The organism is Nocardioides carbamazepini, assembly GCF_024614185.1.
In the GTDB taxonomy this organism is placed as follows: Bacteria; Actinomycetota; Actinomycetes; order Propionibacteriales; family Nocardioidaceae; genus Nocardioides; species Nocardioides carbamazepini.
Genome location: NZ_JAHTLF010000024.1, coordinates 99290 through 214632 on the forward strand (window position 1 = coordinate 99290; position 115343 = coordinate 214632).

Annotated in this window: 100 protein-coding genes, 1 tRNA gene, 2 pseudogenes and 3 riboswitches (2 of these 106 running past the window's edge); of the genes and pseudogenes, 49 read left to right on the top strand and 54 right to left on the bottom strand. The window is 70.5% G+C overall.

Features of this window, described 5'->3' with window-relative positions; genetic code table 11:
- Both KVF89_RS25485 and KVF89_RS25490 read left to right on the top strand, forming a co-directional pair.
- Positions 1-1046, top strand: the 3' portion of a protein-coding gene (locus tag KVF89_RS25485) for a serine hydrolase domain-containing protein (protein WP_257429838.1). Its footprint begins 133 nt before the window's first position; only the last 1046 of its 1179 coding nucleotides appear in the window; its start codon lies beyond the left edge, outside the window; the stop codon is at positions 1044-1046.
- Positions 1047-1106: 60 nt separating this feature from the next.
- Positions 1107-1324, top strand: a pseudogene (locus KVF89_RS25490) (hypothetical protein); the annotation flags it as partial.
- Positions 1325-1390: 66 nt separating this feature from the next.
- Here KVF89_RS25490 and KVF89_RS25495 read toward each other — a convergent pair.
- From KVF89_RS25495 to KVF89_RS25565, 15 genes are all read right to left on the bottom strand, one after another.
- Positions 1391-2008 carry a hypothetical protein gene (locus KVF89_RS25495; protein ID WP_257429840.1) on the bottom strand — a complete coding sequence of 206 codons (618 nt, stop codon included), beginning with the start codon at positions 2006-2008 and terminating at the stop codon, positions 1391-1393.
- Positions 1986-2696, bottom strand: coding sequence for a hypothetical protein (locus tag KVF89_RS25500; RefSeq protein WP_257429843.1), 711 nt, complete (start codon positions 2694-2696; stop codon positions 1986-1988). The genes KVF89_RS25495 and KVF89_RS25500 overlap by 23 nt, the downstream gene beginning before the upstream one ends.
- The gene (locus tag KVF89_RS25505) at positions 2683-3651 is read right to left on the bottom strand and encodes a vWA domain-containing protein (RefSeq protein WP_257429845.1); all 969 of its coding nucleotides are present in this window, start codon (positions 3649-3651) and stop codon (positions 2683-2685) included. The genes KVF89_RS25500 and KVF89_RS25505 overlap by 14 nt, the downstream gene beginning before the upstream one ends.
- The gene (locus KVF89_RS25510; RefSeq protein ID WP_257429849.1) at positions 3648-4622 is read right to left on the bottom strand and encodes a VWA domain-containing protein; all 975 of its coding nucleotides are present in this window, start codon (positions 4620-4622) and stop codon (positions 3648-3650) included. The genes KVF89_RS25505 and KVF89_RS25510 overlap by 4 nt, the downstream gene beginning before the upstream one ends.
- A complete protein-coding gene (locus tag KVF89_RS25515; RefSeq protein WP_257429852.1) occupies positions 4613-5116 on the bottom strand; it encodes a hypothetical protein in 504 nt (167 codons plus the stop codon). The genes KVF89_RS25510 and KVF89_RS25515 overlap by 10 nt, the downstream gene beginning before the upstream one ends.
- Positions 5106-6032: a DUF58 domain-containing protein gene (locus tag KVF89_RS25520; RefSeq protein ID WP_257429855.1), complete on the bottom strand. Its 927-nt coding sequence runs from the start codon at positions 6030-6032 to the stop codon at positions 5106-5108. The genes KVF89_RS25515 and KVF89_RS25520 overlap by 11 nt, the downstream gene beginning before the upstream one ends.
- A gap of 12 nt (positions 6033-6044) precedes the next feature.
- Complete coding sequence (locus KVF89_RS25525; RefSeq protein ID WP_257429858.1) at positions 6045-7064, bottom strand: AAA family ATPase; 1020 nt, start codon at positions 7062-7064, stop codon at positions 6045-6047.
- Positions 7061-7951, bottom strand: coding sequence for a hypothetical protein (locus tag KVF89_RS25530; RefSeq protein WP_257429861.1), 891 nt, complete (start codon positions 7949-7951; stop codon positions 7061-7063). Before KVF89_RS25530 ends, KVF89_RS25525 begins: the two co-directional genes overlap by 4 nt.
- Positions 7948-9381, bottom strand: coding sequence for an ABC transporter ATP-binding protein (locus KVF89_RS25535; protein WP_257429863.1), 1434 nt, complete (start codon positions 9379-9381; stop codon positions 7948-7950). Before KVF89_RS25535 ends, KVF89_RS25530 begins: the two co-directional genes overlap by 4 nt.
- Positions 9378-10406 (bottom strand): hypothetical protein, encoded by a 1029-nt coding sequence (locus tag KVF89_RS25540; protein WP_257429866.1) that lies wholly within the window; start codon positions 10404-10406, stop codon positions 9378-9380. Before KVF89_RS25540 ends, KVF89_RS25535 begins: the two co-directional genes overlap by 4 nt.
- Positions 10399-11418, bottom strand: coding sequence for a hypothetical protein (locus tag KVF89_RS25545; RefSeq protein ID WP_257429869.1), 1020 nt, complete (start codon positions 11416-11418; stop codon positions 10399-10401). The genes KVF89_RS25540 and KVF89_RS25545 overlap by 8 nt, the downstream gene beginning before the upstream one ends.
- Entirely contained in the window at positions 11415-12842 is a 1428-nt protein-coding gene (locus KVF89_RS25550) for a hypothetical protein (RefSeq protein WP_257429871.1), read from the bottom strand. Before KVF89_RS25550 ends, KVF89_RS25545 begins: the two co-directional genes overlap by 4 nt.
- Positions 12843-12857: 15 nt before the next feature.
- Positions 12858-13661, bottom strand: coding sequence for a hypothetical protein (locus KVF89_RS25555; RefSeq protein WP_257429874.1), 804 nt, complete (start codon positions 13659-13661; stop codon positions 12858-12860).
- An 85-nt stretch (positions 13662-13746) separates the two neighbouring features.
- Positions 13747-13836: riboswitch (cobalamin riboswitch) on the bottom strand.
- A gap of 201 nt (positions 13837-14037) precedes the next feature.
- Positions 14038-18081: an Ig-like domain repeat protein gene (locus KVF89_RS25560; RefSeq protein ID WP_257429877.1), complete on the bottom strand. Its 4044-nt coding sequence runs from the start codon at positions 18079-18081 to the stop codon at positions 14038-14040.
- A gap of 98 nt (positions 18082-18179) precedes the next feature.
- Positions 18180-18299: riboswitch (cobalamin riboswitch) on the bottom strand.
- A 94-nt stretch (positions 18300-18393) separates the two neighbouring features.
- Positions 18394-19764 (bottom strand): prenyltransferase/squalene oxidase repeat-containing protein, encoded by a 1371-nt coding sequence (locus KVF89_RS25565; RefSeq protein WP_257429880.1) that lies wholly within the window; start codon positions 19762-19764, stop codon positions 18394-18396.
- A gap of 102 nt (positions 19765-19866) precedes the next feature.
- Positions 19867-19938, bottom strand: a riboswitch (cobalamin riboswitch).
- Between the two features lie 298 nt (positions 19939-20236).
- Between KVF89_RS25565 and KVF89_RS25570 the strand changes: the two genes are divergently transcribed.
- The 10 genes from KVF89_RS25570 (at position 20237) to KVF89_RS25615 (ending at position 30768) form a co-directional block, all read left to right on the top strand.
- On the top strand, positions 20237-21184 hold the full coding sequence (locus KVF89_RS25570) for a bifunctional DNA primase/polymerase (protein ID WP_257429883.1): 948 nt from the start codon (positions 20237-20239) through the stop codon (positions 21182-21184).
- A gap of 364 nt (positions 21185-21548) precedes the next feature.
- Positions 21549-22538, top strand: coding sequence for a serine/arginine repetitive matrix protein 2 (locus KVF89_RS25575; RefSeq protein WP_257429886.1), 990 nt, complete (start codon positions 21549-21551; stop codon positions 22536-22538).
- A complete protein-coding gene (locus tag KVF89_RS25580; protein ID WP_257429889.1) occupies positions 22531-23568 on the top strand; it encodes a ParB N-terminal domain-containing protein in 1038 nt (345 codons plus the stop codon). Before KVF89_RS25575 ends, KVF89_RS25580 begins: the two co-directional genes overlap by 8 nt.
- Positions 23569-23684: 116 nt before the next feature.
- Complete coding sequence (locus KVF89_RS25585; RefSeq protein WP_257429892.1) at positions 23685-24368, top strand: cell wall protein; 684 nt, start codon at positions 23685-23687, stop codon at positions 24366-24368.
- Between the two features lie 189 nt (positions 24369-24557).
- The gene (locus KVF89_RS25590; protein ID WP_257429895.1) at positions 24558-26546 is read left to right on the top strand and encodes an endonuclease/exonuclease/phosphatase family protein; all 1989 of its coding nucleotides are present in this window, start codon (positions 24558-24560) and stop codon (positions 26544-26546) included.
- A gap of 73 nt (positions 26547-26619) precedes the next feature.
- The gene (locus KVF89_RS25595; RefSeq protein WP_257429898.1) at positions 26620-26913 is read left to right on the top strand and encodes a DUF6112 family protein; all 294 of its coding nucleotides are present in this window, start codon (positions 26620-26622) and stop codon (positions 26911-26913) included.
- A 112-nt stretch (positions 26914-27025) separates the two neighbouring features.
- Positions 27026-27319, top strand: a complete 294-nt coding sequence (locus KVF89_RS25600; RefSeq protein ID WP_443690005.1) for a DUF6112 family protein — start codon at positions 27026-27028, stop codon at positions 27317-27319.
- Positions 27320-27431: 112 nt separating this feature from the next.
- Positions 27432-28748 carry a TrbL/VirB6 family protein gene (locus tag KVF89_RS25605; protein ID WP_257429903.1) on the top strand — a complete coding sequence of 439 codons (1317 nt, stop codon included), beginning with the start codon at positions 27432-27434 and terminating at the stop codon, positions 28746-28748.
- A 65-nt stretch (positions 28749-28813) separates the two neighbouring features.
- Positions 28814-30226 carry an SCO6880 family protein gene (locus KVF89_RS25610; RefSeq protein ID WP_257429906.1) on the top strand — a complete coding sequence of 471 codons (1413 nt, stop codon included), beginning with the start codon at positions 28814-28816 and terminating at the stop codon, positions 30224-30226.
- Between the two features lie 227 nt (positions 30227-30453).
- Positions 30454-30768 (top strand): hypothetical protein, encoded by a 315-nt coding sequence (locus tag KVF89_RS25615; RefSeq protein ID WP_257429909.1) that lies wholly within the window; start codon positions 30454-30456, stop codon positions 30766-30768.
- Positions 30769-31569: 801 nt separating this feature from the next.
- On the opposite strand, the gene KVF89_RS25620 is transcribed toward KVF89_RS25615, so the two are convergent.
- From KVF89_RS25620 to KVF89_RS25635, 4 genes are all read right to left on the bottom strand, one after another.
- On the bottom strand, positions 31570-33531 hold the full coding sequence (locus KVF89_RS25620; RefSeq protein ID WP_257429910.1) for a DUF3732 domain-containing protein: 1962 nt from the start codon (positions 33529-33531) through the stop codon (positions 31570-31572).
- Positions 33528-34037: a three component ABC system middle component gene (locus KVF89_RS25625; protein WP_257429913.1), complete on the bottom strand. Its 510-nt coding sequence runs from the start codon at positions 34035-34037 to the stop codon at positions 33528-33530. Before KVF89_RS25625 ends, KVF89_RS25620 begins: the two co-directional genes overlap by 4 nt.
- Positions 34037-35176, bottom strand: a complete 1140-nt coding sequence (locus KVF89_RS25630) for an ABC-three component system protein (protein WP_257429916.1) — start codon at positions 35174-35176, stop codon at positions 34037-34039. The genes KVF89_RS25625 and KVF89_RS25630 overlap by 1 nt, the downstream gene beginning before the upstream one ends.
- A gap of 271 nt (positions 35177-35447) precedes the next feature.
- The gene (locus tag KVF89_RS25635) at positions 35448-36197 is read right to left on the bottom strand and encodes a helix-turn-helix domain-containing protein (protein WP_257429918.1); all 750 of its coding nucleotides are present in this window, start codon (positions 36195-36197) and stop codon (positions 35448-35450) included.
- A gap of 476 nt (positions 36198-36673) precedes the next feature.
- Between KVF89_RS25635 and KVF89_RS25640 the strand changes: the two genes are divergently transcribed.
- The 7 genes from KVF89_RS25640 to KVF89_RS25670 all read left to right on the top strand — a co-directional run bounded on the left by KVF89_RS25640 (position 36674) and on the right by KVF89_RS25670 (position 44364).
- The gene (locus KVF89_RS25640) at positions 36674-37465 is read left to right on the top strand and encodes a hypothetical protein (protein WP_257429920.1); all 792 of its coding nucleotides are present in this window, start codon (positions 36674-36676) and stop codon (positions 37463-37465) included.
- A 439-nt stretch (positions 37466-37904) separates the two neighbouring features.
- Positions 37905-38375: a hypothetical protein gene (locus tag KVF89_RS25645; protein ID WP_257429922.1), complete on the top strand. Its 471-nt coding sequence runs from the start codon at positions 37905-37907 to the stop codon at positions 38373-38375.
- Positions 38376-38548: 173 nt separating this feature from the next.
- A complete protein-coding gene (locus KVF89_RS25650) occupies positions 38549-39886 on the top strand; it encodes a VirB4 family type IV secretion system protein (protein ID WP_443690006.1) in 1338 nt (445 codons plus the stop codon).
- Complete coding sequence (locus tag KVF89_RS25655; RefSeq protein ID WP_257429926.1) at positions 39883-40635, top strand: ArdC family protein; 753 nt, start codon at positions 39883-39885, stop codon at positions 40633-40635. The genes KVF89_RS25650 and KVF89_RS25655 overlap by 4 nt, the downstream gene beginning before the upstream one ends.
- A gap of 113 nt (positions 40636-40748) precedes the next feature.
- Positions 40749-41543, top strand: coding sequence for a tyrosine-type recombinase/integrase (locus KVF89_RS25660; protein ID WP_257429928.1), 795 nt, complete (start codon positions 40749-40751; stop codon positions 41541-41543).
- On the top strand, positions 41510-41899 hold the full coding sequence (locus KVF89_RS25665) for a tyrosine-type recombinase/integrase (protein ID WP_257429930.1): 390 nt from the start codon (positions 41510-41512) through the stop codon (positions 41897-41899). The genes KVF89_RS25660 and KVF89_RS25665 overlap by 34 nt, the downstream gene beginning before the upstream one ends.
- A 152-nt stretch (positions 41900-42051) precedes the next feature.
- Positions 42052-44364 (top strand): tyrosine-type recombinase/integrase, encoded by a 2313-nt coding sequence (locus KVF89_RS25670; protein WP_257429932.1) that lies wholly within the window; start codon positions 42052-42054, stop codon positions 44362-44364.
- Positions 44365-44439: 75 nt separating this feature from the next.
- Here the strand turns inward: KVF89_RS25670 and KVF89_RS25675 are convergent, their stop codons facing one another.
- From KVF89_RS25675 to KVF89_RS25690, 4 genes are all read right to left on the bottom strand, one after another.
- Positions 44440-45084, bottom strand: coding sequence for a response regulator (locus KVF89_RS25675; protein ID WP_257429934.1), 645 nt, complete (start codon positions 45082-45084; stop codon positions 44440-44442).
- Positions 45081-46229 carry a sensor histidine kinase gene (locus tag KVF89_RS25680; protein ID WP_257429936.1) on the bottom strand — a complete coding sequence of 383 codons (1149 nt, stop codon included), beginning with the start codon at positions 46227-46229 and terminating at the stop codon, positions 45081-45083. Before KVF89_RS25680 ends, KVF89_RS25675 begins: the two co-directional genes overlap by 4 nt.
- Before the next feature lie 24 nt (positions 46230-46253).
- Positions 46254-48302 (bottom strand): MMPL family transporter, encoded by a 2049-nt coding sequence (locus tag KVF89_RS25685; RefSeq protein ID WP_257429937.1) that lies wholly within the window; start codon positions 48300-48302, stop codon positions 46254-46256.
- 267 nt (positions 48303-48569) lie between these two features.
- The gene (locus tag KVF89_RS25690) at positions 48570-49163 is read right to left on the bottom strand and encodes a helix-turn-helix domain-containing protein (RefSeq protein ID WP_257429939.1); all 594 of its coding nucleotides are present in this window, start codon (positions 49161-49163) and stop codon (positions 48570-48572) included.
- Between the two features lie 106 nt (positions 49164-49269).
- Between KVF89_RS25690 and KVF89_RS25695 the strand changes: the two genes are divergently transcribed.
- The 5 genes from KVF89_RS25695 to KVF89_RS25715 all read left to right on the top strand — a co-directional run bounded on the left by KVF89_RS25695 (position 49270) and on the right by KVF89_RS25715 (position 54297).
- Positions 49270-49977 carry an SAM-dependent methyltransferase gene (locus KVF89_RS25695; protein WP_257429941.1) on the top strand — a complete coding sequence of 236 codons (708 nt, stop codon included), beginning with the start codon at positions 49270-49272 and terminating at the stop codon, positions 49975-49977.
- A 96-nt stretch (positions 49978-50073) separates the two neighbouring features.
- Positions 50074-51651, top strand: a complete 1578-nt coding sequence (locus KVF89_RS25700; RefSeq protein WP_257429943.1) for an MFS transporter — start codon at positions 50074-50076, stop codon at positions 51649-51651.
- 5 nt (positions 51652-51656) lie between these two features.
- Complete coding sequence (locus tag KVF89_RS25705) at positions 51657-52124, top strand: hypothetical protein (protein WP_257429944.1); 468 nt, start codon at positions 51657-51659, stop codon at positions 52122-52124.
- Positions 52121-52582, top strand: coding sequence for a hypothetical protein (locus tag KVF89_RS25710; RefSeq protein ID WP_257429946.1), 462 nt, complete (start codon positions 52121-52123; stop codon positions 52580-52582). Before KVF89_RS25705 ends, KVF89_RS25710 begins: the two co-directional genes overlap by 4 nt.
- Positions 52579-54297 carry a type IV secretory system conjugative DNA transfer family protein gene (locus KVF89_RS25715; protein WP_257429948.1) on the top strand — a complete coding sequence of 573 codons (1719 nt, stop codon included), beginning with the start codon at positions 52579-52581 and terminating at the stop codon, positions 54295-54297. The genes KVF89_RS25710 and KVF89_RS25715 overlap by 4 nt, the downstream gene beginning before the upstream one ends.
- A 90-nt stretch (positions 54298-54387) precedes the next feature.
- On the opposite strand, the gene KVF89_RS25720 is transcribed toward KVF89_RS25715, so the two are convergent.
- Positions 54388-54936: a hypothetical protein gene (locus tag KVF89_RS25720; RefSeq protein ID WP_257429950.1), complete on the bottom strand. Its 549-nt coding sequence runs from the start codon at positions 54934-54936 to the stop codon at positions 54388-54390.
- Positions 54937-54987: 51 nt separating this feature from the next.
- On the opposite strand from KVF89_RS25720, the gene KVF89_RS25725 reads away from it, so the two are divergent.
- The 5 genes from KVF89_RS25725 to KVF89_RS25745 all read left to right on the top strand — a co-directional run bounded on the left by KVF89_RS25725 (position 54988) and on the right by KVF89_RS25745 (position 59015).
- Positions 54988-55323, top strand: a complete 336-nt coding sequence (locus KVF89_RS25725) for a hypothetical protein (protein WP_257429951.1) — start codon at positions 54988-54990, stop codon at positions 55321-55323.
- A gap of 970 nt (positions 55324-56293) precedes the next feature.
- Positions 56294-56704, top strand: coding sequence for a single-stranded DNA-binding protein (locus tag KVF89_RS25730; protein ID WP_257429952.1), 411 nt, complete (start codon positions 56294-56296; stop codon positions 56702-56704).
- Positions 56705-56714: 10 nt separating this feature from the next.
- Positions 56715-57245: a hypothetical protein gene (locus tag KVF89_RS25735; RefSeq protein WP_257429953.1), complete on the top strand. Its 531-nt coding sequence runs from the start codon at positions 56715-56717 to the stop codon at positions 57243-57245.
- Between the two features lie 136 nt (positions 57246-57381).
- A complete protein-coding gene (locus KVF89_RS25740) occupies positions 57382-57693 on the top strand; it encodes a hypothetical protein (RefSeq protein WP_257429955.1) in 312 nt (103 codons plus the stop codon).
- A 71-nt stretch (positions 57694-57764) separates the two neighbouring features.
- On the top strand, positions 57765-59015 hold the full coding sequence (locus KVF89_RS25745; protein ID WP_257429957.1) for a hypothetical protein: 1251 nt from the start codon (positions 57765-57767) through the stop codon (positions 59013-59015).
- Positions 59016-59245: 230 nt separating this feature from the next.
- Here KVF89_RS25745 and KVF89_RS25750 read toward each other — a convergent pair whose 3' ends face one another.
- The 9 genes from KVF89_RS25750 to KVF89_RS25790 form a co-directional block, all read right to left on the bottom strand.
- Entirely contained in the window at positions 59246-60439 is a 1194-nt protein-coding gene (locus KVF89_RS25750; RefSeq protein ID WP_257429958.1) for a tyrosine-type recombinase/integrase, read from the bottom strand.
- Positions 60440-60445: 6 nt separating this feature from the next.
- A complete protein-coding gene (locus tag KVF89_RS25755) occupies positions 60446-60766 on the bottom strand; it encodes a helix-turn-helix domain-containing protein (protein ID WP_257429959.1) in 321 nt (106 codons plus the stop codon).
- Positions 60767-60858: 92 nt separating this feature from the next.
- Positions 60859-60932, bottom strand: a tRNA-Met gene (locus tag KVF89_RS25760).
- Between the two features lie 74 nt (positions 60933-61006).
- Positions 61007-61627: a trimeric intracellular cation channel family protein gene (locus KVF89_RS25765; protein WP_257429960.1), complete on the bottom strand. Its 621-nt coding sequence runs from the start codon at positions 61625-61627 to the stop codon at positions 61007-61009.
- Positions 61628-61672: 45 nt separating this feature from the next.
- Positions 61673-64627: a UPF0182 family membrane protein gene (locus tag KVF89_RS25770; protein WP_257429962.1), complete on the bottom strand. Its 2955-nt coding sequence runs from the start codon at positions 64625-64627 to the stop codon at positions 61673-61675.
- Positions 64620-65171 carry a PPA1309 family protein gene (locus KVF89_RS25775; protein ID WP_257429964.1) on the bottom strand — a complete coding sequence of 184 codons (552 nt, stop codon included), beginning with the start codon at positions 65169-65171 and terminating at the stop codon, positions 64620-64622. The genes KVF89_RS25770 and KVF89_RS25775 overlap by 8 nt, the downstream gene beginning before the upstream one ends.
- Before the next feature lie 16 nt (positions 65172-65187).
- Complete coding sequence (locus KVF89_RS25780; RefSeq protein ID WP_257429966.1) at positions 65188-66225, bottom strand: YlbL family protein; 1038 nt, start codon at positions 66223-66225, stop codon at positions 65188-65190.
- 27 nt (positions 66226-66252) lie between these two features.
- A complete protein-coding gene (locus tag KVF89_RS25785) occupies positions 66253-66561 on the bottom strand; it encodes a hypothetical protein (RefSeq protein ID WP_257429968.1) in 309 nt (102 codons plus the stop codon).
- A gap of 72 nt (positions 66562-66633) precedes the next feature.
- Positions 66634-67062, bottom strand: a complete 429-nt coding sequence (locus KVF89_RS25790; RefSeq protein ID WP_257429970.1) for a molybdenum cofactor biosynthesis protein MoaE — start codon at positions 67060-67062, stop codon at positions 66634-66636.
- Between the two features lie 85 nt (positions 67063-67147).
- Here KVF89_RS25790 and KVF89_RS25795 point away from each other — a divergent pair, with 85 nt between their 5' ends.
- Together KVF89_RS25795 and KVF89_RS25800 are read left to right on the top strand one after the other, a co-directional pair.
- Positions 67148-68515, top strand: a complete 1368-nt coding sequence (locus tag KVF89_RS25795; protein ID WP_257429972.1) for a zinc-dependent metalloprotease — start codon at positions 67148-67150, stop codon at positions 68513-68515.
- Positions 68512-69057, top strand: coding sequence for an NUDIX hydrolase (locus KVF89_RS25800; protein ID WP_257429973.1), 546 nt, complete (start codon positions 68512-68514; stop codon positions 69055-69057). The genes KVF89_RS25795 and KVF89_RS25800 overlap by 4 nt, the downstream gene beginning before the upstream one ends.
- 74 nt (positions 69058-69131) lie before the next feature.
- Here the strand turns inward: KVF89_RS25800 and KVF89_RS25805 are convergent, their stop codons facing one another.
- The 3 genes from KVF89_RS25805 to KVF89_RS25815 form a co-directional block, all read right to left on the bottom strand.
- Complete coding sequence (locus KVF89_RS25805) at positions 69132-69689, bottom strand: M48 metallopeptidase family protein (protein ID WP_257429974.1); 558 nt, start codon at positions 69687-69689, stop codon at positions 69132-69134.
- A 41-nt stretch (positions 69690-69730) separates the two neighbouring features.
- Positions 69731-70774 (bottom strand): PHP domain-containing protein, encoded by a 1044-nt coding sequence (locus KVF89_RS25810; RefSeq protein ID WP_257429975.1) that lies wholly within the window; start codon positions 70772-70774, stop codon positions 69731-69733.
- A gap of 354 nt (positions 70775-71128) precedes the next feature.
- Positions 71129-71950, bottom strand: a complete 822-nt coding sequence (locus KVF89_RS25815) for an enoyl-CoA hydratase/isomerase family protein (protein ID WP_257429978.1) — start codon at positions 71948-71950, stop codon at positions 71129-71131.
- Positions 71951-72087: 137 nt separating this feature from the next.
- On the opposite strand from KVF89_RS25815, the gene KVF89_RS25820 reads away from it, so the two are divergent.
- Both KVF89_RS25820 and KVF89_RS25825 read left to right on the top strand, forming a co-directional pair.
- Positions 72088-72246 (top strand): DUF5679 domain-containing protein, encoded by a 159-nt coding sequence (locus KVF89_RS25820; RefSeq protein ID WP_238408271.1) that lies wholly within the window; start codon positions 72088-72090, stop codon positions 72244-72246.
- A gap of 138 nt (positions 72247-72384) precedes the next feature.
- Positions 72385-73272 (top strand): hypothetical protein, encoded by an 888-nt coding sequence (locus KVF89_RS25825; RefSeq protein WP_257429981.1) that lies wholly within the window; start codon positions 72385-72387, stop codon positions 73270-73272.
- Between the two features lie 31 nt (positions 73273-73303).
- Here KVF89_RS25825 and KVF89_RS25830 read toward each other — a convergent pair whose 3' ends face one another.
- The 5 genes and pseudogenes from KVF89_RS25830 to KVF89_RS25850 form a co-directional block, all read right to left on the bottom strand.
- Complete coding sequence (locus KVF89_RS25830; protein ID WP_257429983.1) at positions 73304-73468, bottom strand: hypothetical protein; 165 nt, start codon at positions 73466-73468, stop codon at positions 73304-73306.
- Positions 73469-73636: 168 nt separating this feature from the next.
- A pseudogene (locus KVF89_RS25835) lies at positions 73637-73840 on the bottom strand (putative WhiB-interacting protein); the annotation flags it as partial.
- A 22-nt stretch (positions 73841-73862) separates the two neighbouring features.
- Positions 73863-74129, bottom strand: a complete 267-nt coding sequence (locus KVF89_RS25840) for a WhiB family transcriptional regulator (RefSeq protein ID WP_141003398.1) — start codon at positions 74127-74129, stop codon at positions 73863-73865.
- Positions 74130-74280: 151 nt separating this feature from the next.
- Complete coding sequence (locus tag KVF89_RS25845; RefSeq protein WP_257429989.1) at positions 74281-74571, bottom strand: hypothetical protein; 291 nt, start codon at positions 74569-74571, stop codon at positions 74281-74283.
- 157 nt (positions 74572-74728) lie between these two features.
- Positions 74729-76804: an ATP-dependent helicase gene (locus KVF89_RS25850; RefSeq protein WP_257429991.1), complete on the bottom strand. Its 2076-nt coding sequence runs from the start codon at positions 76802-76804 to the stop codon at positions 74729-74731.
- Between the two features lie 73 nt (positions 76805-76877).
- Here KVF89_RS25850 and KVF89_RS25855 point away from each other — a divergent pair, with 73 nt between their 5' ends.
- Positions 76878-77135, top strand: a complete 258-nt coding sequence (locus KVF89_RS25855) for a mycoredoxin (RefSeq protein WP_257429993.1) — start codon at positions 76878-76880, stop codon at positions 77133-77135.
- Between the two features lie 2 nt (positions 77136-77137).
- Here the strand turns inward: KVF89_RS25855 and nudC are convergent, their stop codons facing one another.
- Positions 77138-78094 (bottom strand): NAD(+) diphosphatase, encoded by a 957-nt coding sequence (gene nudC / locus KVF89_RS25860; protein WP_257429995.1) that lies wholly within the window; start codon positions 78092-78094, stop codon positions 77138-77140.
- A 29-nt stretch (positions 78095-78123) separates the two neighbouring features.
- Here nudC and KVF89_RS25865 point away from each other — a divergent pair, with 29 nt between their 5' ends.
- A complete protein-coding gene (locus tag KVF89_RS25865) occupies positions 78124-78627 on the top strand; it encodes an OsmC family protein (protein WP_257429997.1) in 504 nt (167 codons plus the stop codon).
- A 179-nt stretch (positions 78628-78806) separates the two neighbouring features.
- Here KVF89_RS25865 and KVF89_RS25870 read toward each other — a convergent pair whose 3' ends face one another.
- Together KVF89_RS25870 and KVF89_RS30510 are read right to left on the bottom strand one after the other, a co-directional pair.
- Complete coding sequence (locus KVF89_RS25870; RefSeq protein ID WP_257429998.1) at positions 78807-82073, bottom strand: ATP-dependent helicase; 3267 nt, start codon at positions 82071-82073, stop codon at positions 78807-78809.
- On the bottom strand, positions 82070-85333 hold the full coding sequence (locus KVF89_RS30510; RefSeq protein WP_308212739.1) for an ATP-dependent helicase: 3264 nt from the start codon (positions 85331-85333) through the stop codon (positions 82070-82072). Before KVF89_RS30510 ends, KVF89_RS25870 begins: the two co-directional genes overlap by 4 nt.
- A 510-nt stretch (positions 85334-85843) precedes the next feature.
- On the opposite strand from KVF89_RS30510, the gene KVF89_RS25885 reads away from it, so the two are divergent.
- Complete coding sequence (locus tag KVF89_RS25885; protein ID WP_257430000.1) at positions 85844-88381, top strand: SCO7613 C-terminal domain-containing membrane protein; 2538 nt, start codon at positions 85844-85846, stop codon at positions 88379-88381.
- Between the two features lie 35 nt (positions 88382-88416).
- Positions 88417-88908, top strand: a complete 492-nt coding sequence (gene tpx, locus KVF89_RS25890) for a thiol peroxidase (RefSeq protein WP_257430001.1) — start codon at positions 88417-88419, stop codon at positions 88906-88908.
- A 15-nt stretch (positions 88909-88923) separates the two neighbouring features.
- Here the strand turns inward: tpx and KVF89_RS25895 are convergent, their stop codons facing one another.
- A complete protein-coding gene (locus KVF89_RS25895; RefSeq protein WP_257430002.1) occupies positions 88924-89226 on the bottom strand; it encodes an MGMT family protein in 303 nt (100 codons plus the stop codon).
- Positions 89227-89420: 194 nt separating this feature from the next.
- Positions 89421-90629 (bottom strand): adenylyltransferase/sulfurtransferase MoeZ, encoded by a 1209-nt coding sequence (moeZ, locus tag KVF89_RS25900; protein WP_257430004.1) that lies wholly within the window; start codon positions 90627-90629, stop codon positions 89421-89423.
- Between the two features lie 165 nt (positions 90630-90794).
- On the opposite strand from moeZ, the gene KVF89_RS25905 reads away from it, so the two are divergent.
- The 4 genes from KVF89_RS25905 to KVF89_RS25920 are packed head-to-tail and all read left to right on the top strand — an operon-like array spanning position 90795 to position 93007.
- On the top strand, positions 90795-91454 hold the full coding sequence (locus KVF89_RS25905) for a TetR/AcrR family transcriptional regulator (protein WP_257430006.1): 660 nt from the start codon (positions 90795-90797) through the stop codon (positions 91452-91454).
- Between the two features lie 49 nt (positions 91455-91503).
- The gene (locus KVF89_RS25910; protein ID WP_257430008.1) at positions 91504-91734 is read left to right on the top strand and encodes a DUF3107 domain-containing protein; all 231 of its coding nucleotides are present in this window, start codon (positions 91504-91506) and stop codon (positions 91732-91734) included.
- A 56-nt stretch (positions 91735-91790) separates the two neighbouring features.
- The gene (locus KVF89_RS25915; protein WP_257430010.1) at positions 91791-92609 is read left to right on the top strand and encodes a PP2C family protein-serine/threonine phosphatase; all 819 of its coding nucleotides are present in this window, start codon (positions 91791-91793) and stop codon (positions 92607-92609) included.
- Between the two features lie 26 nt (positions 92610-92635).
- The gene (locus KVF89_RS25920; protein ID WP_257430012.1) at positions 92636-93007 is read left to right on the top strand and encodes a hypothetical protein; all 372 of its coding nucleotides are present in this window, start codon (positions 92636-92638) and stop codon (positions 93005-93007) included.
- A 250-nt stretch (positions 93008-93257) separates the two neighbouring features.
- On the opposite strand, the gene ligD (KVF89_RS25925) is transcribed toward KVF89_RS25920, so the two are convergent.
- Together ligD (KVF89_RS25925) and ligD (KVF89_RS25930) are read right to left on the bottom strand one after the other, a co-directional pair.
- Positions 93258-94178, bottom strand: coding sequence for a non-homologous end-joining DNA ligase (ligD, locus tag KVF89_RS25925; protein ID WP_257430014.1), 921 nt, complete (start codon positions 94176-94178; stop codon positions 93258-93260).
- Positions 94178-95116, bottom strand: coding sequence for a non-homologous end-joining DNA ligase (gene ligD / locus KVF89_RS25930; protein WP_257430016.1), 939 nt, complete (start codon positions 95114-95116; stop codon positions 94178-94180). The genes ligD (KVF89_RS25925) and ligD (KVF89_RS25930) overlap by 1 nt, the downstream gene beginning before the upstream one ends.
- 49 nt (positions 95117-95165) lie before the next feature.
- Here ligD (KVF89_RS25930) and ku point away from each other — a divergent pair, with 49 nt between their 5' ends.
- The gene (gene ku / locus KVF89_RS25935) at positions 95166-96077 is read left to right on the top strand and encodes a non-homologous end joining protein Ku (RefSeq protein ID WP_257430017.1); all 912 of its coding nucleotides are present in this window, start codon (positions 95166-95168) and stop codon (positions 96075-96077) included.
- 139 nt (positions 96078-96216) lie between these two features.
- A complete protein-coding gene (locus KVF89_RS25940) occupies positions 96217-97521 on the top strand; it encodes an HNH endonuclease signature motif containing protein (protein WP_257430018.1) in 1305 nt (434 codons plus the stop codon).
- A gap of 71 nt (positions 97522-97592) precedes the next feature.
- Here the strand turns inward: KVF89_RS25940 and KVF89_RS25945 are convergent, their stop codons facing one another.
- Together KVF89_RS25945 and KVF89_RS25950 are read right to left on the bottom strand one after the other, a co-directional pair.
- Positions 97593-97949 (bottom strand): FHA domain-containing protein, encoded by a 357-nt coding sequence (locus tag KVF89_RS25945; protein ID WP_257430021.1) that lies wholly within the window; start codon positions 97947-97949, stop codon positions 97593-97595.
- The gene (locus KVF89_RS25950) at positions 97946-99265 is read right to left on the bottom strand and encodes a protein kinase domain-containing protein (RefSeq protein ID WP_257430023.1); all 1320 of its coding nucleotides are present in this window, start codon (positions 99263-99265) and stop codon (positions 97946-97948) included. The genes KVF89_RS25945 and KVF89_RS25950 overlap by 4 nt, the downstream gene beginning before the upstream one ends.
- Before the next feature lie 113 nt (positions 99266-99378).
- On the opposite strand from KVF89_RS25950, the gene KVF89_RS25955 reads away from it, so the two are divergent.
- Together KVF89_RS25955 and KVF89_RS25960 are read left to right on the top strand one after the other, a co-directional pair.
- Positions 99379-100080, top strand: a complete 702-nt coding sequence (locus KVF89_RS25955) for a vWA domain-containing protein (RefSeq protein ID WP_257430025.1) — start codon at positions 99379-99381, stop codon at positions 100078-100080.
- On the top strand, positions 100077-100967 hold the full coding sequence (locus tag KVF89_RS25960; protein WP_257430026.1) for a protein phosphatase 2C domain-containing protein: 891 nt from the start codon (positions 100077-100079) through the stop codon (positions 100965-100967). The genes KVF89_RS25955 and KVF89_RS25960 overlap by 4 nt, the downstream gene beginning before the upstream one ends.
- Positions 100968-100974: 7 nt before the next feature.
- Here the strand turns inward: KVF89_RS25960 and KVF89_RS25965 are convergent, their stop codons facing one another.
- Genes KVF89_RS25965 through KVF89_RS25980 form a run of 4 tightly spaced genes read right to left on the bottom strand, consistent with a single transcriptional unit; the run spans position 100975 to position 109442 of the window.
- Positions 100975-102519 (bottom strand): hypothetical protein, encoded by a 1545-nt coding sequence (locus tag KVF89_RS25965; protein ID WP_257430027.1) that lies wholly within the window; start codon positions 102517-102519, stop codon positions 100975-100977.
- Complete coding sequence (locus KVF89_RS25970) at positions 102516-103601, bottom strand: ABC transporter permease (RefSeq protein WP_257430028.1); 1086 nt, start codon at positions 103599-103601, stop codon at positions 102516-102518. Before KVF89_RS25970 ends, KVF89_RS25965 begins: the two co-directional genes overlap by 4 nt.
- Positions 103598-104500: an ABC transporter ATP-binding protein gene (locus tag KVF89_RS25975; RefSeq protein ID WP_257430029.1), complete on the bottom strand. Its 903-nt coding sequence runs from the start codon at positions 104498-104500 to the stop codon at positions 103598-103600. Before KVF89_RS25975 ends, KVF89_RS25970 begins: the two co-directional genes overlap by 4 nt.
- A gap of 22 nt (positions 104501-104522) precedes the next feature.
- Positions 104523-109442 carry an NAD-glutamate dehydrogenase gene (locus KVF89_RS25980; protein WP_257430030.1) on the bottom strand — a complete coding sequence of 1640 codons (4920 nt, stop codon included), beginning with the start codon at positions 109440-109442 and terminating at the stop codon, positions 104523-104525.
- 134 nt (positions 109443-109576) lie between these two features.
- Here KVF89_RS25980 and KVF89_RS25985 point away from each other — a divergent pair, with 134 nt between their 5' ends.
- The 4 genes from KVF89_RS25985 to KVF89_RS26000 form a co-directional block, all read left to right on the top strand.
- Positions 109577-111016 (top strand): PucR family transcriptional regulator, encoded by a 1440-nt coding sequence (locus KVF89_RS25985; RefSeq protein ID WP_257430031.1) that lies wholly within the window; start codon positions 109577-109579, stop codon positions 111014-111016.
- A 121-nt stretch (positions 111017-111137) separates the two neighbouring features.
- Complete coding sequence (locus KVF89_RS25990; RefSeq protein ID WP_257430032.1) at positions 111138-112574, top strand: aldehyde dehydrogenase family protein; 1437 nt, start codon at positions 111138-111140, stop codon at positions 112572-112574.
- A gap of 16 nt (positions 112575-112590) precedes the next feature.
- On the top strand, positions 112591-114063 hold the full coding sequence (locus KVF89_RS25995) for a purine-cytosine permease family protein (protein ID WP_257430033.1): 1473 nt from the start codon (positions 112591-112593) through the stop codon (positions 114061-114063).
- Between the two features lie 14 nt (positions 114064-114077).
- Positions 114078-115343 carry the 5' portion of a flavin monoamine oxidase family protein gene (locus KVF89_RS26000; protein WP_257430034.1) on the top strand. It continues 45 nt past the right edge of the window, so the window shows 1266 of its 1311 coding nt (coding positions 1-1266); it begins with the start codon at positions 114078-114080; the stop codon falls past the right edge of the window.

The following is a 115343-nucleotide window of genomic DNA, read 5'->3' on the forward strand; positions in this document are numbered from 1 at the left end:
CTCGGGTAAACCTCGGATCGCTTGCGAAGCTGGCGACAGGGGCGATGATATGTCGACTCTGGCCCGAAAGGCTAGAGCGCAGCTCGATCGCTCTTCATTCCGTGATTCCTTCGCTTCGAGGTAGTTGGCTGGGCGAATGCACGATTGAGATGCTCCTAGAGCATCGCGCAGGATTGTTCGACTACCGGACGCTCCTCGAACTGCGGGACTACATCGGGCCGCTCTACGTGACAAGGCGTGAGATTGCGATGCTCGCCGTGGCCCAGGGGGGACCCGCTGTGGATCTGGACCAATACAGCAACACCGGATACGTCCTGCTGCGCATGGCGCTTGAGGCAGCCACAGGGATGAGTATCGAGCAATGCTGGCGTGAAGCCACCGGAGGACGTGAGGATATCGGCTTTTGGGTCACCAATCCTGAGCTGCCGATCGCCTCCAGGGCTTGGGGGTACCGCCAATCAGTCAGTGGATTCGCTCGACTGTGGAGCTTGGCAGCCGATGATGCTGGAGCCTCGAACTACTGGGGAACGGTAGCGGAGGCCATGCGGCTCGCTGAGTTCATCGATGCGGCCTACCGGTGCTGCGGCGTCCTACGCGACAACCTCAGTGGTCCCTATGGCGCCGCTGCAGTTCGATCTGATGGCTGGCTTGCCACAGGAGCCGATGGAGGGTTCAGCGCTGCTGTGTTCGTCGACAACGGGCGCTCGAGATGCGCGGCTGTCACGAACCGGTGCGATACCTCTGCGATCGACCTCGTCGCCAGCTACATAGACGGCGACGAATTCCAGATCCCGGCCTACGGAGATGGCATTCAGCCTTCGAGCGCGTTAGGACGTCTGGGCCACGCGGCGCCGGCAGACGGGATCTACCACCATGATGGATTGCGCCTGTCGGTGGAGATGGTGACAGTCGACGGGCACCGGCGACTGCGCGCGGGCCGTCGAGTGTACGACGAGTCCGAGGTATGGGCGGTGGCGGAGGGTTCGAACTCGATGAGGCTCAGTTTTGGGCATCTCAGAGGCGTACGACTTGTCCGCGTCGCCTGACCCGCGGCCTGGTCCAGTTGGCCGACCTACCCGGACCAGGCGGCCGGCCGCACGCGGGCCCTCAGCGTGCTGCCCGAAACCATTAGGCTCGCCCGCCGCACCTACGAACGATCCGTGGAAACCTGGCCTGGGCCTTCAGCTACGTCATCGCCGCCATCCCCATCGCTTCAGCAGGACTACTTGACCCTTTCATCACCGCAGCAGCCATGGCAGCCTCACTCCTCGTCACCTACAACAGCTCGCGTCTCAACTCGCACAGGTCTCTCATCACTCGATCGACCGTCGACCATGCGGAAGGTCGGCGCCGACCTTCCGAACACCCGTTGCTGGCGGGATAGCGGGGCTCATTCTGGAGCAGTCGATGTGCGTCGCCGACGCAGTTGCACCACCACGAACACCAGCATCACGGCGACGATCCCGGCCGCCCACAGGCCGATCCCGCCGCGCACCGGCTCGAGATCGACCCGCTCGGCCGGGCCGTCGGTCTCGGCGAGCACCGGGAGCCGGCATCTCTTCTCGCCCGAGGCGTTGTAGCACCAGCCTTCGATGCTGCCGGGAGCCGGCCGGTGCTCACCGGCGCCCTTCGGGGAGTACGCCCAGGGGGCGGCGTCCGAGGCGGCGTGCCAGTACTGCCAGTACTGGCCGGTGAACCGGCCGGGACATCGATCCGGGTACCCGGCGAGGGTGCACAGATACCCGCCCTTGGCCTCGGTGGTGGCGACGTCCGCCGCCGCCAGCGCCTCCAGGCCGGTCGTGGGCGTGCCGACGCACTCGCTGCGGAGCACCTCGCCGGCGTCTGTCCTGACGTGCAGCCAGATCTCGCCGTGTCCCAGGCACTCCCCGATCGTGGCGGGACTCGGGGTCGGGACGTCGACGGTCCCTGACGCCGGCACGGGCGACAGAAGCAGAACGCCGAGCAGGACGCCGAGCAGGACGCGCCTACCAGGTCCGATCGGGTCCATCGACCGGCTCCTCGCTCTGTTGCTGCTGGTCCTCGGCGCGCCGCTTGTCCTGGGCGGCGCCGCGGTTGCGCTCGTCGAGCCGCTCGGCCTGCTGTTGTTCCCTACTCGACTCCGTCCGCTGCTCGGTCCCCGGCTCGTCGCTGCCGTCCGCGGCTCCATTGCTGAGCTTGTCGTCGAGGCGGCCCTCGGTCTCCTGTGCGGACGAGGACGACCGGGGCGGCTCGGCCGCGCCGCCGCCCTCGCATTCGTCGACCTGCCCGAGCACCGACTTGGCCGCGGACCAGCGCCCGGCGGCGGCCGGGTCGCCGCTCGAGGCGAGCTCGTCGCCCGCGGCCTCCAGCGACCAGGCCCAGCTCAGGGCGACCCGGCAGCGTGCCGACTCGGGGGCCAGCGCCATCGCCTGCTCGAACCAGTCGGCGGCGTCGGCCCACTCACGGCGCTCGTGCGCCGCCACCCCGCGGTTGAACGGCGAGATCCAGCGCTGGACGACATTGAGCCGGCCGGTGAGCGAGAAGAGCCGTTCCGCGGCGGCCGGGTCCCCGGAGCGCCAGGCCCGCTCCCCCAGCGTCTGGGCGATCTGCATCGAGGTGATCTTGGCCGCCACGGCACCCAGCAAGAACACGGCCAGGACGGCCGTCGTCACGATCCGGCGGCGCCGGCCGCGGGCCAGGGGGTCAGCGGGTCGCATCGCTCAGCTCCTCCCGCGCCGCGCGCATCCCCGCGACCGAGGCCGCCAGCAGGTACAGCAGGCCACCCGACGCGGCGATCGCCACGATCCAGTAGTACTCGTCGCCGGGCACCTGCGCGGTCGCGGTCGCGGACGAGCCCGACGGCACCAGCTCGGGCAGGTCGCTCGGAGCCGTCCGGTGCTGGTAGGCGCCTCCGGTCTGCTCGGCGAGCGCGGCGAGCGTCGGCTCGTCGATCCGGGACAGCTGGACCTGGCCGTCAACGCGGATCAACTCGTCGCTGTCGTCGCTGGTCGCCATCGGCCCGCCGGCCTCCGTACCGTAGCCGAGGACGAGGGCGCCCGCGAGCAGGCCGCGCAGCGGCGCGAACGAGGTGGGGGGCGTGGCGGCCGTCTGCTCGCCGTCGCCGACGTAGACCAGGTAGCGGTCGTGGCCGGGGCGCTCCTCGGCCGCGCGGCGCAGCAGCTGCTCGGCAAGGTCCGCGGCGACCGCGACGTCCGAGCCGGACGCCTTGGCCGAGGGTCGCCAGCCGACTGTCTGCCAGAACCCGGCCAGGGTGGTGGCGTCGGTCGTGAACGGCACGGCGAGACGCGCGTCGTCGTCGAAGACGATGACGGCGACGCGGGCGCCGGCGACCTGTTCGACGAGGCGGGTCAGGTCGGCAGCGGCGCCCGTCATCCGCGGCCGGCCGTCCGCGTAGTCCCGGGCGCCCATCGAGGTGGTGCGGTCCACGACGATCACGACGTCCGTCGTCGTCTCCCGGGGCACGCTGACGCGCACCGTGCCCACCGGGTGGAGGCCGATCACGACGGCCGCGGCGGTGAGCAGCAGCCGGACCCCCGCGGCGATCCGTGCGGGGCGGGACTGCCCGGGCCAGCGCCGCCATGTCCAGAGCGCCGTGACGCCCAGCAGCAGGAGCGCCCCCGCCAGCACTGGCCAGATCGGTTGCACCATCATGGCCGCCTCCCTCGGGCGACGAGGGATCCGGCCAGGCCGAGGAGGAACAGCACGGCCCCGGGGGTCACCAGGTCGAAGCTGCGGTCCTGGGCCGATGCCAGGACCGCCGTCTTCTGCTGCGCCTTGATCGCGGAGCTGATCCGGGCCACGTTCGTGCGTTCCCCAGGCTCGATCGAGAGCACCTCGCCGGACGTCGGCGCGACCGCCGCGCGCAGCTCGTCGACCAGCTCCGGCTCGGCACGCTCGGGCATGATGCCGAAGACCATGACGCCGCTCTCCTCGGCGAGCCTCGCCGCCTGCGGAAGGGTGTAGACCGCATCGCCCGCGAGCTCGTTGTCGGTGGCCAGCACGATGGTGCGCGACCGGAGCGCGTCGGGCCGGTCGAAGTGCCGCACGCAGGTGGCCAGGCCGTCGCCGATCAGCGACGAGCCCACCTGGTACGCCGTCACTCCGGGCAGTGCCGTCGTCCCCTTGTCCGCGACCGCCTTCCTGGCCGCGTTCAGCTGCTCGATGACGTACTCCCGATCGGTGGTGAGTGGGAAGACCGTCACGGCGTTCGCGTCGAAGACGACGAAGCCGATCCGCTCCTCGCGCAACCGGCCCGCAAGCTCGAGGTAGGTGTCGATGACATCCGCGTCGAGCTCCCTCATCGAGCCCGAGACGTCCAGGCAGAGCACCACCTCGCGGGTGCGCATCTCCTCCGCGTCGTCACTGACCCCGACCAGCCGGGCGGCCATCAGCGCGGCGCCGGCGAGGGCGAGCACGAGACAGGCCGTCTCCAGGAGTCGCCGACGCCACTCCTGCCGGGCCAGCGCCCGGAACGCCGGCAGCGCACGGACCCGGTCCAGGGAGGAGGCGAGCACCGCGGCGCCGCCGGTACGCCGGGGCCGCGCCAACCGCCAGGAGACGAGGCCCGCCACCGCGGCGGCCGCGACGATAGCGCCGCCGACCCACCACTGGATCACGCCCACTGCCGGACCACCTCCCGCGCCTGCTCGAAAGCCCCAGCGAGCCCGGCGTCGCCCGAAGGTCCCGACGGCGCGAAGGCGGTCGACTCGACCCCTGCCACGACGGCGACGACGGGCTCCAGCCGTGCGTCCACGAGAGCCGCGCGGCGCAGCTCGGGCAGGACGAGGTAGTCGGCGTTCCCGTTGGTGACAGTGCCGGCGAACCGGCGTACCTCGGCGCTGAGGCGCGCCGCGGCCCGGGCGGTGGTCAGATCGCCGGAGGCGAGTGCCGCCGCGATGCCGTCGATCCGGGCGAGGGTCTCGCCGCGGACCTTCTCGAGCAGGGCGCCGCCGCCGTCCCCGTCGTCCAGGGTGCGCAGCGCGCGCCGCGCCCACCACAGGACGGCGAGCATGCCGAGCAGGCAGAGCGCGACCACCAGCCACCACCACGGCGAGTAGGACTCCGGTGGGTAGACGGATCTCTCCATCCTCGCCATCGACAGGTCCTCAGCGGACACGACGCATCCTCTCGACGAGCGCGAGCAGGTCACCGATCACCCGGTCCGGGTCGTCGAGGTGGAGGTGGGCGACACCGAGACGTGTCAACGTCGTACGCCGCCGCTCGGCCCGGTCCGCGGTGGCCGCCTCGATCTCGGCTGCCAGCGTCGCGCTCTCCGCGGCGAAGCGGGGGAAGCGGCGTCCGGTGCCGACGTCGCGCACCGCGCGACCGGACCGCCCCGGTCCGGTGGGGTCGAGGTCGCCGACCGTGATCAGCACGACCTCGTGCTGGACCAGCAGGCGGCGCAGGACGGCCTCGATCCCTCCGTCGACCTCGATGTCGCCCAGGAGCAGGAACATGATGGTACGGCGCCGGATCGACATGACGGCGTGCTCCATCACGGCCACGGGATCCTGGTTGCCGGACGTCGCGCGGCTCGAGGCCTCGATCAGGCCGAGCATCCGCTCCAGCTCGAGCTCACTGGTCGACGGCCGCAGGATCGTCGGCCCGTCGTCGCCCCCGTGGACCAGGCCGACGTAGTCGCCATGGCTGATGGCGATCCAGCCGAGCACCCCGGCCGCGGTGATCACCAGGTCGCGCCGCGCCGCGCCCGGACCGTCCGCACCGGGGCCGTCCGCCCCGGGTCCGTCCGGGCGCCAGCCGGCCAGCGCGGCGAGCTCCCGGCCGGTGTCGACGACGAGGAACACGGTGTGCTTGCGATCGGCGACATAGCGCTTGACGAGCAGACCACCGTGCCGGGCCGACGCCTTCCAGTCGATGTCCGCGACGTCGTCGCCGGGCTGGTACTCACGCAGGTCGGAGAAGTCGAGGCTGCGACCGGCCAGCGTCGAGGCGTACCGGCCCTCGAGCAGGCCGGACACCGGCCGTCGCGCGTGCAGCGCGAGCCGGGTCTTGATCTTGGTCAGCAGGGCCATCGGCGCAGTCGTCTAGGGGGTGGGCACGGCGTCGAAGATCGCGTCGATCAGGTCCTCGGGCCGCACCCGCGACGCCAGCGCCTCGAACGTGAGCAGGAGGCGGTGGCGCAGCACGGAGTAGCGCATCGCCACGACGTCCTCGGGCAGGACGTGCCCGCGCCCCGCGAGCAGTGCGTGCGCACGCGCCACCTGCAGGAACGCGATCGAGCCGCGGGGGCTCGCGCCGTGCTCGACGTAGCGGGCGGTCTCGGTCGGCAGGAACCGGTCGGGATGACGGGTCACGTTGACGATCTCGATGATGTAGCGGTTGATCGAGTCGGCGATGTGCACCTGGGAGACCAGCGACTGCAGGAAGAGCACGTCCTCGAGCGTCGCGACGGGTGCGACCTGCTGGGTCTCCAGCTGGCCGGCTGCGATCCGCCCGAGCACCTCGGCCTCCTCGGTGGGCGAGGGATAGTCGAGCACCTCCTTGAGCAGGAACCGGTCCAGCTGCGCCTGCGGGAGGACGTAGGTGCCTTCCTCGTCGATCGGGTTCTGCGTCGCCAGCACCATGAACGGCACGGGCAGCCGGTGCGTCTCGCCGCCGATCGTCGTCTGCCGCTCCTGCATCGCCTCGAGCATCGCCGACTGCGTCTTGGCCGAGGAGCGGTTGATCTCGTCGAGCAGCACGAAGTTGGCGTGCACCGGGCCGAGCTGCGTGCGGAAGGCGGCCGTCGCGGGGTTGAACACCTGGGTGCCGATGATGTCGGAGGGCAGCAGGTCCGGCGTGCACTGGATGCGGGAGAACTCGGCCCGGACCGCCGAGGCGAGGACGGACGACGACAGCGTCTTCGCCAGGCCGGGCACCGACTCCAGCAGGACGTGGCCGCGGGTCATCAGCGCCACGAGCAGCCCGCGCAGCAGGTCGTGCTGGCCGACGACCTTGCTCGTGAAGGCGGTGCCGATGGCCTCGGTGATCCGCGCCGCCCGGGCGAGGTCGGCATCCGACACCGCGCCGCGGCTCGGGGCGGTGGTGGTCGGCGTCTCGGTCATGGTCGGTCTCCTTCGTTCCACAGACGATCAAGTCGGCTCCGGTCCTCCCGGCGGTCGATCGAGTAGGGCTCGATCGCTTCCCGGGGCACGACGGGCACCGGGACGGCATCGGACCCGGCGCCGCGTCGCAGGGCGACCAGCAGCGGGTGCCCGACGACAGCGAGGACCAACGCGGTCGTGACCCCGCGGGTCAGGTCGTAGACCAGCGAGGTCTCCAGCGTGTAGCTCCACAGACGTGCCGCGGCCTCGGACGGGGGCAGCCCCCGGAAGAAGCTCGTCAGCGTCGTCCCCGGCTCCTGACCCCAGCCCATCAGGTTGAGCAGCACTCCGCTGCCGAGGCCGGCGAGCAGGGCGAGCGGCAAGGAGGCCAGCCAGGCCGCCCGCGGACGCATCCGCCACAGCAGCCCGCCCAGCATCCCGCTGAGCCCCCACACGAGTGCCTGCGTCGGCAGGGTTGCGGCCGGCTCGCCGACGGCGATCGTCGAGAGGAGCGCGGAGCCCGCGCCGACCAGGAAGCCGGCGGGCGCACCGGCGGCCATGCCCGCGAGCAGCGGGAGCGCGTGGACGAGCTCGACGCCGTTCGCCGACGGGCTGAGCACCGACCGGACGACAGTGTTGGCGACGATCAGGCTCGCCAGCACGGCCAGGGCGTCGAGACGACGCCCGGCATCGAGCCACAGCGCAACCGCGAGGGCGAACAGTCCGCACACCAGGGCCGCCATCAGCCACGGCGCCTCGGCCTGGGCCTGGGCCCGGTCGGGTGCGGTCAGGGAGTCCCACAGCGGCCAGCCGATCCAGGCCAGCCCGGCACCCACCAGGACGACGAGCAGGACGACCGAGCGCCAGCCGTGCGGCACCCCCACGCGCCGCCAGCGCGGGGGCGTCACCGGGCCGTCTCCCGCCGGGCAGGCCCGGGCGCGAGGTCGGCGACGCGGAGGGCTCGCACGCCGAGCCGGACCAGCTGCGGTGGGCGCGGGAGATGTCCGAGCACCGCGAGAGGAGCTCCGTCGGCGACCACGGCGCCGTCGGCGACCACGAGGAGGCGGTGGCAGGCACGGGAGAGCATCTCGACGTCGCTGGAGACCACGCAGGTCATCGAGGTCGTGTCGTCGTCGCGCAGGGTGCGGGCCATCTGGCGGCGTCCGGCCGGGTCCAGGCCGCGGGTCGGCTCGATCAGCAGCCGCGGGCCGGGCCGGCTGAGCGCGAGGCCCCAGGCCAGCGCCGCCCGCTCCCCCGGCGAGTGCTGCCCGACGGACCTCTCCGGCGTGAGGCGCGCCAGCGGCTCGACGTACGAGCCGACGGTGCCGTGGGCCAGGTCGTGCCGCCGTTCCCAGCCCGCGACGAGCCTCCCGACCTGCGGCGCCCGGGGCAGGTGCAGAGGTGACGAGAGTGTGCGGGCGCCGCGGGCGACGGCGACGAGGCGGCGGGCGACGTCGGTCTCCGCCGCTCGATCGCCGTCACGGGAGACGATGCCGAGACACTCGCCGTGTCGGAGCTCGATCGGCCGGTTCAGACGGGTCAGCTCAGGGGGCGCGGTGACGAGGCGATCGCCCGGCGGCCGGCGGTGCGCACTGGTGCGCGGCGCGAGCCCGGCATGGCCGTCCGGCTCCTCGTCGGGAGACAGGCCGAGCGCCCTGCTCAGGGCCATGGCCGGTGGCGCCGGGAGCGTCCGGGGACGCCAGGTGGCGGCCGGGGCCGAGGCCACCCGGGCCGGGCCCTCGATCTCCAGCACGTGGTCGGCCGCGGACACGGCGTCCTCCAGGAGGTGCTCGGCCCACAGCACGGTGGCACCGGCGGCGGCGCGGGCGCGGATGGCGGCGCACGCCGCGGCCCGGTGGGTCGGTTGGAGGTCGAACAGCGGCTGGTCGAGCAGGACCAGCCGCGCGTCGCGGCCGGAGAGCGCGCGGACCAGCCGGAGCGCGGCGCGGCGCTCGGGGGCCCGTGCGCCGGCGGCGGACGCGAGGCCGAGGGACGCGAGGAGGGCGGGGTCGGCAGCGCGGAGGACCTCGGCGGCCGCGTCGTCGGGGAGCTCGCCGAGATGGGACGCGTCGACGACCCCCGTCAGCTCGTCGCCGGTCAGGCCGAGGAGCGGGCGCCCGCCGGCCTCGATCGTGCCGGCGACCCGAGCGCCCGCCGGGAGTGTTCCGGCCGCGGCGCGCAGCAGCGTGCTCGCCCCGCTGCCGCTGCGGCACACCAGGAGGGTGACCCCGGACGCCTCGGCAAAGACCGAGGACAGCACCGTGCCGCGCGCGGGCAGCCAGAGGGAGAACCCGTCGATCCGCAACGCTGTCGGAGTCGTCGGCGTGGTCGGGGTCACCGGCGTCCTCCGCCCGCGAGAGCGAGCACCGGCAACGCCGCCAGGGACAGCAGCAGGATCACGGGGAGCGGCGGCGCCCGCCCGAAGTCGACCAGCACCGCCCCCGCGTCACCAGTGAGGTCCCGGGCGAACCACGCCGCCGCGACCACGACGGCACTCACCACGGGGACCACGTCTCCCGCCTCCGGTCCGGGTACGGCGCCGCGGTGCAACGCAATGCCGAAAGCGGCCAGGACCGCGGCCGCGAGGAGCGTCCGCTCCATCCCGGAGACCGTGGGCCACCCTCCGGGATCGATCGCCGTCACCGCCCACCACACGGACAGCGCGAGGACGGCCATCAGTCCGACCGGCCCGGCTAGAACAGCTAGGCCGCGCGTGCCGGACCGGACCGGGCGGTGGTGGGCGAACCAATCCTCGGCCAGCGTCCGCGCCCGATCCGTCACGTCGACCACCGTGGCGCCCGGGCCACCTGCGTCGAGGCCGGAGCGGCGGGCGCGCGTCCGAGCGTCGTGCTCGGCGGCATAGGCCTCACCGAGACAGAGCAACGGTCCCCAGAGGCGGGCGGCGCGACCCCAGGTCGCCGCGGCCAGCCGCAGCCAGCCCCCGGCGGAGACGACCTGGGCGAGGACGCCGAGGACCGCGACCACGGCCACGGCCTGTGCGGCGCGCGCGGCCGCGAAGTGGAGCTGCCCCAGGGTCACGGCACCACCGAACTCGCCGCCGGTCTCGCTGGACCACGCGGGGAGGAACCAGACGACCTCGCCGCCGAGACCGGCCCGGTGGATCAGCACCCCCAGGACCGCCCACACAGCGACGAGAGTCAGGGAGAGTCCGCCGACGACACGGGACACCACTGCGCGGGGCCCGCCGACGCCGTACATGGTCAGCCAGCAGCCGAGCGCGACCGCGACCAGCACCACGACGTTGGTGGTCGAGGTGACGACGAGCGCCATGACCCCGGCCCAGAGCGCCCAGGGCAGCGCGGTGAACTGCTCCTCCCACGCCTCCCTGCGCACGCTAGCCATGACGCCGCCTCATCCCGGTCGCCGCGCCGAGCAGGCAGGCCAGCACGGCGAGGGCAACGAGGGTCAGGGAGGCCCGGTGCACGGTCGCGACGGAGTGCCCCCGCGAGTGCGCGCCGCCGACGGCGTCGGGGAGGTCAGGGGTCTTCCAGCGGGGCCGGGGCACCGGGTTGGAGGCCACGCCGTCCGCCTCGGTCACCGAGCCCGGTACGGCGGCTCCGACCGCGTGGGTGGCAGGCAGTGGCGCCCGGGCTTCCGGGTCGCCCTCCTCCGAGGGCAGCACCGTCCAGGAGGCGACGGGCGTACCGCTGGCGCGGTCGACCAGCCGCACATCGTGCTCGACCGGGTCCAGGCCGCGAGGGATCTCATAGCCGACCGAGCAGGTCGCGACGGCGTCCAGGCAGGTGGTGCCGTTGCTGCTGACCGGCTGCCACTGCCCGTCGCGCTCGATCTCGACCTCGAACCGCGCGCCCGGCAGCGCCGCGGTCAGGTCGAGGCGGAGCGGGGTCCCCACCGGCTTGGCGGTGCCGAAGCCGTCGCCGAGGACCACCGGACGGCGGGACGCGAGCACGGTCCAGGTGCCGAGCACGGTGGCGAGGTCGGCGCCGGTGCTGTCCTCGAGGGCGAGCAGCAGGGGTCCGCCGGTCTCGTCCTCGGTGACGGCGGGGAGCTGGAGGTCGGCGCGTCCGAACCCGTTGTCGTCGGTGGAGACTCGCACCGCGGGACCGGCCGGGACGAGCTTCGCCTTCCGTCCGTCGGCGGCCGTGACCCGGAACGCCCGCACGCCGACCTCGACGTCGGAGCGGCCGGTCACGGCGACCTCCGCGGTCCTTCCCTCCATCCAGGTCGGCGCGACCTGGACGGAGCAGGACACGGTCGCCTCCACGCACAGGGCGTCGGTCTGTGGAGAGGGGGTGGCAGGCTCGATCGCCTGCCCGGGTGCCGGTGTGGCCGCCATGAGGAGGACGGCCACGCACAGCCCCCGCACGACCGCGCGCCGGGGAGCGAGGATCACGCCAGCGGCTCCTCGGCGTCGCGGGCGGCCCACCGGCGGCTGAGGCGCCACCAGGCGCCCGGCGCGAGGAGGAGCAGGACGCCGAGCAGCCCGAGCACGCGGCCCAGACCCGGCGACGCCTGCAGCACAGGTCCCGCCGTACTGCTCGTCGTGGCCTCACGGCCCCATACCGAGCCCGCGGGCCCCGTCTGCCCCGTCTGCCCCGTCTGCCCGGTGTCGGCGGCGAGCGGAGGGGCCGCGGCGGTCACGGAGGGCGGGGCCTGCTCGCCTCCGCCGGCCGGGGCGGGCGCGGTCCCGGTCGGCGCCGTTGCGGTCGGCGCCGTTGCGGCCGCGCCTCCGGCATCGGCAGGAGGCGACGGGTCGGGTGCCTTCTCCGACGGCTTGGGCTTCGGCGACCCGCTCGGCTCGGGCTGGCCGGTCGGCTGAGGTTGTGTGGTCGGCGTCGGTGACGGCTGCGATGGAGGGTCCCAGCCCACGTCGGGATCGTTCAGCGCCTCGGCGAACGGCTCGAGGTCGGCCTGTCCCGGGGCCAGCGTCTTGTCGAATTCCTTGCCCTGCTCCTTTGTGGGCAGGTTCTGGGCCGCGGTGTCGGAGGGACGCACCCGCCACCAGATGGCCGCAGGCTCGGCGACCGGCGTCTTGAGGTCCCGATCGTAGTTCAGGCTGGAGTTGACCCGGAACCGGTATTCCTTGTCCCTGGTGAGCGTGTCCGGCACGACATAGGTCAGCTGGCGGCGCTGGTCCGGCGGCCCGTCGAGTTTCGGCGCGTCCCCGAAGCCCGGGCCCGCCGGCAGCCACGTGCCGGCCTCGGTCTCGTACTCGACCCAGTACCGCTCGCCCGGCACCTGGCCGATGACGTCGAGCTTCAACTCGGTGCCGACCGGCTTCTGCTCCGCGTAGGTGTCGCCGAGGGAGCGCAGCGTGGCGCCGCCGTACGGGAGGAGCGTGCCGGTCTGGATCTGCGTCGCCAGGTCGCTGGTGTCGTCGGCCAGGCCGACGAGCAGCCAACCACCGGAGGGCGACGAGGCGGGCGGCCTGGCTGTCAGCATCATCGGTTGCGGCGACCATCCCTCGCTCGGGTTCCCGCTCTTGGGAATGGTGCGACTGGCCTGGGGGTCACTCACTGGAACCAGGCCAGTGATGGCACCCGAGGCATTGAAATCGACGAGGTACAGCATGACCGCGACGGCGACGCCGGCGTTTCCCCAGACCGTCGCCATGACCTGACCGCCGCCGTTGATCTCCGTCCCGCTGGCCTCCACCCGGCAGCCGCCGGCGCCCGCATAGCCGTCGCACAGCGCCGATCGCATCGACGCGGCAGCGTGCGCGGCCCCGGGGAGGCACGCGAGCAGGCCCGCGGCCACGAGGACGGCGAGTCCTCGTCGCCGGCGACCTACCCACGGCCTTCGGAGTGCCCTACTCATGCTCAGCTCCGGCGATCAGCGCACTCGGAGCCGGTAGGTCGCCGCCGCTGCCGGGTGGGTGGCGTCGCCGAGGTAGCGGACCGTGACCTTCCAGACGCCCTTCGCCAGTCTCGGCAGCCTGACTTTCGCGCCGCCGCCGGTGAGCGTGGCCTTGGCCCTGCGCTTGGCCGCCCCCTTCTTCAGCACGACCTTGACCCGGCCGGTTGCCGCGGCCTGGCCGGCGGCCGAGGCGACGTCGACCCGCACCGTGCCTGCCCGCGTGGTGGTGGGCTTCCTCGTGACCTTGAGGGTGGGCTGCACCGGGGCTGCCGGCGGTTGCGGGTCGGTGGCCGGCGACGGGAGGGCGGGCGCACCGGCGCCGAACTGCGGGGGGATCCGCGGGCTGCACGGCGCGTCGCTGAGGCAGACACCGTAGAACCAGTCGGTGAGGCTCTGCGTGCCGTCCAGGGACCAGTCGTTCGTCCAGCCGGTCGTGCCCTCGGAGCTGGAGTACGTCCACCACGGTGGCGAGCCACAACTCGCGCTCCCCAGACCATCGATACGGAGCACCAGCCCACAGTCCACGCCGACGCCGTACCCGACGGCCTCGAGCGCCGAGATCCGGCTGTCGCTCAGCGGGGCGCCTCCGATCCGGCAGCGCGCCTCCCAACCGCGCTCGGAGGTCGCGCCGAAGTCGACGACGACGGTCAGTCCCTCGTTCTGCGCGCACCGACCCGCGCGCCAGCCACTGGTGGCCGGCTCCGCGGACGCGGAGACGACGCCCAGCAGGGAGAAGGCGAGGATCAGGGCGAGGACCAGCCCGTACGAGCGCTGTCTCATGAAACGTTCTCCCACTCCGCTCGGGAGGAGAGTCACGGGCTTCGAGGCGCCATGCCCACCCACCCGCTGTCCACGACGGTTGATGTGTCCTTGCTGCCTCCGGGGCCAGTCCGACTCGTCAGCGGGGTTCCGCTCGACTCACGGTTGCGGGTCAGCGCCGGATTCGCACCGGCTTTGGACACCACGGAGGGCTGTTCAGTTGTTCTCAGGCACACGAGGCCCGAGCCGAGTATGCGCCCGGGTGGCGACCACGGCAAATCGGAGATCGCCGCGCCAGAGGGACGCTGAACCAGTCCGGCGTCGCGCAGCGTGGCGGGGAGTGGGACGGGGCCCTGCCGCCGCCGCGGCAGGACCCCGTCCTGGTCTCACCCGGAACTCACCGGGTCACGCGGGTCTTGGCCTTGACCTTCGCGGGATCGACGTGGGCGTCGCCCCCGTAGGTCGCCTTCACCTTCTTCGCCCCCGGCTTGGTCGTCCTCTTGACCTTGACCTTGACCACGGCGACGCCCTGACCGTCGACCGTCACGGTCTTCGACCTCCCGGCGATCCGCACCGTGACCTTGCCGGTCGGCGTGACGCCGGGCGCGGTGATAGCGATGCGGTAGATCGCGACCTTGCCGCGCGCGACCTTCTTCGCCCTCTTCTCGATCGTGAGCGTCGGCGTCGCCCGGGCCACCTTCACCGTGACCTGGGTCGACGACGCGTTGAACCGGCCGTCGGCGCCCTCGTAGGCGATGGTGAGACCGGTCGTACCGGGTTCGAGCGACCTGGCGGGAATCTCCAGCGTCGCGCGACCGTCGCTCAGCGCGCCGGTGACGGTCCGGCCCGCGATCTTCGCCGAGACCGTCCCGGTCGGGGACTCCTGGCCCGACGCCGCGGAGACGGTCACCCGGACCCGGCCGGCCTGGCCGTAGGCCACGTCCGGCGCGGTGGCCGACACCGAGGTGGCGATCAGAGCGGCCGCCACGGTGACCTCGGCCGAGGCGGCCGAGGCGGCCGAGTCACCCTTCGCGTTGGTCGCGGTGACCGTGGCGGTGTAGGTGCCGGCCGGCAGGTCGTCGACGACGGCACTGGTCGCGCCCGCGCCCGCGGTACGGGTCACCGCAGCTCCCCCGGCAGGGGTCAGCGCGACGGTGTAGCCGGTGATCGGCGAGCCGCTGTCCTGCGGGGCGACCCAGGTGACGGTCACGGCGTCGCCGTCCACCGAGACCTCGGGCTTCGCCGGCGCCTCCGGCGCGGTGACCGGCACCAGCTGGTCGATCGCGTCGTCGAGGACCGTCGCGGCCTGGTCGACCTCGCCCTGCGTGGCGTCCTCGTCGGCGGCCACCGCCGTCGCTGCGCCCACGGCCGCCTGCAGGGTCGTCCAGCTGACCGCGGTGTAGTCGGCCTCGTCGAGCTCCCCCGCCGCGGAGAGCGCAGTCTGCAACGCCTCCGTGTCCACGGGGATCACGTCCGGAGCGGTGGTCAGCCGGCCGTCGTAGAGGTAGACCGGCGGCGTGGCGCCCAGGTCGTAGGGACCGATGGCCACGGCGTTGAGGTTCGCCGGCTTGCCCTCCAGCGGGATGATCCGGTGGTAGGGCCACTCCGAGCCGAGACCGCCGATGGACAGGTGCCCGTTGAGGGTCGCCTCGGTGGCGGCGGGCACGGTGTAGTCGAGCGCATAGGTCGTGGTGGCGCTCGTGTATTGGCCGCCCTCGTTGCTCTGGATGCTGGACATCCCGTCGGAGTAGGTCAGCTTCGGCCTCGTCCCCGCCACGAAGGCCGGGTTATAGATGCCGCCCAGCTTCTCAATGCCGCCCTCGACCCCGACCATGCTGATTCGCGCGACGTCACCGGTCTCGAACTCCTGGCCCGGATCGGTCGTGTTCTCTATCGAGACGTCGATGGCCTTGGCACGCACGACGTAGTACGTCGTCTCGCCGCCGTTCGTCAGCTCGATGATGTTGCGCCCGCCCCGGAGCCTGACGGTGAACTCTCCGTCCTCCGCGGGCTCGTAGCCCCGCCATCCGGTGCCCCAGGACTTGCGGTTGAGCGGCTGGTGCACCCGCACCGTCGTCCCCGCGTCAGGCGTGAAGGCGAACGGCCGATAGCCGACCTCCTCGTCGAAGTAGTAGGTGTCGAGCTCGTTGCGAACGTCGATCCCGGTGTCGAACGACGGGTCGTCCCCGCCGACGTTCACGACGACCAGACCGGTGTTCTGCTCCTCGATGCCGTTGAACGACCAGTTCGTGTTGCCCGGCGTCCCGTTGTCGTTGGCAGCCAGGTAGTGCAGCGGGTCGTAGGTGATCTTGATGACGCTCACACCCGGCTGCTCGGCGTCGATGCGCAACTGCCGGCGCCCCTCGTAGCCGACCTCGCTGGTCGTGACGCTGTCTCCGGACACCTCGAAGGTGTAGTCGGGCTCGATGAACAGGTTGTTGACCTGGTCGAGCTGCGCTTGCGAGGTCCTGTAGGTGTCGAGGTCGAAGTGCTCCCCCACCTCCAGGTTGACCACGCCGGTGTCGTCCAGGTTGGTGTAGAGGTTGCGAGGATCGCCCGCGCCCAGACCGGGGATCGCCAGCGACGTGTCGACGCGTCCCTCTAGCGGCGTGAGGTCGAGCGTGTACTGCGTCTCTGCCGAGCCCGCGTTCACGGTGAAGATCTTGGCGACCTTGTCGGTCTCGCCCTCAATGACCGCCGTGGCGATCTTCTGCGAGCTGTAGGCGACCGGCGTGGTCGGGACGTAGACGTCGTGGCTGGCGTCGGAGAGCGCGTCGACCTTCGCGACCGGGTACGACACGAACTCCGCGTAGTGCTGGGCGGTGCCGTTCTTCCACGACAGGGTCACGTCGGCGCCTTTGGTGACCTTGACGGAAAGGCCGGGGCCGTCGAAGCCCACCCGGCCGATCGCGGTCTGCAAGACCAGGCGCGCCTGGTGGAGGTCGGCAGCGGTCGCAGCGGGATCGCGACGGACCACGGTGGCCGTGGCGAGCGCGTCCTGGAGCAGGGTCCAGCGGAAGGGCACCGCCGCCCCCTCACCGATCGAGCTGGCCTCGTCGATCACGGACCGCACTTCGAGACGGTCGTCGCGGGTGGGAGCCTCGACGACATCGGAGAAGTACGACGAGAAGGTCGTCTTGTCGTAGTCGCCCCTGGTCTCGTCCGGCACCACGGCGACGACCGTGCGGTTCTCCGGGTCGGCGTTGTTGGACCCGTTGAACGTGCTGGCGTTGAACCGAGGCTTCGTCGGGTGCAGGAAGATGATCCGCTCAAGCGTCGTGATGCCGTTGAAAGTCGTCGCAGAGCCGAAGTCGTAGGTCTCGGCAGCGACCACCACGTTGCGCAGGCTGGAGTTGCCCTGGAACGGGTTGGCGACGTTGTACGACGCGACCGGCGGCAGGCTGACGTCGGTGAGCGCGGTCATCCCGTTGAGCGCGTACGTCGTCCCGTCGATCACGCCCGACAGGTCGAGCTCCTCGATGCTGGTGCCGGCATAGGCAGGGTTGCGCAGGTCGGCGTAGTCCTGGCTGTTGAGCGAACCGGTGATCCGGACCTTCTCGAGCACGCTGTAGTCGTAGCTGTCGGGGTTCTGGCCGAACTCGTTGCGCAGCGCTCGCTGCATCCGGTTCAGCAACAGGCCTTGCGACGGGGGCGCGATCGTGACCCACGGCTCGACCACCGCGGTCGCCTGCGTGAGCGCCAGGATCGCCTCATCGACCTCAACCTCGGTGGCGAGCGGGTCGATCGCGACGTCCAGTCCGTCCTCGATCTCCGCTTCGGTGGCGGTCGCCGGGGCGGGATCGGCGAGGGTCCGGATCAGTTCGGACTTGTCCGCCATCGTGAAGTAGGGCTCGGCACCCCAGCAGCCGGTCGGCACACCGGTGTCGCAGCCATAGCCGTGCATGGTGAACTGCCAGCGCATCACCTCGCCGTCGGTGAGTTCCCAGGCGCCGGCCCCCACGGGCGCCATCACGTTGTCGACGGTGTACATCCAGCCCGACATCTGCGAGTAGTCGAACTGGCCGAGGTAGCCGTCGCCGTCCTCGGCGATGAGCTGGAAGCCCGGCTGGCTGGTGACATGCGACGGGACGTTCACCACGCCGGTGTCGAAGCCCTTCACCTTGGCCAGGTACCAGCCGCCGGACGTGGGGTCGCCCGGGTCGTCGAAGTCGTGGTCCCCGTCCTCTAGGACGGACTCGGTGACCTCCGCTGCGGTGGTGCCGTCGGGCACGGTCAGCTTCACGGGCTCGGCGTAGTAGCCCTGGCCGAGGTTGTAGCCCTCGAAGGTGACGTAGACGTCGATGGTGCCCGGGTCGGGCTCGTCGTCCGGTGCCGCCGAGGCGGCCGGCGCGAGCCCCAGGACGAGGGCGAGCGCCGTCAGTACGCCGCACAGCAGCGCGGTCCCGCGGTGGCGCGGGCGATGGATGGGTCTCGGGCCCATGTGTTCTCTCCTTGTTGCCACTGCGTGGAGAGACGATGAGAGGAACGAACCACCCCAGCGGGCGGTTCAGGCCACTTTCCCGTTGTCCACGACAGGAACTGAGCCAGACACCCGTGGCAGGTACTCCGACTCGCGGCACGATCGACTCGTGCCACACACGGTTGCGGGACAGCGCCGGATTCTCACCGACTTCCCCCGCCACGAATGCAACTGGTAGAGCAAGCCACGACCGGCGCGACCCAGGCCGCACCCTAGCGCAGGCGACGCCCGATCCGGATCCCGTCTCCGATATCGGGCGCCGGCCTGCTCAGGTCAGCGCTTGACCTTGACCACCTTGCCGGTCGCGTAGCTGGCTGGCTCCACGAGGGAGTCGCCGAGGTAGTCGACCTTGACCGCCTTCCTGCCCGGCTTGATGCGCGGCTTGACCTTGATGCGCACCGTCGCAGTACCGTGGGCATCCACCGTCGCAATGACCTTCCTGCCCGCGAACCTCACGCGCACTTGGCCGGTCGGGACGACGCCGGCGGCGCTCACCTCGACCGTGACTGCGAGCCTCTTGCCCCGCTTGACGCGGGCCTTCTGCGTCACCTCGACGACGGCGGCGGCCTTGGTCGCGGTCGGCGGCGGCTGGACGACCGGGGCCCCGAAGTCACGCGGCTCCACGTCGGTCATATCGTAGAGCCGGTTCTCGCCGTCGACGAAACGCAGATAGTCGGCGATGCCGTAGAAGCCCTGCTCCGTCGACATGCTGTTGCGGATGGTCGAGGGCGTCGACCACCAGAAGCCGCCTCCGTCGATGTGGAAATCGGCGACGGCCGACGCCGCGCTGCCACCGCCCTTGACGAACCGCGTGTCGACGGCCGGGTCGATGCCCAGGCCGGTCAGGGCGAGCGTGGCCTGCACCGTACTCTCGACGCTCTCGCCGAAGCTCGCGTAGGCCCCACCGGGCTTCTGGATGTCGGAGAGCACGGCGACACCGCGCTCCAGCGCGGCGGCAACCTCCGGCTGATCCCGGTAGGGGATCAGCGCCTGCATGGTCATCCCCGTCATGTCGGGATCGGGAATGCTGCCGAAGAACGCCCAGCCGCCGCTGGCGAGTTCCGCACCGAGGATCAGGTCGACCAGTCCCTGGCGGGTGGTGGGCATCGTGACGCCCGCGACCTCGGGAATGGCGTAGTTCTTGGAGTCCAGGGCGATCAGTGCGAAGACACGCTGGTTGAGCAGGGTGATCTTGGACTGGTCGGCCAGGCCCGCGAGCAGGTTGTGGCCGCCCACATCGGTGGGGTCGCCGCCGATGGCGGTGACGGCCAGGATCACCCGCTCGTACTCGGTGGCCGCACCGAGGACTCCGCCCTTGGCGGTCACGTCGTCGGCGAGGTTGGCGTAGTAGGTATCGATCCAGGCATCGGCGCCGGGGGTGCCGTTGCGCGCGAGCCCAAGCGCCTTCCACTCCACGCCGAGACCGCTCGGCTCGTAGTGGTCGAGGATGTACCGGCCGGTCTCGGCCTGCATCGTGCGGTAGCGGGCGATGAGCTGGTCGTCCGAGTCCGCGGCGGCGGGCGCGAAGGGTCTGGCCTGGGCAGGAGCGGCGACGAGGGCCGGGGAGAACCCGACGACGAGCGCCAGTACGGCGAGGAGTGGAGCGAGCGCAGCGGCGCCTCGACCCTTGGTGGGCGACTTCATGGTTTCCTTCCGGCTGCAAGAAACAGGGAAGGGAGCCCGCACCCGTGCGGGTCACGCCCCTGCTGTCGCGGCAGCGAGTGGTGATGGTGTCCGGCCCAGCCAGGTCTCCCGACTCTCCGCCGATGTTCGACGGACCACGGTTGCGCGTCAGCGCCGGCTTCCGACCGGCTTCCCCTGCGCTGGGCCTTTGTTGAGTTGTCGGCCGACAGGGTATCTCCTCTGTTCCTGAGATCGCCTCGCGTGCGCCACGGATGCGCCGCACTGGCCCAGCACCGGGTGTCGATCCCGACTAGGGCCTCCGAGAGTCCATCCACCTCGCCCGCCGTCTGCGGGACTAGCGAGGGCTGCGTTCCACCCCATGTCACGACCATTTGGGGAATGCCGCCGACCTGTGCAAACGCAACGTACCCCCGCCGATACCCGCGCCTTGGGGGTACGAAGTCGGGGATGTTCGCTAGGCACCGTCGGCGGTATGAACACCATCGATGCCCCGCACTGGACGGTCCACACCATGGCGCGCGTCGCGGCCGCCGATGAGACATTGGCCGAGGTTGCTCTGCGCTATGCCAATCTCGGCATCCCGGTCTTCGCGTGTGTGCCTGGCGGCAAGCAGCCGATCACGCCGAACGGGTTCCACGACGCGACAGCCTCCACCCGCGCCGTGCGCCACTGGTGGGCCCGAACCCCGGACGCGAACATCGGACTCCCTACGGGCTCGATGACCGGGGTCCTTGTCGTCGATGTCGACGTCCACGGTGCTGACAGCGGATACGGGGGCTTCGAGCGTTCCCGCAAGGCCGGCATCGCCGAGGGCTGGGGATGGCTCGTGCGGACCCCCTCGGGCGGCCTGCATGCCTACTACCCCGCCGCCCGCGGCCGGGAGCAGCGCTCCTGGCAGGCCCCAAGCGCGCACGTTGACTTCCGCGGCGACGGCGGGTACGTGATCGCACCGCCCTCACGCATCACGGTCGACGGCGCCCCGACCACCTACGAGGTGATCGCGGTCGCACACCATCGCCCGCAACCGATCGACGCCGGACAGCTTCGGCAGTTCCTCGAACCTTCTCGACAACAACCGGCCCCATCGGCTCTCCCGGCTCTCCCGGCTCTGGGAGCCCATCCGGACAGACTCGCCGGCTGGGTGGCCCAGCGCCCGGAGGGCGGGCGCAACGCCGGTCTGTTCTGGGCGGCCTGCCGCATGGCCGAGGGCGGGCACCAGTATGACGACGCCGTCGGACTCCTCGGCAATGCCGGACGGACAGCCGGGCTCCCTGACCGTGAGATCGAGACGACGATCCGCTCGGCGTACCGGATCACATCCCGCCTCTCCCCTAGTCCACGCGCCGCGGCGCCCATCACTGGATCGGGGCAAGCGAGCCGCCCAGGCCCTACTGAGCAGGCAGGGGTGATCGGACTGTGAACACCCACCCCGAGTACCGCCGCTACCGCCCCGCGCGGCCAACAGAGCCGAGCGCACGCCCGAACGGGCCCGCCACCGACTGGGCACCACCGCCGCTCGACAGCGACCAGAGCATCCCAGTCCGACCCACCGACATCGCCTCACGCACGGGCAAGCGGATCGCCTGGATCCGTCCGACCGAGCTCGCCAGCTTCGCCTCGCCGGCAATCACGCGCGGCATCAACCTGCAGACCGAGCTGTCCCGCCGGCTCCGGCGCTCTCCCACGGCCCTGCGCCGGGCAATGCACCGCACACCAACGCCGGCACCGGCACCGGTGTCGTCGGCATCATCGGGGCGGATGGTTGAGCAGGAAGGACTCCCGCTGTGAGGCCCCCGTTCGCCACCGCAGAAGGGCTGCGGAGCACGCTGTGCCGTCTCCACGAGGCGGGCCCGGCCGCGTGGCGGTCCGACCGCGAAGCAGAGCAGTTGATGACCTACACGATCAGCAAGTACCGCCCCCTCGCCCACGCCCATCGCTGTGAACCCGAAGACTCCGCTGTCGCCGCGTTCGAGGCGATGAGGACGCGCGCGGTGCGGACCGCGGCCGACCCGTGGGCGGTCGTGACTCGGGCGGTCCAGGTCAGTCTGATCGCCGAGGAGCGCGCCAACGGTCTGCTCTGCTCACCGGCACGAGCTCGCCGCTCCTGGGTCAACGGTCACCACGAGGCCCGCCGGTTCAGTGACACCGAGGCTAATCTGTTGGAGTTCCACCCGGCGTTTCGTGTGCCTGCCGAGGAACCGTGGGATGCGACTGCGCAGGTCCGCGAGCGTGGTGCAGGCGCGAGCCCGACCGGGACCGCGGCCGGTGTCTGTGAGGAGCCGACAACCGCGTTCGGGGCGTGCGAGCAGGCCGTCGGGATCTTCGTTGCCCTGGGCTGGCCCTCGGACACCGCCACGGCGGCGGTCGAGTACGTCGCGGCGCGGCTCATCGAATCCGGGTCACGGACCGCGGCCCACGCGATGCTGCGCCGTGACCACTCGGCTCGTGCGCTGTTCGACCTCACCCGTGCCTCCTGGGCCACGCTGCTGCGGCTCCTGATCGGCAACCCGAATCCCGACGAGGCCTATACCTCTGCCGGTCACGGCATCCTGCTGCGACTGCTGATCGGCCACCCGGTCGCCGATCTCCTTGCCGATGACGACATCGTCATCGACATCAGCCGCTCGGCCCCGAAGACGACGCCATCGACGACAGGAACGCGTGCCAGAGAGAGCGCGGCCACGAGGACGATGCCCGACGAGTCGGACGACAGCACGAGCACCGCGCCGGGTCGCGCACCAGGCACCCAGACCGGTCGGTGGAGTCATGGCTGACAAGGACGGGCGCATCGAGCTCGAGCGCAGCATCGACTCCATCGTCGTCGGGGTGCGGCACCGCAAGGACCTCGGCGACATCGACGCGCTGATGCGCTCGATCCAGGAGATCGGGCTGGTCCAGCCGATCACCATCACCCCCGACGGGGTGCTCGTGTGCGGGGCACGGCGGTTGGAGGCCCTGCGCCGACTCGGTGAGCGCACCTTGAAGGTATGGGTGCGTTCGGGGGTCTCCGACGAACTGTCGCGACTGCTCGCGCAGCAGGACGAGAACGCGCTGCACAAGCCCCTGTCCCCGCTCGAGGCCGAGACCCTCTTCCGGGAGGCCAAGAGGCTCCTTGCCGAGGAAGCGCAGCGTCGTCAGGAGGCGACGCGCTTCGGCAGCTCCGGCGACATCTCCGGCGACATGTCCGGTGGCCTGCCACGTGACCACTCGGGTGACATGGGGGAAGTGAACGGTGCCGGGGGCCGCGCGGGACCGCAGAGGCACGGCGATTCGCGGGCGCAGGCTGCCAAGCTGGTTACCGGTGCCGAGTCCTACAAGCGACTCGAGCAGATCGGCTGGTTGAAGCGTCTCGCCGACGACACCCACCAGCGACCGCACCTGCGAGGCATGGCCAGCGCAGCCCTGGAGGCCATCGAGAACGGCGGGGCGGTGGAGCCGGCGTACAAACAGGTCAAAGCCGCTGTCGAGCTCGACACCACCCATCCCGGCCAGCCGCAAACCGTCACTCCCGACGAGCTCGAACGCCTCGCAGCAGAGGCTTTGGAGCGGGTGCGCCAGAACGACTCCCGCAAGGGAGTCCGGGCGCTCAAGCGCACCCGCAGTGTCGCCACTCATCGCAGCGTGAGGTCGTTCATCCTCACGTGGACCGAGCTCGACGGGTGGGCCGAGCTGTACGACATAGCCGAGCTTGCCCGCGAGCTCACCGACGAGGAGTGGCAGCGCTTCGAGCGCGTGGTCGCCGACAGCGCGGCGTTCGCGCAGCGGCTCCACGAGGCCCGCATCCACCTCACCGCCTCGGCCTGACCGGACCCTCGCGAGCACCTGTCCACCATCAGCCAACCGCGCGATCCGTCGGCCCGCCCGTCGGCCCGCCCGTCGGCCGGCCGGCTGGTGATGCGACGACCTGCGAGGAGGACTTGATGCTCACCAGCATCTCCGGGGTGCGGCGACGCGTGATCGTCGTGCTCCTCATGCTGACGGTGGCGGCGCTGTTGACGCTCGTGGGGATCGGTTCGTACCTTGCGTTCTCCGGTCAGCCGTCGCCTGCCGAGCCACGCAGTGACCGATCGATCACCTCGCCCGTCGAGGTCCGGCCCGGGGTGGTCGTTGATGACCAGGAGGCCGCGTCGCTGGGGTCGATCAGTGAACCCGAGGCCTTCGCCGAGGCTGTGGCTCACGCTCTCTTCGACTGGGACACCGCGGCCGCGCGCCCGCTGGCTGCATACGCGGGTCGGCTTTTTGCGGTGGCAGACCCGACCGGCGCGGAGTCGGCGGCGCTGGTCGGCGACCTTGCCGCCTACCTGCCCACGGCCGCGTCCTGGGCTCAGCTCAAGCCCTACTACACCCGCCAGTGGCTTGAGATCGATGCGATCGAGGTCCCCGATCTCTGGTCGCAAGCCGAAGCCGAAGCCGGTCCCGGTGGGTTCGCGCCGGGCACGACCGCCTACACGGTCACAGGAACCCGGCACCGTGCCGGTGTGTGGGAGGGCGAGGACGTCACCTCCCGTCACCGCGTCGCCTTCACCGCCTTCATGGTGTGCGCACCGACGTACCCCTCCTGCCGGCTGCTGCGGCTCTCGCGTCTCAACGAGCCCCTGGACTGACCAGGACTGACCAGGATTTGATCGGGACTGATCAGGTTGTTCAAGCTCGGGATCTGGCTCGGCATCGCTGGCCTCCTCTTTGGGCCGGCTGTGGTCCTGCTGGGTGTCGGGACGCTGCTGAATCCCGCCGCACAGGGCTCGTGCCTTCCCCCACCAGCGGGCCAGAACCATGGACTGCTCGACGTTCCCTTGAGCCTCACCGCCAGGCTCCGCGACGGCACCCGAATCACGCTCGGCCGGACCCAGCTCGAGCGCGCCGCAACCATCGTCACCGTCGGCGCACGAACTGGCGGCGTGGGCGACAACGGGATCCGTATCGCGCTGATGGCAGCGCTCACCGAGTCCAACCTGAAGATGCTGGCCAACGCGACCGCCTACCCGGAGTCGACGAGCTACCCGAACGACGGCGACGGATCCGACCACGACTCACTCGGCCTGTTCCAGATGCGGCCCAGCAGCGGCTGGGGCAGCGTCCACCAGTTGATGGGCGCCACCTACCAGGCCCGCGCCTTCTTCGGCGGCCCGACCGGGCCGAACCGCGGCTCGCCTCGTGGGCTCCTCGACATCCCCGGCTGGCGCGGTCTGAACCCCGCAGCGGCAGCGCAGGCCGTGGAGAGATCGGCCCACCCGCAGCGCTACGCCAACACCGAGCCGGTCGCCGACGCCATCATCGCGGCCTTAGCAGCCAACACCCGTCATCCGTCGGTGAGCCAGCCCGTAGACCACTCGGCAGGCCAGTCTGTGGGCCACTCCGTGGGCCAGTCTGTGGGCCGGTCGGGTACCGGGCGACGGCTGGGACAGATGCCGCTCATCCAAGCCCGTCCCGGCGGGCCGGTGAACGGACGCATCAAGACGGCCAACGCCAACCTCAAGTACCCGAAGACCACCCCGGCCGCGCTGCGCCTCATCGCGGCGCAGGCGGCCCCGGACTTCATCACGCTCAACGAGATCCACCGGTTCAGTGCCCGCGCTCTCGAGCGGGCACTGCCCGGGTACGGCGCCTACAAGGACCCGGTCGCGATCGCGGGCGGGAACCCGGCACAGTCGATCAACAACGCCATCATGTGGCGCCAAGACGCCTGGCGGATGGTCGACGGCGGCCGGGTGAAGATCGTCGAGGACGACCTGGCGATCTTCCACGGCAAACAGGTCCGCTGGGATCGTTACGCGATCTGGGGAGTCTTCGAGAGGCTCAGCGATCGCGCCGTCATACCGGTCATCGCCACCCACCACATGACCAACGTGAAGACCATGCCGGCCCAGTGGGGCAACCCACCACTCGCCCGCAGGCAGCAGTACGGCCTCGGCATGGACATCCTGCTCCAGCTCGCCACCCTGCTCGGCGCCTACGGGCCGGTACTCGTCGGTGGCGACATGAACAGCAACCCCGGCGACGGGGCCTTCGCCGCCGCCCCGCGCATGGAGGCGGCCGGCTTCAGCTACACCAAGGACCGGGGCGTGATGTACCAGTTCTTCCCCCGCCAGGTCGCCGTCGCCGCTCACCGTCAGGTCACGGTGCCCTCCGACCATCCCGCGAACATCACCTCCCTCGAGATGAACGGCATCGGCCCAGGAGCAGCCTCAGCCACACCCCACGGCGAGGCTGGCTCCTTGCCCGCCGGATCCGACAGCAAGCTGCCGGAAAGCTGTGCTCCGTGTCCGAGGCTCGCGGGGCTCGTCCCGCTCCCCGGCTCCGATCAGACCGCACCGTCCATGGCCGGGCCCTACGACCTCGGGCCAGTGACCCCGAGCCTGCGCAGGCTCGTCGAGATCTTGGCCCCGATGTTCGGGATCAAGGTCGTGGGCGGCTACCGCCCATCAGCACGCGACCCAGGTGGCCATCCCTCCGGGAACGCAGCCGACTTCGTGGTCCCCGCCACCTCGACCGGTTGGGCGACCGGCGAGGGTCGACAGGTGGGGGATGCGCTCGCCGCCTATGCACAGGCGCACGCCTCCGAGCTGAATGTCGACTACATCATCTGGTGGCAGCACATCTGGTCCGTCGAGCGGGCGAGTGAGGGGTGGCGGCCGATGGAATCTCGGGGCAGCTCGACTCAAGATCACCGCGACCACGTGCACGTGAATGTCCAGCCGGGCCCCGGCGGGATGCAGCCGTGGGCAGTTCAGTCCGGAGACGGGCTCTCAGCATCGGGTTGCGGCCCGGCGCTCTGGAAGTGACACGGGAGCTGACCGGGCCTCGTCGCCGTGGCGGTTGGTCGTCGCCGTCCACCTGACTCTCATGTCACCGTTCTTGCCCCTCGCAGTAGTCCAGGTCTCTACGACGCCAGCACCGGACTTCAGTGCTGTTGCGCAGGCACCGGCCTTCGGCCACGTCGTCGGGGCGCTCGTGACCTACGGGCTCGTGACGGCAGTCCTGATGGTCGTGTTCTGTGCCACCACCTGGGTGATCGCGTCGGCCGGCGGGAGCTGGCATCTGGCGTCCAAGGCCCGGGCCGGCCTGCTCGTCGCCCTGCTCGGGTCAATCCTCACTGGCGCCGCGCTCGGGTGGGGCAACTGGCTCCTCGACCTCGGCGCCTCCCTGTAGCGCCCCGAGCACCTATCCGTAGGTCGCCCTGACACACACCCGGGCCGCTCGACGATCGCCGTCCACGGCCAGAACTGGGAGGGGACCCATGCCTTCGGCCATTGGAGCATTCGTGTTGGCGCGTGTGCTGCCGCTCGACATCAGTATCGAGCCGAACTCCGATGGCCTGCCCGGGATCGCGCAGCTCAAGACGCTCGTCGGGGCTGCCATGACCGTCGGGCTCATCCTGGCGGTGCTCGGGCTCATCGTGTCGGCGATCGTGTGGACCACGGGATCGCACTCATCGAACCCGCACCTGGCCGGCCGCGGGAAGGTCGGGGTCCTCGTCGCGCTGGGAGCCGCCGTCATCTGCGGCGCAGCGGTCACCCTCGTGAACTTCTTCTGGAACATCGGCCAATCCGTCTGAACCACCACCCAGCCACTGCGCGAACCGCCGTCTGCGCTGAGTGCTACGCCCGCCATCCAAGCAGCCGACCAGTGTCCTGATCTGAGCAGATTTGAGGAGGGAGGAGGACATCGTGGTCGACGTCTGCGAGGTGCCCGTCATCTCCGGTGTCTGCGACAAGGCAGGTGACGCTGCCGCCAGCCTGGTCACCGCGCCCTTCGACTGGCTCGCGACCGCCATGGGCGGTGCGGCGCAGTGGATGTTCGAGTCGGTATGGGACGTCTTCGACGCCACCACCTACGTCGACGTCACCAGCGGCGAGTTCACCAAGGTCTACAGCATCCTGTTCGGCGTCGCGGTCTTCGTCATGCTCGGGTTCTTCATGCTGCAGGTCATCGGCGCCATGATCCGCCGCGAGCCCGCAGCTCTAGGTCGAGCCGCCTTGGGTCTCGCGAAGTCGATCCTTGGTTCCTTTGTCGCCCTCACCTTGCTCGCCACCGCGCTCGAGATCACCGACCAGCTGTGCATCGCCATCGTGAACGCGGCCGGCACAGACATGGACCAGATGGGCGAACGCATCGCACTCCTCACGGCAGGGCTGACGACCATCAACGTCACCGCACCCGGCGCCGGCGCGGTGATCACCATCTTCATAGCCAGCATGGCCATCGGCGCCGCCGCACTGGTCTGGATCAGCCTACTGATCCGCAAGGCGCTGCTGCTCATCGCCATCGTCTTCGCACCCATCGCCCTGGCCGGCGTCAGCTGGGACCACACACGAGGATGGGTGAGCAGGTGGGCCGGCGTCGTCCTAGCACTGATCTTGTCCAAGGTGGCCGTGGTGGTGATCTTCCTGCTGGCCACCGCCCAGGTCTCCGCGCCGATCGACACCGATCTGAGATCGGCCAGCGAACCCCTCTCCGGTGTCGTGCTCATGTTGATCGCCGGATTCGCGCCCTACATCGCCTACAAGGCCCTCAGCTTCATGGGATTCGACACCTACCACGCCATGTCAGCCGAGCAGGAGGCCAAGTCATCCCTAAACCGGCCGGTCCCGATCCCTCTGTCGCACCGGAACGGAATCGAGCCACCCAAGATCTTGAACGGCTCCGATGGCAGGACCGGCGGCGGCCTCAGCGGCACAGATCAAGGTGCCGTTCCGCCGGCCTCCGGCGACCAAACACAGGCGGCCCCGCCGTTGGGCACATCCAGTGGAGCAGCAGCCGGCTCCGGCTCGTCAGCGGCAGCAGGGGCGGCTGGCGGTGCGATCGCGGGCGGTGTCGTCGTCGCCAAGCAGGCTGCGGCAGCCGGTCCACAGGTCGGAGGACTCCTCGCTACCGCCAGCGACAACCAGACCGAGGTGGCGAACAGCAGCCCGGTCTCTACTCCTCCGCTTCATCAGGGTGATCCGCTGCTGGAAGAACAACGTCGTGAGAGCGGTGGGGCGTGAGCACGAGTCCGCGTTCACCCGTCAACTCGCCGGTCTATTCGCCGGTCGATGTGGGTCTCACGCCGGTGAAATTCTCCCGCCTCGCGCGGCGCGGCGTACTGCTGGGGATGTCCGGCAGTCAGCTCGTCACGGTGAGTCTGGGAGCAGTAATGCTCGTGGTCGGGCTCTACCTGGGCACCCTCCTCGCCGCACTACCGATGGTCACCGCTACCGCAGCGCTCGCCTTCGGCCGCCTCGGCGGGCGGCGGGTCATCGAATGGGCCCCGATCGGTGTGACGTGGCTGTGGCGCTGGAGTGGCGGACAACTGGTGTTCCGTCGCCGGATCACCAAGCCCCGCCCCGCCGGCACCTTGTCACTGCCCGGCGACGCCGCACGCCTACGACAATGGGTCGACCCCGACACCGGCGCCGTCATGGTGCACGACCCCCACGCCGCCACGTTCACCGCCATCATCGGCGTCTCCCACCCGGCCTTCGTCCTCCTCGATCCCGCCGAGCAGCAACGGCGCGTGACCGCCTGGGGCCGAGTCCTCGCCACCGCATGCCGGTCCGGCCGGATCGCCACGCTGCAGGTCATGGAACGCACGCTCCCCGACTCCGGCAGCGGTCTCGCGCAGTGGTGGCAGCGACACGGGTCCCAGGACCAGACCTGGGTCGCATCGACATACGCCGAGCTCATCGACCGCGCCGGACCAGCCGGTGAACGGCACGCCAGCACCATCTCGATCTCGCTGGACCTCAAAGCCGCCGCACGAGCGATCCGTGCCGCCGGCGGCGGCAGCCGCGGTGCGGCCGCCGTGCTGCGTCAAGAGATGACGAGCGTGGTCGCCGCCCTTCGCTCCGCCGACCTCGCACCAACCGAGTGGCTCACCCCTGGGGACCTGGCCCTCATTCTGCGGTCGGCCTACGACCCCGCCCTCGCCAGCGCCCTCGAACGACACGGAGACCTCGGTCGCGACCTGGCCACCGCCGGACCCGTCGCAGTGAGGGAGTCATGGGGCACGGTGCGCAGCGACTCTGCCCACCATTGCGTCTTGTGGATCAGTGAATGGCCCCGCTCGCTCGTGTTCCCCGGCTTTCTGGCGCCCGTGCTTCTCTCCTCCGGCATCCGGCGGACCTTCACCCTGCTATACACGCCACTGCGTACGGACCGGGCTGCTCGCGACATCCGGAAGAAGAAGACCGAGTACATCTCCGATGCCGCCCAACGCCAACGCATCGGCCAGATCGAGGACGCCCAGCAGACCGCGGAGTACCACGACCTCCTCCAGCAAGAAGCCGACCTCACCGCAGGCCACGGCCTGCTGCGCTGCACCGGACTGATCGCAGTCAGCGGATCCGACCCGGACGAGCTCGAACGCGCCGGCGCCGCCATCGAGCAGGCCGCGATCCAAGCCTCCTGCGAGACACGGCGGCTATGGGGGCAGCAGGCCCAAGCCTTCACAGCAGCCGCTCTCCCGCTCTGCCGGCCGCTCTAAGCGCAACATCCTCCCAAGCCCAGCGCCCGCCAACGTGTCAAAGGAGAGTGGAGCGGATCCTGACCTCCTCGCCATCTGGTCAGTCGCTCTTTCGCCAGATCGCGCAGCAGTCCCTCAGGTCTTTTGTGTCGGACGGTCGTGATGCCCTTGCCTTCTGAGTTGAGGGGACGTTCCCCAGGGCGCCGCTCAGGATGACGACTCAACGAGTCGGCTTCGTGGATCGGAGGATGATGGCAGGCTTCTGGAGGTCGGTGGGAAGGCTCAGGCAGCGTTGCTGCCACGGCCCGGGCGGCTCGACCTATCGCATTTCCGCGCTGGTCCATCTCGTTCGCGCGATTGCATTTGGCATCGGATGCGTGCTCACCGTCGCGACGTGCATTGTGGGTGTCGCGGGGTGGATCTGGGCGACGCCATCTTGGCTTGTCGAGTCGGTTGCCGGTGCCACCTCGGTGGCCTGGGCTTCTTGCTTCTTCGTCGCGCTCGGTGCCGAACCGTCGGCAGTGTGGGAACGCCGCGACCTCAAGCGGCGGCGATCGCCGTGATCGCCGGTATCGTCTTCGTCGCGGTCCTACCGCTCCTCGCGTGGGCACTTGGACACATGAGTCTGTGCAACATGCGTCGTTATCGCCATGCACGACGCATGCCTCCGCTGCCGACCGCAGGTTCGTCACGCAGGGTTTCCCAAGGACCTTGGGACGGCTCGTGGCAACCGTGGCCCGAACCCAATCCGGACGCACTGCCGCCCGAGTTGGCCTGGCGATACGCCGACCTGTGTGCGAGCAAGGCGTCGAACCAAAGGCTGACGTCGGAGCTGACACTTCTCATCCTGGCCGCGGCGCTTGGCGCGGCAGTCCCCAAGCTGTTCACTCCCGCAGGAACCTCAGCGTCTTTCAGTGAGCAACTGCTCGTGGTCAGCCTGGTCCTCTGGTGCGTTGGCGCCATCGGCCTCCGGCGGCGCGCCTCCCACTGGGACAGAGTCGCGTCAGCCTACGACGAGACCGCGGCAATCGCAGCCGAGAATGCTCGAGTCAACGTCGAAGCGCGCGCTCAGGCTGTAGCCGAGGCCGTGGCAGCATCTCGTTGGTGGCGAAAAGTAGTCGCTCGTTTAGGCAGGGTTCTGCGGCGACGGCGATGGGCAGCTTAGGGAAAGACACGAGCCGCTTGTTGAGCGTCTTGGCCACACGACGCGACGGTCGTTTCAAGTCGGCCAACCAGACATGTCAGGCGACGGGAAGCCAGCCACCTGTTCGATTCCATGGATCCCATTGAAGCCACTTCCCGCGAGCGAGTACGCGGTCGAGAGGCCTGTAGTCGGCAGAGCAGCTTCGGCGGAGATCTCCCCGTCAACCCTTCCTGCCCGGCGGCCGGAGCCACGACTGCGGAATGAGTGCATCTCCGTCGCGCCAGATCTCGGTGATGGAATCCTGAAACCACTGATCGCCTCTGAAGTCAGCGTGGTCGAATGCGATGATCTGCAGTCGTCCTTCGAGCGCAGCGACGACGTCGTACATCATCCTGTAGAGCTTTTTGGTGTTGTCGCGATCAGTATCGGAAAGTTCTTCCAAGTCGCCGCCGGTGATGCGGTCTCGCGGGAAAAAGGCCTGACTGGGCTGGTCTAGAACGAGAAAGCTCGGCACTGGACGCGCCGCTCTGATGAAGAAGTCCTGAAGCGCGAGGTATGCGGTCAGGTGATATCCGACCCAACTCATTCCGCTGCCAATGGCGCCAGCATCCATGTACGCAGGACCTTGCAGAGTGTCTGCCACGACCGTCAGTCGGTAGGGGTCGATCCTCACGCCATGCTCCGAATGCTCCAGCGGAAGGGCTCGTGCGAGCTCCGTCATACCCCGGCTGGCGATTGCGAGTTGAGACTGAACGGCTGACCGCAACGTTTCAGGATCGAGGTCCTCCGCGAGGGCCTCTGCGCGGGCGTTCAGCTCGTTGAGTTGCCTCTCGAGTACGGCGACGGCGACAACGGGATCGTTCGTCGCTGTCTCCAGGAACTGGGTGATCCGTCCCCGCACGAAGCTCTGATGGGTCGCGAGTCCGCGTGCCGCCTCGCGGCCTTCTTCGTCCTGGGCGAGGGCCTCGAGAGCTGTGTCGATGTCTGAGAGCTCGCGCCGGGCGGCACGGCGTTGGTCCAGCAGCTCCGCTCGGGCAGTATCGATGAGAGGCCGGTCGCGTTGGGCCAGTTCGAGCCTTCGGGTGACGCGTGACAGGTGCGCTTGGATGCTGTCGCTGCTGGGGTCTGCAGGTATGGGTCTGGCACAGAGCGGGCATGGTGCTTCATCAGTTGGGGCGTCTGGAACGAGTCCGATTGACGCAAGTCTCGCGCGATGCTCGTTGAGTTCCCTCCCGTAGGACGTGCTCACGTTGGCATAGTCATCCAGGCCGCGAAGCTTGTCGTTGAGCTCGCGGATGCGGTCGCGGAGATCGTTTCGTACCTGGACGAGTCGCTCAGTCTGTGCAAGATCGTCATCGTCGGCAATCGGGGTCAGTGGGTGGTCGCCCGATACGACGTTCGTGAGCAGGGTTGTCGCGTCGCCTGTCGTTAACGGCAGTGTGGTCGTCTCAATCAGGCCAGCGGATCGAGCCTGAGCGAGGAGACCGCTGATTCGTCCGAGTCCTTGTTCGCGTTCGTCCCGGGCGCGTTCGAGCTCAAGGTTCGTCTGCCGGATGCGTCGCCGCAGTCGGCTGAGTTCTTCGCGCTTCCTCAGCGCGTCCATTCCCTGCGCCCCGAGGAAGTAGGGCAGTGTGTCTCGGATAGCCTGCTTCTGGAAGTCACGGTTCTGGTGGTGGAATAGCAGATCTGGGTTCGCGATCTCCCCCTGCCTCTGGAAGCAGTAGTACAGAGCATGGCGGAGATTTGCAGCGAGCGGCCGGCGGGTGTGGCCCTCTGGTGGCACGAAGAGGTTGTCCTCGATACCGACGAGTCCGCCTAGGTAGGCGACGAGTTCATCGGTGTTGATGTTGGTCAGCAGTGATTCGAACGGCGGCAGCTCCTGTAGTCCCACGGAGAGCATCACCTGGGTTGTGGTGACGCCATGTGCCGGGGCGGGGCGAGCCACGAAGAAGGCCGTCTCGCCGACGTGTGCTAGTAGGCCGTACCACGCGACCGTGTTCTGGATCGGACCAAGAGGAACATGAGGGCTGTCGTCGCACAGCAGAAAACGGAGGATCCCGATGAGGCTCGTCTTGCCGGTGCCAGAGTCCCCGGTGATGATGTTGAGCCGCCCGGGTTCGAAGTTGATCCGCCGGATGTCACCCGTCGCGTTGTACAGGGCCAATGTGTCGAGTTGCATCATGGCCGCAGCCCCCATTGCGCTAAGGTTGTCGGCTCGTCGTTTCCTGATCCTCCGAGCCACTTACCGAGGAAGTCCGCGGCTCGCATGCATGATTCCCAATCGCCGGTTGGCTGAAGAGCACGCGAGCGACGTCGTAGGTGGCCTGCCTCTAGTGCGCCGTCGCGGGTTCCCAGCACCGCGTGGCGGATTCCAAAAATGATCGCCTCCGAGGTGACGCCGCGGAATGACCGCACACGCACTGCTAGATCCGACAGGACCAAGGGATTCTCGCGCAACCAGCGGTGCATCGACCTCCCCACTGTGCCTGGCAAGGCGGTGCGAGTCGGCATGTGGAGTGCCGACGGCAGGACCAGGTATGCGTAGGTGAGTGGCATCAGGTGGCCTGCCTTGGATTCGAAGCCAGCACAAGCGCGGTTGAGCACCACTGCACCGAAGGCCGGGTTGAACAATGCGCTTGCCTCAGTGTCGCCACGCACCGCTCTGCTGTGGTCGATCTCATCGGCCATCAGGCAACACCTGGCTGGGGCATCTCGGACTCTGGGGAGTCGAGCCGGTCCGTCAGCAGACGGAGCCAGTCAGGATGCCACCCGATTTCGAGGCGATCAGCCAGAATGTGCAACGAGCCGAGAGGGATGTACCCGGAGCGGACCTCGGGCCGAACCTCCGGGAGGGGGCGCTGTCCGAGCGCCATGTAGCGGTTGAGTGCCGCTCGTCGACTGGCTTCTTCATCTTGTTCATCAGCACTAGGTGGTTCCTCGATCGGCAGGAACACGCGCTTCCATTCCTCGACCAAGAGGCGGTCATAGTCCTTCAGATGCTCAGGATCCAGCAGGTGTTCGCGCTGCCAGCGAGACCGCTGCTCGAAAGCACGATTGTGGTCGTAGACTGCCATCCTGATGCGTTCATGATGGAGCATGATGAGCCGCAGTTGCTCAACAAACACTCGGTCGTCCTGCGCCGCTTCCTCTGGCGTGGGCTCGGGAAGGTCTCCGTAGTCCAGAGGTAGATTCTCGTCTCGCAGCGACTGCGCGATTCGATGGAGTTGGTTTTCCACCTCCACCATGTCGATCCAGTCGATGCTGCCAGTCGCGATCAGGTCGAGATGCTGGATCGCCCGGGCATGCCACCAACCGCGTAACCGCTCAACAAGGGCACGCCTCCGAAGCGCCGGAACGGTCTTCCTAACGGAGGCGACCAGCTGATCGGTCATGTCGGTCGCGCGAGACGCACCTCCGAGAATGGTGACGCGGCACAGCAGCTCAAATCGCTGATCTGCGGTCAGATCGAGGAACCGGGTGTAGTAGGCAGCATGGTCGTCATTGCCCGCCTTGCGAGCAACTGCCTCGAGTTGCTGTTGCGCAGCGCGAACATCGTCGGCGGTTCGACTTTGCGCAAGGAGAGCCGCCGCCGTGGCGGCTGATGCGGAAGCGGTTGAAAACAACACGAGCTCACAGTCGTTTTCTGCGGTCTCGATCCAGTTGTGCAGACTCTTCCAAATATCGGGACTGGAGTTGCCGAGGCTCCCCCGGCGGACGAGGTGATGCTTGGTCTGCCAGAGCTCGCGTGCCTCGATGCCTGACGGATCATCGAACTCGATGTCGTCCGCTGTCTCCATCGACAGCCGCAAGGTCACTTCATCGTCCATGCGCCGTAGGACGAGGAGGAGCCCGTACTCGACCTGAGCAAGGTACCCGAGAGCAGATCCTGCTGCACCGAATCGGCTACTTTTACCGCTAGCTGCCACCTGCGGGACCGTAGCAGCGTTCCAACCGTCGCGAGGGGCAAATTCGCGAACCCTCGTCATGAATCCGAACGATGAGTCTCGACCCTTCGCTGGCATCGGATCCCGCTGCCAAAGACCTCCAGCGCCCAGGACAGGCGTCGATGCCCGCCGAAATGCGACACCTCAGATTGCGCTATTCGGCGACAAGCCGCCGTGCAAGCCTAGCCACGAGTTGACGGTCCGCGTTCGAGAGCTTCGCCAGGTCCTTGAGGATTCCCTGCGCCCACTGCAGGTCGTGTCCATCAGCGGCAGGGCGATTCACCAGCGGGAAGTAGGTCGTGTCCAACTCGTCGGAACCGGGATCAAGGACAACCAGGATTCGCGCTGACTCCAGGGCGCTTAGGACCGCCGGGCCAAGGTCCGAATGGTTGTGGCCATCGCGACACAGAGGCGCAACCACGTCCGCGCCCAGGTACTCGCTCGTCGGACGCGTCAGGTGGGGCAGCACTGCCCCCGCCGCGAGGTTTAGAGCTTGGCCAGCTTGCACGGGCGTGCAGAGATGTGGCCTGACCAGACTGAGCACCTGAAGCGCGTCTCCACGGAACGGGGTCACTTTCCCCGACTCCCAGCGCTCGATGGTGGCTCTTCCCAGTCCACACAGTTCTGCGAAGTCCGTCTGCGCGAGGGCGAACGATCCGCGCAAGCCGCGGACGACGGCAGGCCAATCGGTGGCGATGGGCCACTCTGGTGCGAAATCGGTATGGAAGACGGTGGCGTAGAAGTAGGACTCGAAAGCGTCGCTGCCACGGCCGCTGCGTCCATTGCGATGGTTTGCGTGCTCGACGAACTGGGACGGTGTCCGCTGCTGCGCTTGCGGACTGCCAGGAAACGCGGCCCCACGGGCGTCGGCGTAGGTTGCGACGCGTGTGTCGAATCGGTCCACCATCACAGAATAAGTGATGGTGGAACCATCGCACTAGTGATGGAACAATTGAGCCGCGGGACGCTCGAGCCTTTGGCCCGACCTAGCCGCCCGGCTCTCCCGCCCCACACCGGCCACCAGCAGAAGGAACGACGATGGCGCCAACTACTGCGGTAGAGCTGATGGGAACCGGGGCGTGGGCCTTGGTCGCGTGCTTGCTCGGTTCCCTCACCGTTGTATCCGTGACCTGTCTCGTCTTGGCACGCCAACCGAACGCCGTTGCCCTCGTCCGGGCGTTCGCTGAAGTTCTGCGAAGCTTGCGGATCCCTCCGGGCCAACATCCAATGCGAAGTGATGCTGCCCTACCGCTCCACTTGGCAGCCGAGCGCTACCCGCCCCAGGGCACCGGCAGGAATCAGAGCCGTTTCCTGCCGTACCCGCGAGGGAACGAGCGATAGGACCACGGAGAGATCACACGCTGGCATGACGGAGGATCTATGTCGCTACTCATCACTCTCGCCGGTTTGCTCTTCCAGCCTCGCTCGGCACCAACCGAGGACCGCTACCTGCGACTCTCATGGTTCCTCGCCCCGATCGCCGTGTTCGCTGTGATTGTGGACAAGCCTGTCAGCGTCCTAATCGGGAAGGCACTGCACGGGGTGGTCCCGGCGAACCTGATCCCGTCGATGGATACGCCGCCGATTCTGGAGGTAAGAAGCCAAGCCGCCAGCGGGTGGCTCGTCGGCACGGCCGTTCTACTTGTGGTCGGGGCGTGCATCGTGATCACCGCCCAAGAGCAGTTCGATCTCCGGGGGACGATTCACCGTGCCGATCTCCTCCGCGGTGCCCGAGTGCTTGCAACCACCTGGCTGCTCGTCGCTGCCGCGACCCAAGTGGGCTCGCTGCGCCAACTCGGCATCGACGCCCAGGCGACTCTGTCAGGACGGGGGCCATCCGCCCAGAACCTTGTGATCGCCAGTGTGGCGCTGGTCCTCAGTGTCGCGCTCGTCCTCGCAGCAGACCGCTGGGAGGGGCCGCACCTTGTTCTGCGCGCGGTTTGGGTCGTCGTCCGGATTCCCGTGCGTCGTGCACTGGGCGGAGTCCTGGCACTGGCGACCTCGCTGTACGTAGCTACCGTCGCGACGGCGCTGTGGCCGCTGTCCTACCCCATGCGCCTGGTCCCGTTACTGGTCGGCATCACCCCCGACTCCGTCCTCCGCGACGAGCTTGCATCGCTGCCCGACCCTCCGACCGGAGCGGCAGTGGTGCCTCTTCGCGGCCAGTTCTGAGAAGGCGCGGCCGCAAGGCCTGGTCGGCGGACTCTCACACCAACGCTTCCCCTTCGTCAGCCATCACCGCTGGGAGTAGTTCGACCGTTTGCCGTCTGGACTTCGCGGCGCCCACGTTTTGGCAGGTCTTCGGAACGTGAGGAGGCGCAAGGCGTTTTTCCCATGAACCAGGCCGAATGGGGAGCCCACCTCGGCGAATACGTCGAGGCCAAGACGCGGACCCAGGAGAGAAGCCAACACGTCGCGCCACAGGTCACTCGCGCTGCACCGATGAACCCACCCGCCTGGCCCGGCCCAACAGGGGCAACCTGCACTTTCAGGCTCAAACAGCATCTGTAGGGCTCGCCGGCGGCGGATCAAACCGGTATGCCGGCCACGCCACGGCCGGCGCCGTGGGCGTACCTCATCGGCGAAACGAACCCTCGCCGAGGAGTCCCCGATGCCGACCTTCACCCATCCAGCCGACGACGCCGCCGAGGCGCAACAGGCTCTTCGCGGGCTCGCCCATGCAACCCGGATCGTCAGCGACTCCTCGGACATCTACCGTGTCCTCGGGGCCCTCACCGATGGCCTCGGATCCCTGTCACAGGCACTGCACCAGTTGGCCGGCTTCCACGACCGCACGCCAGACCAGCCTGATCCGACCTGGCCGGACGCAACCGACGGGACCAGGGAGACCCGGGTCGTGTCGTTCCTCAGTCGCGAGGATCGAGCGGCGTCGTGTCAGGTCTCGTGGGAGCTGCATCGGGCGGCCGAGATGGTGCGACAGGTCTGTGGGGTCATCGGCCGTGCCCACGAGGCCGAGTCCACCATCACCTACCCCCATATCCCCCACCCGACGAGCGGTCCCCGCGGGATCCACCGAGCGGCCGTCTCTCGCCCGGATGTCGGACCGGGGCTGTCCCTGTGACACCGATGAACCCGGACACCCCGGACCAGCGCAGCCGGCTCCACTCAAGTGTCCTGGTAGCCCCCTCACGGGAGAGCCGTCGCGACCGCAAGGCACGCAGAGCAGCTGCCCGAGCACTGGTCGCGCAGGATCGCGGCGTCACGCGAGACAAGGCACAGGCTCGGGCGTCCCGGTTGGCGGCGGAGAAGCGCGGCACCGTCGTACTCCCCCGCTCCGGCGAGCCGGGCCCCGCTGCCCTGCGCACCCCCGGGCGACTTCGCCTGCCGCGCCACCAGGACACCTCGGCCACCCTGGCCGGATCCTACCCGTTCCTGGCCGAAGGCGGTCTCGGCAGTGAAGGGGTGTTCGTCGGTCACGACATGTACTCCGGCTCGTCCTTCGTCTACGACCCGTGGGTGCTCTACAACCGCGGGCTGATCACCGCACCCAACGTCGTGCTGGCCGGCATCGTCGGCTCCGGAAAGTCATCGCTCGCCAAGAGCCTCTACACCCGCTCCATCCCGTTCGGACGCCGCGTGTACGTGCCCGGAGATCCCAAGGGCGAGCACACTCCCGTCGCCGAAGCGGTCGGGGGACGCGCGATCGCGCTCGGGCCAGGAATGTCGAACCGGCTCAACCCACTCGACGAGAGCCACCGCCCCGACGGCCTCGATGACGGCCGGTGGGCCAGCCAGGTCGCCTCGCGCCGACGTGACCTCATCGGCGCCCTCACCGAGACCGTGCTCGACCGCCACCTCACACCCCTTGAGCACACCGCCGTCGACATCGCGCTGGACCGCACCGTCCGCTCCGCCGACGTGCCCGTTCTCCCCCGAGTGGTCGACCACCTCCTCGCCCCCGACCCCAGGGACGACCACGACGGGCGACTCGGCGAGGACGGCCGGCTCGTCGGTCACGCGCTTCGGCGCCTCGTCGCCGGCGACCTCGCCGGGCTCTTCGACGGCCCCTCCACTGTTACCTTCGACCCCACACTCCCGATGATCTCCCTCGACCTGTCCCGGGTGAGCGAGAATGCGACCCTGATCTCGGTGCTGATGACCTGCGCCTCAGCGTGGATGGAGTCCGCACTCATGGACCCCGCCGGCGGCCAACGCTGGGTCGTGTACGACGAAGCGTGGCGACTCATGTCCCACCCAGCACTGCTGCGCCGCATGGACGCCCACTGGCGCCTCGCGCGCCACTACGGGATCGCCAACATGCTGATCTTCCACAAGCTCACCGACCTCGACAACGTGGGTGACTCCGGCTCCGCCCTGCGCGCCCTCGCGTCCTCACTGCTCGCGAACGCCGAGACCCGGATCGTGTACCGCCAAGAGTCCGACCAGCTCGGTGCGACCGCCCACGCGCTCGGCCTCACAGGCACCGAGCAATCTCTCCTGCCCACCTTGGGCACCGGACAGGGGCTGTGGCGGATCAAGCACCGCTCCTTCGTGGTCCAGCACCAGCTGCACCCCGCCGAGCTCGAACTCTTCGACACCACAGCCCGCATGACAGGCGGCGATTCCCGATGACCCGACACGCCACCAGATCCGCCGACCACAGCCACCAGTCCAACCGGCCCGACCGAACAGCCCGTGACGCCAAGCTCGAGGCGCTCCAGGAACAACTGGCCAGCTCTGTCGCCGCGCTGGTGACCGGCGAGGACTGGAAGCAGGCGCTGGTCTTCGCCGCGCAGTTCCGGTCGAGGTCGTTCAACAACACGATGCTGATCTATCGCCAGCACCTCGCCGCATGCAGCGAGGGGCGAGTCCCGCACCCGACGCCGACCTATGTCGCCGGGTTCAAGCAGTGGCTCGCGCTCGGACGGCATGTGCAGAAGGGCCAGCAGGGCTACGGGATCCTCGCTCCGGTCACCGCACGGATGGCCTCAACCAACCCGACGGCCCCGGGCTCGTGGCGACGTCTCGCGCGAGGAGAGAAGCCCAAGTCCGGCGAGGTCGTCCGCTCCCGCATGGTCGGCCTCAAGCCGGCCTACGTGTGGGACATCTCCCAGACCGAGGGCGACCCGGTCCCCGAGCTCCCCCACCCCGCCTTGCTGACCGGCCAGGCACCCGGCGGGCTGTGGGACGGCCTGGCCGACCAGATCACCGACCGCGGCTTCGAGCTGCGGCTCGTGTCCTCAGCCGCAGCCATCGGCGGTGCCAACGGATTGACCGACTTCCTCAGCCGCGACGTTTCGGTCCGGGCGGACATGGACGACGCGGCCCAGGTCAAGACTCTCGCCCACGATCTGTTGACCGCACCAACTGGAGCGGCCTGAGTCGTCCGCAGGCGACACGTGCAGAACGACTCGCCGGACGATGTCGATGTCCACCATTGCCATGGCTTTGCGTGCTGCCGTTCGTCGCGACGACGAGCGGAAGGACATCTGGGATGGAGCGTGACGTGACGGCATTGGTCGTCCCGGCCATCGGCGCCGTGGCCAAGATCGACGCAGCGCCGGGCACGGTGCTCCTCAATGCGGCGGGCGAACCGGTCGAGGAGGTCAGCGAGTTCTTCGCCACGATGCTGGCCTGTGGCGCGAGCTTCAGCTCGCTGCGCTCCTACGGCCTGGCGCTGCTGCGATGGTGGCGGTTCCTGGCCGCCATCGAGGTGACATGGCAGCGCGCGAGTCGGATCGAGGCACGCGACTTCGTGTTGTGGATGCGGCTGGTCGGCCCAGTGGGCCGGCAGGGCGGGTACGCGCCTGCGACCATCAACCACGCCCTCGCGGTGGTGAAGATGTTCTACGCCGACCGGATCAGCGCCGGCGACGGGCCTCTGATCAACCCAGTCCCCGACGCGGACCACCGAGCCGGACGAAGGTCGCAAGCGCACCACAATCCGATGCAGCCCTTCGCGCCGGGACCGCGAGCACCGTTCCGGCAGAAGATGCCCGAGCGGATCCCACGGCACCTGCCGGACCGGCTCTTCGACGAGCTGTTCGCGACGCTGCGCTCGGACCGGGACCGAGCACTGCTCGCGTTCTACGTCTCGACCGGTGCCCGCGCCTCGGAGCTGCTCGGCGTCACCGTGGACCGCGTGAACGTCGGCGACCAGCGCATCGGGTCCACCGGAAGGGCTCGGGACGGTTGCAATGGCTGCCAGCCTCGGCGGACGCGTTCGTGTGGCTTCGCCTCTACGAGCAACAGACAATGCGACCGGACCGCGAACAGGCGTTGTGGCTGACCCGCCGCCGTCCAGTGCGCCCGCTGACCTACTCCGCAACACGACGGATGCTTCAGCGCGCGAACGACTCGCTGGGCACCACCTGGACACTGCACGACCTGCGACACACCGCCGCGCAACGGATGGTCGATGACCCGAACATGTCGCTGAGCGACGTGCAGTGGGTGCTGGGTCACGCCCACATCACCACCACCCAGATCTACCTGCGTCCGCGGGAGGAAGAGGTCGTGAGCCGATTGCTGGCCCATCACCGCGACCGGGCCGAACGCCCGATCCCATCACCCCTGCCACCGGTCGACACCCGGGGATACTCCGCTGAGGTGCTGGCGGTGCTGTTCGGCGGGCCGCGCACATGAGCGACCACGTCGACCCAGTCGCGCATCTACAAAAGGCCGCGCGACCATCGCGCCACGTCCCAACCCAGAACGGCGCCCTACGCCCCAAGGCACCGACACCGGCGCTGCCGACACCAGCGATCGCCCGACCGACCGTGTGGCCCTCCTCCCAGATGAGCTATCAGGAGATTCTCGACGCGGTCCGCGCTCTGGAACTCGCGAACGACACCACCTCGCCGAAGCAGGTCCGCAGCCAGGTGCTGTTCGCGGAAACTCTGCTTCAGTGGCTGCTGAGGTTGCCCGGGGAGTCGTGGCAGCAGCGTTGGCACGCCTCAGGAGCGAACGCGGCCGGTAACGAGTGGACCACGTTGGCTGCCCTGCCCGACAAGCACGGCCACCTCGTCGCTGCCGCGGGCAGGCTGCTCATGCTCGACGTGATCCGGCCCGATTACTCCTGGCTCTACGCCACGCACGCCACACCCAGGCTCTACGAGCGACTGCGGGCGCTGCGCGATCCCGCGGGGTTCGCCATCATCGAGCGCCTATGCGACACGGACGCGCGGATGCTCCCGAGCGACCGCCGTCACGCGCTCAACCAGCTCACCAGGATGCTGGTCCACAACGGCGGGACATTGGGCGAGATCACCTTGTCGGACTGCATCGAGGCCCACCGGGGACAAGACGGCTACCGTGGCAGGTCCCAGCCTCGCTGGTACACCCTGCTCCGGGAAGCCGCGATCCTGCCGACGGACAGTCCACCAACCATCTTCGCTGCGTCCAGGCGAGGGCAGCTGACTATTGAGGAGATGGTCGACCGCTACGACGTCGCGTGCCGCCCGATCAGGGACTTGTTCGTTGCCTACCTGTACGAACGCCGTCCCGCGATGGATTACAACTCCATTCGCTATCTGGCGGCCAAGCTCGTGCTGCTGTTCTGGCGGGACCTGGAGATCCACGAGCCCGGCATTGACTCCCTGAACCTGTCCGACGAGATTGCCCGTCGCTGGAAGACGAGACTCACCGGCCCGGTGCTGTACGGCAGCAACCGCGTCGGGAAGAAGCGCGAGGACCCGTACACGATCCTCATGGCCGTCCGTGCCTTCTACGCCGACTTGTCCCACTGGGCGCTGGAGGACCCCGTCCGGTGGGCGGCATGGGCCGCGCCTTCGCCGGTGGACTCCAGGGACCTGGCAGGCATGAACAAGATGCTCAAGCAGTCGCGCTCACGCACGCACCAGCGCATCCGGGAACTGGCGCCGCTGCTTCCACGGCTCGTCGACGCAGCCAGCGACAACCGAGCCGCGGCCAAGGCCCTGCTCGATACCGCCGCCGCAGCTCTGCCTGGCGAGTCGTTCACCCAGGCCGGGCACACGCTACGACGGACGACCCTGAGCGACGACGGGAGCGGCGGCAGGAAGGTCAGTCGTGGGCATGTGTACGTCGATACGCCGGTACTCGGCGGCACCAGCGAACGGCCCCAGGACAACCGGAGAAACCTGAGCCTTGAGTCCGACCGGGCGTTCTGGGCGTGGGCACTGGTCGAGGTTCTGCGTCACACCGGAGCAAGGATCGAGGAGGTCCTCGAGATCACCCACCGCTCCTTCGTGTCCTACCGGCTCCCGTCGACCGGTGAGGTGATCCCGATGCTGCAGATCACCCCGTCCAAGACCGACAAGGAACGGCTCCTGGTCATTGGACCCGAGCTCGCGGTGGCGTTCGCCGAGATCATCTCCCACGTCCGCGGCGACAAAGAGCAGCTGCCGCTGATAAGTCGCTACGACAGCGCCGAACGCGTCCACAGCCCAGAACTTCCATTCCTGTTCCAACGGCCATGGGGCACAGGCAGGATCGCCATGAGCTCCTCCTACGTCATCAAGTTGCTCGACGAGCTGGTCACCACCGCGAGGATCACCAACACCGACGGCAGCCCTGCCAAGTTCAGCCCTCACGACTTCCGGAGGATCTTCGCAACCGACGCCGTTGCGTCCGGCCTGCCCGTGCACATCACCGCCAAGATCCTGGGCCACGACTCGATTGCCACCACGCAGACCTACGTCGCGGTCTACGACCACGACGTGATCGACCACCACCGCGCCTACATCGCCCGGCGGCGGGCACTTCGACCATCCCAGGAGTACCGCGAGCCCACCGACAGCGAGTGGGACGAGTTCCTCGGCCACTTCGCTCAACGCAAGCTCGAGCTCGGAACCTGCGGACGTGCCTACGGCTCCGGCTGCCAACACGAACACGCCTGCATCCGCTGCCCGATGCTCCGCCCCGACCCCGACCAGCACGAACGACTCCGAGGCATCATCGACAGCCTGGAAGAACGCATCGCCGAAGCCACCGAACGTGGCTGGTTCGGCGAAGTCGACGGTCTGCGGACCAGTCTCGCCGCTGCCGGGCAGAAACTAATCCAGATGCAGCGCACCGCGACCAACCTCGGCATGCCGAACGTCCCGCGCCGACCAGACAATACGCGGTAGCGTCCGACTCTGGCTCCCCTCTGTGTCAGAAGCAGCCGGGAATGGCCAGTGGCGAGGACCAGCTCTTGGCGAAGCCTAGGCAAGGCCGGCCTCGTACGCGGCGATCACGAGGTGGACCCGATCGCGGGCACCCAACTTCGCGAGGATCCGGCTCACGTGAGTCTTGGCAGTGAGCGGGCTGAGGACCAGCTCGTCTGCGATCTCCTGGTTGCTTCGGCCCGCGGCGACCAGCCGAAGCACCTCGTGTTCGCGCGCCGTCAGGCTGGCCAGACGCTCAGTCGCAGGCACGTCTGGGCGACTCAGTGCACGGGTCATGACCGCTCTGGTCGCGCCGGGCGACAGCAGCGCCTCCCCTGACGCGATGGTGCGAATGGCATCCAGGAGCGCGTCCGGACGGGTGTCCTTGGGCAGGAACCCACACGCACCCGCGCGAAGCCCGCGCAGCACATTAGCGTCGGTTTCGAAGGTGGTCAGGATGAGCACCTTGCTGCTGCTCAACCCTTCCGCAGCAACGATCTGGCGAGTCGCCTCGATGCCGTCGGTGCTCGGCATCCTGATGTCCATCAAGACGACGTCGGGGCAAAGTTCCCGAGTCAATGTCACGGCCTCGTCACCGGTGCCGGCCTCCGCGATCACCTCCATGTCCTCAGCGGAGTTGACCAGCAGCACGAACGCGCCACGTACCAGAGTCTGGTCGTCGGCGAGCAGGACCCGGATCACACCGGCACCCGCCAGATCTCCGGTACCGGCAGGCTGGCCGATACCTCGAATCCTCCGGACTCCCCCGGCCCGGCGGACAGCTCGCCGCCGACGGCCTGCGCTCGCCCGGTCATGCCGGCGATCCCGAACCCGGCCGGTGTCATTGTTGATTCCGGTCGCGCGGGCCCGTGATCGATGACCGCGATCCGCAGGCGGTGGCCGTCCTGGTCGAGGCGGACGGTGGCGCGCTTGGCTGTCGAGTGTCGGATGACATTGGTGAGCGATTCCTGGATGATCCGATAGGCCACGACGGAGACCGTCGCCGGCAACTCATGTGACAGTCCGTCAGACTCCACGTCGACCCGGACGTCAGCAGCCTCGGCCATCTCCACCAGTCTCTGCAGTTCGCCGAGGTGGTGCGCCGGCTCGGTTGGCTCGGCCTCGCCACCGTGCAGCACGTCCAGGACGGCACGTAGCTCATGGAGTGTGGCCCGACTCGTGTCCGACAGGCTGTGCAGCGTGCCGGACAGCTCCTGCAGCGGCGCATCCTGCCGCATTGGCAGTTGGTCGATCAGGTGCGCAGCGACGGACGCCTGGACGTTTGCGACCGCGAGGCCGTGCGCCAAGACGTCGTGCAGCTCGGCAGCGATCAGTACCCGCTCTTCGGCGACCCGCCGTTCGACCTCGTCGGTCCGCTCCTGTTCGAGCCGAGCGGCGACGGCGGCCTTCCAGGCTTGATGGAAGCGGACCGCGAGTCCGGCAAAGAAGGCCATCAAGAGCCAGCCGACGCCGAGGAGAGCGTTACCGGGTGCACCCGACGCGGCGACGACTGGCAGTATCACCGCGGCCACCGCCACCAAGGCGGCGTAGGCCGGTCGCGGTCGCTCGCTGTAGCGCGCCGCCGTGAACGCCGCCACGAGCAAGGCCGGCATCGTGGCCTCATGGGGGTAGTCGAGGAGGTGGTACGGCGTCGACACGGCGAGGACCGCTAGGACGACGGGGATCGGCCAGCGCCGACGGGCCAGGAGCGGGGCCGACATCGCGCCCAGGAGCATGATTGCCCACATATCGACGCTGCGCTCGTCCTCACCAGCGACCGCCTCGAGCGTGAACGCGACGACGATGCCGAGCGCGAACGACCCGGCCGCCAGCAGCCGATCGGCCACTGGCGGACGGAGCGCCGTCATCGTTCACACACGGTCATCGACACTGTCCTCACTCGTGCGCCAGAGCTTGCTGGGCCACCAGATCCGCGAACCCAGCGACATCGTCAGTGCGGGAACCACGATGGACCGCACCAGCAAGGTGTCGATCAGTACGCCGACGGCCACCAGTATCCCAATCTGGATGAGCATGACGAGCGGCAGCGTGGCGAGCACCGCGAATGTCGCCGCCAGCACGATGCCGGCCGAGGTGATCACGCCGCCGGTCACCGCGAGGCCACGATTCGTACCCTCGACAGTGCCGTGCCGGACGGCTTCCTCACGTACCCGGGTCATCAAGAAGATGTTGTAGTCGACACCGAGCGCGACCAGGAAGAGGAACCCGATCAGGGGCACCGACGACTCCCACCCGCCGAATCCGAGCACCTGGTCGAACAACAGGTTGCACAGTCCGAGGGCTCCGAAGTACGACACCACGACGGTGGCCATCAACAGGAGTGGCGCCGTGATTGCCCGCAGCAGTAGCCCGAGGATGAGGAGCACCACCAGCAGGATCAGCGGCATCACCAGATTGCGGTCGCTCTTGTTGGTCTCGTCGGTGTCCAGCAGCTCGGCACTCGGCCCGCCGACTAGTGCGGCGTCACCGGCGACTTCGTGCAGGTGTGCCCGCAGCCGTTTGATCGTTGCTGTCTCACCCGCACTTTCTGGCGAGTCGACCGGGATTGCAATGATCTCCACCCAGTCGTCGCTGGCCCGGCGAATCTCGGCGTTGGCCACCCCGGGCGTACTTTCGACGGCGGCCAGGACCTCACGGCTCTGGTCCGGGCGAGCCATCACCCTGACCGGCTGACCGCCCTGACCGGGGAAGCGCTCGTCGATCGTCTTCGCTCCCGTCACCGAGTCCGGTGCCGAACGGGCGAACTGGTCCAACTGCGGAAGCGAGCCGCTCGCCCCCACCAGACCCAGCGACAGAGCGCCCAGGACCGCCAGCGGCACCGCCCAGCTGACGACGCGGCGGCGATCGACCAGCTCGCCGAGCCGAGCCCACCGAGAACCAGATGCTTGTGCCTCAACCCCGAGTCGCGGCACGAACGGCCAGAAGACGCGGCGCCCGAGCACCACCAGCAAGGCGGGAAGGAGCGTCAGCATGACGAACAGCGCGGACACAATGCCCGCCGCACCCACCGGCCCGAGACCGCTGCTGCTATTCAGATCCGCGACCAACAGGCACAACAGACCGGCGACCACCGTACCCGCCGAAGCCAGGATGGCCGGGCCGACCCCGCGCAGCGCCGCCAGCATCGCGTCGATCGGCCGCGCGTGGCGGTGCAGTTCCTCACGGTAGCGAGACACAAGCAGCAAGGCATAGTCGGTGCCCACACCGAAGACCAGCACGATCATCAGTGCCGAGCTCATGCTCGTGATGGTGAAGTCAAAGACCTGGGTGAGTGCGTAGACGACACCCATCGACATGATTGCCGCGACCCCGACAGAGGCGAGCGGGACCAGCCACAGCAGCGGACTGCGATACGTCAGGATCAGCAGGAGCGCCACCACGACGGCAGTAACGAGCATCAACTTCGCATCGACGGAGTCGAAGACCTCGTCCATGTCTGCCCCGATGGCCGACGGACCGGTGACATAGGCGTTCAGACCGTCCGGCCGGTCAGCGAGAAGGGCACGGGCATCCGCTACCGTCGTGGCCTCGGCCTCATCGAGGACCCACTCGCGGTCGAGCGGTAGCCCGAACATCAACGCCGTGCCATCGTCGGACTCGACGATCTCCGCAGGTGCGTCCGTGTCGTTGCCGAATCGCTCCGCCAGCTCGGTATAGCCGCGTGCGGCCGCCTCCCGATCACCCGGTTCGATGCCACCGGCTCGCTCGTACACGACCGCGAGTAGGCCATCCTCACCGCCGGGCAGCCCGGCCTCGGCCAGGAGCACCTTGGTCGATTGTGCGCTGGCCGGCAGGTAGTCCGCCTGATTGTCGCGAGTCACCGAATCGAGCTTGCCGACCAGCGAGAAGCTACCCACCACCAGCCCGATCCACACCGCCAGCATCAGCCACGGCAGCACGGACTTGGTCCGTGAGTCCTTCGGTCTTGTATCGGCACCGGAGTGGCCAGGCGCCCGTAGTTCAGAAGTCATAGCGATCACGCTGTCAGCCGGCGGAGGCTGACGCGTCCGGCCACAGCAGACAGTTCGCCGTACTCCGTGCGGAGTACGGGCGAAATGGCCGCGAAAGGAGGCGGGCGCTCTTGCCGGGTGCGTCCCGACGCCTCGAGCTGACCATGGATGCTCCGGTCTTGGCCTGATATGCGGATGCGAACGTCGTCCAGTCTCCTAGCCGGGAAGGCGCCGTTTCGGGGCGGCACGGAGGTGTGCCCGTTCGCCTTGCTTGCCGACGAGGCTGAGGAACTCCACGGGTCCGTCGCTGGTTGCACCGAACCAGTGGGGGGTGCGGGTGTCGAACTCGGCGGCCTCGCCCGGCTCGAGGATCAGGTCGTGCTCGCCGAGCACGAGGCGAAGGCGTCCACTGAGGACGAAGGCCCAGTCGTAGCCTTCGTGGGTTCGCAGGTCAGGCTCTTGGTCGTCTGTCCCGGCGGGGAGGACGAACTTGTAGGCCTGGATGCCGCCAGGGCGCCGGCTCAACGGCAGGATGGTGCGCCCGTCATTGGTGGGGAGCGGCCGCAGATTGACCCTGGGGTCGCCGGTGGGTGGGGCGTCGACAAGCTCGTCGAGGGTCACGCCATAGGAGCGCGCCAGCGGCAGCAGTTGCTCGAGCGTCGGGCGACGAAGACCTGCCTCGAGCCTGGACAGAGTGCTGATCGAGATGCCGGTCTCGTCCCCGAGCTCGTTCAAAGTGATGTCGCGCCGCTGGCGCAGTTCCTTGAGCCGGGGCCCCACGGCGTCCAGCGTGCGGTCGGTGTCATCCATGCGAAGAGTTTGCCATTCGGCAACAACGTTTGCAAATCGGAGGGTTGAGAGTCATTCTCGTTTGTGTCGCCGAAACCGGCGACACCACAGAGCGGGGAGGCACTTCGTGAATCACACCTTCGACAAGTCGTACTGGGACGACATCTGGTCCAGCGAGCGCGCGGGGTCGATGAGCACCAGCGACCCCAACCCTCACCTCATCCGCCAGGTCGAAGCTTTGAGACCAGGTTCGGCCATCGACGCGGGCTGCGGCGCAGGCGCCGAAGCGATCTGGCTGACCGGCGCGGGTTGGGCCGTTACTGCGGCCGACGTGGCAGCGGGCGCTCTCGCGTTCGGCGAGCAGCGAGCAGCCGACGCGGGACTCTCCGACCGCATTCAGTGGGTGCAGGCCGACCTGTCGTCCTGGGAGCCGAACCAGCAATACGACCTGGTCACCACCCACTACGCCCACCCCGCAATCGGGCAACTCGAGTTCTACCGCCGCATCGCGACCTGGGTCGCACCCAAGGGAACCCTCCTGATCGTGGGCCACCTCCACCGCCACGACGACGCCGAGGACCATGACCACGGGCAGCGCCAGGGCCAGGGTCACAGCCACGGTCACGGCCACGGCCACGGGAGCGACGAGGACTCGGAACACGAGGGCAGGCCCCCGACGGAAGCGTCCACAACGGCCGCTGCCATCACCGAGTTGCTCGACGGTGACATCTGGGAGATCGAGACCGCCGAGGAGCCCCAGCGGACCATGACCGGCCCCGGCGGTCGCGTCACCACCATCCATGACGTCGTCGTACGGGCCACCCGCCGCAACTAGGTCGCGTCTCCCAAGTCCCGACAGCCCGCCGCACGCTAGCCAGCGCCTGCCGACCCGGCACGGCGCTGGCGGACCACGCCTTCGAGAGGAACAGCCGTGAGTCACAACCCCACAGCCACCAGCCAGCCAGAACCGATCATCGACGACCCAGGCAAGAGACGCGCTGTCCTGATCGCGGTCTGCATCGCCCTCATGGCCGTCATCGCATCAGTGACCGGCCTCAACGTTGCCCAACCCGAGCTCGCGGTCGACTTCGACGCCTCGCAGAGCGAGGTGCTCTGGTTCATCAACCTCTACACCCTCAGCCTCGCGGCACTCCTGCTCCCCCTCGGTGCGCTCGGCGACCGATGGGGCCGCAAGCCCATGCTGCTGGCCGGCCTGACCGTCTTCGGGGTAGCGAACGCTGCCGCCGCGCTGGCCAACTCCTCCGAGATGATGCTGGCGTCCCGCTTCTTCTCCGGCGTCGGCGCCGCGATGATCATGCCCGTCACGTTGGCCGTCATCACCTCCACCTTCCCCGAGGAGGAGCGGGCCAAGGGCATCGGCGCCTGGACCGCCGTCGGTGGCGGTGGAGGGCTGCTCGGCATGTACCTCTCCGCCGTCCTCGTCGACGTCGCATCCTGGCGGTGGCTGTTCGCATTTCCCATCACCCTGGTCGTCATCGCCGTGGCCATGACGCTGCGCTCGGTGCCCAACACCCGCGAAGCAGGTGAGCACCGGTTCGACACCATCGGCTCTCTTGCCTCGGTCCTCGCCGTACTCGGCCTCGTCTACGCCCTCCACGAAGGCCCCGTCCACGGCTGGAACGAGCCTGCGACTCTCACCGCGCTCGCAGTCGGCATTGCAGCCGCCGTCGGATTCCTGGCCTGGGAGCTTCGAGCCGAAGCACCGCTCCTGGACATCCGGCTGTTCCGCGACCGACGACTGGCCACCGGATCGGTCTCCATTCTGACCGTGTTCGGAGTCCAGGCCGGCATCCTCGTCGTCCTGTTCCCCTTCCTGCAGGTCGTCCTCGGCTGGTCGGCCTTACACGCCACCGTAGGGATGCTGCCGATGGCCGTTCTGATGATGGCCTCCTCGGTACTCGCGCCCAAGGTCGCCGCACGGGCCGGGAACCGGCCAACCATGGCCCTCGGCGCCGGGCTCGTAGCCGCTGGACTGGTGCTCATGGCAACCCTGATCTCGATCGACGGCGGCTACCTGACCGTGCTGCCCGGCATGCTCACCCTCGGGTTCGGAATGGGGCTGGCCATGACCCCCTCCACCGAGGCCATCACCGGGTCCCTATCACGCGACAAGCAGGGACTGGCCTCGGCGCTCAACGACGTCACCCGAGAGTTCGGCACCGCCATCGGCGTCGCATTACTCGGCGCCGTCCTCACAGCCGGCTACCGAAACGCCATCGAACCCGACCTTGCCCAGCTCCCCAACGACGTCGCCGGACCGGCCCGCGAGGGCCTCGCCAACGCCGTTGCAGCGGCAGACAACCTGGGCACCCAATCGCAGACCCTCGTCGTGGTCGCACAACAGTCGTTCATCGACGGCTGGCAGAACGCCATGTGGGCCGGCGGCGCCGTCATGGCAGCCCTGTTCGTATATCTCGTCGTCCGCCCCGAAGGGCGCGAGGAAACTGATCCCACCAGTTCCGAACAGCGGCACAGCGCGCACACCTAACAGCCATGAGCACAGCAAGCGTGATAGGCCCTCGGCTCTGGTGCAGAAAAGAGCTCGGCCACGTCCTGCTCCACGCACCCCGATCCGAGGACCTGTCGGCCGAACACCTGTCCACCCAGGTCGCCGCCGACGCCGCGCTGCACCGCGGCACCGCCGAGGTCGAGGCCGAATCCGTCGCCCTCATGGTCGCGGCCGCCCACGGCCTCGACGCCAGCTCCTACACCGTCCCCTACGTTGCCTCATGGGCCAGGACCGTGCCCGGCAAGTCACCCGCCGAGGTCATCCAAGCCACCGCCGACCGAGTCCGGACCACCGCCATGGGGATCCTCGACCAGCTCGACACCCCGCAGGTCGGCGACGGCAACCCGCCTGGCCTCGACCGTGAGGCACTCTCCCATCGCACCGGCACCGCCACGATCGACACCATTGCTCCCCGAGAGACACCACGACGCGACGCGGCGCTCGAGCTATGAAGGTGCCGATCACCCTCCCCGTCGTCCACGTGCACGTCGGTGCCGACGACACGCTGTCAGTCACCGTCGGCACCCAGCACTACGCCGACAGGCTGACCCGCCACGACCTGCCCCGCGCCCTCGCCGAGATCACCAAGCGCCTGAACTCGCCCGTCCGCGTCGAGGTCACCGAAACCGACGGCACGACCTACGCCGACATCGCCACGTCCCAAGACTGGCCGACTAGTGACGACGTCCCGGTCGACGCCGGCACGCAGGCAGACGTTCCCGGCATCACCGGGACAGGCTTTCGGCCCGGAGAAGACGTCGCCGTCACCTACGTCATCACACGCCAAGCTGCTGATGCGACCGGTACGACGCAGTTGAGGTTGCCGGCGGTGGCCGCTGGCCTGCGCGACATCCAGATCCTCCTCGTCGGCATGAACTCCGGCATCACCGCGACAGCAGAAGACACATGAACCGCGGGCCCCGGTCCATCGACAACGACCTCGTCAACGTCGGCCTAGCAGTCGTCTCGGCGGCCTGCGCAACGACACTCCTCCTCCGTGTCGCCGGCACCGTCGCCGCGAGACTGACGCAGTCCGCCCAGCCCGTAGGGGAACCGGCATCCGGGCTGCGGGTGCTGGCCAACCCCGACGACCCGGCGCGTGCGCTCGCGGCACCCGGCCTCTCGGCCGTCGCGTACTGGCTCGTCCTGGCACTCCTCCTCACAATCCTCAGCCTGTCGGCCATCAGCTGCTGGCGCATCGCCACCCACATCCGCCACCACCATGAACGCGACCCACGCCGGATCCCCGGAACAGCCACACGGCGCGACATCGACACCGCCGCCTCACGACGTGCCCTCCTCGCCCGCGGACGCACCCTCCGCCCCTCCCTGACCAGTCCTCAAGCCAACGAGATCGGCTACCTCCTCGGCCACTCCCGCGGCCGCGAGATCTGGGCATCCGTCGAAGACTCGATCCTGGTCATCGGCCCCCCTCGCTCTGGCAAGGGCCTCCATCTCGTCATCAACACGATCCTCGACGCCCCTGGCCCTGTCGTCACCACATCAACGCGGCCGGACAACCTCACCGCGACCATCGACGCACGACGCCAGACCGGCCCAGTCGCCGTGTTCGACCCGCAATGCCTGGTCGGATCCCATCCGTCCGGGCTGCGATGGTCGCCGATCCGCGGCTGCGAGCGCCCCATCACGGCCATGATCCGCGCCGCCGGCCTCGCCGCCACCACCGGACTCTCCAGCGGCGGTGTCGAGTCAGGCGGATTCTGGGAAGGCCGAACCCGAGCCGCTCTCCAAGCGCTCCTCCATGCCGCCGCGCTCGAGAAGCTGTCGACTCGAACTCTCTTCGAATGGTCGCTCTCCCCCGCCGCAGCCGCCGACGCCGTCGGGATCCTGTCCAGTCACCCGCGGGCGGCGACCGGCTGGCGCGAGTCTCTCGACGCGATGATCAATGCCGACCCCCGCACCCGCGACTCCATCTGGATGGCCGTCTCCCAAGCGCTCGCAAGCCTGGCCGACCCCCGCGTGCTCGACGCGCTGAGCCCACGCCCAGGCGAGGAGTTCGATCCCACTACCTTCCTCGCCGACAACGGGACTCTCTACTTGCTGGCCACCGGTGCGGGAGCCGGCGCCTCCTGGCCACTCGTCGCTGCCCTCATCGAAGACCTCACCGAGACCGCCCGCCACCTCGCCGCGGCTTCTGCCGGAGCTCGACTCGATCCGCCGCTGCTCCTCGCCCTCGATGAGATCGGAAACCTCGCGCCCCTCCCCTCCCTCCCCGTCTTGATGGCCGAAGGCGGAGGCACCGGGATCACGACCATGCCCGTCCTGCAATCCCTCTCCCAAGCACGCAACAGATGGGGAGACCACGCCGCCAACACCATCTGGGACGCATCCATCGTCAAAGTCATCCTCGGCGGCGCCTCAGCCTCCAAAGACCTCCAAGAACTGTCCGTGCTCATCGGCGAACGCGACGAACAAACCGACACGATCGCCATCGGCGACCACGGGACACGATCACTCCAGCGCCCGACCCGCCGAGCCCCCATCATGCCGCCCGAACGCATCCGCACCTTTCCCTTCGGCAAAGCCCTGGTTCTCCTCCGGTCCTCGCCACCGCTCGTCGTCGACCTGAGAACGTGGCAGTCTCGGCGCGCCAGCCGGGGCTAGGCTCTCGATCCTCTTGAGCGACTCGCTGTCTAAGCCAGACCGCGCTCTACGGAAAGGGACGCAACGGGCGCGGCAAGGTGCACCGAACACTCACCGAACGTCGACGATGGTCGTTGGGTCCCACATCAGCTCACATCCCTGGGTCGCCGAAAGCTCCGGCCAGTGTTCTGGGACGGGTTGAGAGCTGACGTAGAGAACCTTGCGAGCGATGATGTGGCCTGCCGCTTGCAGGAGGAATGCGTACTCCAGCAGTTGCGAAAGTCCGCGTCGTAACTGGTCGACCTCATTGCGCTGAGTGGTGCTCTTGACCTCGACGAGCACCAGACCCATCTCGGTGCACCACGCGAGGTCGATGTCGGGATTCCGCTGTTCAGGCTGGAAGATGTCATGCCCGGCCATCTCCACTCGTTCACGAAGCCTGGCGAGCATCTCGTTGTGGCGAAGGGACCGGGAAATCACCGGCGCCAGCGCCGGCGTCTGCGGGGTTCCCCACGGCCGGAGTCGGCCACCGAGATCGTCTGTAGTCGCCGCCACGGCCACGTCGGCCGAGGGTCCGCCACGATCGAGGGGATTAAGCACGAGCGGTGACGAGGTATCCGCTATCGCTTGCAGCTCAGTTGCTTTAGCCGGCACGTTCACGCACTCCCCCAAGTACTGGTAGGACCCGGAGGCCGTACGTCGACTGAACACATGGACTGCACGGCCCTGATGGACATGGTCAGCTACGACCTCCCGTCGCGACTCGCAGTGCAACTCCAAAGTCCCGTCAGCCATCACCCGCGCCGCTCCCGATTGTCCGGCCACACGTTCATCCAAGAACAGCAGCACCCGCTGACCAGCTCGGCTGATCAGGCCACTGCGATCGCCGCGATACCTGTCATGGATATCCCGCCGCCGCATCACGGTGCCAGGTTCAATGGCCCAGCCATCGCCGAGCATGCGCTGGTGCTCGGCGGCAACTGCTCACATGTGCTCTACCTGATTCTCATCGATCTCGATGGCGCGTGGAATCCGTTGCACCGGTGACACCATCTGCTCGACGGCGTCACCGAGCTTGCGTCTCGGCACGGGCGCCTCAGGAAAGGTGAACGTCGTGTCGATTTGTGCACGGTAGCGTGTCCACGCTTGTGAACTTCCTTCCATCTCTCTCATCAGCAGCATGCTGATCGAACACAGTGAGACAGCGCCTCCACGACGACCGCGGCGCCAAAACAGCACGAGGTCCCCAACGCGCGGCCAGGGACAGTCCTCCTGGCCAGACAGGGTCGGCGTGGAGAACTCGAGGTGACCTGCCGATCCCCGTTGCCCCGCTTCGGCAGTCGTATCCACCACCCACAGAGTCCGGCTTCCACACGGCTGGTCAGCGGCATCGACAAGGGTCCAGTCTGTCGGCCTCTGCACGACAGTCGGTCGCTCAAGGAACCTTGCACTCTCGGGCCCGTCAAGGCCGCAAAGGCGCACGATGGCCTCCCGGGTTTGCCGGAGCCGGGCCTCACGGTCAGCCCACCTGAGCATGAAGTCGGGAACTTGGTTAGTCATCGTCGGATTCTGCACGGCGGCGCTCCACCTCTGGCTGCGGCCATCGCCGTCGGAGGCAGCGTTCAACTAGCCATCGCGAGCGCTCTCACCACCGGGACCAAGGCCGCAACCCTCGCCCCAACTCTTCGTATGCCCGCGCAAGGGGCAATCGCGTGCCGTAGCGAGCCATGAGGAAGACGATGCACCAGCGGACCGACCGGAAAGCGACGTCGATCGGATGCCGCGCGACCGCGACACCCTCGTGGAGCTAGGCCGGGCCATGTCGGCGGCCGGCGCGGATGCACACCGGCGCGAGCGATCTGATCCGGCAATTGGGCGGCGCACCATCCGCTCCCCCAACACCCGCCTCTGGTCTCCCTGGCCCCTGCTCACCGGCTCGGGGTATTGGTCGACCCCACACACCTGAGTGACAAACCCGGCGCGTCCGCCAGCGGGCCGCATCACCCAGGAGTCCGAAATGCCTATCCGCACACAGATGAGTCTTGTCGGTTTCATCGCCAACGATCCCGAACTCCACTTCACCGAGGCTGGCAACGAGTACGGCCGAGTCCGGGTCGGCATCGAGCATTGGCGCAAGGAAGCAGACGGCTCGTTCACCAAGCTCGATCCCACCTTTCACGACATGGTCACGTTCGACAGCACCGCACGGGAGACCTATGCGCGTTTCCGCAAGGGCGACTCGTTCATTGCCAGCGGTTACGTGCACGAGTACGAGGACAAGCGCACCGGCACCGTGAAGGAGGAGTTCGTCGCTCGGACGATGGGCCACAACGTCACCAGGACGGCGTACGAGGTCGATCGACGCCGCAAGGCACAGGTCGAGCCTGCACGAAATCCTCCGGCGGCAACTCCGGCCGTCGGCCTGTGAGCGAGCGACGATGGATGAGCTCGGGCAGACATCGCTTGACGACTACGGACCCTTCGACGGGATCAATGAGCGACCACCGGCACCGGTCGACTGGAACCTGCTCGACGCCGACAACGCTGAGATCGAGTGGCGCGACCTCGATGCCTGGGTGACCTGGCTGAAGACCACCTTCGGTCTACCGCCAGCGGTCGTGCCGCCGTACTGGCATCGTCACGACGAGCTGATCTGGGAGCTCTCGGCGCTCCACACCCACTTCCTCGCCTGCCACGATCGCGATGCCTCTCCCTCGGCACCCAACATGTGGATGCGCGACTTCGCCGACACCCGCCACCGGCTCCGCGACTGGGTGTCGATCTGCGGCACCCGACTCGATCGCGACCGGCCCACCAGGCAGACCACCTGGCCAGGCGAAACCGAGACACGCACCGCCGGCGAGGTCGAGATTCACGACCGCTCAGCGGACTTCGAGGAGTTCGTGCGAGCGGACGTCCTTCGTCGCCGACGGATCCAGCACCTCGTGACAACGGACTGGTCGACCTGACAAGCGGCCACCGCCGGCCCCGTGTGCGCCTCCAGGACCACCGGGGGTCGGTCTCTCCACAGGAGGGGGAGCGGTCGTCACCGCGTCCCGGACCGCTGACAACACTCCAGGCCACCGATGAAAAGGAGCACCGAGCATGTCGACCACATCCGTCCTCATCCAAGCCCGGTCCTGTCTGGCAGCGCTCGCCGACGGCGCGAAGCGCCTCGACGCGGCGTCGGCCTACGAACAGACACTCATCGAGCTCGACCGGCTCTACGCCGACGACCTGCCAGCGCTCGACACGACCAGTCTCCCTGCCGACCGAACAGTCCTCTACGTCTCCGCAGCGTCGTCCATCGAAGAGCTTGTCGAGCACGGTGCCGATGCGCTGCAGATCGAGCTGATTCTCGCCAGGCTGGAGGACGCCCGCCAACTAGATGACCTCGGCGCACGGGACGGGTCCTGATGTACGGCGAGACAGGCCCGCGCATGCGGACTGAGCTGGCCACGCTTCTCCGGCAACACCGGACCCGGCGCTTGAGCGGCATCGCCCTCGACGGACCATCCGAACGCGCCACGAACAGCGCACTCGCCCTCCGCCACCGCCAATCGGTCCTCACCTGGTGCGCCCAAGCAGCGCTCACAGCACGCCCGCTGGCGTTCTCCAACCGTCCGTTGAAGCCCGGCAACCCGTTCCTGCCTGTCGCCGGCGACGTACCCCCCGTCGTCGAACTCGCCCGCGCACTCGAGTTCACAGCATCCAACTCCCCTGTCGGACTGCCCACGATCGACGACCTCACCACCACGCAACCCAACGAGACCGTCGAGCACTGGCGCCGGGCCGCTCGCGCCGCCGCACTCGCCGAGCACGACACCGGACCAGACCTGCACGGTCGGCTCACCACACCGCAGGCCCACGCCCTTCTCGGCGACGTCGCCGTGGTCACTCAGGCCCTGATCGTCCTCGACCACAGATACGCCCTGATCCCCGGCTGGGAGCGACTGGCCGGGTCCCGTCGGCTCGCGTGGTGCGCCCTCGCCTGCGCTCTGGATGTCGGTCTCGGCGAGCCGGACTACTCGGTCGACCGGCTCGGCTGGACAGCACGGGGCAAAGTCATCGGAGGTCCTGTGAAGCCCGGGATCCTGGGCGTGCTCCAGGCCCAGCACAACCTCGTCGTCCGGTTGAGGATCTTCCCCAACGCACTCAACCTGCGCCGGGTCGTCGACTCGCAGCGAATCCTGTCAGCCGGTCTGGCCGACCTCGCCCGCACCGTCGCGCCGGACCTCGGTCGCAGCTGGGCCGAGCGCAGCGAGACCTACGCCGCCATCCAGCGACAGCTCCGCAACATCGGCGGGAACCTCGGCGGCAAGATCGGGACGGGCGGCCTCGCCGCAGCGGAGGGTGCCAACGCGGTCAGTCGCCTGCAACACGTGCCCGCAGACACGATCATCGAGCCACGCGTGCTTGCCGGATTCGAGACCCTGTTCACCCACGTCGACCGACGCGTCGGCGACATCATCGAGGAGGGCGTACGTCGCGGCGCCTACGTGCAACGCGTGACCGTCCCCGAAGTCACCTCAGGCGCAAGGCGGATGGTGCATCCACTCGAAGAGCGGTACGTCGTCGTCTCCGAGCCAGCAGAACTCGAGGTGATCACAACCGTTCGGAAGCGACTGCTCCCCAGAGCCGCGCAGCCGCAACGGCAGCGCCCCGACCCGAGCCGGGTCGACCTTCACCTCGCGCTCGCTCAAGATCCCGAGGTCCGCGGCCGGGGCTTGGGATTCTGACCACGGCCACAACGCATCCTCTCCTCGCCGCCGTACTCAGTCACCACCATCAGTCACCGCTATCGGTGAGGATGGGTGCGTAGTCGCGGCGTCGCCATCCCACTGCCCGCCTCCCTCGTCCCAGCCTTGCCAGGCGATCGTTCCCGGCCATCAGCGATCCACTTCTTGCAGATGCCATGTGCCCGGGATGCTTGTTGGCCCTGACAGCAAGTGGGACGCTTGGGATTCGTTCACGACGCTCCCTCAGGTCGCTGGGGTGCCAGGGATTCCAGGATCTGGGCCGTGACCGGGTCGACTGCTTCGTCGGGCTGGATGTAGTGCTCCTTGGTGATCTTCGATGACGTGTGCCCCAGTAGGTCCGCCGCAAGGTCCGGGCCGCTGGCGCGGTCGATGACTGTCGCGACCGTGCGTCGGAAGGCGTGCGGGGTGACGCCCTCGATCCCCACCTCAGCCAAGATGGCGCGTAGCCGCCGACGGATGTTGTTCGTCGTCAGGGGTGACCCCTTGCGCGTGAAGAAGAGCAGGTGGTCGGGTGCCTCCTGTCCCACCCGGACGAGACGCTGTCGCAGGACCTCAGCTACGAAGTTCGGCACCGACACCACGCGCGTCGACTTGTGTGTCTTCGTGTGCGGCTGTCGAGACGTCGGCTTGCCGCTGGGCGACACGATCGTGCCGCAGATCCTCACCGTCGCCGGGGTCACCGTGACATCGACATCGCACTTTCGGAGCGCCAGCACCTCACCGATCCGCGCCGAGGTGCCCAGCATCACCTCGATGATCTGCTCCAGCTGGCCGTCTGGCGGCGGCCCGGGAACGCCCGGCCCACGCCGCCAACCGCGCACAGCGGCACGGATCGCGTCGACCTGCTCCAACGTGAGCGCCATCGTCTGGGACGACGGCTTGTGCAACCGCGCGGTGTCACGCACCGGGTTCTTGACTATCGCGTCGTACCGCACCGCCAGCCCCAGCGCGAGACCCAGCACGGTGCGGGCCTGCCTGCCCATGCTGTAGCTCCGTGTGGTCGCCAGTGTCTTGATGAACTGGTCGACCTTGCGCACGGTGATCTCTCGGAGCAGATAGTGCTCGAAAGCCGGCATCACGAGTTGTCGCATATTGCGCTCGTACAACGCACGCGTGCTGGGAGCGAGCTGGTTCGTCAGGTCCAGGTCCTCGAGCCAGACCTCGACGAGCTTGGCGAAGGAGGTGTCGCCGGTGATCTCGCCAGTGGCGACATGGCTGGCTCGCTGCGCAAGCGAGGCCTTCAGAGCCCGGAGCGCGTCCTTGTTCGACGAGCCGGTCGCAGAGGGGCGGCGAACCTGGCCGTCATCGTCGCGGTAGCGCGTGCGGGCACGAACCCTGCCACCGGGCATCTTGACGTAGGTGACGTCCCCGAACGTTCCGATCGGAGTGCGCGGCCTTCCCACGTCAGATCACCGCCCCTCGGGAGCGCGCCCCGTGAGGTCCTCGCGCTGCTGCTCGAGCCACTCGTTGACGTCGGTGACGAAGTAGCGCAGTTGCCGACCAACATGAACCGCACGCGGGCCTCGACCGGCCAACCGCCAGTCGTACAAGGTTCGCGTGGGCACATTGAGGTACTCGGAGAGTTCCTCGATCGAGATCAGCGGCGCGAGGCCGCTCAAGGTGGGCGCCGTGCCGTCCATGCCGGTGAGGTGTGCCGGCCGGACCGCCCGAGTCCGCGCCAATCGGCCCGACTCCGTACCCGCGTCGGAGCTGAGCCCGCTGACGGGCATCTGGACAGGGTTTGTGGACCCTAAGTGGACATGTGATCAAGTCCCAAGAACCTTTCAGGCGCGGAACCCGTAGGTTCCGCGCCTGAACTTTGTAGCGGGGGCAGGATTTGAACCTGCGACCTCTGGGTTATGAGCCCAGCGAGCTACCGAGCTGCTCCACCCCGCGTCGGTGAACCCAACGTTAGGGCATGGACCCAAACCGCACCAAATCGGGGCCGACTCGCGACCAACTCGGGACGTTCAGGAGGAGGTCGGTGGGCCCAGGCGGGGCACGGGCGCCCGCCAGCCGCGGTGGACCGCCAGCAGCCGCCACCCGATCGTGACGGCCGCGGCCGGGGCGGCGATCACGCCGTGGGCGACGCCGAGCTCGGCGCCGGTGGCCGCGATGGCGGCGCCGGCGAGTGCCGGGATGGCGTAGAGCTCGCCGTGCCGGAAGATCACCGGGACCCGGCCGGCGAGCAGGTCGCGGATGATGCCGCCGCCGACCCCGGTGACCATGCCGAGGGCGGCGGAGGGGACGGGGCCGAGCCCGTACTCCTGAGCCTTCAACGCACCGGCCACGCAGAACAGCCCGAGGCCGGAGGCGTCGAAGACGGTGATCACGCGCTCCAGCCGGCCGACGGCCGGGTGCAGCCAGAAGGTGACCAGGCCGCCGATGAGCGGGACGAGCAGGTAGCGCCAGTCGGCGATCGCCGGCGGCGGCACGGCGCCGATCACGACGTCGCGGATCACACCGCCACCGAGCCCGGTCGCCATCGCCAGCACCACGACCCCGACGATGTCGAGCTGGTTGCGCACGGCCACCAGGCCGCCGGAGATCGCGAAGACGAAGATCCCGACCAGGTCGAGCGTCAGCAGCATGCGGCGATGATGCCGCATGCCGCTGATCCGGCGGGAACCGAGCCGCTACTGGTTGTCGCGCTCGTTCGCCAGCTGGACGGCCTTCTCGACCGCCGCCTGGGCGAGGTCGAGCTGCTTGGCCCACTCGGCCGTGTCGTTCTCGGCCTGTGCCGCGGCCGCCGCCTTGAACGCCTCGTCGGCCTCGCGCAGCGCGACCGCGATCTGCTCGTCGAGGGTGCCGCTCGGCTCCTCGGGCGGCGTCTCCTCCCCCGGCTGCTCGCCTGGCTCACCCGGTGTACCGGGCTCGACGGGCGGCTCGGGAGTCTGCTGCCCCGTCCCGAGGTCGACGTCGAGCGCGACGCCCAGCGCCTCGGCCAGGTTCTGCCCGATGCCGACCTGCTCGCCGTACTTCACGATGACGAACTGGAGGATCGGGAAGGCCGACGCGCCCGTCGTCCGCACGGCGTACACCGGCTGGATGTAGATGAGCCCACCCTCCACCGGCAGGGTCAGCAGGTTGCCGAAGCGCGGCGGCGTCGCGCCCTGGACGCGGTACGGCGTCAGCGCGTCGACGACCTCCTTCTCCTGCTGCATCTGGTTGGCGACCTGCCCGGGGCCGGGCGTGTTGGCGTCGGTCATCTCGAGCAGCCGGAGCTTGCCGAAGTTCGGCGAGTTGGCGTCCGAGTTCACCTGGAGGTACGACGCCAGGGTGCCCTTGCCCCGCGGCACGAACACCGACGTGAGCGACCAGTCGTTGGTGCCGTCGACCCCGGTCGAGAACAGGCGGTACGGCGGTTGGAACACCTGCCGCTGCGCGTTCGGGTCCTCGGGGACGTCCCAGCGGTTGTTGGCGGAGTAGAACTCGCCGGCGTCGGTGACGTGGTACTTCGCGAGCTGGTAGCGCTGCACCTTGAACAGGTCCTCGGGGTAGCGCAGGTGGCTCTTCAGCTCGGCCGGGATCTCGCTGTTGGGCGTGACCGACTCCGGGAACACCTTCATCCACGTCTTGAGGATCGGGTCGCCAGTGTCCCACTGGTAGAGCGTGACCGTGCCGTCGTAGGCGTCGACCGTCGCCTTCACCGCCGAGCGCATGTAGTTGATCTCGTCGGTGGGGATGGTCTGCAGCCCGGTGTCCTGCTGCAGCGAGTCGTCGATCATCGAGTCGAACGACTCCCGCTGCGCGTTGGGATAGCGGTCGGTGGTGGTGTAGCCGTCCAGGATCCACACGATCTTGCCGTCGACCACCGCCGGGTACGGGTCGCCGTCGACAGTCAGCCAGGGCGCGACCTTCTCGACCCGCTCGGTGGGCGTGCGGTTGTAGAGCACCTTCGAGTTGTCGTTGACCCGCCCGGAGAGCAGGAAGTTCGGCTCGCCGAACTTGATGGCGTACATCAGCTGGTTGAAGGTGCTGCCCACCGACACCCCGCCCTTGCCGTCGTACGTCGTTCGCTGGTCTCCCTCGTCGGCGTCGGTGTTGGCGAGCCCGAGCTCCACACTCGAGGCGTCCTTGCTCGCCTTGCCCACCACGGAGTACGCCGGGCTCTGCTCGCCGAAGTAGATCCGCTGCTCGAACTCCTCGGACTTGGTCAGGTCGCTGGCACCACTCGTGCCCGCGCCGCTGATGCCCTCGGCCCACACGATGCGACCGTTGACCTCGCTGTCGGAGATCTGGTTGGCGTAGGCGGCGATCAGGCCCTCGCCGTGCGTGTAGACGGTGTGCAGGTTGGACCAGTTCTGGTCCGAGGAGTTGATGCCGGACTGGTCGAGCTCGCGGACGCCGAGGACGAGCGGGACCTCCTTGCCGTCAATCGTGTAGCGGTCGACGTCGAGGACGGAGGCCACCGAGTAGTAGGCGCGGACCTGCTGACGCTGCTGGAAGGTGTCGCGCACCTGCTGTGGGTCGACGACCGGAGTGGTCGATAGCTGTCCGAGCACGGTCTGCGCCTCGGGCGGCGTGGGGTCGCCGGTGGGCGTGCCCTCGTAGCGCTCACTCTCGACGCCGCTGAGCCCGTAGGCCTCACGGGTGGCGTCGATATTGGCCTTGATGTAGCTGTTCTCCTTGTCGGCCTCCGAGGGCTTCACCTGGAAGTTCTGCACGATGGCCGGCCAGATCATGCCGAGCAGCACCGCCGAGAGGGCGAGCAGCGCGAGGCCGACGGACGGCAGCTGCCAGGTCTTGCGCCAGATGTTGAGGAAGAACAGCACCGCGCAGATCAGCGCGACCCCGACGAGGATGTTGCGCGCTGGCAGCATCGCGTTCTCGGCCGTGTAGTTCATGCCGGTGAAGAGCCGGTGGTCGTCGGTGACGAGGTCGTAGCGGTCGAGGAAGTAGTCGACCGACTTCGCCAGCACGAACACGCCGAGCAGCACGGAGACCTGGACCTGGGCGGACGCGGAGAACCGGTCGTGGGAGACCTGGAGCCGGATGCCGCCGTACAGGTAGTGGACGACGGCCGTGGCGATCAGCGACACGATGGCGACGGCCATCACGAAGTCGATGACGAAGTTCCACCACGGCAGGTCGAAGACGTAGAAGCTGATGTCCTTCTTGAAATAGGCGTCCTTGCTGCCCCAGTCCTCGGCGTTGCGCCACAGCAGGAACGTGCGCCACTGCCCGATCGCCGAGGTGCCGGCGAAGATGCCGACCACCACGCCGACGCCGGCCAGCAGCCAGCCGCGGATCGGGGTGACGGCGTCGCGGTAGCGGTCGACGCCCTCGCCCCCGGCCATGAGGAACATCGGCCGGAACCGGAACGCGAGGTACATGTTGAGGGCGACGATGCCGCCCATCAGCGCCCCGAAGGCCAGGAACAGCCCGACCCGCGTCCAGAGCATCGTGCTGAACACGTTGCCGAAGCCGACCTCCGCGTACCAGAGGCGGTCGGTGTAGATGCCCGCGAAGGCACTGAGCAGGAAGAACCCGACGATCAGCACCACACCGGTGATGACCAGGGCTCGCGTACGGCGGCCCGGCCGCTCGGGTGCGGGGCGCTCCGGCTCCTCGTCGAACAGCTCACTCATCCGTCTCGTCCTCCAGCAGGGTGGTCCGGAGCAGCTCGATGAGCCCCGGTACCAGGTCGTTGCCGCCCATGACGGCACTGTCCTCGTCGTGACTGCGCATCCGCAAGGCGCAGTAGCTCGCGCCGTGGCGGGTCACACCGGCGACGATGCGGACCTCCTCGGCGTCGGGGTGCTCGCGCGCGAACTCCGCGGCGGCCACCGGATCCTCGGGAACCTGGCCGTCCACGGCCGGCGGCAGCACCAGGCGCTCGACCATGGCCGCGCAGCCGGCGACCACGCCGGGCCACTGGATGCCGGGGAGCACCTCCTCCAGCTCCTGGCCGGGCGGGAGGTCCTCCTGCTCGACCGGCGTCAGCGACCCCTGCTCGGCAGGCGCGTCCAGGCCCAGCTGCGCGGCGAGCGCGGGCTCCTGGGCGACCAGGTGGCCGGTGTCGACGAGGGCGTAGAGCCGCGCGGGCTGATCCCATCCCGCGCGGGCGTGGTGCGCCTCGAGCTCGAGCACCGCGGCGGCCAGGGCCGGGTCGACGTCCAGTTCGTAGTCCATCGGGGTCCTTGCTTCGTCAGCAGCTCGGCAGGGCGGCGTCGGGGTCGTCGACCCACGTCTCCAGCGCGAGGCGTGCCTCGTGCATCGTGGTCGCCTTGACCAGGCGCAGGTCGGGGTCGAGGCCCTTGACGTCGGAGCAGTTGTCCTTCGGCACGAAGAACAGCTTCGCGCCCGAGGCCTGCGCCCCCGCGATCTTCTGCTCGATGCCGCCGATCGGCCCGACCTTCCCGTCGGCGCCCAGCTCACCGGTGCCGGCGACGGTCGCGCCGCCGGTCAGCGAGCCGGGGGTGAGCGTGTCGTAGATGGCCAGCGAGAACATGAGGCCAGCGCTGGGCCCCCCGACCGTGGGGTCGACGCGCAGGTTGATGGCGAACGGGAACTCGTAGCCCAGACCCAGTGAGACGCCGACGCGCGGCGTGCCCTCGACCTGCTCGGGCTTGATCCGGACGGTGAGCTCCTTCTTGTCGCGCAGGATCCGGAACTCGACCAGCGAACCGTCGTCGTGCTTGCGGACCGCCTTGACGATCTGGTCGGCGTCGGTGACCGGCTCCCCGTCGACCTCCTTGAAGACGTCGCGCACGAGCAGCTTGTCCGTGGCCGGGCCCTCCTCGTCGACCATGGCGACCTGCACGGCGGTCGGCACCTGGTAGCCGAGCTCGGTCAGTGCGACCGCCTTGGCGACATCCTGCGAGGTCGTCATCTGGACGGCGCTCTCGGCCTTCTCGTCGGCCTGTGTCGTGTCCGGCGGGTGCACGACGTCGTACGGGAGGATCGCCTTGTCGGGGTCGAGCCAGCGCGACAGCGCCGCGCCCAGCGAGAGCTTCTGGCCGTACGACGACGCGACGACGGTGGTGAACCGGATCTGGCCGTCGTCGTAGTAGGCGTCGTGCCCGTCGACCTGGATGACCTCGGCCTGGTCGGTGTCCTTGCCGAGGATGTCGTACGTCGGCCCGGGGCTGTACGACGCGTACGGCAGCGGCACGACGAGCGCGATCCCGCCCAGGATCAGCACCAACGGCGCCGCGACGCACGCGGCGATCAGGCGCTGGCTCATGGCGCCTACCTTGTCAGACGCGTCCAATCAGGATGCGCGCCGGTCACCCGTCACGGACCCACCCTCGGCCGCCGGGCTCTCCTCCTCGTGGGCGGGCTGCTCGACGGGGCGGCCCGTCGACGCCCGGAGCGCTACCCCGGTGTGCCGGTCCGGCTCGCGCGCGGGGGCGGCGTACCCGGGTCGCGCGTGCTGCTCGCGGGTCAGCGCCTCGCCGAGGCGTCGCGCGGCCGTCTCGCGGTCGACCTCGCCCCGGCCGGCACGCCCCCACCACGCGACCCACGCCATGGAGGCGAGGGTGAGCACGGCGGCGGGCAGCAGCCAGAGCAGGATCTCCACTCCCCGAGGGTAGGTCGGCGCCGGTCACGGACCGGTCAGGACACGCGCGTCGTACCAGTGCGTGCCGGACGCTCAGGGTGATCCGACCCACTCGTCGGAGCCGTCGGCGAACCGCTGGTGCTTCCAGATCGGCACCTCCGCCTTGAGGGTGTCGATCAGCGCCCGGCTGGCCTCGAAGGACGAGCCGCGGTGGCCCGCCGTGGTCGCGACGACGACGGCGAGGTCACCGATCTCGAGGTCGCCGACCCGGTGCACCGCGGCGACCGCCGTGACGTCGTGCTCCTCCGCGATGCGCTCGCACACCTCCCGCAGCCGGTCGAGGGCCGAGGGGTGGGCGGAGTAGGACAGTCCGGTGACGCCCTGCCCGTGGTCGTGGTCGCGGACCCGGCCGACGAAGAGCACCAGTCCGCCCGACCCGGCGTCGTCGAGACGCTCCAGCACGTCGCTGACCGAGAGCGGCTGGTCGGAGATCGCGACGAGGCGCACGGCGGGGTTGGTCATGCGGCTCACTCTAGGAGGAAGGACCGGGGTCCGCTCAGGGCTGTCCCCGACACCGCCGGTTGGCGATCAGGCGTAGTTTTGGGTCATGAGCAACGATCCGGGCACCCCGGGCGACGACCAGCCGAACCCGTTCAAGGGCACGCCGTTCGAGCAGATCTTCAGCGCGCTCGGTGGCGCGCTCGGCGGTGGCGGAGCGGCAGGCGTCCCGGGCGGCATGGCCTTCTTCCAGCAGCTGCAGTCGCTCATGCAACCCCACGACGGCCCGCTCAACTGGACCGCCGCCACCGACATGGCGCGCCAGGCCATCGCCCAGGAGCCCGACCCCTCTCCCACACAGCGCGACCAGGACCGGGTCGCCGACGCCGTGCGCCTGGCCGACCACTGGCTCGACACGGCGACCGGCTTCCCCTCCGGCGTCGGTACGACGGCCGCGTGGAGCCGTGCCGAGTGGCTGGTCGAGACGCAGCCGGTGTGGCAGGTGCTCGTCGAGCCCGTCGCGGCACGCTCCGTGACCGGTCTGTCCAGTGGCCTGCCCGAGGAGATGAAGGCCGCGGCCGGTCCGCTCGTCGGCATCATCGGCCAGGCGGTCGGCGGGATGATGGCGATGCAGATCGGGCAGGGCCTCGGCGCGTTGGGCGGTGAGGTCCTCACCGCCTCCGACATCGGCCTCCCGCTCGGCGCCCCCGGCAAGGCGGCGCTGGTGATGAGCAACGTGCGCGCCTTCGCCGACGGTCTCGACGTCACCGAGGACGACCTCGTGCTCTATCTGGCGCTGCGCGAGGCCGCCCACCAGCGGCTGTTCGCCCACGTGCCGTGGCTGCGCGAGCACCTCATCGGCGCGGTGACCGACTACGCCCGCGGGCTGGAGGTCAACGCCCAGCAGATCCAGGACCGGGTCCAGGAGCAGCTGCGCGGCATCGATCCCGCCAACCTGGAGGCGATGCAGGGACTGATCGAGGGCGGCATGTTCGACCCGCCGCAGACCGAGGCGCAGACGGCCGCCCTGTCCCGGCTCGAGATCGCGCTCGCGCTGGTCGAGGGCTGGGTCGACGAGGTGGTCGGCCAGGCCACGGCCGAGCGGATGCCGGCGGCGACCAAGCTGCGCGAGGCGGTCCGCCGCCGTCGTGCGGCCGGCGGTCCGGCCGAGCAGACCTTCGCCGCCCTGGTGGGGCTCGAGCTGCGCCCGCGCCGCCTGCGCGACGCCTCCACGCTGTGGGGCGGCCTGCGGACGCGGTCCGGCCAGGAGGCCCGCGACGGCGTGTGGATGCACCCCGACCTGCTGCCCACCGCGGCCGACCTCGACGACCCGCTGTCCTTCCGCGCCGAGGTCACCCAGCCCGAGGAGCTGAGTGCCGACGAGTTCGACGCCGAGCTGCGCAGGCTGCTCGACGGCCCCGACTCCCCCGGCTCCGACGCCTCCGGCCCCGACTCCCCCGGCCCCGACTCCGAGTGACCACCCTCCATGCGGACGCCCTGGGCGTCCTGACGGGCTGGCGCGCGCCCGACGAGGCCGAGGAGGCGCTGCGCCGACGCTACGTCGCCCATCTGGAGTCGGCCTCGGACGGCATGTGGCGCTCGTCGTACCCGGACCACCTGACGGCCGGCACCCTCGTCCTCGACGCGACCGGCGACCGGGTGCTGCTCAACCTGCACCGCAAGGCGGGTCGCTGGTTCCACTTCGGCGGCCACGCGGAGGAGGGCGACCCGACCCTCGCGTCGGTCGCGCTGCGCGAGGCGCACGAGGAGAGTGGGCTGGCCGACCTGGACTTCCACCCGGAGCCGCTCCAGCTCGACGTCCACGTCGTCCCGTTCTGCGACCCGCGCGGCGGGGTGAGCCACCTCGACGTCCGGTACGCCGCCCTCGCCCGGCCCGGGGCCCGGGAGGCCGTCAGCGACGAGTCCCTCGCCCTGCGCTGGTGGCCGCTGGACGGACTCCCGGAGCTCGAGCCGGCGATGCACGTGCTCATCGCCCGCGCCCGCGCGGTCCTGTGCTGACGGTTCAACTACCGGATTCGTCGCCAGGACGGCCCGGAGACGACACATTCGGTAGTTGAACCGTCCAGAACGGCCTAGTCGACGTCCTCGCCCGGGACGACCTGCTCCGACGGCGGCCGGTCGATCCGGGCGGCGTCGGACCAGCCGGCGAGGTAGCCCTTCGCCTTCTCGGCGGCCGGGTAGTGCGCGACCCAGCCCCAGAACCGCTCGTCGTGGTGCGGCTCGATCAGGTGGGCCAGCTCGTGCACGATCACGTAGTCGATCACCCACTCCGGCATCCGCTGCAGCCGCTCGGAGAGCCGGATCGAGCGGTCCTTCGGCGTGCACGACCCCCACCGCGTCCGCTGGTTGCCGACCCAGCGGATCGACTCCGGCACCACGAGGCCGCCGAGGTACTCGTCGCTCAGCTCCTGGGCGCGCTGCATCAGGTCGTCGTCGCTCCACCGGCGGGGCATGACGGCCCGGCGCTCCTTGCGCTCGACCCGGGCGACCATCTTCGACACCCAGGCCCGCTCCTCGGTGACCGAGAGGTTGTCCGGCACCAGGACGACGATGGTCTCGCCCTCGCGATAGGCCGTGACCGTACGACGGCGGCGCTGCGACCGTCGTACCTCCACGCGCGGGGTGGGCATGAGCCGACCCTACGGCGGGTCACGGGTCCGTGGTGGGACCCTCAGGGCCGGGCCCACTCCAGCAGGCGCTCGACGGGCCAGGTGTTGACGATCCGGTCCGCGTCGATGCCGGCCGCCTCCGCGCGCTCGCACCCGAGCAGCGGGTAGTCGAGCTGACCGGGAGCGTGGGCGTCGCTGTCGATCGAGAACAGGCAGCCGACGTCTCGCGCCAGCTCCAGCAGCCGGGTGGGAGGGTCGCGGCGCTCGGGGCGGGAGTTGATCTCGACCGCGACGCCCTCCTCGGCGCAGGCCTCGAAGACCGTGCGGGCGTCGAACCGGGACTCCGCGCGGGTCCCGCGGTTGCCGGTGACCAGCCGCCCGGTGCAGTGGCCGAGCACGTTGGTGAACGGGTTGCGCACCGCCGCCACCATCCGCCGGGTCAGCGGCTCGGGGTCCATCGCGAGCTTCGAGTGCACGCTGGCGACCCGGACCTCGAGACGGCCCAGCATCTCCTCGGTCTGGTCGAGCGAGCCGTCGTCGAGGATGTCGACCTCGATCCCCTTGAGGAGCCGGAAGCCACCGTCGAGGTGCGCGTTGACGGCCTCGACGACCGCCAGCTGCCGGGTGAGCCGCTCGGCGGACAGGCCACGGGCGACCTTGAGCCGCGGCGAGTGGTCGGTGAGCACGAGGTAGTCGTGGCCCAGCTCCATCGCCGTCATCGCCATCTCCTCGATGGGCGAGCCGCCGTCGGACCAGTCGGAGTGGGAGTGCAGGTCGCCGCGCAGCTTCGCCCGCAGCGCGGTGCCGGCCCCGCCGGCGGTCAGCGGCGTGCCGTACTGCTCCTCGACCTCGGCCAGCTTCTCCGGCATCAGCCCCTGCACCGCCTGGGCGATCACCCGGGCGGTGCTGGCGCCGACGCCGGGCAGCTCGGTCAGCGTCCCGGCCGACGCGCGGGCGGCAAGCTCGTCCGGCGCCAGCGGCAGCACCGCCGACGCGGCGCCGCGATAGGCCTTGACCTTGTAGCTGTCCGCGCGGCCGCGCTCCAGGAGGAACGCGATCCGGCGCAGCGCCGCGACCGGCGTGCCGTCGTACCCCTGCTCGGTCACGTCCTCACCGTCCTCCAGAAAATCTCTGTCCACAGGCCGTGGATGACTCTGTGAGCACCATCCTTGCTGGTCACCCGACGGTACGACGCCCGCGGGGTGCGCCGCCGCGGGGATTCCTCCACAGGCAGATCGCGGTTCTCCCCCGCCCATCCACGGCTCCGGCCCGTCCTCCACAGGTTTTTCCACAGGCTTGTCCACAGCTGGGGCCGGGTCTGGATTGACCGCGCCCCCCGCGATGCCTAGCGTCATCCCCGACGAGGCCCCTGGGGCCGCAGCTCCTCGCTCGCAAGGGGAAGGCAAGCGAGGCGCCGCGGCACCGGGGGTCTCTTCGCGTCCCGGCGACCCAGCGGCGGCTCAGCGGCCGGTGAAGACAGGGGGCCGCTTCTCCTGAGCCGCCCGGATCCCCTCGAGCAGGTCCGCGGTGGCGAGCGTGACCGGCTGGGCCAGTCCCTCCCACTCCAGCGCGGTCTCGATGCTCGCGTGCCCGTGCTGCAGCGCCCGCTTGGTGAGCCGGGTGGCGATCGGCGCCGCCGCCGCGATGTCCGCGGCCGTCTCCAGCACCCCCGCCCGGAAGTCCTCGGGCTCCCACACCCGGGAGACCAGGCCGAGCCCGAGCGCCTCGTCGGCGTCCACGATCCGACCGGTCAGGAAGAGATCGCGGGCCGCGGCCGGACCGACCACGCCGGGCAGCAGGTGGGTGCCGGCCATGCCCGGGTGGATCCCCAGCTTCGTGAACGGCACGCCCATCCGGGCCCCGCGGGCGGCGTACCGCAGGTCGCAGGCCAGCGCCAGGCACAGGCCGGCCCCGATGGCCGCGCCGTTGATCGCGGCGATCGTCGGCACCTCCAGGCGACGGATGGAGAGCCAGGCCCGGTAGAAGGGCAGCATCCGGGCCCGCAGGTCGTCGACCGTGGCGTCCGGCTCGGAGGCCAGCCAGGACAGGTTGCCACCGGAGCAGAACCCCTTGCCCTCGCCGGTCACCACCACGACCCGCACGGTGGGGTCGGCGGCGAGGTGGTCGACCGCCCGGACCCATGACGCGGTCATCTCGTCGCTCATCGCGTTGCGCAGCTCGGGCAGGTCCAGGACCAGCACCGCGACCCCCGCGGAGGGCCGTTCGAGGCGCAGGTGCGTCAGGGAGGGCGGCTCGACTGGGTTCACAGCGGTTTCAGACATGCGGGGCACGCTACTGCGACTCCGCAGCCGTGTGCCGTAGGGTCGGGGAGGTTCGGAGGCTTCTCCGGACCCCGGCGGGCTTCCCCCCGTGTCCCCGTCGCGACGACCGAACGAACAAGATGAGCAAGGAGGCCGTCATGGCGGAGACCTGGAGCGGCGAGTTCTACTGCGTCAAGTGCAAGGAGAAGCGCGAGGCCGAGGGCGAGGTCAAGGTCAACGAGAAGGGCACCCGGATGGCCAAGGCCGTCTGCCCGGTCTGCGGCACGAACCTCAACCGCATCCTCGGCAAGGCCTGAGCACCCCCACGCTCAGCCGGCATTGAGCCGACTGTCACGGGCGGCTCCGCTTCGGCGGAGCCGCCCGTGGCGCGTTTTTCGACGGCGGCCTGTGGAGGAGCGCCGCACCGCAGGACGCTCACGTGCGACGCTGCCGCCATGGCGTCCCGGGCCCCGCACCACCTGCTGCGGCCCGGCACGCCCGTCCTGGCCCGGTCACCCGGCGTGCTCCAGGTGGGCTTGTCCGGTCCGCGTCTCCGGCTGCCCGACGTCCCCGAGATCCGCCACCTGCTCACCGGTCTCGGCGGCCCCGGCGGCCCCGGCGGCCCCGGTGGTCCGACCGCTCCGAGCGACCCGGCCGACCTGTCCCCCGTCGCCGCCGACGCCCTGGACCGCCTGCTGGGCGCAGGGCTCGTCGTGGCCGCTCCGCCGGACCCGAGCGACCCCGCGCTGGCCACGCTGATCGCGCAGACCGGTTCCGACGGCGTACGACGCCGGGCCGCTCGGGCCGCGGTGGGCGTGGCCGTCGACAGCCCGGACCGGCTGCGCGCCCTCCTCGACCCGCTGCTCTCCGCCGCGGGGCTGCGCCCCGCCCCGGCGACCGAGGACGCCGGGGTCCGCCTCGTCGTCGCCGACGGGCAGGTCGCCCGCGACCGCCTCGACCCGCTGGTCCGCGCCTCGCTGCCCCACCTGCTCGTCACCGGCGACGCCACCGCGGTCCGGGTCGGCCCGTTCGTGCAGCCGGGCCGGACCGCCTGCCTGCGCTGCGTCGACGCCCACGAGTCGCTGCCGGACCCACGGCTGCCGCTGCTCGTGGCTCAGGCGGCCGCCCAGTGCGCCGAGCGTCCGCCGCCGCGCGATCCCGTGCTCGACCACCTGGCGCTCGCCTGGGCGGTGCGCGATCTCGCCCGCCACCTGGAGGGCGACGAGCCCAGCACCTGGTCGACGACGGTCGACCTCACTCCGGCGGGCGCGCCCGTGCTCACCCGGTGGGGGCGCCATCCCTACTGCGGCTGCGCCTGGGACGGCTTCCTGGACCTGCCCTGAGCCTGGTCCCACCGGCGCGCGCGGCCGGCGATCACCACCAGTCGCTGTCGAGCTTGGCCTCCATGGAGCGCAGGTGTGCGCGCGAGCACTCGTCGCAGTAGTACCGGACCCGGTCACGCTCGACCGACGTGCTCCAGGTCAGCGGGAGCTCGTCGCCCTCGGCCGGGCGGCCGCAGAAGTCGCAGGTGAGCGCCACCGTCCCAGCGTAGGCACCGGGGCGGTCGCCTCCGCGTCGACCTGCCGCGGAAATGCCGGAAGGGCCGGCCCGACGATCGGTCGGTCCGGCCCTTCCTTCTCACCCGCGATCAGGTGCTCTTCGAGGAGGCCTCGAAGAAATCCGGTCTCGCTGGTCCGCGATGCGGACTCAGAGTGCGCGAGCGAGGGCGAGACGAGCCTGCTGCGCTGCGCGCTCGGCCTTGCGGCTCAAGCGACGGGCGCGGGCCATCCTGCTGGCCGCGCGCAGCTGCTGCGCCTCTCCCAGGCGCGTGGCCATCTGCGCACGCGCCATCTCTTCGTTGATCAAGTAGGACATCTCAAGCTCCCATGGTTGCTTCGGATTGTTCGGATCGTTCGTTCGGGGTGCGGGTGGACTACGCCGCGGCGTCCTTGCGCGGGCGGCCCCGGGGCCGCTTGCGTGGGATCACCACGCCGGCCAGGAACAGCTCGCCGCCCCAGACGCCCCACGGCTCGCGCCGCTCCAGGGCGCCCGAGAGGCACATGCTCTGGACCGGGCAGTCCAGGCACAGCGCCTTCGCGGCCTCGACGTCCGACGGGGACTCTGCGAACCACAGCTCCGCGTCGTTCAGCCGGCACGGCAGCAGCTCGTCCAGCGTCGGCTCGAGAACACTGGTCGTCATCTGCTTTTCACCTCCTCAGTTCTGACCTGATCGCGTTGTCATTTCCGTGGGATCCGGTGGACTTCGCGGTTCTCGGTCTGAGAAGTACGAAGGCCGCGGATCCCGGTCTATTCGGGTTCCGCGGCCTGGAGGCTGCCGAGCTGATCAGGTGTCAGATCGGTGGGCTCCAGGCGAGAAGACCCGGGACGTAGGCGGCATTGCTGCCACGGTGGTCCGTGCCGGTGATGGCGCGCTCCCGCTTGGCGGCATCGGCAGCCACGGCGACGCACGACGCGCCGGCAAACGGCGCAAAGGCGGTCGGAACCGTGGCCGGACGCGCGGCAATGCCCTGGACCTCAAGGGTCGCGAGAGCAGAGGTGGCGCAGCCGAGGGTCGCGGACAGCGTGGGCTGCCAAGCGGACGTCATCACCGGGAAGACCGGGTTCATCGTCGTGTTCTCCATGGGGCCACCTCCTTCGGTGCGTGCGGGCGCCAGCCGTGCCAGGGCTGTGATGCGCAGTGGAACTTGCCTGACGACGGTAATGGCCCGTCGCCGGGACGCGCAAATCATTTATCGCGTTTTTTCGAGGTTTTTCTCAAACTCCGCGGTCGGCACCCCGTCAGCCGCCCTCGGAGACGAGTGCGAGGACCGCGTCGCCGTAGCGCTCGATCTTGTGGGGACCCACCCCGTTGACCTTCGCCAGGGCGGCCATCGAGGTCGGCTTGTGCTCGGCGATCAGCTCGAGAGTCGCGTCGGTGAAGACGACGTACGCCGGCAGCGGCTTGCCGTCCTCGCCGGCCTCCCGCGCGGTCTCGAGGCGCCAGGCCTTGAGCCGCTCGAACAGCGCCTCGTCGTAGCGCACGGGGTGGTGGGCGCAGCGCCCCCGCTTCTTCTCCGCGGCGGTCGACAGCGGCTGGAGGCAGTCGCGACAGCGTGCGACCTTGGTCCGGCCGCGGGTCTGCTGCGGCTGCTGGCCGGCCGGGAGCATCGGCACGATGAACCGGGAGGGCTGGCGTCGCGGCGCCTGTCCGGGGTTGCGGGCGGCCGACCACGAGACCGTCAGCTCGCGGCGGGCCCGGGTCACGCCGACGTAGAGCAGGCGCCGCTCCTCCTCGACCGCGTCGGGCCGGGCGCCGCCCTGCTCGGCGTAGACGATCGGCACGGTGCCGTCCTGGACCCCGCAGCAGAACACGGCGTCCCACTCCAGGCCCTTGGCCGCATGGAAGGTGGCCAGGGTGACGCCGTCGGCACTCGGCGCGTGCTGCTCGGTCGTGCGCCGGTCGAGCTCGTCGACGAAGGTCGTCACCGACGCCTCGATGCCGTGCTCGGTGGCGAACTCCTCGGCCTGGTCGGCCAGCGCCTGGAAGGACTCCCACCGGTCGCGGACCTGACCGCGGGAGGTCGGCGGCTCGGCCGTCCAGCCCATGCCGCCGAGGACGCCCTTGACGACCTCGAGCCACGGGCTGCCGTCGCTCTCGCCCGACCGGGCGGCACCGCGCAGCCGGGTGACGGCCTCACGCACCTCGCGCCGCTCGAAGAACCGGGCCGCGCCCCGCACGATGTAGGGGATGCCGCGGTCGGCCAGGGCGTCCTCGAAGGTCTCGGACTGCGCGTTGATCCGGAACAGCACCGCCATCTCGCCGTACGCCGTCCCCGCGCGCTGGAGCCGCAGGATCCGGTCGGCCACGCCGCGCGCCTCGGCCACCTCGTCGGGCTCTCCCACGAACCGCACCGCCGACCCGGCCTTCTGCTGCGAGCGCAGGTCCACGCCGGCGCTCGACGTCCCCGACAGCAGCGTGTTGGCGGTCGCGACCACCTCCGGCGTCGAGCGGTAGTTGCGCACCAGCTCGATCGACGTCGTGCCGTCGTAGCGCTTCGGGAAGTCGCGGAGGTAGGTCGCGTCGGCGCCGGCGAAGCTGTAGATCGTCTGGGCCGGGTCGCCGACCACGCACAGCTCGTCACGACCGCCCAGCCACAGGTCGAGCAACGCCGACTGCAGGGGTGAGACGTCTTGGAACTCGTCGACGACGAACCACTTGTACTGTCGCCGCACCTGCGCCGCGACCCGCTCGTCGGAGGCCAGCACGCCCGCGGTCAGCAGCAGGACGTCCTCCATGTCCATCCGCCCCTGGTCACGCTTGACCTGCTCGTAGGCCGCGATCACCCGGCCGATCGTCTCCGGGGTCTGGTCCGCGACCGAGCGGCCCTTGGCCGGTGCGATCCGCGGGTAGTCGTCGGCGCCGACGTTGCTGACCTTGGCCCACTCGATCTCGGAGGCGAGGTCACGCAGCAGCGCCTGCTCGGCCCGCAGCCCCAGGTTGCGGCAGGCACCGGCCAGCATCGGGATCTTGGACTCGGTCAGCATCGGCAGCTCGGTGCCGTGCACGTGGGGCCAGAAGTAGCGCAGCTGGCGCAGCGCGGCGCTGTGGAAGGTCCGGGCCTGCACCCCTGGCGCACCGAGCTGGCGCAGCCGCTGCCGCAGCTCGCCGGCGGCCCGCGTGGTGAAGGTGACCGCCAGCACCTCGGTCGGCGCGTAGACCCCGCTCATCACGCCGTGCGCGATCCGGTGGGTGATCGCCCGCGTCTTGCCCGTCCCCGCCCCCGCCAGCACGCACACCGGCCCGCGCAGCGTCTCCGCCACCTGCCGCTGCTCCGGGTCGAGCGCGGAGAGGAGTCGTTCGATGGACTCGGACATGGCGGGGGAACATCTCCTTCACGGGCGTGGTTGGGTGGACGCACAGACCCTAGACGGCGGAGGCGACACAACGATGAGCTCGTTCACGATGTACACCACTCCCTGGTGCGGCTACTGCAAGCGCCTCAAGAGCCAGCTCGACCGGGAGGGCATCGCCTTCGACATCGTCGACATCGAGCAGCAGCCCGAGGCCGCCGCGATCGTCGAGTCCGCCAACAACGGCAACCAGACCGTGCCGACCCTCGTCTACACCGACGGCACCGCGCAGACCAACCCGAGCGTCGCCCAGGTCAAGGCCAAGCTCGACGAGCTCCAGCAGATCGGGGCCTGACCTCACCAGCTGCCCGGAAGCGGCCCGCCGTACCAGTCCTCGACCAGCGAGCGGCTGATCGACACTCCTCCGGGCAGCACCAGGGTGCCGTCGGCGGCCTGGCGGCGCATCTCCTCGCGGGTGAACCAGCGCGCGTCCTCGACGTCGTCGTCGTCGAGCCGGATCTGCTCGGACACCGCCCGTCCGTGGAAGCCCAGCATCAGGCTCGACGGCAGCGGCCAGGGCTGGTTGCCGAAGTAGGTCACCTCACCGACGCCCACGCCGGTCTCCTCCAGCACCTCCCGGCGCACGGCGTCCTCCAGCGACTCCCCCGGCTCGCAGAACCCGGCCAGCGTCGAGAACCGGCCCTCGGGCCAGCTGTGGTTGCGCCCGAGCAGGCAGCGCTCGTCGGGCGCTCCCGGCTCCCCCGCCGCGATCAGCATGATCACGGCCGGGTCCGAGCGCGGGAACTGCGGCTTGCCGCAGTCCACGCACACCAGCTCGTGCCCCGCCGCCCGCGGGACGAGCGATCCCCCGCAGCGGGGGCAGAAGCGGTGTGCCCAGTGCCATTCGGCCAGCCCGATCGCATGGAACACCAGCGGCGCGACACCCGGCCCGTCGCCCGGTCCGACGCGCCGCCCGTCGCGCTGGCCGTCGCCCTGGCCGGCACCGAGGAACGGGAGCAGCCCACGCAGCGGCAGCCACCGCTCCGGCTCGGCCGACGCGGCCTCGCCCGGCACGATCACCGCCCACCAGGTCACCTCGCCGCGCGCCCCCAGCAGCACCCGTACGCCGTCCGGCGCGTCCGCGGTCGACATCCACTCGAGCCCGTCCGGTCCGGGGCGGACCCGGGTGCCGGCGATCACGAGCACCCGACCGGTCGGGTCGGCCCAGCGCTCCTCCAGCCATGCGGCGTCGCTGCGGAGCAGCCCGAGGCGGTCATGGGGGTCGGCGACCAGCGAGAGGTGCGGGAACGTCACACGCCGAGCCTAGGGGCCTAGGCTGAACCATGGACGCCAGCACCCTGCGCGCCGCTCAGGCGCCCCTCAAGGAGCGGTACCGCACCGACCCGGCCGCCGCCCGGATCCCGGCCATCGCCGCGGGCGACTACCGCGATCCCGGCGTCACGGCGACCGTCGGCGGCTTCGCCGGCCTGGTCCGGGCCGGGCTGCACCCGGCCGCGGGGGGTGACGGCGAGGACGCCTGCTCGGCCGACCTCCTGCTGCAGGCCATCCTGGCGTGCGCCGGGGTCACGCTGCGCGCCGTGGCAACGGCGATGGGGGTCGAGATCCGCTCCGCGCGGCTCGCTGCCGACGGATGGTGGGACGCCCGCGGCACGCTCGCCATCGACCGGGACGCGCCGGTCGGCGTCCGGGACATCGTGGTCGTCATCGCCGTCGACACCGACGCCGACGACGCCGCGCTGGCCCGGCTCGCCACCGCGACCGAGCGCTACTGCGTGGTCGGCCAGAGTCTCGCCGAGCCCCCGGAGATCCGCGTCGTCCGGCTCTGAGCCTCGATCCGTGGAAGGGCACCGTCGCGAGCGGCACCACAGGGGTGCGATGGCAAGGCGCAGCCGCGAGGGCAGTCCGGGTTGCACTGTTGAGCGGCTGCAACGCCGCCAGCGCGCCGCTGTGGTGTCGCGTAGCAGGTGGCCTTCCACGGATCGAGGCTGAGCCCACCTGGCGACGCTCAACCGAGGAGCTTCTCCACCTCACCGCGGTCCGGCAGGTCGTCGTGGACGACGAGCTCGCCGGTGCGGACGTAGAAGAAGCCCGCACGCACCCGATCGGGGTCGACGCCCTCGAGCTCGGCCCAGGCCAGCCGGTAGAGCGCGAGCTGGAACGGGTCGGCGTCGTGCCGGGTGCCCGTCTTCCAGTCGACGACCAGGAAGGTGCCGTCGGGCTCGGCGTAGACCGCGTCGATCCGGCCCCGGACGACCTGGCGCCGGCCGTCGCCGCCGCCGAGGACGAGTGCGAAGGGCGCCTCGACCGCATGTGGCTCACGGCTGCCGAACGGCCCCTCCTCGAAGCGGGCGACCAGCTCCTTGAGGTCCGCCTCGTCATCGATCCCGGCGTCGGCGCGGCCCGCGAGCTCGTCGGGATCGAAGAGGCCCTGCTGGCCGAACCGCGCCTCGACCCAGGCGTGGAAGCGGGTCCCGAACCGCGCCGCGGGCGCGGGCGGGCGCGGCATCGGGCGCGCCAGGTCGCGGGCGAAGTCCTCCGGGTCGTCGCGCAGCCGGCCGAGGGCGGTGGCCGACAGCGACGACGGCAGCGGGACGACGATCTCGCTGCCCGCCCCCGACGCGAGGCGGGCCTCGGCGAGGAGCTGCTCGATCTCGGCGTCCCACTCGGCGACCCGCGCGGCGGTGACGATGTCGAGGTCCCGGTCGACGGCGGCGGGGTCGGCCGCGGCCACCCGCGCCGCCGCGTCGAGGCGCAGCCGCGCCTCCTCACCCAGACCGTCGACCGGCCAGGGCCGCGACGGATCCTCGGCGTCGTAGGGGTTGGCGGCGCCCTTCTCGGGGCGGGTGAGCCACGGCTCGGGCGGCATGCCCCACGACGTGAGGACCTCCCGGACCGCCTCCTGGAAGGCCGAGGGACCGTAGGGCGTCTTGCGCGGCCCCCACTGGTAGGAGGACACCGCGAGCCGGCGCGCGGCCCGGGTGAAGGCGACGTACCCGAGCCGGAGCTCCTCGTCGGCCTCGTGTGCCTTCGTCCGTCGCCGATAGTCGTCGAGCGCCGCCTTGTCGAACCCCTCGAGCTGCGGGAGGTCCCCGGCGTCGCCACGCAGCGGCGCCGGCAGCACCGCCGGGGACGACACCCACAGGGTCCGCCCCTGGGCGGACGGGAACCGCGACTCGCAGACCCCGACGCAGAACACCGTGCCCCACTCCAGGCCCTTGGAGCGGTGGACGGTGAGCAGCTTGACCGAGTCGGCCTCGGTCGGCGTCGCGACGTCGAGGCCGTTGCCCTGGTCGTCCTCGGCCGTGAGATAGGCGAGCAGGGCCGGCAGGGAGACGTCACCGTCGACCGCCTGGAAGTCGGCGACCGCCTTGACGAAGAGGTCGAGGTTGTCGCGGCGGGCCGCCGCAGCCGGGCTCACCGCGGAGGCGAGCTCGACGTCGGCGCCGGTGACGTCGATGATCCGCCGGACCAGGTCCAGCAGCGGCTCTCCCACCGAGGAGCGCAGCAGTCGCAGCTCGTCGCGGAGCAGCCCGAACCGCGACCGCGCCTCCGCGGAGTAGGCGGCCTCCCCCGGATCGGCGAGCGCGTCGTCGAGGCACGGGGTCTCGGCGGGGTCGATGCCGTCGGCGATCGCGACGAGCTGCTCGGCCACGGACACCTGCTCGGCGGACCGGCCGCGACGACCGGCCAGGTCGCCGGCCCGCTGGCCGAGCAGCCGCAGGTCGCGCGGGCCGATCGCCCAGCGCGGGCCGGCCAGCAGGGTCAGCAGGGCGGCGTTGTCGGTCACATCGTGCAACAGCCGCAGCACCGCCACGATCTCGGCGATCTCGGGCAGCCGCAACAGCCCGGACAGGCCGACGATCTCGACCGGCACCCCGGCGCTGGTCAGCGCGTCGAAGACCAGCTCTGCATGCGCGTTGTCACGCGTGAGCACCCCGATGCCGGCCCAGTCACCCGGCTCACCCCCGTGGGCGTCGCGCACCGCGTCGGCCAGCCAGGTCAGCTCGTCACGCTGCGTCTCGAACGTGCGCGCCTCCACGGCGCCGTCCGCGGCACCGTCGGGAGCGCGCAGCCGGGCGACGCCTGCGCCACGCAGCTCCAGGGCGCCGTACAACGGCTCGGCGAGGTGACTGGCGACCGCGAGGATCCGCCGGTCGGAGCGCCGGTTGACGGTCAGCGCGTAGGTCGTGGGCGTGCCGTCGGTCGCCGGGAAGGTCTCGGCGAAGTTGAGGATGTTGGCGACCGACGCACCACGCCAGCCGTAGATCGCCTGGTTGGGGTCACCGACCGCCGTCACCGCGTGCCCGAGCCCCGCGCCGGGATCGGGCCCGGAGAAGAGTCGGGACAGCATGATCGCCTGGGCGACCGAGGTGTCCTGGTACTCGTCGAGCAGCACCACCTTGAACCGGCCGCGCTCGACCGCCCCGACCTCGGGGCGCTCGGCCGCGAGCCGGGCACCGAGCTCGATCTGGTCGGAGAAGTCCATCAGGCCCAGGTCGCGCTTCAGCCGCCGGTACGCCGCCACGAGCTGCAGCAGCTCGGCCCTCCGGTCGATCGCGCTGATCGCCTTGTCGATGGCGTCGACGTAGGTCTTGCGCGCCTTGCCGGCCAGCTCCTCGTTGCGCGCCCGGTCGAACCCGCGCCGCGCCGCCGCGTCGTGGTCGAGCACCCGGTCGGGCGTGACCAGGTGCTCGCTCATCGCGGAGTCGAGGGCGAGCAGGTTCTGGATCGCGGTCTCAGGATGGTCGGTGAGCAGGTCGATCTGGCCGGTGAACCGGTCGACCGCCCGCGCGCCGAGCTGGTAGCGCGCGGCGTCGGTGATCACCCGGGTGTCGGGCTCGTGCCCGATCCGCAGGCCGTGGTCGGTGAGCAGGCCGGAGGCGTAGGCGTTGTAGGTCGCGACGGTCGGCTCCAGCACCTCGTCGGCCTCGCCGTCGAGGTCCACGGGGCCGCCGACCGGGTCCAGGGCGCCGGCGTCGCGCAGCGCCGTGCGGATCCGCTGCCGGAGCTCGGCGGCGGCCTTGGTCGTGAAGGTCAGGCCGAGCACCTCCTCGGGACGGACCTGACCGGTCAGCACGAGGTAGACCACCCGGGCCGCCATCAGCGTGGTCTTGCCCGACCCGGCGCCGGCGATCACGACGGCGGGACGCAGCGGCGCGCTGATCGCGGCCCACTGCTCGTCGCTCGGCGGGAACGGCGCCTTCATCGCACGCTGCAGGTCGGCGGGCGTCTCGATCGCCATCGGGATCCGGGCGGCCGTCACGGCGTTCACTGGGCCACCACCGCTCCCGCGCTCTTCGCCGGGCACAGGGACACGAAGGTGCAGGTCCGGCACTGCTGGCCGGCGACCGCCGGGAAGTGCTCCTCCCGGATCAGCATGGCCGCGTGCGACAGGCGGGCGCGCAGCTCGTCGCGCTCCGGGCCGTCGTCGGCATGGACCGGCTGCCGCTGGACGGTCGCGTCCGGCCCGCCGTCCGTCAACCCGAGCTGGACCAGCTCGGCGCCGCCCGCCTGGTGCGGTGCCGTGGCCAGCTCCCCCGGCGGCGGGTCGAGCGCACCGTGGTCGACGGCGTACTGGTAGAGCGCGAGCTGGACGTGCGTCTTGACCGAGGTGTCGCTCGGCTTGGAGCGCCCGGTCTTGAGGTCGACCACCACGACCCGGCCGTCGGCGTCGAGCTCGACCCGGTCGGCATAGCCGGTCACCTGGACCTGCTCGTCACCCACCTCGACCACGGTCGAGAACCGCTCCTCGCGGCCGACCAGCTCGCGTGGGTTGGCCTCGTGCCAGTCGACGAACCGCTCCAGGGCCGCCCGGACCCGCTCGTGCTCACGCTGCTTGGACCACGGCGTGCGGAAGTCGAGGCGGTCCCACACCTCGTCGACATGGGCCATCAGCGCATCGGGGTCGGGCGGCGCGTCGCCCGAGGCCACCCGCTCGGCGAGGGCGTGCACCAGCTCGCCGAGGTTGGCCGACTGATGGGCACGGCCGACGCCGCCCGCCTCGCGGATCAGGAACCACTGGGTCGGGCAGACGGCGAGGGCGTCGAGCATGCTCGCCGACACCGGAACCGGCCGGTCCTCGTCGCGGATCGGCTCCGCGGACCGGCTGGGGGCGCGGGTGCCCCACCAGGTCGCCGGGTCGGCCGCCGGCGCCGCGAGGCGGCGCCCGACCCGCTCGCGGGCGAGCCGGGCCAGACGCCGCGCCGCGGCGTCCCGCAGGGCGGGATCGGCGTCGGGGTCGGCGAGGGTGCGACGCAGCTCGGCCACGAGCCCATCGAGGGAGAGCGGGCGCGGCGGGCGGCCGACGACGTGCTCCACGGTGGAGCCCAGCTCGTCGAGGAAGCGCGACGGCTGCTCCCCCTCGTCCTCGCTCGAGCGCACCGCGGTCACGACGAGTCGCTCGCGGGCGCGGGTGCACCCGACGTAGAACAGTCGCCGCTCCTCCATCAGCAGCTCCCGGGTGGTCAGGGGCGGGACGACCGAGCCGACCAGACCTCCCTCGGTCGTGGGCCCGATCCGGTCCGCCTGGAGCAGTGTCGAGCGGCGCCGGAGGTCCGGCCACCCCTCCGCCTGCACGTGGGCGAGGACGACCAGGCGCCATTCGAGGCCCTTGCTGCGGTGGGCGGTCAACAGCCGCACGGCCGCGCCGCGGGCCCCGCGATCCGCCAGCGTGTCGGCCGGGATCTCCTGCTGGACCAGGCCCTCCAGGAACGGTGCCACGGCGAGATGCTCGCGACGCTCGCCGGCGCGGACCGCGACGTCGAAGAGGGCACAGATCGAGTCGAGGTCGCGGTGTGCCCGACGTGCCGCGCCGCCTCCGGTCTCGACCGAGCGCCGCAGCCGCTGTGGCCAGGAGGTGCCGGACCACAGGGTCCACAACAGCTCCTCAGCGCTCGCCCCGGCCTCGAGCTCGGCACGCGCGCGGCCCAGGAGGACGGCGAGGCCACGCGCCCGCTCCGCCTCGGGCGCGTCGACCGCGGCGAGGTGGGACGCGTCGAGGACCGCGAGGCGGACCAGCTCCCGCGAGCTGCGGGGAGTGCCCCCGGTCTCCTGGCACAGGTCCTTCTCACGGTTGCGCAGCAGCCGCGCCAGCCGGCGGACGTCGCCGGCGTCGAGACCGCCGAGTGGTCCGGTGAGCAGCGCCTCGGCCCGGGCGGCGTCGACGTGCTCCACGTGCTCGGGGTCGTCGTTGTCGAGGTTGACGACCGCCCGCAACCCCTCGAGCAGCGGCAGCACCGCGGGGTCACGGACCAGCGGCACCTCGTCGCGGGCGACCTCCACCGGCACCCCGGCCGCGCCGAGCGCCCGGCGCAGGGGCGCGATGCTCGCCCGCCCCGACCGCACGAGCACGGCCATCTCGTCCCAGGGCACCCCGTCCTCGAGGTGGGCACGGCGGAGCAGGTCGGCGAGGTGCTCGGCCTCGGCCCGCTCGGTGTCGAAGGTGCGGACCTGCACCCGACCCGGCCCGTACGCCGACCCGTCGGCCCGGGGAGCGAGGAACCGCTCGCGGGCCTCGGCAGGGATGGTCCCCCGTAGTCCGATCCGGCCGGCCACCCGCTGAGCGGGCGCCAGGATGCCGGGGCCGAAGCGCCGCACCGTCCGCAGCGCCACGACGTCGGCGGGCGTGCCGTCGGCGCGCGGGAACGCCGTCGGGAACTCGAGGATGCCGCGCACCTCCGCCCCCCGGAACCCGTAGATCGACTGGTGCGGGTCGCCGACGGCCACGAGGTCACGGCCGTCACCGGCGATCGCCTGCAGCAGGGCCACCTGGCCGGGGTCGGTGTCCTGGTACTCGTCGACGAACACGTGCCGGAACTGCTCGCGCAGCTCGGTGCGATGGTCCTCGGCCTCGATCCGCGCCCGCCGGATGAGGTCGGCGTAGTCGGTCGCGCCGAGGGAGTCGAGGGAGTCGAGGTACTGCTCCAGGAAGAGGCCCGCGGCGACGTACTCCTCGATGCCCTCGGTCTCGCCCAGCCGGCGCAGCGCCTCGCCGTCGAGCCCCTTCTCCCGCGCCCGGCCGAGCACGGCGTGCACCTCGCGCGCGAAGCCGCGGGTGGCCATCGCCTGCCGGAACCGCTCGGGCCACCGCACGGACTCGGGATGGTCGGCGAGCAGCTCGCGCAGGATCACGTCCTGCTCGGGCGCGGACAGCAGGCGCAGCGGCGCCTCGTAGAGACCGGCCGGCGCGTAGCGGCGGACGAGGGCGTAGGCGAAGGAGTGGAACGTGGAGCTCAGCTGCGTGCCGGTCGTGCGGCCCAGGCGGGCCGTCACCCGGTCGCGGAGCTGGTCGGCCGCCTTGCGGGAGAACGTCAGCGCCAGCACCTGGTCGGGCCGCGCCCCGCGCCGCTCGATCCGGTCGACGATCGCCTCGACCAGGGTCGTGGTCTTCCCCGTGCCGGGGCCCGCCAGCACCAGCAACGGCCCGCCCGGGTGGTCGACGACCTGCTGCTGGTGCTCGTCGAGCACCGGCACCGCCGCGACCGCGGCGGGCGGGGCGAAGCGGTAGCTGGTCGGGGCGGTCGAGGGGTCCACGGGCGCCACTCAACCACCCCGGTCCGACAGAAATGGGCGAAGGGCCCCTCGCGAGTATGAGTCGCAAGGGGCCCTTCTGGTGACCGGTACTGGTGACGCTCCCGATCGATCGTCCGGCTGCTGCGATCCCGCGAGCCTCGTCACCCGGCTCGCGCGGCCAGCGTCCCCGTGAGGGGCCGCCTCGCCTCGACCCGAAGGTCGTGGCCGGCCGGCTGGATCGTCGCCTTCCGGCTGATCCCGCTCTCCCGGAGGAGTGCGTGGGAGAAGTTCTACGCCCGTCCACCCGTGGGTGGCAAGGGGTTTCGCCAGGTTTTTACGGGGGTTCTCGCTCATCCACCGTTGCTCGGCGTGTCGTCCACAGACACGCCGAGCCTTGTCCACAGGCCGACCCGCGTCATCCCCAGGACGGGACCGGACCTGTGGAGGAAGCGGGTCCTGAGTACCGATGCTCAGCGGGGTCTGAGTGGCGCGTCGCTGGCGGCCGGCGGCGACAGATGGGGGAATGTACTCATGCGCTACGCCGACCCGTCGCTCTGCCCCGACTGCCGCTCCGCTCTGCCCACCGGCATCTCCGTCTGCCCGGCCTGCGACCTGCTCGTCCGCCACCCCGTCGCGGCCGACCTGTTCGGCGCGCTCCAGCGGGCCGACGGGCTCCTGGCGCGGCTCCGCACCGCGAGCGACGCCTTCCACGACCGGCCCGCCGAGGTCGCCGCGCCGAGCAGCCTGGGCGGTCCGCTCGTGCCTCCCGCCGCGCCGACGCCGCCGAAGCGCGCGGCGACGGCCGGCCTGCCGTCCTACCCCGGCCCGGTCCCCCCGCCTCCCGCTCCGCCGCCCGCACCGCCGCTCGTGCTCGCCTCTCCCGGCGGCGTCTCGTTCGCCTCGGTCCCGAAGATCCTGCTCGGGCTCGGGGCGTTCTGCCTCCTGGTCGCGGCGGTGATCTTCCTGGCCGTGTCCTGGTCGGCGTTGGGCGTGGGCGGCCGCACCGCGGTCCTCGCGGGTCTCACCCTGACGGCCGGCGCCGCCGCGCTGCTGCTGCACCGGGTCGGGCTCCGCATCGCCGGCGAGTCGCTCGTGGTCGTGGCACTCGGCCTGCTCGCGCTCGACGTCGTCGGCGCCGGTGCCGCGGGCTGGTTCGGCGACGGCCCGGACGGCGCGATCGTCTGCGCCACCGGCCTGGTCGTCGCCCTCGCGGGCGCCGGGCTCGGCCTGGTCCGGGTCGGCGACCGGCCGAGGCTGGTGGCGCCCCAGGTGATCGCCGGCATCGGCCTGTTCACCGGGTACGCCGGCGCGGCCAGCGCCACCGACCACTGGCTGGTCGCCGGCCACGTCATCACCGCTCTGGCGGTGGGCGCGGTCCTGCTCGGCCGCCGCACCGGTGCCGCCGCTCTGCTGTGGAGCGCCGCCGGCGCTGCCGGCCTCGTCTGGCTCTGCACGGCCGGTGCCGCGTTCGCCGAGTCCCTCGCGACGCCCGACCTGCGCCGGCTCTGGATCGACGGCACCGGCTGGTCGCTGCTCGTCAGCGCAGCCGTGCTGCTGGTCCCCGGCGCCGTCGTCCGGCACCGCGCCCTGCTGCTCGCCGGCGCCAGCGGCGCCGCGATGCTCGTGACCGTCGTCCTCACCCTCCCGTCCGTCGACACCGATGCCCGCACCGTGGGTCTCGTCGCCCTCGGGACGACGGCCGCCTGGGTGCTCGCCCTGGGCGCGCTCCCCCGGGCGGCCCGGATCGTCGCCATCGCTCCCGCCGCCACCGGCAGCCTCGTGCTCGTCGGCCTCGCGCTGCGGACGACCGCCGACGCGCTCGACCGCTGGTCCCAGGTGGCCGACGTCCTGGACCGGCCGTTCGGCGTACGGCTCACGACGCCCGACCCGGTGACCGAGCCGGCCCTGCTGGTTCCCTCCCTCCTGACGGTTCTCGCCTGCGTCGCCCTCATCGACCGAGACCGCACGCTGCGTACGCTGCCCGCCTGGGGCCGGGTCGCCGGCCTCGTCACGGGCGTCTCCCTCGCCACCACCGTCGCCTCGTACGACGTCCCGCTGGCCGCGCCGCTCGCCGTGCTCGCCGTGGTGGCCCTCGGCGGCGCGGTGCTCGCGCTGCGGACGGCCGGCGTGGAGGCCACGGTGTGGGCCCTCGTGACCGTGACGGTGACGGCGGCGGTCGCGATGGGCGCGCTGCCCAGCGACGGCCTCGTGCTGGTCCACGTCGCACCGCTGGCCGTGGGGCTCGTCGCCGTGGCCGTCCTCGGCCGGCAGCAGGCGACCCGCGTCGTGGCGGGCATCGGCGCCCCGGCGGCGCTCGGCCTGGCCACGGCCGCGGCGGTCATGGTGATCGGCGACGACGCCGCCTGGGTCTCGATCCCGGTCCTGCTCGTCGTGGGCGTGCTCGCCCTCGCCCTGCCCCGCATCGACGTCGAGGCGTCCGCGACCGTGGTCGCCCTCCTCGCCCTGCCCGTCTCGCTGTCGACCACCACGGACGTCGGCGGCTACGCGGCACTGTGGCTGACGGTGGGCGGCTTCCTGCTGTGCGGGACGGCGCTGCTGCACGAGTCGCGCCGCGGCTGCGCGTTCGCGGGCGCCGGACTCCTGCTGCTGGCCAGCTGGGTGCGGCTGGCCGACCTCGACGTCGCCGAGCCGGAGCCGTACACGCTGCCTCTCTCGGCCGCGCTGCTCGCGTTCGGCCTGTGGCGGCTCCGGCGCTCGGCGGCGGTCGGCACCGTCGAGGCGCTGCTCCCCGGGCTGCTGCTCGCGACCGTGCCCTCCCTGATCTGGGTGCTCGGCGACCCCGTGTCGCTGCGGGCGCTGGCCCTCGGCGGTGCCTGCCTGGCGCTGACCGTGGCCGGCGCGGCGATGCGCTGGAGCGCGCCGCTGGTCGTGGGCGCGGGCGTCGGTGCGGCGGTGGTGCTGCGCGAGCTCGGGCCCTACGCCGGCGAGTTCCCGAAGTGGGTCTGGATCGGGCTGGCCGGGGCGCTGCTGACGGTCGTCGGGATCACCTGGGAGCGACGCCTGCTCGACGTGCGCAAGGCCGCCGGCCTCCTCGGCCGCCTCCGGTGACGGACGGCGTACGGTCACCTGCTAGACAAGGGGACATGGCTACCACTGCACTCGGGGGGAACCCCGTCCAGACCGTCGGCGACCTCCCCTCCGTCGGCTCCTCCGCCCCGACCTTCGAGCTCACCGGCGCGGACTTCAGCAGCATCACCCTCCCCGAGGGCCAGCGTGCTGTCCTCAACATCTTCCCGAGCATCGACACCGGTGTCTGCGCGGCCAGCGTGCGGAAGTTCAACGAGCTCGCCGCCGGCCTCGACAACACGACGGTCATCAACGTCTCGCAGGACCTGCCGCCGGCCCTGGGCCGCTTCTGCGGCGCCGAGGGCATCGACAACGTCCAGGTCGGCTCCGGCTTCCGCTCGTCCTTCGGCGACGACTACGGCGTGCGGATGGCCGACGGCAAGCTCGCCGGCCTGTTCGCCCGCTCGGTCGTCGTGGTCGACGCCGACGGCTCCGTGCTCCACTCCCAGCTGGTCCCCGAGATCGCGACCGAGCCGGACTACGACGCCGCCGTCGCGGCGCTGTCCTGAGCTGAGACTCCCGGGCTAGTCCCCCGTCGCCGGGTCCCAGAAGGCCCGGCGCATGTCGAGGGCCCCGCTGCTGTCGCGCAGCGGGGTGCCCTCGGCGAGGTACGCCGTGCGGGCCCGGTCGTCGTGGCTCGGCGGGAGCGTTCCGTCGGCACGCACCACCCGCCACCACGGCACCGGGCCGCCGTACCTCGCCATCACGGACCCCACCTGACGGGGTCCCCCTCCGACGACGGCCGCCACCGCGCCGTACGTCGTGACGCGCCCCGGCGGCACCTGCTCGACCAGGTCGAGCACCCGCTCGACGTACCCCTCGTCCACGAGACGATCATGCCGGGCGCCTCGGACAAGCCGAGAGCCCCGTCCGGCTGGACGGGGCTCTCGGGTGCTCCCTCGGTGCGACCCGACCGACGTGGCCGGGCGCCCTCCGATTGGTGCGACGCGGCTGTGCGGCCGCGTGCCTGGACCAACGACGACGCCGCGTCGCGGTTACGAACGCGCTCGCGCCATCAAACTCAGTAGCTGGGCTGGCTCGGGTCGATCTGGTTGACCCAGGCCACCACGCCGCCACCCACGTGGACCGCGTCGTCGTACCCGGCGCCCTTGACGATCGCCAGGCACTCGGCCGAGCGGACACCGCTCTTGCAGTGCAGGACGACCTGCTTGCCCGAGTCGACCGGCGGCAGCTGGCCGAGGGCGGTGCCGTTGAGGAAGTCGCCCTTCGGGATGAGCACCGCGCCCGGGATGTGGTTGATCTCGGCCTCGGCGGGCTCGCGCACGTCGACCAGGACGAAGTCACGGCTGCCCTCCTCGCGCTCCTTGATCATCGACGCGAGCTGGGTGACCGAGATGGTGGCGTCGACCGCGGCGTCGGCGGCCTCCTCGGAGATCGCGCCGCAGAACGCGTCGTAGTCGATGAGGCCGGTGACGGTGGGGTTCTCGCCGCACAGCGCGCAGTTGGGGTCCTTGCGCACCTTCAGCTTGCGCCACTCCAGCTCGAGGGCGTCGTAGATGACGAGCTTGCCGATGGCCGGCTCGCCGGCACCGATGAGCAGCTTGATGGCCTCGTTGACCTGGATCGAGCCGATGCTCGCGCACAGGACACCGAGCACGCCGCCCTCGGCGCACGAGGGCACCATGCCCGGCGGCGGGGGCTCCGGGTAGAGGCAGCGATAGCAGGGGGCGTCGTCGGCCATGGTGGGCGCGAACACCGAGGCCTGGCCGTCGAAGCGGTAGATCGAGCCCCAGACGTAGGGGATCCCGAGGAAGTACGCCGCGTCGTTGACCATGTAGCGCGTGGCGAAGTTGTCGGTGCCGTCGACGATGAGGTCGTAGCCCTGGAAGACGTCCATGACGTTGTCGTTGTCGAGGCGCGTCTCGTGGAGGACCACGTTGACCAGCGGGTTGATCTCGAGGATCGACTCCTTGGCCGAGAGGCCCTTCGACTTGCCGAGGTCGGACATGCCGTGGATGACCTGGCGCTGCAGGTTGGACTCGTCGACCTCGTCGAACTCGGCGATGCCGAGGGTGCCGACACCCGCGGCGGCGAGGTACAGCAGCGCCGGGCTGCCGAGACCGCCGGCGCCGATGACCAGCACCTTGGCGTTCTTGAGGCGCTTCTGACCGTCCATCGCGACGTCGGGGATGATCAGGTGGCGACTGTAGCGGCGGACCTCGTCGATGGTCAGCTCGGTGGCCGGCTCGACCAGCGCGGGAAAGCTCACGGCGTACTCCTCGGGGTACTGCAGATGGGATGGGGGCTGTCCAGGGCCAACGCGGTGCCGGCCCCGACTGTTCCCTCGGCCCTTCCATGGTCCCTGCCGGCGCCAAGGGCCCGGCGCCACGTCCCGGCATCCGGACCCCGGCTACCAACGAGTAGGCTCCATGCTGTGGTGACCGAGCAGTTCAACCTCGACGAGCCCCGACCGCGCGGCGTACGACTCCCGCGGCGCGAGCGGCGCGCACAGCTGCTCGCCGCGGCGCTGGAGGTCTTCGTCGCGCAGGGCTACCACGCCGCGGCGATGGACGACATCGCCGAACGGGCCGGGGTGTCCAAGCCCGTGCTCTACCAGCACTTCCCGGGCAAGCTCGAGCTCTACCTCGCCATCCTCGACGTCGCCTGCGACTCGATCATCGCCAACTGCCGCCGCGCCCTGGAGTCCACCCAGGACAACAAGCAGCGGGTGGCGGCCGCGATCGACGCGTTCTACGCGTACGTCGGCCACGACACCGGCGCGTTCCGGCTGGTCTTCGAGTCCGACCTCACCAACGAGCCCGCGGTCCGCGGCCACGTCGACCGGGTCACGACCGAGTGCGCCGCGATGATCGCCGCCGTGATCGAGGACGACACCGCGCTCCCGGCCGCCGCGTCGCAGCTGCTCGCGGTCTCGCTGGTGGGAATGGCCCAGGTCAGCGCCCGGTTCTGGCTCACCGAGACCGACGGCGCCATGGCGGGCCTGACCCGCGACGACGCCACCGCCCTGGTGGCGGGCCTGGCCTGGCGCGGCATCCGGGGGTATCCGCTCACGGAGGACCACACCGAGGTCTGAGGCGGGCCTGACTAGGCTTGCGCCATCCCCACGAACGAGGAGTGTGACCATGACCGTCGAGGTCAAGATCGGTGTGCAGAACACCGCCCGGGAGCTCGTGATCGAGACCGACGAGTCCCACGAGTCCGTCGCGAAGCAGGTGGCCGACGCGATCGCGACCGCCGACGGTGTGGTCACCCTGACCGACACCAAGGGCAAGGTGACCATCGTGCCGACCGCCAAGCTGGCCTACGTCGAGATCGGGCGCAGCACCAGCGGCCAGGTGGGCTTCCTGCGCTGAGGCTCCCCGGGAACTCCGGCGCCCCTCCCGGGCGTTGAACAAGCACGATCCGGGAGGTGAGTGCCGTGCTCCAGTTCCGCTTCGCTGCGCACAGCGAGACCGGCCGGGTGCGCACGAACAACGAGGACGCCGGGTTCGCCGGGCCCTATCTGCTGTGCGTCGCCGACGGGGTCGGCGGCGCCGAGGCCGGTGAGGTCGCCTCCGCCACGACGACGTACGTCGTCAGCGCCCGAGCTCTCGCGCACCCCGGTCACGAGCCGGCCCGTCTGCTCGGCGCGGCCGCGCGCGAGGCGCACGCCCAGCTCGCCGCCGGGATCGCGGCCGACCCGCGCCGCACCGGGATGGCGACGACGCTGACCGCCGTCCTGACCGACGGGATCCACACCGCGCTCGCCCATGTCGGCGACTCGCGCGCCTACCTGCTGCGCGACGGCGAGCTCAGCCAGCTCTCCCACGACCAGACGCTGGTCCAGGCGATGGTCGACGGCGGCCGGCTCACGCCCGCGGAGGCGGCGGCCTCGCCGTACCGCAACGTCGTGCTGCAGGCGGTCGACGGCGAGCACGTCCCCGACCCCGACGTGATCCTGCTGGACCTGCGCCCCGGCGACCGGCTGCTGCTGTGCAGCGACGGGATCAGCGACGTGCTCTCCCCCGCCGCGATCGGCCGCACCCTCGGCCTCCCCGGCCCGAGCTCGGCGGTCGACCGGCTGGTGCTGGACGCCCTCGACGGCGGGAGCCGCGACAACGTGACCGCGATCGTCGCGGACGTCGTCGACGCGCCCGCGATCGCGGCCAACGGGCTGGTCCTCGGGGCGGGGTTCGACCTGGCCAACGTGGTCGACCCGGCCGCCGTTCGTCCGTTGCGCTCGGCCTGACCCCGATCCGGTCCTACACTGGACGGGTGAGCGCGAAGCGGTCGTACGAGTACGCGCGCCTGTGGGTGCCGTTGTACGACGCCGCCGCGCTCGCCGTGACCCGGCCGGTCTACCTGATCGAGGCCGCCGACGGGTTCGAAGGCGTCGCCGCCGAGAAGAACACCACCCTGATGGGACTGTTCAACGAGCTCGGCCGGGCCGGCTGGCGCATCGACGCGACGGCGCAGCGGGTGGACCACCCGCTGCCGGAGTTCCAGATGCTCATCGACGCCACGCTCGACGAGGCCGACCACGCCGTCTCCCCCGACCAGGTGGCACACGCGGTCGGCTCGGGCGGTGACCCGGCGGGCGCGGTGACGCAGTTCGACGTCTACGCCATGCGCCGGCGCGTGGACTGACGATCGGGGCCACGCTCGCGCCCTCCAACACCCGGCGGCTACGACACGAACGCCGGGCGCGGAGGCGTAGGAAGCGACGAAGGAGCGACCGGAGCCGACGAAGGACGGCGCTTCGCGTCGTGCCGCAGTCGTGCCGCCAGGCCGAGGTTGGGCCTACGAAGGCCAACCGCGGGCGCGGCAGCGCGGCGCGACGAAGGAGCGACGCGCTCGCGCCATCAAACTCAGCACGACCTGCGACACGCTCGCGCCATCAGACTCCGAACAGGTCGCCGTACTCCTCGACGCGCCCCAGCACCTGTGCAGGCGTGAACTGGTCGAGGCCGAGCGGGTCCTCGGCACCCTCGGCGACCTCGTCCCAGCCGATCGGCGTGGCGACCTGGGGACGCGGCGTACCCCGCAGGGAGTACGGCGCCACAGTGGTCTTCGAGCCGGCGTTCTGCGACCAGTCGAGGAAGACCTTCCCGCGCCGCCGGGCCTTGGTCATGGTGGCGGTGACCAGCTGAGGGTGAGCAGCCTGGAGCTCCTCGGCGATCTCCTTCGCGAGCTCGCTGGTCTCGGCCGAGGGCAGCGGCTCAGACAGGGGTGCGTAGAGGTGGAGGCCCTTGCTGCCGCTCGTGACCGCCACCGCGTCGAGGTCGCGCGCGGCGAGCGCCTCCTGCACGTGCAGCGCGACCTGGCAGCACTCGTGCAACCCGGCGGGCTCCCCCGGGTCGAGGTCGATGACCAGCCGGTCCGCGCCGACCGGCTCGTCGTCCGCGTCGACGGTCCACTGGTGGACGTGGAGCTCGAGGGCGGCGAGGTTGACCGCCCAGACCAGCGTCGGGAGGTCCTCGATGATCGGGAAGACCAGCGTGTCGCCATGCCGGCTCGGCCCGCGGCTGCCCGTCGTGGGCACCTCGGCGGTGCGCACCCAGCTCGGCGTGCCCCGCGGCGCGTTCTTCTCGAAGAAGCTCAGGTCGCCGACGCCGTGCGGCCAGCGGATCCGGGTCACGGGACGCCCCACGAGGTGCGGCAGGAGCGCCGGGGCGACCCGGACGTAGTAGTCGAGCACCTCGCCCTTCGTGGTACCGGTGCTCGGGTAGAGCACCTTCTCGAGGTTGGTGAGACGCAGGGTGCGGCCCTCCACGTCGACGTGGACCTCGGTCTGCGGGTGGTCCCCCTGCTTCGCCATCAGAGATCCTCCGGGGTGAGGTCCGTGCGCACGCCGCGGTACGACGGCTGCCGCAGCCGCTCGTAGCCGACCCCGTGGGTGTCCACGTCGACCACCACGACCGGCTCCACCCAGATCGTGCCCTCCGCGTCGACGCGGGGCAGCTCGTCGCCGAACGGGCTGGTCGCGCGGGTCAGCGACACGAGCAGCTCGGCCAGGACCCGGGACTGCTTCGGCCCGATCCCGCTGCCGACCCGGCCACGGAAGGCCAGCCCGTCGGCCGTCGGCTCCCCCACCAGCAGCGCGGCCAGCCGGTCGCTCGTGCCGACCTGGGGCCGCCAGCCACCCACCACGAACGAGCCGCGGTAGCGGTGCGGGAGCTTCAGCCAGTGCTGGCTGCGCTCACCGGGTCGGTAGACCGAGTCGCGCCGCTTGCTGACGATCCCCTCCAGCCCCTGCGCCCGGGTCGCCTCGTGGAGCATCTCGCCGTCGTCGTACTCGACCGGGACCTGCCAGCCCGACCTGGTCAGGTCGAGATCGGCGAGCCGGCGGCGGCGCTCGTGCAGCGGCAGCCCGCACAGGTCGTCCCCGTCGAGGTGGAGCAGGTCGAAGACCATGTAGGTCGCCGGGACGCGCGCGGCCAGGCGAGCCACCGCCGTGGGGTTGCGGACGTGCATCCGCTCGGCAAGGACCCGGAAGTCGGGCACGCCACGCTGGTTGAGCGCGATGATCTCGCCGTCGACCACCACGTCCTCGATCCTCGCGGGCGGCGTGACCAGCTCGGGCCAGGCCGCACCGATCCGGTTGCCGTTGCGGCTGGTCAGGGTCACCGCACCCGACGCCACCGAGCCGATCGCGCGGACGCCGTCCCACTTGACCTCGTGACACCACTCCTCACCGCGCGGCACGTGGGTGCCGGGCGTGGCGAGCATCGGCCGGAGTGGTCGGGGGTCGGGCACCAGCCCATCATGCCGGGCAAGGGGGGCTGCCAGCGCGTAGGCTCGTCCCATGCGTGCGATCTGGAAGGGTGCCGTCTCGTTCGGCCTCGTCAGCGTCCCGGTCAAGCTCTACAGCGCGACCGAGAGCCACGACGTCTCGTTCCGGCAGGTGCACGCCAAGGACGGCGGCCGGATCAAGTACCAGCGGATCTGCGCGATCGACGGCGAGGAGGTGCCGTACTCCGACATCGCGAAGGGGTACGAGACCGAGGACGGCGAGATGGTCATCCTCACCGAGGACGACCTGGCCAACCTGCCGACGACGTCGTCGCGGGAGATCGCGGTCGAGAAGTTCGTGCCGAGCGACCAGATCGACCCGCTGCTCTTCGAGAAGTCCTACTACCTGGAGCCGGAGGGGACCGGCGCCAAGCCGTACGCGCTGCTGCGCCAGGCCCTCCTCGACGCCGACCGGATGGCCGTGGTCACCGTGGCGCTGCGCCAGCGGGTCACCACCGCGGTGCTGCGGGTGCGCGACGACGTGATCGTGCTGCAGACGATGATGTGGCCCGACGAGATCCGCACGCCCGACTTCAGCGTCGAGAGCGGCGAGGTCAAGGACGCCGAGGTCAAGATGGCCCACATGCTCGTCGAGACGCTGTCGGGCGACTTCGACCCGGCCGAGTTCAGCGACGACTACGCCGACGCGGTCGAGGCCGTCGTCAAGACGAAGATCGAGGGCGGCGAGGTGCAGCGCACCGAGACGTCGGCCAAGACCGGCGGCGAGGTCGTCGACCTGCTGGCCGCGCTGCAGCGCTCCGTCGAGGCGGCCAAGACGTCGCGCGGAGAGGCCGAGGAGAAGCCGGCCACCAAGAAGACAGCCGCCAAGAAGACCGCTGCGAAGAAGACCGCCAAGAAGACCACCGCCAAGAAGTCGGCCGCCAAGAAGACCACGAAGAAGGCGGCGGCGAAGAAGGCCAGCTGACTTCTGTCGTCGGATCCCACGGTCCTCGTTCGTCACCATCGGAGCCGTTGGTTCTCCACACCCGCTGATCCGGTTTCGCCTGTCCCCAGGCGGGTTTCCGGTGCTTTGAAGTGTCGCGGGTGGGTGGGAGGATCCAGTCATGGATCTCGGAACCACGACTCGCACGACAGCCTCGCTGCTGTCGCGGCTGGGTGCTGGGGTCGAGGCCCGCAACCAGCTCCTCGTCGAGGAGTGGGCCGGAATCGTGGAATGGGCCGGCGACCACATCGTCGACAGCCCCGAGGGCGCGGCGACGATCACCGAGGGGTACCTCGACACCGGGGTCCCGATCGCCGGAGCGGGTGCGCCGTTGGTGTCGGAGTTCGCGTTGATGGAGCTCATCGCCGTCCTCGGCCGCACCCCGGACGGTGGACGGGCGTATGTGGGGCGGGTGATCGAGTGCGCCTGGCGCCTCCCCCACGTCTACGCCGCCGTGGTCGCGGGCCGGTTGGCGCCGTGGCGGGCCGAACGGATCGCCGACCTCACCCGCCCCCTCTCAGCCGACGCGGCCGCGTTCGTCGATCGGCAGCTCTTCGATGCCTCCGGCGTCGGGTGGGCCCAGCTCGAACGACTCGTCGCCGAAGCGGTGATCCGGTTCGACCCCAAACAGGCCGAAGCCGAACGACAGGCCGCGGCCGACCGGCGACGGTTCGACCTCAGCGGAGTCGACGAGCACGGCCTGGTCCACCTCGACGCCCTCATGGACGCCGCCGACGGACACGACCTGAACCAAGCAGTCGCCCGACGAGCCGAGACCCTCGCGAAGCTCGGTGACGACTCGACGCTCGATGTGCGCCGCTCCAAGGCCGCCGCCGAGCTCGCCCGCCACGACCTCGCCCTGGACCTGCTGATCCCCGACCCCGACACCGAAGAGATCATCACCACCGTCCCCGGCCGCAAGGTCATCCTCAACGTCCACATCACCGACACCACTCTGGCCGGGGACAATCCGTTCGCGAACCCGGTGGGTCGGTGGGAGGAGGGCCGCTGCCCCATCACCTCGGCCCAGATCCGGGAATGGCTGCGGACCAAGGACACCACGATCATCGTGCGACCGGTCATCGACCTCGCCGACCACCTCCCCGTCGACTCGTATGAGATCCCCGACCGTCACCGCACCCGCGTGATCCTGCGGGACCACGCCTGTCGGTTCCCCCACTGCACCCGACCTGCGCAACGTTGCGACGTCGACCACGCCCGACCCTACGGTCAGGGCGGACCGACCTGTCCGTGCAACGAGGTCGCGTTGTGCCGGCGCCACCATCGGGCGAAGACCCACTCCACCTGGCACTACGACATCGTCATGCCCGGGTCCTATGTGTGGACCAGCCCCGCCGGGTTCCGGTTCCGCGTCGACCACCACGGCACCCACCCCATCCACGCCGGACACCCGCCGGACGAGTAGCGACCCCGCCCCACACCCCGCGACCTCGATCGCCGCGGGGGTACAGGCACGTCAGGAGGCGTCGACGCCGGTCAGTCGGTCTCGGCCACCGCACGTGGCGGCGTGGCCGCCACGACGTCGTACTCCTCGGCCGGCACGACCACCAAGGTGGCGCCGGTGACGGGCGGACCGCACCGGACCAGGCTCCGTCGCTCGATCGGATACTCGGTGACCCACTCGTCGTCGGCATAGGTGCCGAACTGGCTGCCGCTGTCGACCAGCACCCAGCCGTAGTCGCTGGCTCGCAGCTCGGCGTGCTGGCGCGACACCGAGCCGGCCGTCAGCACGACGTCGGACTCGATCGCCCGGCCGATCCGGTAGACGTCCTTGCCGTCGAGGCGCAGGACCCGGCCGTCGACCTCCACCACGAGGCCGGACCCGCGGCTCACTCCGGCCCGCCCGATGCGGGGCGGCGGACCTGGACCGTGGCGTTACGGATCTGGATCCGCGCGCCGGCGACGAGCTCGATGGTGCGGTCCGGCTCCAGCAGGAAGTTCTGGCCACCCGGGTAGGCGACCGGCCAGGAGAAGTCGGAGGCGTTGTGCAGCCCCCACCGATCGGGGGCGTCGGGGTGGCGGCGGGCCTGGGCGAGCACCTGCGGATGGTCCACCCCGGAGGTCAGGTGGTCGGAGCGGATCGTGGCCTGCGGGCCGACGGCGACCGTGCGCCGTCCCACGTCGAGGAGGTACGGCGGACGCACCTGGGTGCCGTCCTGCCAGCAGGTCACGCTGTCCTCCGTCGCGCTCCAGAAGTTGGTGGTGCCGCAGGTGGGGCACGCCAGCATCCCGTCGCGGAGCCGGTCGAGGGCCTTGATCCACTGGCCCTCCGTGATCCGGGCACCCGGGTTGTCCATGCCGTCGACGAACGCCTGGACGAACAGGTCGCGCAGGAACTGCGGGTAGATGCTCCAGTACTGCTGCACGATCCGGGCCGGCCGGTTCGCGGCACGGGTGGGATGCATGCAGAACAGCGGATCCGTGCCGAAGTGGGTCATCAGCCAGTCGGCGTCGCGCATGCCCGCGTCGGTGCGCTCGCCCTCGAGCGGGTGGCCCAGGAACAGGGAGTAGAAGAGCAGCACGGCCAGCGAGTGCCGGTCGGTGTCGGTGTTGGGGAGCGTGCGGTAGGTCGTGTCGCGGACCACCTCGGGCGCCATGAAGTACGGCGTGCCGAGCACCCGGCCGGTCCCGTTGTCGATGCCGACGTTGTCGTTGTCGCAGATCAGCACGTCGCCGTTGCCGGGGTCGAAGAACACGTTGCCGAAGGAGATGTCGCGGTAGCACAGGCCCCGCGCGTGCAGCCGGAGGAAGCTGTAGCTGAGCTGGCGGCACAGCTCGATGATCGAGGCGAAGGACACGTCGAGCGCCTTGCCGTCGCGGTCGGCGTTGAGGAGCAGGTAGCTGAGCTCCAGGAAGCGCGGGTGGCGCAGGTGCATCACGTAGCCGAAGCTCGGCTCGGTGCCGACCCGCGCCATGCTCAGGGGCCACAGGAACCGCTGGTGCGGTGAGCCGATCTCGACGAGCTGCTGCATCTCGTCGTACTGGCGGGCGGTGGCGCTCTCGGGCTTGTACCACTTCAGGGCGAGCGGCTCGCCGGCGTCGCGGCGCACCTCGAAGACGTAGCCCTGTCCGCCCTGGCCGAGCAACGACGTCACCCAGGCGCGCCCCAACGGCCCGAGGTCGACCTCGACGCCCTCTGCCAGCACCATGGCTGTGCCCGACCTCCGTACTCGCATTAGTGGACTCGTGACAGGCTATAACCTGAGCTGTTGGGGAAGGGTTGAAACCCGATGGCTTCGCAGACCGGAGGAAGGAGGCCGCGATGAGCGACCGGCTCGGAGGCGCGCTGGCGCGCAAGCCGCTGCACTTCATCTTCGTGCTGGACGTGTCGGGGTCGATGCTGCGCGGTGGGCGCATCCAGGCGCTCAACAACGCCATCGCCGAGGTCCTCCCCCACCTGAGGGACGAGGCGCGCGCCAACCCGCACGCCGAGCTGCTGGTGCGGGTCCTCGCCTTCGCCAACGAGCCGCAGTGGATCATCGAGGAGCCGACGCCCGTCGACCAGATCCACTGGAAGCGACTCGAGGCCGTGCCGCGCGGCTTCACCGAGCTCGGCAGCGCGCTGCAGAAGCTGGCCGGTGCCCTCGACCACCTCGACGAGAGCCACAGCGCGTTCCCGCCGGCGATCATCCTGGTCTCCGACGGACGCCCCACCCAGAGCAGCGGCGTGACCTTCGCCGAGGGCCTGCAGGCCCTGCTCAACAACCGCTGGGGCGCCACCGCCGTCCGGCTGGCGCTCGGGGTGGGACGCGACGCGGACATGCACTCCCTGCGCCGCTTCATCGGCGACGAGGACGTCCCGCTGCTGCGGGCGGACAACCCCGAGCAGCTCGTCGAGTACATCGTCTGGGCGTCGAAGGCGGCCAGCAAGGTCGCCTCGCGACCGGTGGTCGGTCCCGGCTCCGGGGTGACCGCGGTGCCGCCGAGCCCGATCGGCGACCCGATCTGGAGCACGCTGGGATGACGGACCGGCCGGACTCCGATCCGGCGTGGACGACGCTGTCCGGTACGACGATCGGCTCGGTCCACGTCCGTGACCGGCTGCCGATCCAGGACGCCGTGCTCACCTGGAGCGACGACGCCCAGCGCCAGGCCGTCGTGGCCGTCGCCGACGGCCACGGCCACCGCAACCACTTCCGCAGCGACACCGGCGCCGCCCTCGCGGTGGTCAGTGCGGTGGAGGAGCTGCGCCGCATCCTCCCCGACCTGGCTGCCGGCACCGCTTCCGGCACCGCTGCCGACGCCCGCGACCGGCTCCAGCGCGCGGGCGCCGCGATCGTCGCCACCTGGACCGACAAGGTCCGGCACCACCTCGCGGCCAACCCCTACGCGCCCGCCGAGGACGGGCTCGGCGCGTCGGCGGACCCGCTGCGTGCCTACGGGTCCACCCTCCTCGCCGCCGCCGTCGCGGGCGACGTGATGGTGTTCCTCCAGATCGGCGACGGCGACACCGTGCTGGTGGCGGCCGACGGCTCCACCTCGCGGCCGCTGCCCGAGGATCCGGACCTCGACGGCCTGCACACCAGCTCCCTGTGCCAGCCCCGTCCCCTCGACGCACTGCGGGTCGGGGTCGTCGACACCGTCGCGGACCGGGTGGCGCTGGTCTTCCTGTGCACCGACGGCTTCGGCCGCTCCCGGGTCGACGCCGACGGGTGGTGGCGTCAGACCGGCGAGCAGCTGCTGGAGTTCTCCCGGACCCGTGGCGTGGACTGGGTGCGCGAGCAGCTGCCGGAGTGGCTGGCCGAGCCCGCGCTCATCGGCGGTGACGACACCACGATGGCGCTGCTGGTGCGTGCCGACGCCGCGGGCGTCGCCCGTCCCGACCTGATCGACACCGTGCCGACTCCCTGACGGAGCGTCAGTCGTCCGAGGGCCACCAGGCCTCGAGCTTGCCGAGGTCACCCTCGAAGCTCCAGGCGACGCCGTAGCAGTGGCAGTCCTCGGAGTTCCAGTCCCAGTAGAGCGTCGCGGTCTCGCCGGTGCTGTCGAGGTACGCGTAGTAGCCGCCCTCGGGATCGCCCTCGCCGAAACGCCAGGTGCCGCCGTCGCCCCGGGTGGCCGCGTCGTCGTACTGCTCCTTGTAGTAGCGGCGGTCGGCCTTCATCTGCTTGCGGGTGGAGTAGCGGCCGACGGTGACCACGATGCCCTCGACGCCGGGCTCGCAGCTGCTCTCCTCGGTCTCGCCGGTGAAGTAGGTGCGCTGACGCGTGCAGGCCGCGACGTCCATGTTGATGCCGATGAACTCGCGCAGCACGGGGTGCGCCGGCGCCGTCGGCTCGGTGACCCGGGGCGAGGTGTCGGTGAAGGTGGCGACGACCGCGTCGATCGTCGCCGTGCCCTCACCCTCCAGCTGGGCGGACTGCAGGGCGCTACGGCTGTCCCAGTAGACGACCGCGGGGTCCGAGGTGCCGCCGCGCTCGGGGTCGAACTCGTAGAGCGCGGTCGCGTCGTTGTCTGCGGTCATCGTGCCGGCGCGGTAGTCGAGGCGGGCGGTGCGGGCGGCGGTGAGTGCGGCGTCGTCGGCATAGGTGACCAGGCGCAGCGTGCCCGTGCTGACCGTGCACCGCACGACCTCGGTCTCCCCCGCGCCGGGCTCGTCGGCCTCGCAGTCGGAGGCACCGGCGGTGATCCTGCTCGACAGCGAGCCGTAGCGCTCATCGATCGCCGCGGGATCGACGTCGACCGCGGGCGTCGTCGGACCGCTGGGCGTCTGCGTCCTCCGGCCGGGGTCCTCGTCACCGCCGGCCAGGGCGACGACGGCCCCGACGCCACCACCGACCAGGATCACACCAGCGACCGCCGCGGCGATCCAGGGCGCGGCGCCGCGCCTCCGCGGCAGCCCCGCACCGGGGCCCGGACCGGCGACGGGCGGGGCGTAGCCGCCGGGCGGGTACGCCGCGGGCGATGCGTACGGCGCCGGGGCGGGCACGGCGGTAGGCGGCGGGGGCCAGGCGGTGGGCGGCGACGAGTACGGCGCAGCGGCAGCGGCCGGTCCCGTGACCGGCGGTGGCAGTGGCCCCGTGGCCGGCCGGCTGGACCGGTGGCGCAGGACCACGGCGGCGGGCACCCGGCCGACGGCGTACCCGAGCACGGCCGCCGCCCAGCTGGAGGCGGCCAGGTCGTCGCCACCGCGGTCGCGGGCCAGCCGGGCCCCCGCCTCCTCCACGGCGCGGGCCGGGTCGGCGCCGCCGTCGATCAGCTCACCGAGGGGCTGCAGCACGCCGAAGCGCACGGCGTCGACGAGCAGGTTGATGTCTCCCGTGGTCGCCTGCTCCTCGGTGAGGACGTCGTCGAGCACGCCCCGGAAGCCGGCCGCGTCGGCGAGGATGCCGGGACCGTGCTCCGCGACGAGCTCACGCAGCGCGTCGTGCAGCTGGCTCGGGCCGGCCCCGGCCGACGTCATGTGGTCTCCCAGCGGAACAGCTTGGCGGCCAGCGCGGTGATCACCAGCGCGAAGGCGGCCAGGATCAGCAGCGGCACCACGGCCGCTCCCGGCCCCTGCCCGCGCACCATGACGTCGAGCATCCCCTCGTTGAGGTGCTTGAGCGGCAGGATGTCCGAGAACCGCTGCAGCCAGGTCGGGGCGGCGTCCAGCGGGAAGAACGACCCGCTGAGGAAGGCCATCGGCAGGACCAGGAAGTTGGCCAGGTTGACGGCGCCCTCGACGGTCGTCGCCACCGCGCCGGCGAACAGGCCCAGGGCCATGAAGCACAGCGTCCCGACGATGATCAGCGGCAGCGCCATCCACCAGGACCCGCTCAGCTGGAGCCCGAAGGCGACCGCCCCCAGGCCGATGAAGAGCGCGAACTGGACGAGCGCGACGGCCAGGGTGACCGTGATCCGGGCCGCGACGACGGTGCCCGTGCCGACCGGGGCCAGCTGGAGACGGCGCAGCAGCTTGGACTGCCGCCACCCCTGCAGCGTGGCCGCGGCGCCGAAGGCCGCGCTCATCGCGATCGCCCAGCCGAGCAGGCCGGGCGTGACGAACTGGATCGTGGTCAGGGAGTCGTCCTCGACCTGCTCGGTCACGAGGCTGAACTTCGGGGGCGAGCCGCTGACCGCGACATTGGTGCCGTCGACGAAGGCACGCAGCGTGCCCTGGGTGACGGCGGCCTTGACCTGCTCGGTCTGGGTGTAGTGGGCGACGACCTCGTCGCCCCGTTGCTCCAGCGCGACGTCGGCATCCCCCTTGCGCACCTGCTCGAGCGCCTCGTCGAGGTCGTCGCTGCGGGTCACCTCGAAGGTGTCCTCGAACGCCTCCTTGGCGCCCTCGGGCAGCTGCTCGATCAGCGGCACGCTGCCGACCTGGATCATGTCGACCTTCGACTGGTCCTGGCTGGAGAACAGCCCGCCGAAGAGGACCAGGAACATCAGCGGGAAGATCACCGCGAAGAAGACCGACGCCTTGTCGCGGAGGAAGCCGCGCAGGATGGCGACCGAGAGGGCCCAGAACGGGGACCGCCTGCTGCTCGTGGGGCGGCTCATGCGCGGTACTCCCGTCCGGTGAGGGAGAGGAAGACGTCCTCCAGCGTGCCCGTCTGGACCGTCACCCCGTCGAGGTGGTTGCCCGCGGCCAGCGCCCCGATGACACCGGCGGGGTCGCGGGTCACCAGGACGACGCCGTCGACGTCCTCGCGGGTCTCGGCGACCCCCGGGATGGCTGTGGCCTGCTCGGCGGTCAGCGAGCCGGGCGCGACCCGGATCCGGGCCGGAGCGTCGAGGCCGCGGACCAGAGCGGCAGGGGTGTCGAACTGCAGGATCCGGCCGTGGTCCATGACGGCGACCCGGTCGCAGAGCACCTCGGCCTCGTCCATGTAGTGCGTCGTGAGCACGACGGTGCGACCGCTGTCGTTGATCGAGGACAGCAGGTCCCACAGGTTGCGCCGGGCCTGGGGGTCCAGCGCGGCCGTCGGCTCGTCGAGGAACACCAGCTCCGGGTCGTGGACCAGTGCGCAGGCGATGGAGAGGCGCTGGGCCTGTCCGCCCGAGAGGTCCTCGACGCGGGTCTCGGCCTTGTCGGTGAGCCCCACACGTTCGAGCCACTCGTCGGCGGTGGCCTGCCCGACGCCGTACAGGCTGGCGAAGGTGCGGATCTGCTCGCGGGCCGTCAGCCGCTCGAAGAACGAGGAGGCCTGGAGCTGGACGCCGATCCGGGGCTGGAGCCGCGGGTTGCGCGGCCAGACGGGCTCGCCGAGCACCTCGACCACGCCGGCGTCCGGACGTCGCAGGCCCTCGACCATCTCCAGCAGCGTGGTCTTGCCCGCGCCGTTGGGCCCGAGCACCCCGACGAACTCCCCCTCGGCGACGTCGAGGCTCACATCGTCGACGGCGACCAGGTCGCCGTACCGCTTGGTCAGTCCGGTCACATGGATGGCTGTAGTCATCGGGACCGACCCTAACCGCCCGTCAGGCCAGCAAACCTCGCACCACGCGCAGGCCGACCGAGACCTTGGCGATGTCGCTCGGCTCGTCGGAGCACACCGCGGTCAGCGCGCCGATCGCCTTGTCGACGACCCCGCCGGCCTCGGCCTCCCAGACCGACACCCGGCGGGTCGCCGCCTCCAGCGGGTCGTCCGTGCCGGTGACGTCGCCCGTGGCCCCGAGGACCTGAGCGGTGAGCTGCGCATGGACCGTGTAGAGGTCGTCGCGCAGCGCCGCCCGGGCCATCGTCTGCCACTGGTCGGCGCGCGGCAGGTCGACGATCCGGCGCTGCAGCACCGTGAGGCCGAGCCGCTCCGCCAACGCGAAGTGGACCCGGGCGACCTCGGCGGGGGTGAGGTCGTGGCTGTCCGCGATCTCGACGACATTGAGCAGGGTGTAGGCGACGTCGAACGACGCGACCCGGGCCGCGAGGTCCTCGGGCACGCCCTGCTCGACCAGCAGCGTCCGCCGGGCCTCGTACGACGCCAGCTCGGCGCCGGTCAGCAGCCGGGGCAGCTCCAGCATCGTCTCCTGCACGGGACCCGCGAAGAACTCGACGCTGCCCTGGCTGTCGAGCGGAGGCCGGCGGTTGGTGACCAGCCAGCGGGAGGCGCGTTCGACCAGGGTGCGCATCTCGACCCGCATCCGGGTCTGCACGGCCGCGTCGAGCACGTTGTCGTACTCCTCGAGCTCCCGGCGCAGGGCGAGCGAGCCGAAGATCTCCCGGGCCACGAAGTTGGCACGGGTGAGCTCGGCGGCGCTGGCCCCGGTCTCGGCGGCCAGGCGCGGCCAGTAGGTCATGCCCGCGCCGTTGACCAGGTCGTTGACGACCTGGGTCACGATGATCTCGCGGCGCAGCGGGTGCTCACCGATCTGGTCCAGGAAGCCGGCCTGGACCGGCTGCGGGAAGTAGGACCGGAGGTCGAGGGCGAGGTAGGGGTCCTCCGGCAGGTCGGAGGCGAGCAGCTCCTCGGCCAGCACGATCTTCGTGTAGGCCATGAGCACCGCCAGCTCGGGCTGGCTGAGCACTCCCCCGGCCTCGATCCGGCGCTGCACCTCGCGCTTGGCCGGCAGCGCCTCGAGCTCGCGGTCCAGGAGCCCCTGCGCCTCGAGGTCGCGCATCCACTGCTCGTGGACGTGCAGCAGCGAGACAGCGTTCTTGGCCGCGTTGGCCAGCGCGAGGTTCTGGTCGTAGTTGTCGCGCAGCACCAGCTCGGCGACCTCGTCGGTCATCGACGCGAGCAGCTCGTTGCGCTGCTTGCCGGTCAGGTCACCGGCGGCGATCACCCGGTCGAGCAGGATCTTGAGGTTCACCTCGTGGTCGGAGGTGTCCACGCCGGCCGAGTTGTCGATGAAGTCGGTGTTGATCCGGCCGCCCCCGACGGCGTACTCGATCCGGCCACGCTGGGTGAAGCCGAGGTTGCCGCCCTCACCGACGCAGCGCACCCGCAGCTCTCCTCCGTCGACCCGGATGGCGTCGTTGGACTTGTCGCCCGCGTCGGCGTCGGTCTCGGTCGACGCCTTGACGTAGGTGCCGATGCCGCCGTTCCAGAGCAGGTCGACCGGTGCCAGCAGGATCGTCCGCATCAGCTCGGCCGGCGTCAGCTGGCGCACGCCCTCGGCGAGCCCGAGCGCCGCCCGGACCTCCGGGCTGATCGGGATCGACTTGGCGCTGCGTGGGAACACCCCGCCTCCCGCGGAGATGAGCGCCTTGTCGTAGTCCTGCCAGCTCGACCGGGGCAGGTCGAAGAGCCGACGACGCTCGGCGTACGACGCCGCGGCGTCGGGCCGCGGGTCGAGGAAGATGTCGCGGTGGTCGAAGGCCGCGACCAGCCGGATGTGCTCGGAGCAGAGCATGCCGTTGCCGAAGACGTCGCCGGACATGTCACCGATGCCGACGACGGTGATGTCCTCGTTCTGGCAGTCGACGCCCATCTCGCGGAAGTGACGGCGTACCGACACCCAGGCGCCTCGGGCCGTGATGCCCATCGCCTTGTGGTCGTAGCCGACCGAGCCGCCGCTGGCGAAGGCGTCGCCGAGCCAGAAGCGGTAGTCCGCGGAGACGCCGTTGGCGATGTCGGAGAAGGTGGCGGTGCCCTTGTCGGCGGCGACGACCAGGTAGGAGTCGTCGGCGTCGTGGCGCACGACATCGGGCGGCGGCACGGTCTCGCCGCCGACGAGGTTGTCGGTCACGTCGAGCAGACCGCGGATGAAGGTCGTGTAGCAGGCCACCCCCTCGGCCAGCCAGGCCTCCCGGTCGCTCGCGTCGGGCAGCTGCTTGGCGTAGAACCCGCCCTTCGCGCCGACCGGCACGATCACGGTGTTCTTGACCATCTGCGCCTTGACCAGGCCCAGGATCTCGGTGCGGAAGTCGTCGCGCCGGTCCGACCAGCGCAGACCGCCGCGGGCGACCGCGCCGAAGCGCAGGTGCACGCCCTCGACCCGGGGGCTGTAGACGAAGATCTCGAACCGCGGTCGCGGCTGCGGGAGGTCCGGGATCGCCGAGGGCTCCAGCTTGAGCGAGAGGTACGGCTTCGGCAGACCCTCGTCGGTCTGGAAGTAGTTGGTCCGCAGGGTGCTGCGGATGTGGGTGAGGTAGGAGCGCAGGATGCGGTCGTGGTCGAGGCTGACCACGTCGTCGAGAGCGGCCCGGATCTTCTCGACCAGCGCCTCCTCACGCGCAGTCCGGTCGCCCTCGGCCGCCGGATCGAAGCGCACCTCGAACAGCGCCACCAGCAACTGGGCGAGGTCGACGTTGTCGACCAGCGCCTGCTCGATCGAGTCGAGCGCGAAGGGGCTGCTGCCCTGTCTCATGTACCTGGCATACGCCCGCAGCAGCATCGCCTGCCGCCAGGTGAGCTGGGCACGCAGCACCAGCCGGTTGAAGCCGTCGGTCTCCGTGTGCCCGTCCCACATGGCGCGCATGGCCGCGGAGAACAGCTCGCGGGCGTGGTCGGGCAGCGCCTCGTCGTAGCGCAGGCCGAAGTCGTAGATGTGGGTACGCCGCTCCAGGCCGGCGAGTGCGTAGGGCCGCTCGTCGACGACCTCGACCCCCATCGAGGACAGCATCGGCAGCACCGAGCTGAGCGAGAGGGGCTCGCCGATCCGGAACATCTTGAGCCGGGCCTCGCCGTCGGCTGCGTCCACCTCGGCGTACAGCGACTGGTCGCGGCCCTCGTCGCCGTGGATCCCCTCGATCCGGCCGAGGTCGACCGCGGCCGTGCGGGGGGTGAAGTCCTCCTTGTAGGCCTCGGGGAAGGCGTCGAGGTAGCGGCGGCCGAGCAGCGCGCCGACCTCCTCGCCGTACTCCGCGATGACGGCCTGTAGGAAGTCCTCCTGCCACGAGCGGGATGCCTCGATCAGGCGGCGCTCGAGGTCGGCGGTGTCGATGTCGTCGGGGATCAGCTCGCCCTTGGGCAGGTGCACGACGAAGTGCACCCGCGCGGTCGTCGACTCGTTGATGCTCACGTTGAACTCGACCGCGTCGGGACCGATCCGGCCCTTGCCGATCTGCTCGGTGAGGATCTGCACGAACCGGTGCCGCACGCCGGTGTTGTAGCGGTCGCGCGGCAGGTAGACGAGGACCGACAGATAGCGCGCATAGGTGTCGCGGCGGATGAACAGGCGGACGGCGCGGCGCTCGCGGGCGCGCATGGCGGCCTCCACGATCGGGGCGAGCTCGTCGACCGGGGTGTGGAACAGCTCGTCGCGCGGATAGGTCTCGAGCGTGTCGAGCAGGGCGGCGCCGTCGTGGCTGCGGGCGTCGTAACCGCCGCGGGCGAGCACCTCGTCGACCTTCTCCCGCAGCAGCGGGATCCGCAGCAGCGACTCGGTGTAGGCGGCACTGGACAGCAGGCCGAGGAACCGCCGCTCCCCCACGACCTCCCCGTCGGGACCGAAGGTCTTCACGCCCACGTAGTCGAGATAGGCCGGGCGGTGCACCGTGGAGCGGGAGTTGGCCTTGGCCAGGACGAGGAGCCGCTTCTCGCGGGCCTTGGCCTTCACCGCCTCCGGCAGACGGCTGAACGCGATCGAGGTGTCGCCCTCGGCCGGGTTCTCGCGCAGGATGCCGAGTCCGGTGCCCGGCACCGGACGCAGCACGTCGTCCTCCGGCTCACCCTCGACGGCCACCCGGTCGAGGACGTACTCGCGGTAGCCGAGGAAGGTGAAGTGCTCGTCGGCGAGCCAGCCGAGCAGCTCGGCGGCCTGGCGGATCTCCTCGGCGTCGAGCGGAGGCGGGTCGGAGGCGAGGCCGGCGACCACCTCGGCGACCTGCGCCTGCATGGCCGGCCAGTCGTCGACCGACGCGCGGACGTCGCCCAGCACCCGGCGGCAGTCGGCCGCGACCTGCTCGGGAGTGTCCTCACCCTCGCCGCTGAGCCGGCCGATCTCCACATGCATCCAGGACTCGCGGACCGTGCCTGCGGCGGGCGCCGTGGACCCGGAGGCGACCGGATCCGCCGCGACCAGGCGACCGGCCGCGTCGCGGCGTACGTCGAAGGTCGGGTGGACCACCGTGCGCACGTCGTGCAGCCCGCGCGACAGCTCCATGGTCAGGGAGTCGACGAGGAAGGGCATGTCGTCGGCGACGACCTCGACGACGGAGTGCCCGCCGGCCGACCAGCCGTTCTCGGCCACCGTCGGCGTGTACACCCGGACCTTGGCCTGCCCCGGCGTGCGCTCGAGCGCGAGGTGGTGGTGAGCGGCGAAGGCGCCGTACACGTCCAGGTCGCTGCGGCTGGCGAGCTCCTCCGTCGCGACATGCCGGTAGTAGGCCGGCAGCAGCACAGGGAGCGCATCACGGGGCGGTGCCCCGGATCCCTTGGCCGGTCCGGCCGCCGCGGCGGCCTGCTCGAAGATGCGGTCACGGTCTGCCCTCTGTGCCGAGAGCGGCGGCGTCGTCATTGACACACCTCGACCCTAGGACCTCGTCGTCACGGCCCACAACCGACCCGTCCGGCGTCGTGTCTCGGATCCCATACAGCCGAGGGCGAGCCACCGGGGACGCGCCCGGCCTCGCCCGTGGATACGCTCCGGAGGTGACGTTCACGGTCGGGCAGCTGGTCCGGACGCCGGCGCTCGCGACCCGTTCCCTGACACCCGGGGTCGGCGAGTGGCGCCCGGTGGAGTGGGCGCACGTGTGCGAGCTCAGCGAGCCGTGGGAGTGGATCGGCGACGGCGCCCTCGTCATGACCACCGGCCTGGGCGTCCCGGCGGCCGTGGAGGCCCAGTGCGCCTACGTCCGGGGCATGCACGACGCCGGCATCGTCGCCGTGACCATCGGGCAGTCGATGTCCGCGCCGCCGCTGAGCCCGCAGATGCTGGCACTCGCGACCGAGCTCGACTTCCCCGTCCTCGAGACCGCGCTGGAGATGCCGTTCATCCGGGTGGCGATGGGCGTCGCCGAGGCGAACAGCCTGGAGAACCAGAAGCGGGTACGCCTCACCGAGCGGCTGTACGCCGCCCTGCGGTCCCACGCCGGCGACGTCGACCTGGACGGCCTGCTGGCCGACGTGCAGGAGCTGCTCGGCGGCGTGGTCACCCTCCGACCCGAGGGCACCGCCGAGCGACGCAAGAGCCACGGCGAGGTCGAGCACGTCGGCCCGGGACTGTTCGAGACGACGCTCGTCGCGCCGGGTGAGCCGCGGCTGCGCGTCGAGTACGCCGACGCGACGACCCCCGACTACTCGGTCCTCCAGCACGCCGCGGCCGTCGTCGGCAGCCTGCTCGCCGCGCGCTTCGCCGCCAGCCGCCAGGACTGGCTGCACGGCTCGCTGCTGCTCGGCGACCTGCTCGACGCGGCCATCGCCTCCGAGCCCGCGGCCCGGTTCCTCGACCCGCACCGGATCGCGCCGCCGTACGTCATGGCGGCCTGGCGCGGCAGCTCGGTGGACGGTATCGAGGAGACCCACATCGCCCTCGACGCGGGCGGCGTGCGCAACCTGCTGACCGCGAAGGACGGCCTGGTCGTCGTCCTGGGCGCGGCCGCGCAGCTCGAGGCCATCGAGGCCGGGCTGGCCCGGTTCGGTCCGGTCGCCATCAGCGCGCCGTTCGACGAGATCGCCGACCTGCCCGAGGCCCACCGCCAGGTCCGCCTGCTCCTCGCCCGGGCCGAGCGCTCCCCCGGCCGGACGCCGAGCGTGCTGCGGTTCACCGACGCCCGCCCGGCCTCCCTGTTCCTCCCCGACGGCCCCGAACGGCTGCGCGAGGCGGCCACGATCGTGCTCGGTCCGCTCCTGGAGTACGACCGCTCCCGCGGCACCCGGCTGGTGCCGACCCTGCGGGTCTTCCTGGAGGAGAACCGGAGCTGGGTGCGCTCGGCGGACCGGCTCTACGTGCACCGGCAGACGCTGGTCTCGCGGATCAGCCGGATCGAGGAGATCACCGGCCAGCGGTTGAACTCGATCAGCGGCGCGGCCGAGCTGTGGCACGCGATCCAGGCCGGCGTCGAGTGCGGCCTCCTGCCCCCGACGCAGTAGCGCAGGCCGTCATACGAACGTATGAGACGGGCGCCACATCCCCCACGACCGTCTGATTCCGCCCCGCTGCCGGGCCGCCTAGCGTGACGCGCCGACCCACCTGCTCACGGAGGCGATATCCATGCCAGCTTCAACCACTGCGGTCCGCGCCTACATCGACGGCGAGTGGCGCCCCGGTAGCGCGCCCGACGCGACCTACCGCGCGGCGTACGACGGGGCCGAGCTCGGCTCCTTCGCCGTCTGCACCCCCGACGACGTCGACGCCGCCGTCGCCGCCGCGCGAGCCGCCCAGGCCGGCTGGGCCGCGACCCCGCTGCTCGACCGGGTCGACCTGATGTACCGCGCCTTCGAGGTCTGCGCCGGCAGGAACGAGGCGATCGCCCGGGCGATCAGCGCCGAGATGGGCAAGACGATCGCGGAGTCCCGCGAGGAGATGGTCGACTACGGCTGGGGCCACTTCCGCCGTGCTGCCGAGGACATGCTCCGCTTCCGCGGCCAGACGCTGCCCAACAGCGAGACCCGGAGCAACTCGATGCGGACCATGGTCTCGCACTACCCGCTGGGCGTGGTCGGCGTGATCTCGCCGTTCAACTTCCCCGTCGACATCGCCGCCATCGGCATCACCTACGCCCTGGTCGCCGGCAACACCGTGGTCTGGAAGCCGTCGGAGCACTGCCCCGGCAGCACCGCGCTCTACGCCGAGATCTTCGAGGAGGCCGGCTTCCCGCCGGGCGTCTTCAACTTCGTGCCCGGGTACGGCGAGGCCGGTGCCCGGCTCGTCGACCACGACGACGTCGACGGCATCTTCTTCACCGGCAGCACCGGCGTCGGCCGGAAGATCAGCGAGCGCTCCGGGCTCAAGCGGCTGCTGCTCGAGCTGGGCGGCAACGGCCCGATCATCGTCCACGCCGACGCCGACGTCGACCGCGCTGTCGACGCGACCGTGACCGGCTGCTTCTACATGGCCGGCCAGGTCTGCACGGCCGCCGAGCGGGTGCTGGTGCACGACGACGTGCACGACGAGTTCGTGGCCAAGCTGCTCGACCGGGTCCGCGACCTCAAGGTCGGCAACCCGCTCGACGAGGCCACCGACATGGGTCCGCTCTGCAACGACGCGACGCTGGAGAAGGTGCGCGGCCACGTCGAGGGCGCCCGCGCCGACGGCGCGACGATCCACCAGTTCCACGAGGCGTCGGGACGGATCTACCCGCCGACCGTGCTCACCGGAGTCACCCGGGCGATGGACATCGCCCGGCACGAGACCTTCGGCCCGGTCGCGCCGATCATCCGGTTCAGCAGCCTCGAGGAGGCCCTCGAGATCGCCAACGACACCGAGTTCGGCCTCAACGCCGCCGCGTTCACCGCCGACCTGAAGGACGCCTGGCGCTTCGTCGACGGCCTGCAGCACGGCACGGTGCTGATCAACGAGACCACGAACTACTGGGACCAGCTGGCGCCGTTCGGGGGCGCCAAGGCCAGCGGCATCGGCCGCGAGCTCTCCACGGACGCGCTGCTCGCGTTCACGGAGAAGAAGACCATCGTCATGAACGTCGGCTGACAGGACGGAAACCCCGATGACCACAGCAGTCCCGCCCACGGCCGCCGTACCGACGGCCGACGGCGCACTCGGCAAGATCGAGGCCCGCTCGATCGACTACGTGCCGCTCTCCGAGCGGACCGGCCGCCTCAGCGACCAGGCCACCATCTGGTTCGGCGGCAGTGCCCACATCCTCAGCCTCGCCACCGGCGCCATCGGCATCGCGCTCGGCCTCAACCTGGTCTGGACGCTCATCGCGCTGGTCATCGGCACCGTCCTCGGGACGGCACCGGTGGCCGCCCACGCCACGCAGGGCCCGCACCTGGGCCTGCCGCAGATGGTGCAGTCGCGTCCCCAGTTCGGCCGGTACGGCGCCCTGTTCATCTGGGCCATGGCGATCGCCGTCTACTGGGGCTACGTCGTGCTCGGCGAGAACCTGCTCGGCGCCACCGGCAACCAGCTCGGCTGGGGCGGCGCGGTGCCGTGGACGATCATCGTGGGCGTCGTGTCGATCGTGCTCGCGATCTTCGGCTACCACTGGCTGCACGCCGCGCAGCGCTGGGTGACCCTGGCGCTCGTCGTGGCGCTCGTCGTGTACGTCGGCGGCCTCGTCGTCGGGGGCCACATCCCGGCCTCGACGATGTCGCTCGGCTCGTCGTTCTCGATCGCGCCCTTCCTCGTCGTGGTCTCGGCGTCCGCGGCGTACCAGCTCTCGTGGGCGTTCTTCGTCTCCGACTACTCCCGCTACCTGCCGCCGGACACGGACAAGCGCAAGATCATGAGGTTCACCGCGCTCGGGCTGTTCTTCGGGGTCTTCTCCTTCGAGGCCGTGGGCGCTGTCTGCGCCGCGCTGCTGCCGTCCGAGTCGATCACGGCGGGCCTCGCCGGCACCGGCGACTACGTCTTCGACGGCTTCGGCGACATCCTGCTCGTCATCGGTGCGCTCGGGCTGCTCGGCCTGATGGCGATGTGCGTGTACGGCGGCTCGCTGACCCTGATCACCGCGCTCGACAGCCTGCGGCCGGTGCGCCCGACCCGGACCATCCGGGTGGTGACCATCCTGCTGGTCGGCATCACCGGAACCATCGCGGCGGCGTACGTGCCGACCGACTTCCTCAACACCGACTTCTACACGGTGCTCGCCGTGCTCGCGTACCTGATGGCGCCGTGGACCGCGGTCAACCTGGTCGACTTCTTCGTCGTGCGCCGCGGTCAGTACTCGATCCGCGAGATCTTCAACGCCGACGGCATCTACGGGCTGTGGAACTGGCGCGGCATCACGGCGTACTGCGTCGCCTTCGTCGCGATGGTGCCGTTCATGTACCTGTCCTTCTACCAGGGGCCGGTCGCGAAGGCGCTGGACGGCGTCGACCTCGCCTTCTTCGTCGGGATCCCGGTCGGCGCGGTGCTCTACGCGCTGCTGTGCCGCGGGACGGACCTCGACGCCGAGCGCGCCGTGATCGCCGAGGCCGACCGTGACCTGGACGAGATCGCCGCGCCGGTCGAGTGAGCGAACGCCGAGAGATGGAGGGACACATGACCACGCACGACGTCGACGTCGTGGTGATCGGGGCCGGCTTCGCCGGCCTGGTCGCAGCCCGGGAGCTCGGACGCGGCGGCCTGGACGTCCTGGTCCTCGACGCCCGGGACCGGGTCGGCGGACGGACCTGGACGGACCACCGGCTCGGCCACCAGCTCGAGCTGGGCGGCACCTGGGTGCACTGGGTGCAGCCGCACACCTGGGCGGAGCTGACCCGCTACGGGCTGGGCATCGAGCGGACCCCGGCTGCCGAGGAGGCCTACTGGCTGGGCGCCGACGAGGTCCGACGGCACGGGACCGTCGAGGACCTCATGACCGTCATCGACGCTGCGCAGCAGCGGATCGTGGACGACGTCCGCGCGGCGATCCCGCGCGGCGTCGAGCCCACGGTCGGCGCGATCCAGCAGCTGGACGCGCTGAGCATCCAGGACCGCTTCGACGCGCTCGACCTCCCGGCCGAGGAGCGCAACGCCAACGAGGCCGTGTGGGTCGGCCACGTCAACGCTCCCCTCGACCGGGTCGGGCTGTCCAGCGCGCTGCGCTGGGTCGCGGCGACCGGCGGTCACTGGCAGCTGATGCACGAGGTGTCGTCGACCTACCGGGTCGTGGGCGGGATGTCCGGGTTCGCCGCGGCGATCGCGGCCGACGTACCCGGCGAGATCCGGCTGTCGACGGCGGTCACCCGCGTCGAGCAGGCCGATGGTGTCCTGCTGGTGGGCTGCGCGGACGGCACCGTGGTCCGCGCCCGCCGGGTGGTCAGCACGCTGCCGGTCAACGCGATCGGCGGCATCGACTGGAGTGCCGAGCTGCCGGCCGCGTGGCGGCGGGCCAACAAGGAGAAGGTCGCCTCCCAGGGCGTGAAGGTCTGGATCAAGGTGCGTGGCCGGGTCCCGCGGTTCGTCGGCTACACCAGCCAGCGACACCCGCTCTCGGTGCTGAAGAGCGAGCTCGTCGACGACGACTCCACCGTGCTCGTGGCGTTCGGCCCCGACCACACCGCGCTCGACACGACCGACCTCGCGCAGGTGCAGGCGGCCGTCGACGCCTTCCGCGACGACCTCGAGGTGCTCGAGGTGACCGCCCACGACTGGATGGCGGATCCCTGGGCGGCGACCACCTGGATGACGCACCGGCCGGGACAGCTCACCCGCGACCTCGCCGAGCTGCAGGAGCCGTGGGGGCAGGTGCACTTCGCGACCAGCGACAATGCCTCCCTGTGGGGCGGATTCGTCGACGGGGCGATCGAGAGC

Excerpts from the sequence above, each read along its gene's own strand:
- KVF89_RS25630 (WP_257429916.1), bottom strand. The coding sequence starts at position 35,176 with ATGGACGATGAAGTGACCTTGCGGCTGTCGATGGAGACAGCGGACGAC.
- KVF89_RS25705 (WP_257429944.1), top strand. The coding sequence starts at position 51,657 with ATGAGCACAGCAAGCGTGATAGGCCCTCGGCTCTGGTGCAGAAAAGAG.
- KVF89_RS25910 (WP_257430008.1), top strand. The coding sequence starts at position 91,504 with ATGACCGTCGAGGTCAAGATCGGTGTGCAGAACACCGCCCGGGAGCTC.
- KVF89_RS25655 (WP_257429926.1), top strand. The coding sequence starts at position 39,883 with ATGACCCGACACGCCACCAGATCCGCCGACCACAGCCACCAGTCCAAC.
- KVF89_RS25495 (WP_257429840.1), bottom strand. The coding sequence starts at position 2,008 with ATGGACCCGATCGGACCTGGTAGGCGCGTCCTGCTCGGCGTCCTGCTC.
- KVF89_RS25795 (WP_257429972.1), top strand. The coding sequence starts at position 67,148 with ATGAGCAACGATCCGGGCACCCCGGGCGACGACCAGCCGAACCCGTTC.
- KVF89_RS25540 (WP_257429866.1), bottom strand. The coding sequence starts at position 10,406 with ATGGCTAGCGTGCGCAGGGAGGCGTGGGAGGAGCAGTTCACCGCGCTG.
- KVF89_RS25960 (WP_257430026.1), top strand. The coding sequence starts at position 100,077 with ATGACGGACCGGCCGGACTCCGATCCGGCGTGGACGACGCTGTCCGGT.
- KVF89_RS25965 (WP_257430027.1), bottom strand. The coding sequence starts at position 102,519 with ATGACGTCGGCCGGGGCCGGCCCGAGCCAGCTGCACGACGCGCTGCGT.
- KVF89_RS25670 (WP_257429932.1), top strand. The coding sequence starts at position 42,052 with ATGAGCTATCAGGAGATTCTCGACGCGGTCCGCGCTCTGGAACTCGCG.
- KVF89_RS25780 (WP_257429966.1), bottom strand. The coding sequence starts at position 66,225 with ATGAGCCAGCGCCTGATCGCCGCGTGCGTCGCGGCGCCGTTGGTGCTG.
- KVF89_RS25770 (WP_257429962.1), bottom strand. The coding sequence starts at position 64,627 with ATGAGTGAGCTGTTCGACGAGGAGCCGGAGCGCCCCGCACCCGAGCGG.
- KVF89_RS25775 (WP_257429964.1), bottom strand. The coding sequence starts at position 65,171 with ATGGACTACGAACTGGACGTCGACCCGGCCCTGGCCGCCGCGGTGCTC.
- tpx (WP_257430001.1), top strand. The coding sequence starts at position 88,417 with ATGGCTACCACTGCACTCGGGGGGAACCCCGTCCAGACCGTCGGCGAC.
- ku (WP_257430017.1), top strand. The coding sequence starts at position 95,166 with ATGCGTGCGATCTGGAAGGGTGCCGTCTCGTTCGGCCTCGTCAGCGTC.
- KVF89_RS25970 (WP_257430028.1), bottom strand. The coding sequence starts at position 103,601 with ATGAGCCGCCCCACGAGCAGCAGGCGGTCCCCGTTCTGGGCCCTCTCG.
- KVF89_RS25975 (WP_257430029.1), bottom strand. The coding sequence starts at position 104,500 with ATGACTACAGCCATCCATGTGACCGGACTGACCAAGCGGTACGGCGAC.
- KVF89_RS25625 (WP_257429913.1), bottom strand. The coding sequence starts at position 34,037 with ATGGCCGATGAGATCGACCACAGCAGAGCGGTGCGTGGCGACACTGAG.
- KVF89_RS25520 (WP_257429855.1), bottom strand. The coding sequence starts at position 6,032 with ATGGCCCTGCTGACCAAGATCAAGACCCGGCTCGCGCTGCACGCGCGA.
- KVF89_RS25620 (WP_257429910.1), bottom strand. The coding sequence starts at position 33,531 with ATGATGCAACTCGACACATTGGCCCTGTACAACGCGACGGGTGACATC.
- KVF89_RS25950 (WP_257430023.1), bottom strand. The coding sequence starts at position 99,265 with ATGGTGCTGGCAGAGGGCGTCGAGGTCGACCTCGGGCCGTTGGGGCGC.
- KVF89_RS25765 (WP_257429960.1), bottom strand. The coding sequence starts at position 61,627 with ATGCTGCTGACGCTCGACCTGGTCGGGATCTTCGTCTTCGCGATCTCC.
- KVF89_RS25615 (WP_257429909.1), top strand. The coding sequence starts at position 30,454 with ATGATGGCAGGCTTCTGGAGGTCGGTGGGAAGGCTCAGGCAGCGTTGC.
- KVF89_RS25885 (WP_257430000.1), top strand. The coding sequence starts at position 85,844 with ATGCGCTACGCCGACCCGTCGCTCTGCCCCGACTGCCGCTCCGCTCTG.
- KVF89_RS25955 (WP_257430025.1), top strand. The coding sequence starts at position 99,379 with ATGAGCGACCGGCTCGGAGGCGCGCTGGCGCGCAAGCCGCTGCACTTC.
- KVF89_RS25845 (WP_257429989.1), bottom strand. The coding sequence starts at position 74,571 with ATGGAGAACACGACGATGAACCCGGTCTTCCCGGTGATGACGTCCGCT.
- KVF89_RS25560 (WP_257429877.1), bottom strand. The coding sequence starts at position 18,081 with ATGGGCCCGAGACCCATCCATCGCCCGCGCCACCGCGGGACCGCGCTG.
- KVF89_RS25740 (WP_257429955.1), top strand. The coding sequence starts at position 57,382 with ATGTCGACCACATCCGTCCTCATCCAAGCCCGGTCCTGTCTGGCAGCG.
- KVF89_RS25555 (WP_257429874.1), bottom strand. The coding sequence starts at position 13,661 with ATGAGACAGCGCTCGTACGGGCTGGTCCTCGCCCTGATCCTCGCCTTC.
- KVF89_RS25730 (WP_257429952.1), top strand. The coding sequence starts at position 56,294 with ATGCCTATCCGCACACAGATGAGTCTTGTCGGTTTCATCGCCAACGAT.
- KVF89_RS25790 (WP_257429970.1), bottom strand. The coding sequence starts at position 67,062 with ATGACCAACCCCGCCGTGCGCCTCGTCGCGATCTCCGACCAGCCGCTC.
- KVF89_RS25580 (WP_257429889.1), top strand. The coding sequence starts at position 22,531 with ATGGCTGACAAGGACGGGCGCATCGAGCTCGAGCGCAGCATCGACTCC.
- KVF89_RS25725 (WP_257429951.1), top strand. The coding sequence starts at position 54,988 with ATGGACTGCACGGCCCTGATGGACATGGTCAGCTACGACCTCCCGTCG.
- KVF89_RS25550 (WP_257429871.1), bottom strand. The coding sequence starts at position 12,842 with ATGAGTAGGGCACTCCGAAGGCCGTGGGTAGGTCGCCGGCGACGAGGA.
- KVF89_RS25645 (WP_257429922.1), top strand. The coding sequence starts at position 37,905 with ATGCCGACCTTCACCCATCCAGCCGACGACGCCGCCGAGGCGCAACAG.
- KVF89_RS25565 (WP_257429880.1), bottom strand. The coding sequence starts at position 19,764 with ATGAAGTCGCCCACCAAGGGTCGAGGCGCCGCTGCGCTCGCTCCACTC.
- KVF89_RS25660 (WP_257429928.1), top strand. The coding sequence starts at position 40,749 with ATGGAGCGTGACGTGACGGCATTGGTCGTCCCGGCCATCGGCGCCGTG.
- KVF89_RS25690 (WP_257429939.1), bottom strand. The coding sequence starts at position 49,163 with ATGGATGACACCGACCGCACGCTGGACGCCGTGGGGCCCCGGCTCAAG.
- KVF89_RS25755 (WP_257429959.1), bottom strand. The coding sequence starts at position 60,766 with ATGCCCGTCAGCGGGCTCAGCTCCGACGCGGGTACGGAGTCGGGCCGA.
- KVF89_RS25585 (WP_257429892.1), top strand. The coding sequence starts at position 23,685 with ATGCTCACCAGCATCTCCGGGGTGCGGCGACGCGTGATCGTCGTGCTC.
- KVF89_RS25940 (WP_257430018.1), top strand. The coding sequence starts at position 96,217 with ATGGATCTCGGAACCACGACTCGCACGACAGCCTCGCTGCTGTCGCGG.
- KVF89_RS25990 (WP_257430032.1), top strand. The coding sequence starts at position 111,138 with ATGCCAGCTTCAACCACTGCGGTCCGCGCCTACATCGACGGCGAGTGG.
- KVF89_RS25715 (WP_257429948.1), top strand. The coding sequence starts at position 52,579 with ATGAACCGCGGGCCCCGGTCCATCGACAACGACCTCGTCAACGTCGGC.
- KVF89_RS25865 (WP_257429997.1), top strand. The coding sequence starts at position 78,124 with ATGGACGCCAGCACCCTGCGCGCCGCTCAGGCGCCCCTCAAGGAGCGG.
- KVF89_RS25735 (WP_257429953.1), top strand. The coding sequence starts at position 56,715 with ATGGATGAGCTCGGGCAGACATCGCTTGACGACTACGGACCCTTCGAC.
- KVF89_RS25640 (WP_257429920.1), top strand. The coding sequence starts at position 36,674 with ATGTCGCTACTCATCACTCTCGCCGGTTTGCTCTTCCAGCCTCGCTCG.
- KVF89_RS25820 (WP_238408271.1), top strand. The coding sequence starts at position 72,088 with ATGGCGGAGACCTGGAGCGGCGAGTTCTACTGCGTCAAGTGCAAGGAG.
- KVF89_RS25500 (WP_257429843.1), bottom strand. The coding sequence starts at position 2,696 with ATGCGACCCGCTGACCCCCTGGCCCGCGGCCGGCGCCGCCGGATCGTG.
- KVF89_RS25505 (WP_257429845.1), bottom strand. The coding sequence starts at position 3,651 with ATGATGGTGCAACCGATCTGGCCAGTGCTGGCGGGGGCGCTCCTGCTG.
- KVF89_RS25665 (WP_257429930.1), top strand. The coding sequence starts at position 41,510 with ATGCGACCGGACCGCGAACAGGCGTTGTGGCTGACCCGCCGCCGTCCA.
- KVF89_RS25850 (WP_257429991.1), bottom strand. The coding sequence starts at position 76,804 with ATGTCCGAGTCCATCGAACGACTCCTCTCCGCGCTCGACCCGGAGCAG.
- KVF89_RS25525 (WP_257429858.1), bottom strand. The coding sequence starts at position 7,064 with ATGACCGAGACGCCGACCACCACCGCCCCGAGCCGCGGCGCGGTGTCG.
- KVF89_RS25980 (WP_257430030.1), bottom strand. The coding sequence starts at position 109,442 with ATGACGACGCCGCCGCTCTCGGCACAGAGGGCAGACCGTGACCGCATC.
- KVF89_RS25710 (WP_257429946.1), top strand. The coding sequence starts at position 52,121 with ATGAAGGTGCCGATCACCCTCCCCGTCGTCCACGTGCACGTCGGTGCC.
- KVF89_RS25570 (WP_257429883.1), top strand. The coding sequence starts at position 20,237 with ATGAACACCATCGATGCCCCGCACTGGACGGTCCACACCATGGCGCGC.
- KVF89_RS25805 (WP_257429974.1), bottom strand. The coding sequence starts at position 69,689 with ATGCCCACCCCGCGCGTGGAGGTACGACGGTCGCAGCGCCGCCGTCGT.
- KVF89_RS25995 (WP_257430033.1), top strand. The coding sequence starts at position 112,591 with ATGACCACAGCAGTCCCGCCCACGGCCGCCGTACCGACGGCCGACGGC.
- KVF89_RS25855 (WP_257429993.1), top strand. The coding sequence starts at position 76,878 with ATGAGCTCGTTCACGATGTACACCACTCCCTGGTGCGGCTACTGCAAG.
- KVF89_RS25815 (WP_257429978.1), bottom strand. The coding sequence starts at position 71,950 with ATGTCTGAAACCGCTGTGAACCCAGTCGAGCCGCCCTCCCTGACGCAC.
- KVF89_RS25840 (WP_141003398.1), bottom strand. The coding sequence starts at position 74,129 with ATGACGACCAGTGTTCTCGAGCCGACGCTGGACGAGCTGCTGCCGTGC.
- KVF89_RS25825 (WP_257429981.1), top strand. The coding sequence starts at position 72,385 with ATGGCGTCCCGGGCCCCGCACCACCTGCTGCGGCCCGGCACGCCCGTC.
- ligD (WP_257430014.1), bottom strand. The coding sequence starts at position 94,178 with ATGGCGAAGCAGGGGGACCACCCGCAGACCGAGGTCCACGTCGACGTG.